A 115,343-nucleotide genomic window follows, 5' to 3' on the forward strand; every position below is an offset into this window, starting at 1 on the left:
CAAATAAAGCAGGAAGGTTCTTAGTGGCACGAACACCACCCCAACCACCGTTGGGAACACCAAAGGCCGCCGGATTCATGTCTCCGTTAATAGATGCATTGATCAAATACGTGGTACCACCCCAGTTCTGAGTTCTTACGCCATCATAATTGATAGATAAAATGGTCTCAGGGTTGTTCAGGTTATTGTCTGCCAGGAACAGCTGACGGTAGTTGCTTTTCAAGGCATAGCCAGACCCAATTACTTTGCTAGCATACGTGATAGCCTCTGTATAGCGAGGAGTACCAGTATACACGCCGGCGTTCAGGTAAACACGGGCCAAAAGGGCCCAGGCAGCGGCCTGGTCTGCTCTGCCGTATTCATTTTGCTTTGGCGCCACCAATGAAGACTCAATAGCCAGAAGCTCAGACTCTACATATTTGAACAACTCTGCGCGCGACTTCTGCGGCGGGAAGTATTTTCCAATAGGGTCATTCTCCGTGATGAAAGGAGTATTACCGAAGAGGTCCATGGCTACCCAGTATTGGTAAGCTCTGATGAAACGTGCCTCGGCCCGGTATTTTCTGATGTTGTCTGCATCAGCCCCAGAGATTCCTCTTTCGCTTAATTTGGCATCTGTAGACTCCCGAATAAATTCATTGGCCATGGTGATCTGGAAGAAGATACGGTTGTACAAGCCCGTAATCATCACATTGCTGGATGTCCAACTCAGATTATGGAAATCTGGCAAACCTGGGTCATTCCAAACCACATGCGCCTCATCTGTGGTCAATTCCTGACTGTTCCAGAATAATCTAAGGAAGTCAGAGGTACCAGCATCAATCCCGGCCAGGTCAGAAGAACCAGCGCCACCGCTACCGGTAGAGGCATAGCCGCCATAAACTTTCGCCAATACTTGCTTATACCCTTCCGGGGTGCCATACACAATGGTAGAAGTGGTGGCATTGGTTGGGGTTAAATCAAGGTCATCATGGCAGGACGTAAGACTGCCAAGAAAGAGGACCGTGATACCCGTTGCTTTTATAAAAATATTTTTCATCTCTAATATAAATAGGGTGGAGAATTAGAAACCAAGGTTTAACCCAAACACAAAGGTTCTTGGTCTCAAATAGAAGTTGTTATCAATACCACTGTTGATCTCAGGGTCTACTCCAGAGTACTTGGTAACCGTGAATACGTTCTGGCAAGTCAGGCTCAGGCGAAGGTCAGCTTTGTCCAAAACTCTACCCGCGTTGTAACCCAAAGTCAAGTTGTCCATGCGCAGGAATGAAGCATTTTCAATGTAATAATCAGATTGGTACTGGTTGTTATTGAAGTTGCTCTCAAACAGGTTGGTAGTACCGTTTCCAAGGAATCCGGCAGGGTTCAAAATGTTTCTGGATACACCTAAGTTAGCGTTAATGTTGTTGTACATATAGTTACCCAGGTAAGCACGCATGATGGTGCTTAAGTTCCACTTTTTGTAGTCAACAGCAGTATTAAATCCTAGGGTTACCTGTGGTGCAGGAGCTTTGTAACGGTAAAGGTCTTTTTGATTGATAATACCGTCATTGTTCAGGTCTGCATACACTCCTTCTAAAGGCTTGCCGTCCTGGCCATACACTTGCTTGTATACGTAGAAAGAGTAAGTGCGGTAATTAACAGAGTTAATTTGAATACTTTGGCCGGTTGCTCCAGAGATACCTCCAGTTAAGTTACCCGGGAAGTCAGGGTCATCTGAAGCGGTCAGGTTGGTGATTTTGTTCTCATTAGCCGTTACGTTTAAACCTAAAGTCCAGTTAACGTCTTCTTTCTGAACGGCTACCCCGTTAATGCTAAATTCTAAACCTTTGTTTTCAATGTTACCAACGTTGGTCAGAATCTGGTTGCTGAAGTTAGATCCTACCGGAATAGAGATCACGTTCAACAGGTCTTTGGTCTTTTTCTTGTAAATGTCAATTGAACCATTGATTCTGTTATTGAAGAAACCATAGTCAATACCCAAGTTAGAGGTAGCTGTCTGCTCCCACTTAATGTTGGCATCATACGCTGAAGGAGAATACATCAGGTAGTAGTTATTACCTAACTGGTACTGAGAGGCCTCCTGGCTTAAGCCATAAACAGGCAGGTAAGAATAGTTGGAAATGCCTTCTTGCTGACCAGTGATACCATAGCTAAGACGAAGCTTCAAATCAGAAAGGGCTTCCTTAGATCTCAGGAACTCTTCCTCATTCACCTGCCACGCAAAAGAGGCAGATGGGAATACACCCCATCTTACATCTGGAGAGAATCTGGAAGATCCGTCTGTTCTAACGGTACCAGTTAAGGTGTACTTATCTTTTAAGGTATAGATCAAACGTCCATAATAAGAGATAAGAGTGTTCTCAGGAATGTCAAACGGATAGGTTGGTACACTTCCTTCCAGAATTTCACCAGCGGCGTTAAAGCTTGGGTAATTGAAGTTCTTGGTTTGGTTGTTATAATAACCGTAACCGGCAGTAGCATTTACATTGCTGCTGATACCTTCCAGATCTTTGGTGTAGTTGAAATAGAATTCCAACACCTTGTTATCTACGTTCTGCAGGTACTTGTTATTTACCCCACCCACTGCAAAGCTTTGTGCTGCTTGAGCCGGAACGAATATGGTGCCCTGGCCTTTGGCTACATCATACCCCAAATTTAAGTTGGCATGCAGTTCTGGCAGGAAATGGAAGCTATAGTCAATCTGTGCATTACCAAAGCTTCTTCTCACTTCACTTTTGTCATTACGCAAGTCAAGTAAAGCCACTGGGTTTCTGGCAGCGTTCGGGTTTAAAAGAATTTTACCCTGGTCATCTTTGGTTACCCACTCAAAGTAGTTTCCGAACTGGTTGTCAGTTCTTATAGGTTGGGTTGGGTCAAAGGCAACGGCTGCTCCAATAGCGCCTTGGTTGGCAAAGCGGGTATTGGTGATAGATCCTTTTAGGTTCAGGTCTATTTTCAGGTGCTTGTCCAGGAACTGAGGAGTTAAGCTGATGGCACCAGATTTACGCTCAAATTTATCTGTACGTAAAACGCCATTCTGGTTCAAATAACCGGCAGAAACTCTATAAGGCATATTTTTATATGACCCAGAGAAGCTTAAGTTATTATCTGTACCGGTGGCTGTACGGTAAATTTCATCCTGCCAGTCTGTGTTGGCAGTACCCAGCAGAGACTTTTGGGCAGCTGTACCTCTTTCGTTCACATAAGCCCGGAACTGGTTGGCATCCAACACCTCTACTTTTTTTGTTACCGAAGAGACAATGAACTGGGAACCGAAATTAACGGTTGGCTTGCCGCTTTGGCCTTTCTTGGTAGTGATCAAAACCACCCCGTTAGACGCGCGTGAACCATAGATGGCAGTAGCAGACGCATCTTTCAGAATGGTCATAGACTCAATATCATTCGGGTTTAACAAGCTCAATGGGTTGGTAGAACCAGAAATGCCATATCCTGTCAAAGGAACGCCGTCCACTACAAACAAAGGATCATTGCTGGCATTCAAAGAAGCCCCGCCTCTAATACGGATAGTGCTTCCTGAGCCTGGCTGACCACCATTAGAGGTAATCTGAACCCCTGCCACTTTACCCGTGATCAATTGCTCTGGAGTAGTCACGTTACCACGCTGGAAATCTTTAGAGCTTACAGAAGACAAGGCTCCTGATACATCGCCTTTCCGTTGGGTACCATAACCAATCACCACTACTTCATCTAACGCTCTGGCATCTTGCGCCAGGGTTACATTAATAGTAGACTGTGAGCCCACCGGTATTTCCTGGGTCACATAACCAATAAAAGTAAACTGCAGGGTTGCGGCAGTTCCGGTTACGGGAATAGAGTAACGGCCATTAAGGTCAGTGGAAGCGCCGGTAGAAGTGCCTTTCACCACCACACTCACGCCTACCATAGGGCCGGTTGCGTCTGAGACGGTACCCGTAATGGTTCTTTGCTGCGCGAATACTTGGCCCATGCTCAATGCCAGAAAGGCCACCACCAGCACCAACAGGGAAGAAACTTTCCCGCGTTGCCGTAGTGAACCCCAACTGTTTGAGTTCAGCTGATTTTTAGGTAATAAGTTTGTCATGTATAAAGGATTTAAGGTAGGTAATGATTTTTTTGGCTAAAGTGAATAAACTAGTAAAAGAACAAGATTCTCATAGTCAAGGTTTTACAATTTTACCATGCCTTTGGAAATCGATTTCCTTACCGATTTACCAACTTTTCTCAGCATTTCAAATAGATGCACCTCCAAAAAAATTTATTTTTTTAACGTTTTCCCAAAATTAGGTACAAAAACTGAAGTTTTGTTGAAATTATAGATTTTAAAGTCCGTCATTTTAACATATGTTTAATTAGCTTTGCAATAGTTGTCTTCCCAAGGTGGGCTTTCCTATTAAAGCCTTTCCCCTATTTTTACGAAATCGATAACACAACATGAGTAGAACCACCATTCATGATATCGCAAAAGAGCTTAATACCAGCCCCTCTACCGTTTCCAAAGCTTTAAATGACCACCCCTCCATCAGTGCGGCCACCAAAAAATTGATCAAGGAGACGGCCCAGAATCTGAACTACCGCCAAAACCGGCTGGCCAGTTCACTGCGGTCTGGTAGAACCAATATTATTGGTATCCTTATACCCAGCTCAGACATAGGTTTCTTTGGCGCGGTAGTGCACGGGATAGAGAAGGTGGCGCGTGCCAACGGGTATAATATTTTGCTGTTCCAATCTAATGAGACCGGCGAGTACGAGGTGGAAGGTGTGGAGACGCTCCTGCAGACCAGCGTGGACGGAATCATTGCGTCCATTGCCAAAGACACCCCCAACCTGGACCACTTCTATTACGTGAAAAAGCGCAAGGTGCCGCTGGTACTGTTTGACCGGACCAAAGATGAGTTGGGAGCGCCGTCAGTGGTGGTAGATGACTATAAAGGAGCCTTTATGGCCACCGAACATTTGATTCAGCAAGGGTACACCCAGATTGCGCACATATCAGGGCCCCAGCACATCAAGATCTTCAATGACCGCTTGTGCGGGTACGTTGATGCCCTCAAGATGAATAACATGGAAGTAGACGAAGACCTGATCCAATATGGAAGGAACTCCATTGAATCTGGCCGCTTCAGCGCTGAGCGCCTTCTTTCCAGAAACAAGGGAATGGACGCCATTTTTGCGGTGGAAGATTTCACGGCCCTGGGCGCCCTACAGTATTTTAAACAGGAGGGCATAAAAATGCCCGGGGAAATAGGCATGATCGGTTTCGGTAACGAGTCCTTCAGCCCATACGTAACCCCAAGCCTTTCTACCATTGACCAGCAGCCGGCGCGCATGGGCGAAGAGGCCTTTACCTTATTCTTAGAAGCCATGGCCAAAAAAGCAGCCGGCACTGAGGAGACAGAGCTAGTCACAGAACCCAAGAAGATTATTCTGGATCCGGTATTGATCGTCAGGGAATCTTCGGTAATGACTGTGATGGCTTAAGCGCCAATACCGATTGGTTATTTTTCCTGGAGCAAACCGTTTATTAGCTGTTTTCCTGAAAAATGCCCCAAACCAGGACGAGCCTATTGCCGGGCAAATCTCGCATTTGTACCTAATTACCTGCGCCTTTAAAGGTCCTTAAAGATCATTATAACGCTGCGACTTCTGCCTATGGAAGTTTGCTTCACTACCTCGTCATATAATTTGTTGGGCCATTCTTTGAGAATCGGTCAGGCTAAAAAAATTATCAAAGCGTTTTGAGCCTGTTTTCCTAAAAACAGGCTCAAAACAGGCTTTCCGGTAAGTCTATGATTTACACCACTACGCTTTAAGATGATGAAAAAAATCTTGCTGGCCCTCCTTTCCTCTGCGCTCTGTAGCCTTCCACTCTCTTCTTTCTCTCAAAAGGGCCCTATTCCGGCTCACTGGCACAAGGGCGTGACGTATGAGATCTTTGTACGGGCTTTCGCCGATTCTAACGGGGACGGCATAGGCGATATCAAAGGCATGACCAGAAGACTGGATTACCTGCAGGAGCTGGGTGTGAAAGGGGTCTGGCTTATGCCCATCAGCCCCGCCCCTTCTTACCACAAATATGACGTGGTGGATTACAAAGACATTGACCCCGAGTATGGCACCATGGCAGATTTCAAGCAGTTTGTGAAAGAGGCCCATGCCCGGGATATCAAGGTGATCCTGGACATGGTGCCCAACCACAGCAGTTCTTTGCACCCCTGGTTTCAGGCAGCCATGAAAGACCCTAATAGCCCCTATCGTGACTATTATGTCTGGCAGGACAGCGCCAAAGTAAGGGGCCAGGAACATTGGTACAGCCCTAAAGACGCGTCGGGAAAGATTTTGGGTGGTCAGAAATACTACGGCTTCTTCTGGCACGGCATGCCCGACCTCAACTATGACAACCCCAAGGTACGTGCCGAGATGATTGAGGCCGGCAGGTTCTGGCTGAAGGAAGTGGGAATAGACGGTTTCAGGTTAGACGCCGTGCGGCACGTGTACCCAGATGCCGAGGCGGCTAAAAACCATGCCTGGTGGCGGGAGTTTAGAAGGGAACTGGACAAGGTGAAACCGGGCTTTTTCACGGTGGGCGAAGTATGGGCCCCAGACTCCCAGGTGGCGCCGTACCTGCAACAGGGGCTCCATTCCGTGTTTAACTTTGACCTGAGTTTCGCGCTGGTAAAGGCCCTCCAAACCGGGGACGCCGCCGGCCTGGCCCCACTGCATAAACGCATTCAGAATCTCTACCAAACCGTTGATCCTGCCTTTGTGGACGCCACATTTTTGACCAACCATGACCAAAACCGGATCATGAGTGAGGTAGCCGGAAACACAGGCAAAGCCAAAGTAGCAGCCGCTTTGCTCTTGACCCTGCCCGGCTCCCCTTTTCTGTACTACGGCGAAGAATTGGGCATGACCGGCATGAAACCCGACGAGTATATCAGGGAGCCTTTCCTGTGGGCTGATAGCCTCCATTCCCCAGACCGCACCCGCTGGATCTCGCCTAAATACAATACCCAGGAAACCCTAAAGCCCCTACAGGAGCAGCAAAAAGACCAAAGCTCCCTGTGGCATCATTACAAAACCTTGATCAGTCTTCGGGAGAAAAATGAGGCCTTGCATTCTGGTGTTTTGAAACCCATTATATTGCCCTTGTCGCAGGTATCTGCTTTCCGGCGAATCTCCCCTACCCAGCGGCTGGTAGTCGTACACAATACCTCAGACAAAGAAGTTACTGTTGCTATTCCGGGGTTAAAAAAGAGGAAAACCAAGCTGCTTTTCGCTTCCCAGAAAATCATCTGGCAGAAAGACCAGGTAGTGTTGCCGGGCTATGGCTCAGTGGTGCTGGAAGAGAAATAAGAGCTTACACAGCAGCGGTCCGTTTTGGGCCTGCTTTTTGAAAAACAGGCCCAAAACGGACCGCTGATTTTTTACTTTTGAATCTTACAAAACGCCTGGAAGTTAAAAAGCCTTTCTCATTTTCACGTACTCCAACCCATCCCGGCAAAAACATTCCCCTTCGGGTTCCATCCCCATTTTCTGGTAGAATTCTAAGGCCGAGGCACGGGCATGGCACCACACCAAGGTAATGTTTTGGCTGGCCGCCACCGAAAATACATGTTCTAAAAGCTTGCTGCCATAGCCTCTTTTCTGAAAGGTGGGCAGCGTAGCGAATTTCCTGAATTGCGCCTGATGCCCGTTACGGAAAAGAGACACCACCGAGATAATCTGCTGATCCACCATCAACCCAAAATGTTGCCCCTGGTCATCATCCGGTAACTGCACAAAGCTTAGTGGCTTGTTGGGCCACATAACCATCTGCCGAATAAGCCAGGTCTGATCTGCGGATATCTCTTTGATTTCAAGTTTACCGGGCATACTTGCGCTTCCGGAGCCAGAATTTCACCACCCCAAACAGCGCCAGCAACACCAGCGGAATGCCCAGGTTAATGGCCTGCCATTTGGTTCTTTCTTCCCGCAGCTTGAGCTTATCCAGCGGTCTTAACTTGATCTCTTTCCCTCTCAATTCTATCAGTCCCTTTTCATTGAGCAGATAGTCTACCACGTTTTTCAGGAGCTCTTTGTTGGCAAAGCGGGTGCGGGTGAATCGGTCAAAACCCAGTTCCAAAGGCCTCCCCGACCGTGGATCTACCTCGTTGGCCGCCAGATCTCCGTCAGAGAACACCACTATCTGTGAGGCTTTGCTTTCCGGCAGGAACGGAATAGAGGACCCTTCCGGCACCGGCCGGTTTTTGAATACGGATTGGAACTTGCCTTCCAGCAGGTACCCCACCGGAATGGCGTTTTGATTGAAAAGCTTGGGGTAACGGTCTACTCTGGGGTCATTCAAGGAAATGGAAACCGGTGAATCGCGCTTGCGCGAATACTGGGAGGTCCACATAAGCGGGGATTTTTTGATGCCCATGGCTTTCACGGTATCCAGGGAGCTCACAAACTTGGTCTGCACGGCATCCAGGTTGCGGGTAACCGGCAACTCACTGAAGCTATTGATCAAAGGGTAATAGCGCCAGGGCACCAGCTGGGTCTGCGGCTGGTTGCCCATGTACCCTGTTACCATAGGTATGAAGCTGGAATTTAGGTCCTGCACCAGGTCTGGGTTTACGCGCACCCCATACTTAAACAACATGTCCTGCAGGTTGAGGTCATACGGGAACGCCAGGGCGCCTTCCTCCCTCACGCTATCCAGCGAGGCCCGCACGCCGTCCAGCATAAAGAGCAGTTTCCCGCCTCTGATCAGGAACTGATCCATTTTGTATTTGTCCTGCTCAGAAAAAGGCTGGGTAGGTTTCATGAGCACCACCAGGTTGAAGTTGTTCAGGTTGGGTACCTGAGACAGGTTCACGCGGTTCACGGTGTAGTATTCAGACAAGGTGCCCAAGAAATCGGCGGCCTGCGGTAACCAGAGTTCCCCGTGGCCTTGTAGCACACCAATGCGGCCGGCACTGGTGGAAGCTACTTTCTGGATGCCCGTAGCCAGTTCATACTCCAGCCCTTCAATAGATTGGTTTAACCGTTCTTCCGGCGAAGCCGTTTGGCTTCCTTTGAGTAAAGTGGCCGCTGTCTCTTTGCTTCCCGCGGAAATCAAGGCGCCCGGAAAGACGATTTTTTCTACCTTTTTATCTCCTTCCTGCGCAAACAGGTTGGTGGGCTGCAGTCCTTTCTGCGCCAATTGGGTATAGAACTGGTTGCGGGCCTCTTCATTGGTGTTGGCGTTAGGGTCTATAAACTGGTACTGCACCCGACCGTCTGAATACAGCCGGAATTCTTCCAGCATCTCACGTGTGCTGTTCTGCAGGCGCCGGAACCCCGCCGGGAATTCGCCTTCCAGGTACACGGTTATGTTCACCGGCTCCTTCAGGTTGGCCAGTAAGGTTTTGGTTTGGTCTGAGATAGAATAGCGTTTGTCCTCGGTGAGGTCTAGCCGGAAGAAGTAGCGGTTGGCCACAAAGTTGAGGACCAGCAGCAGCCCTACGGCTACCAGGAAAAAGGTCCAGTCATGGCGGCGGCGGCTTTCCACCACCGGCTTTTGCGGATTAGGTTGGGTCTGCTCTACCATTTTCTGCTCTCCAATACAAGTTTAGTGGCTAGTAGCATAATGGTGATCACGCTCAGGAAATACAGCACATCACGGGAGTCTATCAGGCCCTTACTGATGGCGTTGTAGTGGTAAGAGATGCCTAACTGCGCGATGTAGTAAGAAAAGGTACCCCACGCATCTATAGAGGCCAGCAGATCAAACCCGGTGTACACCAGGTAACACAGGAACACCGCCAGGATAAAGGCCACAATCTGGTTCTCCGTAAGCGACGACGCAAACACGCCCATGGCCACAAACACGGCCGCCAGAAATACCAGCCCCAAGTAAGATCCTGCAACGGCCGCTGAATCTATGTTGCCCACCGGGTCGCCCAGTTGGTACACGCTTACATAATACAGCAAGGACGGCAACAGGGCAAACAGTACCAGCAGCAAGCAGGCGAAGTATTTGCCTAGCAGCAATTGAGTATCTGACAAAGGCTTGGTCAGCAGCAGTTCCATAGTGCCGCCCTTCCGCTCTTCGGCGAAGGTGCGCATGGTAATGGCCGGAATCAGGAACAAAAACAGCCAGGGTGCCAGCAGGAAAACGCTCTGCAGATCGGCGTAGCCGTAGTCCAGCACGCTGCTGTCTGGGAACACCCACATAAACAGCCCCGTGGCCACCAGAAACACCCCAATGACTATATAGCCGATAAGAGAGTTGAGGTAGGAATTGAATTCTTTGGAAAGGATGGCGAACATAATTTTTTAGACACAGGTATCAAGACACAAGTATCAGGATTTGGTTAGCTTAAGGGTTGAGTTATTATTCTGCCTTCTGTTTTGGGCCTGTTTTGGAGAAAACAGGCCCAAAACAGAAATGGCTATTTGCCGCTGTTGGTCAGTTCCTGGAACAGCTTCTCCAATGAGTTCTCTTCCTGCTGAAGCCCTACCAGCGGCCAGCCCTGCTCCCCGGCCATCCTAAAAATAGCCGACCTAAGGTCTGAAGTTGAGCCAGCCACAATGCGGTATTTCAACGCACCGGCGAGCTCTACCCTTTCCACTCCGGGCAAAGAAAGCAAGGCTTTTTCCGGGTGCACGTCTGACTCAAACTCAGCCAGGATTCTGGTTTCCTGGCGGCCCATGTTTTTGAGTTCGGCCACGGGACTGTCTGCCACCAGTTTGCCTTGGTTAATGATGAGCACACGGTCACAGAGGGCGCTGACTTCCTGCATGATGTGGGTGGAGAACAGCACCGTTTTGGATTGGCCCACCTCTTTGATCAGTTGCCTGATCTCTACAATCTGGTTAGGGTCCAAGCCGGTGGTGGGCTCATCTAAAATTAAAACCTGGGGGTCATGGATAAGCGCCTGCGCCAACCCAACCCGCTGGCGGTAGCCTTTTGACAAGGCGCCAATCTTTTTGTGGCTCTCGCGGGTGAGGCCACACAAATTCACCATTTCATCGGTGCGGGCTTTCACCTGGCCGCTTCCCAGGCCGTGCAGTTTCCCAACAAAATGGAGGTATTCGCGCACGTACATGTCCAGGTACAGCGGGTTGTGCTCGGGCAGGTACCCTACCTGCCGCCGGACTTCCATGGGTTGCTCCAGCACGTCAAACCCATTCACCAGCACCGTTCCGCTGGTAGGCGGAAGGTAGCAGGTGGCAATTTTCATGGTCGTGGATTTTCCGGCCCCGTTGGGTCCCAGAAAGCCTACAATCTCACCCGTGCCCACCGTAAATGACACATGGTCCACGGCGGCCTGGGTCCCATAGAGTTTGGTAAGGTCTTTTATCTCAATTCCCATGTAGGCAGATTAGGCTTTCTTTGGCTCAGGCCTTCCCTTGGGCATAAGCGGGCGCACCTCAATATCCACGTGGTGGTAGTTGGGCGGCGACTGCAGCACGTGCAGAATGGTAGAGGCAATATCCTCGGGCTGCATCATGTTCTTAGGGGCGGTGCCGGTGCCTTCAAAGCCGTCAAAGAAGGCGGTGGCGGTAGAGCCCGGGTAAATACAGGTCACCTTCACGCCAAACGGACGAACCTCTTTGAACAAAGCCTGGGAAATTCCGCGTACCGCGAACTTGGTGGCGCAGTAGCCGCTCATGTTCTCAATACCGGTAAGGCCGGCAATGGAGGAGATGTTGATGATATGGCCCTCCATCTGCTTTTTCATTTGAGGCAACACCAGGCGCGTGCAGTAGAATATACCGTTAACGTTGGTATCCATCATGGTGAGCCAGTCTTTGGGGCTCATGGTATCCATTGCACCCTGAATGCCCAGGCCGGCATTGTTAATGAGCACAGATATGTTCTGCCGAAGGCGCTCCACGGTCTGCTCAAAGGCGGTCCAGACCGATTGCTCGTGGCGCACATCGCACTCAAAGAAATAAAAATCAGGGTGTGAAATTTTAGGGCGGGAACGGCTCCAACTTACTACGGTGGCGCCTTGCTCCAATAGTAACTTGGCGGCAGCCAGGCCTATACCGCTGCTGGCTCCGGTAATCACTACTACTTTTCCTTCTAGTTCCATATATGGTTTACGCTAGTAGATTCAACTTCCTTTCAAAATTAGTCAAAAGCGGGTTATTGTGGTTAGTTGTTCGTGATTAGTTACTAGTAGTTAGTAATGGAAGGCTGCTTATAGACCGAGGTTTGAAATCCAAGAACAAGGCATTTTCCTAAAACACACCTATCCGTTTTTGGCCTGTTTTCTGAAAAAAACCCTCAAAACGCCTTTACATTATCTATAGGATTACCCTTTTTTTCCCTGACAACTAATTACTAAACACTAAATACTAGTAACTAAATATCTCCTAACTGCGGCCTCAGCAGCAATTCTTCAATGACGGTGTTTTTAGACAGGCAGTGGGCGGTGAAAATGGCCTGGGCTACATCTTCGGGTTTCATGAAGCGGTCTTTGGGCAGGTCTACTCCTTCCCAGCTGGCGGTGAAGGTGGCACCCGGCAGAACGGCAGTGACCCGAATTCCGTGTTCTTTGAGTTCTTCGCGCAGCACGCGGGTCATGCCGTAGAGGGCATGCTTAGCTATACAGTAGGAGCCTCCGTTGGTGTAGGCCGTCACGCTGGCCGTGGAGCAGATGGTGAAGATATGCCCATCGCGGCGCTTGATCATGTCGCCTACCAGGCCTTTGGTCAGGTCATAGGCGCTGTAAAGGTTGGTGTTGATCATTTCGCGCAGCACGGTCTCACTCTCCTCATGGATCATGCCCGGTATGAAAAAGCCGGCGTTGTTCACCAGCACGTCAATCTTTACTTTCAGGGTTTTGATGTACTCCAGAAAGCGCTTAATCTCCCCTTCCTGCCCTACGTCTACGGCCTGGTAGAAAACCTTTGAGAAGGTGAAATCACGCTCAATCTCCAGTTTCAGTTTCTTCAGGTCCTGCTCATGGCGGGCGCAGGTGATTATATGGAACCCTTCGGCCGCGAAACGGTCTACAATGGCTCTGCCAATGCCTTTCGTGCCGCCGGTCACCACTATATATTTTTGCATGACAATGATGTTTTTTCTTTTTTCAACGTAATATAGGCATTTGAAACATAGAATGGCCTAAGGGCCTGCATTTGCGGCTGCGCCGCAAAACCATTTTCTTACCTCCCACATGAAAACCTTTGGTGCCTTTTTACTCTTCCTGTCCACCCTGGTAAAACGGGGAGAGTCTTTCAAAATCCTCTTTAACAGGGTCATAGATGAAGCCATTCTTATTGGTATTGATTCCATCTTTATTGTGGGGGTGGTCTCTTCCTTTATTGGGGCGGTAACCTGCGTGCAGATTTCCTACAACCTCACCAACGCGCTTATCCCTAACTCCACCATCGGGTTTATGGTGCGGGAGATGACCATTCTGGAACTGGCCCCCACCATCACCTCTATTGTGCTGGCCGGCAAGGTGGGTTCCAATATTGCCGGCGGGCTGGGTACCATGCGCATCACAGAGCAGATAGACGCCCTGGAAGTAATGGGAATCAACTCTGCCTCTTACCTGGTTTTGCCTAAAATCATTGCCTCCCTGCTGGTGTTCCCTATGCTGGTGATCATCTCCATGTTCTTGTCCATTCTGGGCGGGTATCTGGCCGGAACGCTATCGGGTGCCTTGTCTGGGCAGGAATATATCATTGGCCTTAGGTCCTCGTTCATTCCGTATAACATCACCTTCGCCCTGATCAAGTCTTTTGTATTTGCCTTTCTAATAGCCTCCATTTCTTCTTACCAGGGCTATTTTACCTCTGGGGGTGCCCTGGAGGTAGGCCGGGCGAGTACCAATGCCGTGACCAGCAGCGTGATTGCCATCTTAATTGCCGACTACGTTCTTGCCCAGGTGCTGCTCTAAACGTAGGACCGCCTTAGGGCTACCTATTCAGATTTTACCAACATGATTGAAATACATAACATCCAGAAAAGCTTTAACGGTAAAAAGGTGCTGAAAGGCATTAGTGGCGTCTTTGAATCTGGGAAGATGAATATGCTGTTAGGCGCCAGCGGTACCGGAAAAAGCGTGCTGCTTAAATGCATTGTAGGTCTGGTAAAGCCAGACGTAGGCAGCATTACCTATGATGGCCGTATCTTCGCCAACAACAAACTGGACATTAAACAGGAAATACGCCGTAAGATTGGCATGCTGTTCCAGGGCGGGGCCTTGTTTGACTCCATGAACGTGAACGAGAACGTGGAATTCCCCTTGATCATGCTCACCGACATGGGCAAGGCCGAACGAAAAGAGCGGGTAGAGTTTTGTTTAAAGCGCGTAGGGCTGGAAAACGCCGGAAACTTGATGCCCTCTGAACTCAGCGGCGGGATGAAGAAACGCGTTGGCATTGCCCGCGCCATTGCGCCCCATTGTACCTACTTGTTCTGTGATGAGCCCAACTCTGGCCTGGACCCTTTGACCGCCCTTAAGATTGACGAACTCATTAAGGAGATCACGGAGGAATATGACATCACCACCATTGTGGTAACCCATGACATGAACTCGGTGCTGGAGTACGGAGACAACGTCATGTTCCTGTATGAGGGTAAAAAACTCTGGGAAGGCCATAGCAGCACCATTATGGACACCCACGTGAAAGAACTCAACGACTTCATCTTCTCTAACCGCCTCATGCGGGACGCCAAAAAGATTGAGCAGATTGAAGAGGAAGAACAGAATAAACTGGAAGAGGAAGAAGAGCAGAAAAAAGAAGAAAACAGGTAACCCATCCCCTAATGCAAATCCTGTTTTAGGGTCGTTTTACTAAAAACGGTCCTAAAACAGGATTCTGTAAAAAAGCCAGTTTCCCTTTCTAATAAGTTATAGGATTGTAGCGAAAGCAAAAGCCCCGGCTTCTGGTTTAACTCAGGAGCCGGGGCTTTTGCTTTCGTTTATAATAAGCGCTTAGAGCTCGAACAGGATACCGGCAATGGTAGCGGTCATCATACAGGCAATGGATGCGCCTAAGAGGGCTCTTAGGCCTAGCTTAGATAGGTTACCTTGCTGGTTAGGAGCCATGCCGCCAATACCGCCAATCTGGATGGCAATAGAACTGAAGTTAGAGAACCCGCAGAGAGCGTAGGTAGCCAAAATGATGGATTTAGGAGCGATGGTTCCTTCTGCTTTCATCTTAGCCAAATCAAGGTAAGCCACAAATTCGTTCACCGCGGTTTTCTGCCCTAAAAGGCTACCCACCTGCAAGGTGTCTTCCCAAGGGCTACCCATTAAAAAGGCGAATACCCTAAAGATCTGCCCTAAGATGTACTGGAAGTTAAGTCCTTCAAACCGACCACCGGTAGAGCTTACGATCATCTCGTTTAAGCCGGAGTAAGAACCCATGCTCATCAAAATAGAATTCAATAGGGCAATCACGGCAATAAAGGCTAAAAGCATACCACCCACGTTCAAGGCCAGTTTCAGTCCATCGGCGGCGCCGGTAGACATGGCGTCAATGATGTTCACGCCCAAAGACTCTTTGTTTACTTCCAGTTCGGTGTTGATCTTATCTCCTTCAGTTTCTGGTACCAGAATCTTGGCCATGACAATACCCGCCGGGGCGTTCATGATAGAGGCCGTTAAGAGGTGGGCCGCAAAAATAGCCTGCTGCACAGGGTCACCGCCGCCCAGGAACGCTACGTAAGCTGCCAGTACGCCACCTGCCAGCGTAGCCATACCCCCCGTCATAAGACACATGAGCTCAGACTTGGTCATGTTCTGGATGAAGGGCCTTACCAATAAAGGAGCCTCTGTCTGGCCCAGGAAGATGTTACCGGCCGCTGAAAGGCTTTCCGCGCCAGACAGCCGCATGCCTTTAGACATGACCCAGGCAATCCCAAACACAATCTTCTGCAAAACGCCCAGGTAATAAAGGCCCGCGGTTACGGTAGAAAAGAAGATGATGGTGGGTAATACGTTAAAGGCGAAAATGAAGCCAATTCCGGTCTTGGAACCCGGGTTGGCCAATTCCCCGAAAAGGAAGGAAGACCCTGCGCTGGAGAAGCTCAACAGTTTCACAAAGCCTTCACTCACGGCCTCAAAACCGGCTTTTATAAATCCTACTTCCGTTACCAGCACCCCAAAGATGATCTGGATGAGGACACCTACTCCCACCAGTTTCCAACTAATGGCCTTGCGGTTGGTGGAGAAGAGAATGGCAATACCAATAAGAACAAAATAGCCGATGGCTCCCTGAAGAACAGATAACATAGAGGTCAAATATCGCCAAAAATAAGCCAAATTATGGTCATAAAAAAAAGTCTTGAGCCAGGCCCAAGACTTTTTCTTTGTATGCTTTAAAAAGGCTAATTCCGTTTGTTCAATTCATCCCGGATCTTGGCCGCTCTTTCATAATCTTCTTTCTCCAGCGCCTCATTCAGCATCTTATTAAGCTCTTCCACAGAAACCTCTGTAATGTTGCTCTTGCCGGCAGATGGGGTAGACGCGCTGGGCGTGGAAGTGGATGAGGTAGGGATTTCGTCGGTTTCCTCTTCCTCCTCCTCCTCGTCCATGTCGCTCAGGATAATGCCTGCCTCAGATAGAACGGATTCAACGGTATAGATAGGAACCCCAAAACGCAGGCCAATGGCAATGGCATCTGAGGGGCGGGCATCCAGCTCAAACTCCTTCTCGCCATCAGTGCAGACAATCTTGGAGAAAAACACGCCTTCTTTCAGGTCTGAGATCATAATCTCTTGCACGCTTACGTCCATTTGCTGGGCAAAAGACTTAAAAAGGTCATGGGTCAGCGGCCGGGTAGGATTAATCTTCTCAATCTGAATGGCAATGGATTGTGCCTCAAACATCCCAATAATGATGGGCAAACGCCGGGTACCGTCCTTCTCCCCTAATACCAGGGCAAAAGAACCGGACTGCGACTGGCTTGATGACAAACCCAAAATCTCTAGCTCAATTTTCTTCACAGTTTCTCTCGTCTTTGTCTATAAAGCTTTGGCAGCTTCTATCAATTTAGGAACAATCTCCAGGGCATCTCCTACAATACCGTAATCTGCGGCTTTAAAGAAGGGTGCTTCCGGATCTTTATTGATAACGACAATTACTTTAGAAGAGTTAACCCCTGCCAGGTGCTGGATGGCCCCAGAGATACCCACGGCAATGTATAAATTAGGGCTAACGGTGATACCGGTCTGGCCAACGTGCTCATGGTGAGGTCTCCAGCCCACGTCTGCCACCGGTTTGGAGCAGGCGGTGGCGGCACCTAAAGTTTTAGCTAATTCTTCAATCAAATGCCAGTTTTCAGGCCCTTTCAGGCCTCTTCCGCCTGAAACTACCACTTCGGCCTCGGTTAACAGGATGTCTCCGGACTGTTTAATGGTTTCTTTGGGGGCGGCCACGAAGTCTGCGTCAGAAAGGTCAGCCGAGAAATTCTCTACCGTGGCGGTGGCCCCGGCAGTGGTGTCAAATTCCAGCGCGTTTTTCTTTACCGCAATTATTTTTTTGTCTGAAGTCAGTTCTACCTCAGAGAACGCCTTCCCGGAGAATACCCCGCGGCGTACGGTAAAGGTAGATCCGTTGATCTGGGGCAGAGACACCACATTGGTAGCCAGGCTGGCGATTAGTTTAACGGCCAGGCGGCTGCCAATGGCGGCGCCGATGTTGGAGTTAGACAGCACAATCACGCTGGAGTTTTCCTGCTCGGCGGCTTTGGCAATCACTTTCACATAGGCCGCGCCCACAAAATCATGAAGACGCTTGTCATTGTCTAACAACACTTTAGTAATCCCCTGCTCACCCAGGCCTTTAAGGGCATCTGGCTGCACATCACCAATGGCAACGGCCGTGGCCGTGGTACCCAGGTCAGCGGCTACTTTGCTCCCGTACGAAGCGGCTTCCAAAGAAGACTTTTTCACTTCGCCGTTCGCGCATTCTATTACAACTAATACGGACATGCTTATAGAACTTTAGCTTCGTTACGTAATAATTTAATCAGCTCACCGGCATTCTCGGCAGGAATCATCTTCACGCCAGACTTGGCCGGCGGAAGTTCATACTTCTGCACGCTGGTTTTGGCTTCCTGGCCCACCGGCTCCACTACCTGCAAAGGCTTGGTGCGAGCGGTCATGATGCCGCGCATGTTAGGGATGCGGGGCTCAGACATAGGCTGCTGGGCACTGGCCACCAAGGGCAGCGCCACTTCTATGATTTCCTTTCCGCCTTCAATCTCGCGCTCCAGGGTGGCGGTAGAACCGTTCACGTCCAGCTTCATGGCCGGCGCAATGGTGGGAATTCCCATCAGTTCGCCCACCATGCCATGTACCTGGAAACCGTTGTAGTCAATGGACTCGCGGCCCATTAAAATAAGGTCATACCCGCCTTCTTTAGCGTAGTGCGCAATCTGCTGCGCCACCAAAAAGGCATCGGTGGGTTTAATATTTACTCGTATGGCATCATCGGCGCCAATGGCCAACGCTTTTCTGATGTTTGGCTCCGTATCTGCCTCCCCTACATTCAACACCGTCACCGTTCCACCCTGGGCTTCTTTGAGCTCAATGGCGCGGGTCAAGGCATACTCGTCATACGGATTTATCACAAACTGTACCCCGGCCGTGTTAAACGATTTACCGTCAGGGGTAAAGGTTATTTTAGTGGTGGTATCAGGAACGTTGCTAATGCAAACTAAGATCTTCATTTGACTTAGGGTTAGCGGATTTAAGTTAATTTTGTGGGCAATTTAAAGAATAATTCATCAAATGGAAACGACTAACAGCAGATTGACGCAACTCCTGGCCTTCTATGAGCAGGATCCTACAGATCCGTTCACCATATACGCCATAGCCACGGAATACCGCCCTAACAACGTTGAGAAAGCCCGTTTTTTTTACGAGAAACTGTTAGCCGAACATCCTGAGTATGTAGGTACTTATTACCACGCGGCCAGCCTCTACCTGCAGTTAGAGGAACCGGAACTCGCCAAGCAAGCTTACCACAAAGGCATGCAGGTAAGCCGGCAACAAGGCCAGCTCCACGCCTTTTCTGAGTTGCAGCAAGCCTACAACCAGATGATGGGTTTAGACTACGAAGATGACTAAAATTTAGTTGGCATGCATACTACTTTGGCTGTTTTTTGCCTGTTTCATGCAAAACGGGCTTAAAATGGCTTTAGATAGCTTTTTAAGGAGGGGTATTTTTTGACGGACCTGGTGCCTTTCAAGGTTTTGCCTCTGAGACGGCTTCCATTTAGATAAGTATGCGTGACTGAAATAAGCCAACCAGAAGCAAAAGACAGAAGGATTGTCACTTACAGCTTCTGCACTTGTAACTTCTCGCACACTGTCTGGCTAAGGGATTGAGCGGTATGACCCAGGTATTTAACGACCATACTGCCGTCAAAGGCTTCCACAGACACAATCTCCAGGTTCACGCCCAGGCTCAGCTGTTTGCTGTTCAGGTATTTGAGAAACTCCGTGGAGGAATTGGCCAGGGCCTCTAACCGTACCTGCTCTCCTGCCTGACAGGTGCTCAGCTTAAGTAGCGGCTTGCGGTCCACTTGCCCGTTTTTATCTGGGATAGGCGAGCCATGGGGATCTACCGTAGGGTGCCCCATCAAGTCATCCATTTTGTCAAAGAAGGCCCAGGAGGTAATGTGCTCCACCTGCTCGGCGATCTCATGCACTTCTTCCCAGCCAAAACCCATTTTCTCCACCAGGTACATTTCGGTGAGCCGATGTTTCCGGATAATGAGGGCGGCCTCTTTGCGGCCTTTGGCGGTTAAGACCAACGGGCGGTATTTCTCATAGACCACCAAGTCTTTGGCATGCAGCTTTTTCACCATGCTGTTCACCGTAGGGGTACTCACCTCCAGCAAGATGCCCAAATCAGAGATATTCACCTCACTGGCCTCGTTGGCCAGGGTGAACAGGGCTTTCAGATAATTTTCCTCGGTGTGGGTGACCATTAGCGGTGACGGATTAAAAACAAATATATACAATCCCGTTTAAAAATAAAGTTAGAGTATTCTAACTTATTAGTTTCATAGCTCGTACTTATTCTACAACTTTGGATTTGCGTATGGCTATGAAATATTTACTTCTCCTTTTTATCTCTTCCTCCGTTTTTGCACAAACTGCTAACCTGTCCGGGACCATCACCCACCAGGGCCAACCAATCGCTTTTGCCACCGTGGCCCTCCAGGGAACTTCCTTGGGTTCTTCCTCTAATGACAAAGGCTTTTATCAAATCCAGAATATCCCCGAAGGGAAATACCAGGTAACGGTGTCAGCCCTTGGTTATGTCTCTCAACAAAGATCCGTAACTCTGAAAAGTGGGGAGAAGGTGGAAATGCATTTCCAGTTGAGGGAAGCCACCGCGGCTTTAAAAGAAGTGGTCATTTCCGGCACCATGAAAGAAGTCACCAAATTGGAGAGCCCGGTGCCAGTAGAAGTGTATACCGCTAAGTTCTTCCAGGCAAACCCCGCCCCTTCCTTATTTGAGTCTATGCAGCACGTGAATGGGGTCCGGCCGCAGCTTAATTGCAACGTCTGTAACACCGGCGACATCCATATTAACGGCTTAGAAGGACCCTACACCATGGTGCTGCTGGACGGTATGCCCATAGTGAGCGGGCTCTCCACGGTATATGGGTTGACAGGTATTCCGCAGGCACTATTGCAACGGGTGGAAGTAGTAAAAGGCCCCGCCTCTACGCTCTATGGCTCAGAGGCCGTGGGAGGCCTGATCAACATCATCACCAAAAAGCCCGAAACCGCCCCTCTATTCTCGGCAGACGTGTTCACCACCACCTGGGGTGAAGTGAACGCCGATTTGGGTCTGAAGACGAAAGTGGGTCAAAAAGCGAACTCCTTGCTGGGCGTCAGTTATTTCAACTACCAGAATCCCATTGACAACAACAAAGACGGTTTCACCGATGTGACCTTGCAGCACCGCATTTCATTATTCAACAAATGGACCTTTAACAGGAAAGAAGACCGGACCTTCTCGGTGGCAGGGCGTTACGTGTATGAAGACCGGTGGGGCGGACAAATGAACTGGACCCCGGCCTTTAGAGGAGGCGACAGCATTTACGGGGAGAGTATTTACACCAAGCGCTGGGAACTGTTCGGGGTGTACCAGTTGCCGGTGAAAGAGACAATTAATTTCCAGTTCAGCACCAACGGGCATGACCAGAATTCGGTGTACGGGCAGACTGTTTTCCTGGCCAGCCAGTACATTGGGTTCGGGCAACTGACCTGGCAAAAATCGCTGGGCGCCCGGCATGATCTGCTGGCCGGTTCTGCCCTGCGGTATACGTATTATGATGACAATACCCCCGCCACTGCCAAACCAGGGGTAACTCCAGAAAACCAGCCCACCCATACCCTCTTGCCCGGTGTTTTCCTGCAGGATGAAGTGGCCCTGAACGACCAGAACAAGGTGTTGTTGGGGCTGCGGTATGACTACAATTCCCGGCATGGCTCTATCTTCACCCCGCGCCTGAACTACAAATGGACCTCTGCAGACCGTCTGCACACGCTTCGCCTTAGCGCCGGCAACGGCTACCGGGTGGCCCACGTGTTCACCGAAGACCACGCGGCCCTCACTGGCGCCCGCGAGGTGGTTTTTGAGCAGGAGCTTCGGCCCGAGACCTCCTGGAACGTGAACCTCAATTACGTGCGGGAGATCTACACCTCCAAGGATAATTTCATAGCCCTGGATGGCAGCATTTTCTATACCCGCTTCAATAACCGCATCTTGCCCGATTATGATACCAACCCCAACCAGATCATTTACCGCAACCTGGCCGGCACCGCCGTCTCCAAAGGCATCTCCCTTAACCTGGACATGACCTGGACAAACGGGTTGAAAATACTGGCCGGTGGTACGGTGATGGAGGTGTATAAAAAGGAGAACGGCGAAAAAACCAGGCAACTCCTCACGGAGAAAGTATCTGGGGTCTGGAACATTGGCTATGCCTTCGGGAAATCTGGGTTTTCAATAGATTATACGGGTAATGTGTACGGCCCCATGGCGCTACCGCTCTTAAGCCCACTTGATGACCGGGCGGCCATCTCTCCCTGGTGGAGCATACAGAACCTGCAGCTTACCAAGCGCTATAAAAGCGGCTGGGAATTTTATGGTGGGGTGAAAAACCTGCTCAACTACACCCCGCCGGCCAACAGCATTGCCCGCGCCTTTGACCCCTTTGACAAGAAAGTGAAATTCAATGCCCAGGGACAGGCCATGGCCACCCCTGATAACCCTCAGGCCCTTACCTTTGACCCCACCTACGTCTTTGCGCCTAACCAAGGCATCAGAGGGTTTCTAGGCCTGAGGTATACTTTCCAGTAAAAGCCACCTACTGGAAACGGCAAATTTTACCCGTATCTTTCGGGCCTGAAGTGAACGTCAATTTCTTTTGCAGCCTAATGCAGCGGTTAAGAAGTTTGGTTCTTCAGGTTTACAGCTGCCTTTTCCAAAGCTTCGTCTACTGGTTTAAAGGTAAGCCTATGCACAGGTATTGAAATAATATGAAGGAATATTCCCCTGAAATAAGGACTGTAAATGTAACCCGGTACGTCACGCCGCTGCGCGAAGGGGGCTCTTTGCCCGCCATTGTAGAGGCCGACGATGATTTCCTGTACGTGCTCAAATTCAGGGGCGCAGGCCAGGGAATAAAAGCCCTCATAGCCGAACTGATTGCCGGGGAATTGGCCCGGGCGCTTGGTTTACGCGTACCGGAGATCGTATTCGCCCACTTATCTGAAGCCTTTGGGCGCACCGAGCCAGACGAGGAGATCCAGGATTTGTTGCGGTTTAGCGAAGGCCTGAACCTGGGGCTGCATTTCCTGTCCGGTGCCATTACCTTTGATGCCCTGGTGACCACGGTAGACCCTACCTTAGCCTCGCAGATTGTGTGGCTGGACTGCCTGATCACCAACGTGGACCGTACCGCCCGCAACACCAACATGCTCATGTGGCACAAGGAACTGTGGCTCATTGACCACGGCGCCGCCTTTTATTTCCACCATAACTGGCCCAACATTGAGGAGCAGGCCAAGCGGCCGTTTCTACAGATCAAAGACCACGTGTTGCTGCCTAAGGCCAGCGAACTGGAAGCCGTAGACGCCGCCTATAAGAAAATCCTCGCCCCGGAATTGCTCCACCAGATTGTGGCCCTTATCCCAGACGACTGGCTGGTGCACGACTCCCCTTTTGCTACCGCTCAGGAACACCGCCAGGCTTACGTTCAGTTTTTAGAGACGCGCCTGACCCACTCAGAAGTTTTTGTCAAAGAAGCACAGCATGCAAGAAAAGGACTTGTTTGAGTACGCCGTTTTACGGGTGGTACCAAGGGTTGAACGGGAGGAGTTCATGAACGTAGGTGTTGTGCTGTTTTGCGCGGCGCAGGGTTTTCTGCAGGTGAGAATCACCCTGAACGAAGACCGCCTCAAAGCTTTCTCCGCTGATCTGGATTGTGGCGAAGTGCGTAAACGCCTCAAGGCATTTGAACAAATCTGCGCCGGCCGCAAAGAGGGTGGCACCATTGGCCAGTTCGCCATTGCCTCCCGGTTCCGGTGGCTCACCTCTACTCGCAGCACCATACTGCAGATTTCAGCCGTGCACCCCGGGCTCACCGCAAATGCCGCAGAAACTTTAGAGCACCTGCACACCCAGCTGGTGCTGTAACAGTTTTTGCCAAATTCTATGAGAAGCGTGCCTCAAGCCATAGCTGTTTTAAGCCTGTTTTACAGAAAACAGGCCTAAAACAGGACCTTGTATAAGTGTGAATGGCTTTTTTATTAAACAAAAGGTAGCTTTGGCGAAAACCAATTTCCTTACCCCAGATATTCCAACCATGGAAGTAAAAGATAGCAACGGCACCCTCCTGCAGGAAGGAGATTCAGTAACCGTCATCAAAGATTTAAAAGTAAAAGGTTCTTCTACCGTGATCAAGAGAGGCACCATTGTCAAGAAAATCCGCCTGACAGAGGATGAGGGGGAAATTGAGGGAAAGGTGGAGAAGACGACCATGGTATTGAAGACCATGTTTTTGAAGAAAGTGTAGATATTTAAATCATAGGAGCGCTAAAAGAGAAGTCTCCCGTTTTGGGCCTGTTTTTTAGAAAACAGGCCCAAAACGGGAGACTTCTCTTTATGGGTTTATTCTCAACAGAACCTTATTTCCCAAAGAGCTTATAGCCTAAACTCACGATCACCTGGTTATTTTTAATATCCGCAGAGCCTGCGTTGGCGTCATTGTAGGAACGTTTCAGGCTCTCATACCGAACATCGGCGGTGAACCGGGAGATATCTATGCCGCCCCCCACCTGGTAGCCCCATTCTGAATTTTCCAGGTACTGGTCAATTTTATCGTCCCCAATATCCCCGTCTAACAAAACAGAGGCTACTGGTCCGCCATAGGCCCGGAAGAAAGCCAACTTATAGCCTACCAGCAGCGGGACATCTAAATGCGTGAACCCTAATTTCTCAACAATGGTACCTTGCTGGGTGTCATCATATTTTATTTCTCCCCCAGATTTGGAGAGCAGCACCTCGGGCTGTAACATAAAGCCCAACACATTGGCCCGCACAAAAATACCGGCGTGGTACCCCTTTATATCGCCCCCTTCCTTAAACTTTTGGAAGGAGCCTTGCGGGTCTTTTATATCTATGTTAGATGAGCTCATGCCCCCCTTTATACCCAGAGAAACCTGCGCCTGGGCCAGAAAACCCATCAAAAGAAAAACCACCGAAAATAGGATACTCTTTTTCATAATCAATTTTCTATGCTATCTATAAAATGATATTTCAACATTATTGAGGCTGCCCTACCTAGCCCTTAAAACCTAGTCCAGCTTAAAAATATTCTCCCTGTTCTAGGCTTGGATAGCCAAATCAACCCAGTGTATACTTGAGGGATGAGATTTAATCCTAACCACATATAACGGCCACTTCATGGCTGACGAAGTCTAGCTGGGTTGTAAAGCAAACGTCAATATTACTATCAATATTTCAAACTTTAAAACAAAGCAAACAAGCTTAAACCCAATTATGGCAGCCCATAAACGGTCCTGCCTACCCTTGTACCAATTAGGCAAAGGCTGAAAGCAAATTATCAGCCAAAAAATTCGGAAGGGTGATTTTATCTCGCATTCGGCTATCTACTTTACCGGCAGAGAGTAGAAAATCAAACCAAATAATTGCAACACCTCACCGGATTCACGTTCTTTCCAATGTTTGACATTTCAGAAGCTTCCATGAAATCCCTTAACCCAATTCTTCTTTTTCTGATCACCACGCTTTTAGCCTGTTCTTCACCCCAGCAAAAAACAAAAGAAAGGACTTATGGTGTGCTGGTGTTTTATAAAACGGCGGGTTTTTACCACAACTCTATTCCGGCGGGTCTGGTGGCTCTTCAGGAATTGGGGAAGGAGCATGCCTTCACGGTAGATACCACCAATAATGCGGCTGTGTTCACGGCTGAATCTTTAAAAAAGTACCGGGCTGTCATCTTTCTGAGCACCACCCAGAACGTGCTGGACCCAGCGCAGGAGAAAGCCATGGAAGGGTATATCAAAGCAGGCGGAGGCTTTGTGGGCATCCATGCCGCCACCGACACCGAATATGACTGGCCCTGGTACAACCAATTGGTGGGCGCCCAGTTTGCTAGTCACCCGGCCATACAGGAGGCCACGGTGCGGGTACTTGATCATAAACACCCCGCCACTTCTTTTCTACCGGCCAGTTGGCAGCGGAAAGACGAATGGTACAACTTCAAAAACATCAGCCCCAACATTAAGGTATTGGCAACCCTTGATGAAGCCACCTATACCGGGGGCCAAAACGGAGACCACCACCCTATTGCCTGGTATCATGCTTTTGACGGAGGAAGAGCGTTTTATACCGGCGGCGGACATACCAAGGAAAGCTTCCAGGAACCTCTATTTCGGCAGCATCTTTTAGGTGGCATACTGTACGCCATGGGCAAGAAATAGGGGTGCCGGGCAAAAGTTGTTTTAGGTAAGCCATTTCTGGCTTTCTAAGAAAAAAGGCATTAAGAAGTATTAAAAGAAAGAGGGAGCGTTTTGGGTCTGTTTTTGCAAAAACAGACCCAAAACGCTCCCTCTTCTATGCACTACCTTATGGGTTTTCAGCCCAAGGACAGAGTGCTGGTTTTACTGAACCACCACCTGCAAGGTTCTGGCCGTGCCGCCTGTGATGATTTTGCACAGGTACAGGCCTGGCGCCAGGGAACGGCCATTCCCCCCTATCAGCTTTTGCTGCACCGTCTGGGTACCTGCTCCCTGGCGGCCCAGGGAGCGCTGCACCACTTTTCGCCCTAACTGGTCATATAGTTGCAGGCTTACCTCACTGGAAGAAACCAAGTTGTAGCGCAGTGTCACTTCGCCAGCGCTAGCTGGGTTAGGGAATACCACTGCATTCTTTACCAACGCAGACTCCTCATCGGTTTTGGTAAGGATGCTACCGTTAGAGAGGCGCTTGGTGGTATAGATTCGGTACTCGCCTGGCTGCAGGGTAATGCTCTGGTTCACGCTGGAAACCGAATAGCTCTGGCCGGTCACGTAATCATACCAGGTCCCTGTTCTCTGGAACCGTGGGTCAATGGTACCTGAAGCCACGCCAAAGTTCCCTAAGATAGCCACGTCCATGTCTGGGTGCTGAATATGGATGGTCTTCATGGCGTTGGCCAGGTTCAGAGTGAAATCACCAGACTCAAAGGCAGGCTCGTTGATCTTGAGCTTAATAAGGGCCGTGTACACATTGTATAGCTTCTTGCGATCCGCCTCCTGGTAGTAGTTCCAGAGGATAGGCTTATCGCCGGTTCGGCCGTTTTGGTTAATGGAGATGTCATAGCCCAGCTCTCCAAACTGCCACACCATTTTAGGGCCCGGAATGGTGAAGAAGAAGGCGCTGGTGAGCTGCATGCGCTGCAAGGCCGTTGTCAGGTTCTGGATACTGTAGTTCCCGTTGATATTGCCATAGGCCAGGGCTTCCACCATCAGGCGCTCCTCGTCGTGGCTTTCCATGTACCCTACCACGTTGGGGCTGGTCCAGTTGCGCTGCTTATAGGAGATCCAGTTGAAGTTGGAGTCATTGGTGTAGCCTAGCGCCGCCTGCTTGTAATTGCCGTGCAGGTTGCCCCAGAGCATCATGCCGTGGTTAGACAGCACCGTCTCCTCTGAGTTATCCGCGAAGTGCTCCAAAATCACATAAGCACTGTTGTCTACCGTCCATAAGTGGTCGGCCATGCGCTTCAGGAGATCAATCCGGCTCTGGTCATACTGGCCCCAGGCGCTTACGCTCCCCAAGGTCTGTTTCTGGGTGAACCCTTTGGAAAGGTCAAACCGGTAGCCGTCAATTTTGTATTCGCGCAGCCAATACTCCGTTACGCGGTCCACAAAATACTTGGTGGCGGCACTTTCATGGTTGAAATCATGGCCCACGTTGTAATCATGCTTCGGGTCTGGGTTAAACCAGGGGTTTTCCGGAGTGGTTTTGCCGGTAGAGGGGTTATAGTACAGCTGCACCATAGGCGACTGCCCGAAGGAATGGTTTAAGGCAATGTCCATGATCACGGCTATGCCGCGGGCGTGTGCCTCGTCTATAAAACGCTTGAGCGTCTCTTTGGGTCCGTAATATTTGTCTGGCGCAAAATAATACACCGAGTTGTAGCCCCAGCTGAGGTTCCCCTCATACTCATGGATGGGCAGCAGTTCAATGGCATTGATGCCCATGCGGGTAAGGTAATCCAGGGTGTCGGTGAGGGTTTTGTAGTCATGCTTGGCAATAAAATCACGCACCAGCAGCTCATAGATCACTAGGTCCGTTTTCTTGGGCTTGGAGAAGTTGGTCACTTTCCAGTTATAGGCCGGCTGGTTGGTCTGGAACACCGAAACCATGCCCGTGGCCTTTCCAGCGGGGTACGCCTTCAGGTTTGGGTACGTCTCCGCAGAAATGTAGCGGTCTTCATTGGGGTCCAGGGTTTTCTCTGTGTAAGGATCTCCTATGCGCAGGGTTTCATCTACCAGGTATTGGTAGGCGTATTCCTGACCGGGCGCCAGGTTATCAATCTGCACCCAGTAGCGGGCCCCATCAGCGGTTCTGTTCATCTGGGTCGCGCCCACCTGCCAGTTATTGAAATCGCCCACCACGTACACACTTTGCTTGTTGGGCGCATACAGGTTAAGCAAGACGCTGGTACTGCTCAGATAGGTTACCCCATCTTTGGCATTAGCGGGCAGAGCCTGCGTGTTGGTGGCCGTGCGCACCACGTAGGTAAAGGAATCAACTGCCGTGGTGGCGCCACTCTGGGCTACCAGTTTCACTTTGTTAAAGCCCAGCTGAGTGGCAGTGAGGGTGGTTTGGATGGTAGAAGCGTTGGCCTCTTGTTTCACCTTGGTGCCATTCACAAAAAGTTGGAGCGTAGCATTGGTAGAAGAGGTAGCGGTCACCGGAATGCTTGCGCCTTGGTTCACAAAGATGCCGTTCATCCCTACCGTAGGTTGGGTAAAAGCAACATTGATGGCACCCGCCATGTAGATGGGCACTTTGATGTCCTTGCCGCCGGTGTCCTTGCCTTCCTTCGTGCCGGTCCCGTTCCGGAACACAAACATAATTGCCTTGATCTCCTCAGACGCCGGCACGTTGTAATAGGTTCTGGGGGTGATGGTGATCCGGTAAAGGTTGTTACCCAGGGAGGTCATCAAAGCGGCGGGGGTATTGGAGTTCCAGGGCGCCTTTACATACTTCCAGTCAGAGTCAGAAGTGCTCAGGTTGGTTATGACCCCGGTATGAGCGTAAACGGGTTCGCTCACGTTGGCCAATCCGCCCGTGCCTTTAGAGGCATCAAAGGTAATAGTGACGGGCTCATTATGAGTAGGATACGTGGGGGACCAGGTCACCACCTGCGCCTGTACCGCCTGTACCAGCAATAAAACCAGCAACAAGCCAAGCAAACGGAACGTAGTTTTCATGCGATAGGCTATTTTATATTCTAAATGGAAAATTAGGGAAGGCGAAATTCGGCAACGAAATCGATTTCCTTGCGAATTTATTAAATTTTTATGGGTTAACCACAGCCTTATTATCAACTTTCCATGGCTTTTATCAATTCTTCTTCACTTGTTGCAGCTTACCCGTATGAGGTGTAACTTTTGCCCCACCCAAACCTGAGAATATGCCTAAGGCACCTACCCTACTCCCTTTAGTTGAATCAGATAGCTGGCTTACCCCCTATGCCCCGCAGTTGAAGGAACGGCAGGATCGTTTTAACCAAACGGTCACCTACATAAACCAGGAAACCGGCTCTTTATCGGCGTACGCTGCCTGGCACCACCAGATGGGTCTGCACTTTGAGCCTGAGCACAACGGCTGGCGCTTCCGCGAGTGGGCCCCGGCCGCCCGTTCCCTTTCCCTGATTGGGGACTTCAATTTCTGGGACCGCTCCCGCCACCCCCTGCAGCGGCAGGAAAACGGAATCTGGGAAATCTTTATCCCGGCTTCTGAGGCGCAACTAACCCATGGCCAACGCTACAAAGTGCACGTGGTAGACGCCAACGGCGAGGGCAAGGACCGCATTTCTCCGTTTACCTTCCGGGCCATCCAGGACCCCGACACCTATGATTTTTCGGGTCAGGTCTGGCAACCCGAAAATCCTTTCAAGTGGAATGATGGGGCCTTCAAAGTCAAAAAAATTACCCAACCCCTCATCTACGAGTGCCATGTGGGCATGGCCCAGGAAAAGCACGGGGTAGGAACCTACCGCGAGTTTGCCGATACCATCCTGCCGCACATTGCGGAGACCGGCTACAACTGCCTGCAGTTGATGGCCCTCATGGAGCACCCCTACTATGGGTCCTTTGGCTACCACGTGTCTAACTTCTTTGCGCCAACCTCAAGGTTTGGCACGCCCGAAGATTTAAAATACCTGATCAACGAGGCCCACCGCCGGGGCATTGCCGTGATCATGGACCTGATCCATGCCCACGCCGTGAAAAACGAGGCCGAAGGCCTGGCCAACTTTGACGGTTCCGGTGACCAGTATTTCCATGCCGGGCCCCGAGGCACCCACCCCGGCTGGGATTCCATGCTGTTTAACTACGGGTCCCCCGAAGTGCGGCGCTTCCTTTTGTCTAACGTGCGCTATTGGCTGGAGGAATTCCACCTGGACGGCTTCCGGTATGACGGCGTCACGTCCATGCTTTACCACCACCACGGCGAGGGCGTGGCCTTTGGGCACTATGACCGCTATTTTGACAAAGGCGTAGACGAAGACGCCATTCTGTACCTCCAATTGGCCTCCCAATTGTCCCATACCATGAAAGCGGGCTCTATTCTCATTGCGGAAGACATGAGCGGGATGCCCGGTCTCTGCCGCCCCATTAAAGATGGTGGGGTTGGGTTTGATTACCGCCTGGGCATGGGCATTCCGGATTACTGGATCAAGACCCTTAAGCACAAGCGGGACGAAGACTGGAACCTGGATGAGATCTGGCACGAACTCACCAATCGCCGTAAAGGCGAGAAAACCGTGGCGTACGCCGAATCACATGACCAGTCTCTGGTAGGTGACAAAACCCTGGCCTTCTGGCTCATGGATAAGGAAATGTACTTTCATATGCGCACCGATGACCCGAACCCGGTCATTGACCGCGGCATTGCCCTGCACAAAATGATCAGGCTCATCACCCTGGCTCTGGGCGGAGAGGCTTTCCTGACTTTTATGGGTAATGAATTCGGTCACCCAGAATGGGTGGATTTCCCAAGGCTGGGCAACAACTGGAGCTACCAGTATGCGCGCCGGCAATGGTCTCTGGTAGAAAATACAGAACTGCGGTACCGGCACCTTTGGCAATTTGAGAAGGAAATGTTGGCCATAGCCCAGGAATATAAGATTATGGAGCACGGGGCGGCCCATAAACTTCACCAGGACAACCACAACAACGTGCTGATCTTTGAGCGCGCCGGCCTGGTGTTCCTGTTTAATTTCTCCCCGCAGAATTCAGTGCCGGATTACAGGTTCCCGGTGCAGGAGGCGGGCAGCTATTCGGTTATCCTGTCTTCAGACGCGCCGGAGAACGGTGGGCATGACCGGGTAGACACCTCTATACGGTACTTTACCCAACCCACCAAATTCGGGCCCAGAATGAGTATCTACCTGCCTAACCGGACCGCGCTGGTGCTCAAGAAGGAAGATTAGAAGCAAAAGCAGCTGGTTTTATGATGGTGCTGCCATTTTGAATTTGGCTAAAAGTAAAAGGCCTCCGCAGTATTCATGCGGAGGCCTCTTTGTTGCTGGGATTTCCTTCGGGTAAAAAACAGGTTCAGGTTTGGGTACTATAGCTGCCGTTTTAAGGCGTTTTTCCTAAAACAGGTCCAAAACGCTTTTAGAGAACTTAGCCCAATAAGGGAAAATTAATTCTTTGGCAATAGAACGTTCTGCAGGGCCTCATTCACCTTGTCTGCGGTGGCATCCCAAGTCAGGTGTTGCAATGCCCGCTGGTTGGCTTCCACCTGTTTCTTGCGCAGGCTCTTATCGCGCAGCAAGGAAACAATGTGCTGGGCCAGTCCATCAATGTCATTGCAGTCGGCTACGTTTGCCTGGGGTAATACCTCAGCGGCACCCGTCTGCATAGACAGAACCACCGGCAAACCTACCTGCGTCGCTTCCAAGGCGGCCAACCCAAAGGGCTCTGACAGTGCGGGCAGGCAGAAAACTGCCGAATTGCGGAGAAGCTTCTCAGCTTGTTCTGGGGGTAAAAATCCGGTGAAGGTCACCGCGTCCTTAATGCCCAGTTTCTCTACCAGCAACCTGGCCTCCTCTAACTGGGGGCCATGGCCCGCTAAGACAAAGTGCGCAGCGGGTTCATGAAGCAAAACTTGCCTGGCTATTTTAATAAACTGCAAAGGTCCCTTTTGGGCAACCAATCGGCCCAGAAAAGTAACCTGCTTGTTTTTAACCGGCGTAGCCGGGGCAGAAGAGATTCTATCGGCACCGTTGTAGACTACTTTCACCTTCTTGGCAGAAATGCCGTACCGTTTCACAATCATACGGGCGGTGCGTTCGCTTACGGCCAGCACCAGATCAGCGGCTTGCAGGGCTTTTGTTTCCAGTTCATACACCCAGCCCAAAGGCTCCCCTACCTGGCGGTCAAAAGACAGGCTGTGCACGTGCAGTACCAATGGAATCTTGCGCTGGATCTTGATCTCCACCCCGGCCAGGTACGTCATCCAGTCATGGGCATAGACTACATCTATCTCTTTATGCGAGGCGAGCCTGGCAGCATAGCGGGCAAACTGAATCACCTCAAAATTAATAGTGCCTTTGGCCCAGGTGGCCACCGAGATTTGGGGCTGCCCTATCTTGGGGATAGAAGCAGGACTGTTGGTGGGAGCGGTTTCCTCAGGCCAGGTAGTTACAGGCGCTGCCTCGTGCTCCACGGGGTCAGTAAGAACGGGGTACGAAATACTCTCCTCCGGATCTTCATACGGGAAAAGGTTAGCGGGCACCCGGTGGGTAGTGGCAAAGCGGTCAAAGGATTTGGCCACGGGGGCCTGCTGGATTTCCTCCAGGTCAAGGGTATCCAGGCCTACTACTTCCGCATGGTGCTCAAGCGCCAGATGGTCTGCCTGGGGCACAATCATGGTAAGCTCTACCTCAGTGGCAAGAGCCTCTGCCAGGTGAAAACAGGCTTTGCCTACTCCTCCGTTCAGAATGGGCTGATCTTCCCATCCTAACATTAATACGCGTAGTTTTTTCATTACAGGCTTATTTTCCTCTTTTGGGGAGGGGGGAGTGGTTGACTCGTAAAGTTAACCATGCATTGCTCTATATCAAGGCGCACGACGGCATTTTTTTAAATTGCCGAAGTTAAATAATGACGGATCTAAAAAACATTCCGTAATTATGCAGTTTATTTAAAGTACAAATACGTACCTCCAACTTCATCTTCATTCTTCGCCCTTTCTTTAATATGCAAGATTCTATTCAGGATACCAATTACATGATCAATGATCTGGTGACCCAGCGGGAAGAATTCTTCGCGGGTACCGTTCAGCGCGTGGAAGCAACAGAGAGGTCAGTGCTCCTGGTGTGTGACAACCGCGTGAGTTTATTGGTAGAGGCCGTTTCACAGAATATACTCAAGTTCAGATACGCCACCGAAGGCACCTTTGGCCGGGACTTTTCCTACGCCCTTTCCCCCGGCCGGCCCCAGCACGAGGTGCGCCTGAAGGTAAAAGAGCTTTCAGACCACATCAGGCTCACCACCAAATTCCTCATTTGCACCATTTCCAAAGAGGGCCTCATTACCCGCATTCTGGACAGGTCTGGCAATGTGCTCAATGAGGACGAGAAGGGTTTCCACTGGGAGGAGCACAAAGAGCACGGCGGCGACATTGTAAAAATGAGCAAAGTCAACCAGCCCAATGAGTTCTTCTACGGCCTAGGCGACAAAGCCAACAACATGAACCTGCGGGGCAAACGCGTAGAAAACTGGGGCTCAGACACCTACGGCTACGTGAAAGGCACCGATCCCCTTTACAAGAACATCAACTTCTACATGGGCCTGCATCGCCGCCAGGCCTACGGAATATTTTTTGACAATACTTTCAGAACGTTCTTTGATTTTGGCTCTGAGCGCAAAGAAGTAACCAGTTTCTGGGCCCAGGGCGGCACCATGGACTATTACTTCATCTATGGCCCCAGCTTGACGGAGGTGGTCCAGAACTATACGGAACTGACCGGTCCTCCGGAGTTACCCCCCTTGTGGGCTTTAGGCTACCACCAATGCAAATGGAGCTACTACCCTGAGAACGTGGTGAAAAACCTAGCCAAAGGCTTCAGGGAGCGCCGCATTCCCTGTGACGCCCTCTACCTGGACATTGACTACATGGAAGGGTTCCGGTGCTTTACCTGGAGCAAGAGCCATTTCCCGGAGCCCAAGCGCATGGTGCAGGAGCTGCTGGAAGACGGCTTTAAGACCGTGGTGATCATTGACCCCGGCATTAAAATTGACCCCGAGTACTGGGTGTACCAGGAAGCCATGGCCAATGACTTTTTCTGCCGGCGCGCCGATGGTCCCTTGTACAAAGGAACCGTTTGGCCCGGCCTCTGCCACTTCCCGGACTTTACCCGCGAAGACGTCCGCACTTGGTGGGCCGGCCTGTTCCAGGGGCTTATTGCCGAAACCGGGGTTAAAGGCGTCTGGAATGACATGAACGAACCCGCCGTTTTTGAGATTGGCACCTTCCCTAATGACGTGCGCCATTACTTTGACGGCGAACCTTGCAGCCACCGCAAGGCCCATAACATCTATGGCATGCAGATGGCCCGCGCCACCTATGACGGCGTAAAGAACCACGCCTACCCTAACCGCCCCTTCACCATTACCCGCTCTGGCTACGCAGGTGTGCAACGCTACGCCTCCGGCTGGACGGGAGATAACATTGCCTCCTGGGACCATCTGTGGCTGGCCAACATCCAATGCCAGCGCCTGAGCATCTCAGGTATGTCTTTTATTGGCTCAGACATTGGTGGCTTTATTGAGACCCCAGACGGGGAACTATACATCAGGTGGTTGCAGCTGGGTATTTTCCACCCTTTCTGCCGTACTCATTCCTCCGGTGACCACGGGGACCAGGAGCCCTGGTCGTTTGGCGAGCCCTTTACCTCACTGGCCCGCAAGTTCATAGAGCTGCGCTACCAACTGCTGCCCTACCTGTACACCACCTTCTGGCAGTACACCTCCCGCGGCACGCCTATGTTAAGGCCCCTGTCGTTCCTGGACCAAACCGATCTGGAGTGTTACCACCGCATGGCCGAATTCACCTTAGGCGACCATGTGCTGTTATGCCCTATCACGCAACCCAAGGTAGAGGGCCGTATTCTTTACCTGCCTAAAGGCAATTGGTATAATTTCTGGACCGATGAAATGGTGGCCGGCAAAGGAGAAATCTGGGCCGATGCGCCGCTGGACAAAGTGCCTATGTTCATTAGAGCGGGGTCCGTGATTCCTTTTTACCCGGTACAGCAGTACGTGGGGGAACTGGAGAACCCACCGGTAACCTTGCACGTGTATTACGGCACCCAACCCTGCGTAAGTGAGTTGTATGAAGACGGCGGCGAAGGCTATGGCTACGCCGAGGGTGGTTTCCAGCACAAGGTCTTCCTAACCGAAACCACTTCGGGCACTTTCAGACTGAATCAGAAAATAAACGGTGCCGGCGTTAACGCTAACCCTTATTATAGCCTGATTATTCATGGTCTGCCTGCCCCTACCGCTCAGGTGTTGGTAGACGGACAGCCTATGGCTTGGGAGGTAGTGGATGGAATAAACCTGCTGCACTTAACCGTTCCTGCAGGTTTCCAGGAAATTGAGTTTCATCCGGTTCCGGTAGCTTAATTACGGCAGCGGTCAACCAGTAAAGTCAGGCTAAAAATAAAGTGCTTCCTGTTTTGGGGCCGTTTTTCTGAAAACGGCCCCAAAACAGGAAGCACTTTTAATGGGTAGGGTATTGTTCCTATTCCTGCGGAACGCCCAGGGCCAGTTGGTAGGCCCGCTCATAGTGCACTAGCAGTTTTTTCCAGTCAAACATCTCAGACAGGCTCTCTACTTTGTTCCGCTGGGTAATGCGCTCGCGGCGGCTCATCTCCACGTAATCAAAGAGGTGCTCGGTAAGCTGTTCCGCAGATTCATCAAAGCCGCGGTCATGGCGGTCAATCACATAAATACCTTTCTCTGAGTACTTTTTCACGTGTTTCTTCACGTAATCCCCGAAGCCGGACAAGTCACTGGTGACCGCCGGAATCCCGCTGGCTACGCACTCCAGCGGCGTATAGCCCCAAGGCTCATAGTAGCTGGGGAACACGCCCAAATGGCAACCCCGCACAAACTGCCCATACTCTAATCCAAACAAGGGGTTGATGGGCGAAATGAAGTCCGGGTGGTACACCACCTTCACCCGGTCATCGGCGTTGTTGATGAGGTTGGAGGTGCGCAGGAAATGCAGGATCTCATCGGTTTGGTCATTGACCAGGTTGTGGGTGACCACTGGCGGCAGTTGGTGCGTTTTCCAGGACTGAATGGTACGGCGGTAGCGCAGTTTCCAGTAATCGTCTACGTAATCATTCAAAGAAGGCAGCCGGTAGTCTGTACTGGCGGCGGCATCATAAAAGAGCCTTTCCCCTACCTGGTCTTCAATGGCCTTACACGTTTCCTGGATTTCCTCCATGAGGGCCTTGCTATGAAGCACACCCGGGTTTATAGAATGGAACGATTGCTTGGTCACAAAGAACATGACCACGGTCATGTCGCTTTTAGCCTCCTTCATGCGGTGGTTCAGGCGGGCCAGGGCCTCCAGGGTCAGGTCAAACCCTTTATTGCGGTACTCAAACCGGCCTGAGGTAAAGAAGTAGAGCGTCTTGTCCAGGTTGAAGGGGAAACTCTGGAAGAAGTGCCCCATCACAAACTGGTGGATTTTCTTTTTATAGGTGAGGTGCAGGTTCTGAAACTCGTGCATGGCGGTAAACCGCCTGATGTTCAAGCCATTGGGCAAGACGGTATCCGGGATGCGGTCCAGTAGGTAAATACACTCGCGCACCGTCACCTCGCTCACCGTGGTGAACACATGCGCCCCGTGGGCGGCGGCCCTTTCAATAGACACCGCCGGTTCAATGTTGAAATTCTTGGCCTCTTTCTGCCAGTCTACGGCGGTGAGTTGGTCATAGAAATTGGGGTCGTTCATGGCCAGGTACCGGCCCAGCAAGGTGGCGTGGGTGGTGAACACAATCTTTACGGGCACCTGCTCCCTCCGCAAATCCGGGATAGCCGAGCCCACCATCCACTCATGGAAGTGGGCCACCACCTGGGCCTTTTGGGCCACAATAGCCAGAAACTGTTTTACCTGATGCCCAAACGCAAGCACCTGGTGCAACAAGTCCTCATTGGAGGTAGGGATTTTATGGTTTTCCCAGAGGAAATACTTGATCTCATTTAACTGACCAAAGGCGCTGTACGGGTTGATCAATACAATTTTTGGGCGGCCGGTAACCAACCAGGTGCCGTAATAGCATTCCACGCCTTGGGCCCTGAGTTCCAGCACCGCTTTCCCGAACACGTCTGAGTAATCTTCAGTGGGCTCAAATTCATTGGCGGCCTGCTGCGGAAAGAAAGGACCTACCAGGCAATACTGGTCGCCCCAGTATTCAATCATGGCAGATACTTTGGAACGAATCACCGTGTAGATGCCCCCTACCTGGTTACATGCTTCCCAGGCAATTTCCACTAAATGGGGAGAAGCAGCAGTTGTTTGTCTCATTGGGTACTGGTTTTTGGCCTATTTTACTCAAAATAGCTTAAAACAGATGTAGAAAAAATCTTTTATTTACCTTCTTGCCTGCCAGCATTATGCCATTTACTTCTCCTAAAATCATAACCAATTCACCCTCAAGCTGCTACCTCCTTCCACTAAAACAGAACAACCCAGTGCGCTGGGCTCCGGTAATTCAGTCCAACATACCCAAGGATTTTCAAAAAGGGAGAACAAACGTTTGCTGACGGCCCCTATAGGAAAAGCCTTCCAAAAGAACCACGACTTAATATCTGGCTTAGGCAACTTCTCTGCCCTGAAAACGATAACCCTATCTACCAGGCCATGGAAGCGCGGGAGACCAGCTCCGTTTCATTTCCCTGTTTTTAGTAATTTGCCCTTGGGGAGCTAACCTCCGAATCCTTTACCCTACACGTACCAACCTATGAGCATTATTTATGAAGGGCATGTCATCTGGGCCCAGGTAGACGCCAACATGCACCTCCGTCATTCGGCGTACGCCGATTTTGCGGCCCAGGCCCGTATTGCCATGATGGCCACTTTGGGTCTTGATTTTAAAACCTTCCAACAGCTGCACCTGGGGCCTATTCTGTTCAGGGAAGAGTTGCAGTACCTACGCGAAGTAGGGATCAATGACACCATCCATATCAAATCCTTACTGACCAAGGTGCGGGAAGACGGCTCCCGGTGGAGCATCCGGCACCTTCTTTACCGGGGCGACGGGATCAAGGCAGCCATCATAAATGTGGACGGCGCCTGGATTGACCTGCTTAAAAGAAAACTGGTGCCTTTGCCCAAAGACCTGGCCGCGAAGTTTTTAACGCTGCCCAGGGCAGAGGATTTCCAACTGGAATAAACTTACTGATAGAAAAGTGCAGGAATGAAAAAAGCCTTCGTATTCTGTTTTAGGGCCGTTTTCTTAAAAACAGGCTTAAAACGGAACATGAAGGCTTTTTAGCTCAGGATGAACTGTTTTCCAGGTTAGGGTTACTTGTTCAGGGAAAGAATGTATTTGGCCATTTCCTTGGCATCTGCCTCACTGATACCGGGGTGCGGCGCCATCGGGATCTGCCCCCACACACCTTTTCCTCCTTTAATGATCTTGTGAGCCAGGTAATCAAAGTTCTCTTTTTTAGACGGGTACTTTTTTGCCACATCTATATAGGCCGGCCCAATTAGTTTTTTGTCAATTTTATGGCAGGTCCCGCAGTCTGAGGCCGCTATCAATTTCTGGCCTTTCTCAAAGGTCTCATTGGCTTTTGCGTTTGTCTTGGCCGCGATTTTAGGCTTTGCCTTGGTGGCCTGGGGCATAAGCACTGTGCTTTCGGTAATAGCGCCAGAGTTGGCATACGCGGTATCAATGGAGGCTATACCCAGGGTAACAGCAGAGAACAAAGCAAGACAGCTAAGCGAAAGGGTAATTTTTTTCATGGCAGGGGTTTTTGAGGCTCAGAAAGACAACAGCAAGATACTTGTAATTGCCAGCCAATTTAGCCATTTGCTCCATTTCCCCAATCCTACCCCGGAAAGAATTTACAAGCCTGAAATATACGCCCGTAAAAAAGGGAGCCTTCTGGACTCCCTTTTTCTATCTATTCTGCAGGTGCTCCCTCCTTCTCTTTCCGGGTACCGCTGTAGAGCTCATACTTGAACAGCCTTGACTCAATGGGACCATTGTAGAGCGGAATGCGGCGCGAAGGCTTCAAGCCAATCCGTTTGGCAGCTTCCAGGTTACCCGTGAAGATACAGGCATCCCAGTCCTGGAAATTAGATTTGAGGGTATCGCCTATCAGTTTATAGAGCTCGTCCATATCGGTGTCACGGCCAATGCGCTCGCCGTAGGGCGGGTTCATGATGAGCAGGCCTTTCTCCGTGGGTTTGGTGGCCTTGGCAAAATCCAGTACCTGCAGGGGCTGCACGTATTGGTCAATTTCGGCAAAGGCCAGGTTGTTCTGGGCGGCTTCCACAAAGTCCGGGTCAATGTCTGATCCGTAAATCTTCACATCATTCTCGGTGTCTTCCAGGGCCAGGGCATCCTGGTACACGCGGTTATAAAGGTTGGCGTCATAGTCGGGCCAGCGCATGAAGCCGTAGTCGCGGCGGTACATACCGGGGGCAATGTTGTGGGCCAGCAGCGCGGCCTCTGTTAGGAAGGTACCCGAGCCGCACATAGGGTCATACAACGTGGTTTTCTTGTCCCAACCGCTCAGCAGCAGAATACCGGCAGCCAGTACCTCATTCAAAGGTGCCACGTTGGTCTGTTGGCGGTACCCGCGGCGGTGCAAAGAGTCACCGGAAGAGTCCAGGGCCAGAGACACGATGTTCTCGTGCATGTGCAGGTTTATCCGGATGTCGGGCGTGGCCACGTCAATGCTGGGGCGCTGGCCGGTGGCGTCCCTAAACTGGTCTACAATGGCATCTTTGGTCAGCTGCGACACATACAAGGAGTGCTCAAACGTAGACCGGGACACTACGGCATTAATGGCGAAGGTATCATTCACGCCCATGAACTGGCTCCAGTCCTGTTCCCGCACTTTCAGGTATAGTTCTTTTTCATCACGGGCCTTGAACTGCGCGAAGGGCTTCAAGATTCTGATAGCGGTACGGCACCAAAGGTTGGCCTGGTACAGCAGGTATTGGTTTCCGGAGAAAGTGACGGCCCGCACGCCCACCTTCACGTACTTGGCCCCCAGGTCTGTTAATTCCTGGGCGAGTACTTCTTCTAACCCCGCCATGGTGGTGGCGGTCATGTTGAAATTCTGGTTTACTTTGGGTGCGGCCATAAAATACGATTGGTGCGGTGGTGACAGGTTCTGGCTGGGCCAAACCCGGTAAGCCGGCAATTTCGGAAAAAATGCGCGCATGCCCTGCACCCTTGCCCGCTAAGCGGCAGAAATAACCTCAGAAAGGTGCAGACCAGGCTTGCCGCTTACTTATTAAAATAATTTATTAGAATTTGGGAGGTGGGTGCATCTAAAAACAAGATATTTCCCGCATATTTGACTTTAAGCCAAACCTCTTCAAACAACATATGTCTAAAGTAGTTACTTCCCACCCGTCAGACCTGAATCAGGCGAACGGAACTTCCAATGATCTAAGGCCTATTCTCATTATTGGGGCACTGTTCTTCATCTTCGGGTTTGTGACCTGGCTGAACTCTGTGTTGATTCCCTACCTAAAAATCGCTTGCGAACTTACTGATTTCCAATCCTATCTGGTGGCTTTCGCTTTTTACATTGCCTACTTTGTCATGGCGTTGCCTGCGGCCTGGGTTCTCAAGAAGACCGGCTACAAAAAAGGGATGTCCTGGGGTTTGGTGGTGATGGCCTTAGGCGCCTTGATCTTTATCCCAGCCGCTATGTCCCGCACTTATCTGCTCTTTTTGGTAGGTTTGTTTGTGCAGGGCACTGGCTTGGCCATTCTTCAGACCGCGTCAAATCCGTACATTACAATTCTAGGTCCGCGTGAAAGCGCGGCCAAACGAATCAGCATCATGGGTATCTGCAATAAAATTGCCGGTGCCATTGCCCCCATTGTTTTAGGGGCTATTGCCCTGGAAGGCGCTGACCAGTTAGTGACCGATCTAAAGACCATGGATGCCGCCCAGAAGGCCCTGGAATTAAATGCCCTGGCGGCCCGTGTGATCACCCCGTACCTGATTATGGTAGTGGTGTTGCTGGTGCTTGCCTTTCTTACGTACAAATCGGCTTTGCCGGAGATTGACACCGAGCAGGAGGATGAAACCGTGGCCGCTGCCAACACACACAAAAGCAGCATTTTCCATTTTCCGCATGTCTTGCTAGGGGCATTTGCCTTGTTTCTATATGTAGGCGTGGAAGTGATGGCCGGCGATACCATTATCAGTTATGGCGCTTCACAGGGCATTAGTTTCTCTACGGCCAAGTTCTTTACCACCTGCACCTTGGTGGCCATGCTGGTGGGCTATTTAATTGGTATCGCCACCATTCCAAAATATCTTAAGCAAGAGAGAGCGTTACAAATCTCCGCCGTTTTAGGCGTTATTTTCACTGTGGCGGCTATTTTCACCCATGGCTACATCTCTGTGTTGTTCATTGCTTTGCTAGGCCTGGCTAACTCTTTAATGTGGCCTGCCATCTGGCCGCTGGCCATCTCAGACTTAGGCAGGTTCACGAAAGTGGGGGCTTCCTTACTGATCATGGGTATTGCCGGAGGCGCTATTATTCCTCCCCTATATGGCTTGTTATCTGATGTATTAAAGGACACGCAGCAGGCCTACTGGATCATGGTGCCTTGCTACCTGTTCATCTTGTATTTCGCGACAGCCGGTTATAAAATCAGGACCCGTTAAGCATTTCCGTTTTGGGCCCGTTTTGGCCAAAACAGGGTAAAAACAAAGCCTTCCCTTTTCTTAAGGGAAGGCTTTTTGCTTCAAGCAGAATCCGGAGGGGTTGTATCCTCCTTTTGTCTGCCTATTTCTGTACTTTTGCGCCGTCACCCCATTTATTCGCCATGGACATTCAAAGAGACGCTTCCCTTCAGCAGTACAACACGTTTGGCATAGACGCAAAGGCCCGCCTTCTGGCTACCTTTTCTTCTGTAGACGAACTGCGGGAATTGCTGGCCCACCCCGAAGTGCAGGCGCTGCCAAAGCTGGTATTGGGCGGCGGAAGCAACGTACTCTTCACGCAGCATGTACAGGGAGCGGTGCTACTGAACCGCATTAAAGGAATCACGCAGCACGAAGAGGAAGACAAACAGCATGTTTTAGTGACGTCAGGCAGCGGCGAAACCTGGCATGACTTGGTGCTCTATTCTCTGGAGCATGATCTGGGGGGCATTGAAAACCTTTCCCTGATCCCGGGCACGGTGGGGGCCGCTCCCCTGCAGAACATTGGGGCCTATGGCGTAGAACTGAAAGACACCTTCTATTCCTTGGAAGCCCTGGAAACGGCCACGGGCAACCTGGTGACCTTTAACAAAGAGCAATGCGGCTTTGGCTACCGCGAAAGCATTTTCAAGAAAGAGGCCAAAGACCAGTTCATCATCACCTCGGTGACGCTTCGGCTTACCAAAGACCACCGTTATAACACCAGTTACGGCGCCATTAAAGACACCCTGGCGGAAAACAAGGTAAAGGAACTAAGCCTGCGGGCCATTAGTGAAGCCGTCTGCCAGATAAGAAGAAGCAAACTCCCAGACCCCGCTAAAATTGGCAACGCCGGCTCTTTCTTCAAGAACCCTGAGCTTCCTATCCCTTTATATGAGCAACTGAAACACACCTACCCTGCCATGCCCGGCTACCCGGTAAGCGAGCAGACGGTGAAGATTCCGGCGGGTTGGCTCATTGAGCAGTGCGGTTGGAAAGGCAAGGTATTGGGCCAGCATGGGGTGCACAAAGACCAGGCCCTTGTGCTAGTGAATTATGGCGGTGCCACCGGTAATGAGGTGAAGGAACTGGCCTATGAGATCATCAAATCTGTAAAGGAAAAATTTGGCGTCAGCCTTACCCCGGAGGTGAACATTATCTAGCTCTTTGCTTATAGATCTTAATCATAAAGAAAAAGGCCTGCTTTACAGCGGGCCTTTTTCTTTATCTTGTTTTAAGCCTGTTTTCCCAAAAACGGCCCTAAAACGCATTTACTTGAGCACTATCATAGACACGCCGTCACCGCCGCGCTCTACGTGTTCATCTGCCACGCTGGCTACTTCCCTAAGCGACCGTACATAGTCCCGGATCACTTGTTTCAGGATACCGTTGCCGCGTCCGTGGATAATCTTCACCTCGGGCATGCCCAGCATGATGGCGTCATCCATGAAGTTCATGACGGTGGTCAGGGCTTCCTCGGCGCGCTGGCCGCGTACGTCCAGGGTATACTGGAAATCGGCCATGCGCTGGGTCACGTCCAGGCCTCTGGATGGGGCTACCGCCGCAGCGGCTTCTTTCTCCTTTTTGGCTTTTTCGCGCACCACATTCGGGTCGGGACGTTCCAGTTTCTCCAGCTTCACAATGGTTTTCAAGCCCCCGAAGCTCACCTCAGCCGTCTTGCCTTTGATGGCCAGCAATTCCCCTACGGAGTCCTGGCCGATAAGACCTACCCGGTCACCAGGCTGTAAAGGGCCCGAAGGCGCCGTACCGTTGCGTCTAACAACGGGCTTTGGCTCGGGCGTGAGTTTCTCCTTGAACGTGTCCAGTTGCTGACGGGCGACTTTGGTCTGTTCCTTGTCCGCGTTGCTGCGCTTGATCTGCTCAATGGTGCTCTCAATCTGCTGGTTAGCGTCTTTCAGGAGCAGCTTGGCCTGGCCTTTGGCCGTTCTAATGATATCCTGCTTGCTTTCCTCCAGGTGCTGCTTGAGGGCGGTGTATTCCTCCACGGCCTTCTGCATTTTACGCTCCTGTTTGGCAGCGGCGGCATTGCGTCTTTCCAGATCCGTCTTCTCTTGCTCCAGTTGCTCTAGCAGCTTGTCATACCTGATCTTCTCCTTGCCCACCAGCGTGCCGGCCTTCTCCAGGATGTTCTTGGGCAGCCCAATTTTACGGGCAATCTCCAGGGCAAAGGAAGAACCCGGTTTGCCAATTTCCAGCTGGTAGAGGGGCTGCAGCTCCGCAGGGTTGTAGCGCATGGCGCCGTTCACAATGCCCGGCGTTTTCTCGGCGTAGTTCTTCAGGTTGGTATAGTGGGTGGTGATCACGCCAAACACCTTCTGCTTGTGCAGTGAATCCAGTACCGCCTCGGCTATGGCACCGCCCAGGGCTGGCTCGGTCCCGGTTCCGAACTCATCTATTAATATCAAAGATTTCTTGTCTGCGAACAACACAAACTGCTTCATGTTCTGAAGGTGCGAACTATATGTACTCAGGTCATTCTCAATGGATTGCTCATCGCCCATATCCAGGAAGATATCACTGAACAGCCCGGCCTCCGAGTTCTCGGCCACCGGTATCAATAACCCGCACTGCAGCATGTACTGCAGCAGCCCCGCCGTTTTCATGGCCACCGATTTACCTCCGGCGTTTGGGCCCGAGATCAAAAGGATACGCTGCTCCTGGTCCAGTTCCAGGGACAAAGGCACGGCCTGTTTGCCATGCGACTGCAACGTTAAGTGCAGAATGGGGTGGCGGGCGTTATTCCATTTCATGATCGGCGCCTTGTGCAGCACCGGCATAAGCGCACCTATCCTATTAGCCACAATCGCTTTGGCCCTAATGAAATCCAGCAGCGACAGGAACTGGTAGGCTTTTCTCAGGCCCGGCAGGTGGTGCCGTAACTGGTTAGTGACTGCCGTCAAGAGCCTGATGAGTTCACGGTGATAGGCGTTCTCAAGGTCCTTAATGTCATTGTTCAGTTCAAAGACGGTTTCGGGCTCTAGGTACACGGTCTGGCCCGTGGCCGATTCATCATGGATGAGACCTTTGATGCGGCGCTTAAATTCGGCTATCACCGGAATCACCAGACGGCCGCCCCGGATGGTAGGCTCGGCGTCGGCCGGGGTCCAGCCTTCGTTTTTGGCGTGCCGCATGATGCTGGCAATCTGCTTGCGCAACTGGGTCTGCTGGCCAATAAGGTCGCGTTTCACGCGCTGAAGCTCTGGGGAAGCGTCATCTTTTACGTTGCCGCTGTCATCCACCAGTTTTTCCAGCGCTGCTATCAGCTGGCGGTCTACCTCTACCCCTTGGGTCAGGGCTTTCAGGGCCGGATACTCGTCTTCCTCAGACTCCACAAAGAAGCCCAATGCCTGCCGGATGGCCCGCAACGACATCTTCACCTCATACACGCCCCTCACCTCCAGAAACGCTCCCTCCAAAGAAGCGCGGTTCAGGTGTTCGGTTACGTCAAAATAATACTGGCTAGGAAAATCTTCGCCGGCGCGCAGAATATGCGCAAATTCCTCGGCTTGCTGTAAAAGGCGTTGTACCAGGTCAAAGCGGTCTAGAAAATGTACGCGCTCTACAAACCGGCGGCCCAGCGAGCTTAAGCAGGCCTCAGATAACATTTCACGGATCTGGGTAAACCCGATCTTCTGCTCAAAATTAGATGGATATATCAAGTAGGTTCTCTTTTTCTAAGTGGTTGGTTTCCGTTTAGGGGCCGTTTTTACAAAAGTAGCCTAAAAACGGCATTGACTAGCATTGCAGAACATGGTTGGGGTGGCCAATGTTCCAAGGTTTTAAGAAATATTACCAGCAAAAGGTTTCCTGAGTTTGCCAGCAGATTTATTCAGATAGACCAGTCGCTTTTTTAATTGTAATCGCTATGCTTTAAAACTTTTCCTCAATGCCCAGGCCGAACAACGCATAGTCATACTTGACCGGGTCCAGCGGGTCAAACTGCCTTAGGTGTTGGGTCAATTCCTCGGCCATGGCCCAGTCTGACTGGGTGCGTTCAATGAGCCCCAGCTTGCGAGCCACGCGTTGCACGTGCACGTCACAGGGGCAGATAAGATCAGCGGGAGACATGCGGTTCCATAGCCCGAAATCCACGCCCCGGTCGTCTTTTCTCACCATCCAGCGCAGGTACATGTTAATGCGTTTGCAGGCCGATTTTTTAGCCGGCGTAGAGATATGCTTGCGGGTTCGGTGCGGGGCCTCGGGCAAGGAGAATACCAGGTTATAGAAATATTCCAGCCGGGCTTTTTTGGTAGTGAGCGGCGCGGCAGCTGGTCCCAGAAACGCTTCTTCCAGGGAGTCGTGCCGCTGGTAGAACCACTTGAAGAAATACACCAGGTACAGCAGATCAGTATCATTGAAGGTGCGGTGCTTGAAGCCCAGCAATTGTTTCAGGTCGTCGTCGTGGTGCTGGGTAATGAATTGGTAGGGGGCATTGTCCATGCGGTTCAGAAGCTCCCGGCATTTATTGATGATGGTCTTCCGTTGCCCCCATGCCAGGATAGAGCCAAAAAAACCGGCAATCTCAATGTCCTGTTTCTGCTGGAACAGGTGCGGGATGGAGACCGGGTCATTGGCGATAAAGGCGGGCGTGTTGTACTTCTGGTATCTGTCTTCCAGCAACGCCTGGACCTGGGCAGGGGTAAAAGCCATAGAATAAAGTTGAAATTGAAACCAAAGATAAAACGCTGGTTGGCAGGAAACGTTAGCAGGGAAAGATTCTCCTGCCTGTGGCTCCGTTTCTTCTATTCTGCTTTCACTGCCCCAACTTAAGCACCGCAGTTTCATATACTATGATAAAAGCTCTGCTCACCGGTTTCTTTTGTCTGAAAGTCCTGCTGGGGTTCTGCCAGGATCCGGTGGTCCTAGCCGGCCACACCGTATACTTGTTCCCGGGCATGGGGCTGGATGAAAGGCTGTTCCAGCACCTGACGTTGCCTTACCAGGTGAAGTACATAACCTGGATCCCGATAGAGAAAAAGGAAGACCTGGCCCATTATGCGCTCCGGCTGGCGCAGCAGATGGACACCACCCGCTCCTATTCCTTGGTGGGCGTTTCTATGGTAGGCATGTGCGTGAGTGAAATTGCCAAAGTGTACCGGCCCCGGCATGCCATCCTTATCTCCTCGGCTGCTTCGTCGAAAGAAATACCGGTATTAATGAAGGCCTTAAGGATTCTCCCGCTGCACAAACTGGTAAAGAACGAAGGGTATGTGACACTTGGCTATGCTACCAGGTGGCTGTTTGGCATTAGAAAGCAAGAGGATGCTCGCCTCTTTAAAAGCATGCTGCAAACCATGCCCCCAAACTACTACCCGCGGGCCGTAGACAGTATTGTAAAATGGAAAAGCAAAACGCCTGGCCCTCACCTGCTGCACCTGCACGGCGATGCCGATTTTATCCTGCCTTTTGACCGGATTGAAAACGTCTACCGAATTGAGAAAGGAACACATTTGATGGTGCTCACGCAACCTGAAAAGATCAACCAGTTGCTGCTGGACCTTCTAGCCAGGTAAAGGCTTCCCCTAAAATCACCCATAAAAAAGAGGCCGGAAACAGTCCCCAATAGGTGACCCGTTTCCGGCCTCTTTTTCAGAAAACAGCCCTAAAACGCTTACGGCATGTAAGACACTTCTACTCTAAAGCGCTTGTCTACCGCGCCAATCTGCTGGCAGGCTTTCTTTGAAAGTTTCACTACTACTTTGTCATTTTCGCCGGTGGCGGGCAGTTTGCCAATCACGCGCACGTACACGGTCTGGTCGTTCATAGGGTTTTTCACCGCCATGATGGTTCCTACCGCGGCCGTCTTGTGCAAGGCCAGGAACTTGTTGGCATCGCCGCGCTGGTCAATCTGTTCGGCCATGCCGCTTTCATTCACCCGGGCTACGTACTCAGAGGTCTTGGAGCCAGGCTTTTCCTCATCGGCATCAGGCTTTTCTACAGCCGGGGTATTTTTTCTCACGCTGGACGCTACCGGGGCCGCCGGCGTGGAAACAGGCACCGCCGGAGCCGTAGAAGCCGTTACCGTGGAAGGCTGTTGCTTGGGGGTTGAGATGACGTCATCGTTCTCTGGCACATATACCTTAGAGGAGGCGGTGGCCTGGGCTGGCACTTTAGCGCCCACACCCACAATCAGGTTCTGGCCTACTTCTACCGTGGCGTTAGTAAGCTTGTTCCACTTCTTGATATCGTCTACCGACACATTGTGCTGCCGCGAAATAGAATACAGGGTTTGGCGTGCCTGCACCGTGTGCATTTTATTGCCTTGCCCGTCAACTACGTAGGTGCGCTTAGCGGCCGGACTGGCCGGGGTTTCTGCAAGCGTTACCTTGGTAGTGGAGGCGGTGCTTTCCTGTTTCATAGGAATAAGGACCGTTTGGCCTACCACCAGTGATTTCTCTACGTTTTTATTGGCTTCCACAATCTTGGCCACCGGAACGCCGTATTTGCGGGAAAGGGCGTAAAGGGTTTCACCAGATTTGACTTTGTGGGTGATATACGGTTTCCCGTTCTGGGTTTTCACCCCAATGGAGTCACGGGCAAAAAGAGTATCCGCGGAGGCGGCACCGTATGAAACCATGAAACAACCCAAAACAAACACAAACTTCTTTAACATGGACTCTACTTCTTTTTATTCAATTACTTGCTTTGGGGAAACTATAACCAACCAGTTTTGACTTTTCGGGCAGTACAAAAAGCTTGCCACCTAAAGTAAAAAAACCGGGTTCCCCAGGGGCACCGGCATCCTGGGAAAGGCATAATTTTCCTAAGGGCTCGCCGCCGAGGGTGTAAGTTACCAAAAAATTCATAAACCTATCGTTTTCCTTCTTAAGGTGATAGCCTACACAAAAAAATGTTTCGGTCTCCAGATAGGCGATTTCCTGCTCCGGCCGGTGCCCCTCTCCTTCCAGAATAAAATCGGCTAATCCTTGAAAGTAAGGGCTCTCCGGAGAATGCTGTACCGGCCGTTGCCAGGCCCGGGTGGCCTTTTCAAGTCCACTTATTTTTTGTTTCAGGGCCTTGGCATCTGAAGGTAACAGCGCTCCCGATCTGGGGTGTACCAAATGGTGAATGCCCACGGAATCTGCCAAAACTAACCCGTTTTTCTGGCTTTTCACCCACTGCATATGGAGCAGGGTGAAAAGCACCTCCTGGGTCCGGCAATCAATGGCTGTTACCCCTTTGGGTAGGCCTAAGTGCTGGGTTTTCTCAAACCCCTGCAGATACAACAACTGGTCCTGCAGGGCGGCCAGGCTTACCCACCAGGGATCTGGCAACCGGAAATGGTTTAAAATAACCTTGCCTGTATGGCCGTCTATCACCGAGAAAGAAACCTGCAGGGTTTCAGCGTTTCTCACTTCCACGGCCAGCCAGCCCTGCTCAGGGTCAACCTCCAGGCGCCAGATGGCGCCCTGAAAGGTATATTCCGTTGAAAGCTTAAGAGAGGCCATTTTTTGTTTTGGGCATGTTTTCTGGAAATCAGGCTAAAAATAGAAAATACAGGGGAGTTAGCCTGAGGAAAAAACCAGAGCAAGGAGTATGCACCGCCGGAAATGTCCCTGTCCTTGCTATCTTTGAACCCGGTTGGTTTCTCACCCACATTTGCAGTCGCTTCTAACCCTGATCCTATGAAAGCTCTTGGAATAATTCCCGCGCGTTTTGCCTCCACCCGATACCCAGGCAAGCCTTTGGTCCTGCTGGGCGGCAAATCTATGATTCAGCGGGTGTACGAGCAGGCTTCCAAGTCTCAGCTGCAGGCCGTGGTAGTGGCAACAGATGATGAGAGGATAAAGCAACATGTAGAAGCCTTTGGGGGGACGGGGGTCATGACCTCGCCTGAGCACCAAAGCGGCACCGACCGTTGCCAGGAAGCCTACAGTCAGTTGGGAGAGGCTTTTGAGGTGATAGTGAACATTCAGGGCGATGAGCCTTTCATCCAGCCGGAGCAGATTGATAAAGTGCTGGGTTGTTTCGCGCAGCAAGAAGCCCAGATTGCCACCCTCATCAAACCCGTGCAAAACCAGGAGGAGTTATTATCACCTAACAGCCCGAAGGTGGTAGTGGGTGCCCAGGGGCAGGCCCTGTATTTCAGCCGGCATCCTATTCCCTACCTGCGGGGCGTGGACGAGACCGATTGGCTCCAGCACCACGTATTCTATAAACACATTGGCATCTACGGTTACCGCACCCAGGTGCTGGCGCAACTTACCCAACTGCAGCCTTCGTTACTAGAGAAAGCCGAATCTTTGGAACAGCTCAGGTGGCTGGAGCACGGCTTTAAGATCATAACCGCCATCACCCACGCAGAAACCATTGGCATTGACACCCCCTCTGATCTGGAGAAAGCGCTTGAATACCTGCAACGAATTAAAAATTAAGAATTAGGAATTAGGAATCTTGTTCCTTTACCAAGACTCAGGGCTTAAAACCCAAGGGGCTTTCTCAGCCGCCGGCTTTTTTGGCTTTGTATTTCAGGTCCAGCAAAATCTGGAGGACCTTGTCTCTGAAGTCTCCTTGGATAGTGATTTCGCCGTCTTTGGCGCTACCTCCTACCCCACATTTAGATTTCAGGGTTTTGCCCAGGATTTGTAGGGCCTCGTCCTGGCCCACAAAGCCGGTGATGAGGGTGACCTGTTTCCCGCCCCGGCTTTTCTTGTCTAGCTGTACGCGCAGGTTCTGCTGTTGCGGCGGAAGCGTTTGGGCGGCTTCTTCCTGTTGGTATTCATATTCAAAATCTGGGTTGGTGGAAAACACCACTCCTTCGCGGTTTTTCTTGTTCTTGCTCATACTGCTTTCACATTGGCGCCCAAAGACGCTACTACTTCTAAAGATTCAGGGAAAAGTTGCACTTTAAACTCAGTGGCGGTGCCCATAAATTCGCCGTCGGCATGGAAATGCTGGGGCTGCGGACTCTTGACCTCTACAGTGGAACAGGTATGAAACTCGGCCAGGCCGGAAGAGGCAATCTGTTTGGTCATTAACCCATAGCCCAATTGAATGGCATCGGCCACTCCCACGTGCCGGATCAGGCACACATCCAGAAACCCGTCCTGGATATCAGCCATTGGCGCAATGTAGGCGTTGTTGCCGTATTGTGAGGCATTGGCAAAAGCCACCACAAAAAAATCTGAATTGAGTTGGTGGCCGTTGATCTCTACCGTGGCAGCCTGGGCTGTGAAGGTTCTGAACTCTTTTACCACCAACGCAATATAACTGCTCAAGCCGCGCTTGGTGCTCTGCGCGAAGACGGAACTGATAAGCCCGTCAAAGCCAATGCCCGCGGTGCAGAAAAACGGGTGGTTGTTAATAGCGCACGAATCAATGCGGTGAAAAACCGGCGTATTCAACAGCTCCAGCGCTTGCGGTAAGGCCAGCGGAATACCCAAATGCCTGGCCAGGCCATTGCCAGATCCCTTTGGGAGAATCCCTAAGGCAGCATTGGTTTTCAGCAGTCCCCGGGCTACCTCGTTCACGGTTCCGTCTCCGCCCACTGCTACCACCAACCGTGCACCGTTAGCAGCAGCCTTCTGGGCCAACTGTGTGGCGTGGCCCGCCCGCTCCGTGAAAATGATCTCGGGGGTCCAGCGGGTGGTGTCCAGGTGCTGGCCAATCAGGTCGGGGACCGAGACGGTGCTGCGCACACCTGATTTTGGGTTAAGTATAAAACAGGCTTTCTCCGGGCCGTTGGTAAGGGTCATACTCTTCTGTCTTTCCTGTCAATTCACCTCCGTCTTCCACCATCATCCGAAGAGGGCGAGACTATATCAATACGGGGCTTTCTGTTTTGAGGCTGTTTTGGTAAAAATACACAAAAAAAGTGGTGCCACCCGGAGGCAACACCACTTCTAAATGTGAGGGTTCGCTAAGAATTAAGCTCCTATGCGCTCCATTAAGTCAGCAGCACGGTTAGAATAACCGGTTTCGTTATCATACCAGCCCACTACTTTCACCAATGTTCCGCTGGCAGAAGTCAAGTCAGAATCAAAGATGCAAGAGTGACGGTTGCCTACAATGTCAATAGATACGATAGGATCCTCGGTGTACTCCAAGATGCCTTTCATTGGGCCTTCAGCGGCTTTCTTCATGGCAGCGTTGATCTCTTCCTTAGTCACTTCACGCTTCAGGATAACGGTAAGGTCAGTCAAAGAACCATCCGGAATAGGCACGCGCATGGCGATCCCGTCCAGTTTACCGTTCAGGTGCGGCAATACAAGACCAACGGCCTTGGCAGCACCAGTTGAGGTTGGTACAATAGAATAGGCAGCAGCCCGGGCACGACGTAAGTCAGAGTGCGGTGCATCCTGCAGGTTTTGGTCTGCGGTGTACGCATGCACTGTGGTGATATAGCCTTTCTCAATCCCGAAAGCCTCGTCCAACACCTTCGCCATTGGGGCCAGGCAGTTGGTAGTACAAGAAGCGTTGGAAACGATGGTTTCTGAACCCGTCAGGATTTCTTCGTTCACTCCCAATACCACGGTAGGGATGTTTCCTTTGGCCGGAGCTGAGATCACCACTTTTTTGGCACCTGCTTCCAGGTGACCGCCAGCGCCTTTCTCATCCACAAAACGACCGGTAGATTCCAACACCACGTCTACGTTCAGTTTTCCCCAAGGCAGGTTTTTAGGCTCGCGCTCAGCAAATACTTCAATGCGGTTTCCGTTTACGGTGATGCTGTTCTCATCTGCCGTAACGGTTCCGTTGAAACGGCCGTGTACGGAGTCATATTTTAAGAGGTGCGCCAGGGTTGCGTTGTCCGTCAAGTCATTGATGGCCACTACTTCCACGTTCTCGCGCTCCAACAGGGTCTTAAAGGTAAGACGGCCAATCCGGCCGAAGCCATTGATGGCTACTCTTATTTTTTTAGACATGTTCTTTTAAAGTTTGGTGATTGTATTTGAATAACTGCGGCAAGTTACGTGTTACTGCAGGCAAAACAAACTAAAAAATTTACCTCTCATTTAGAGCCATTTACCTCTAAAGGCCGGTTATTTTGCTGTTGGGTGTTGGCAGATTAAAAACCCCCTTCTATATTTGCACCATCAAAACCGACAGATGGTCCGTTCGTCTAGGGGTTAGGACACCAGATTTTCATTCTGGTAACAGGGGTTCGATTCCCCTACGGACTACGAAAAAAAGCCGCCTCATGAAAATGAAGCGGCTTTTTTGTTTGGGCCTTGCCACTACCTGGCTTAATTTACCTGGCTTTCAAGAATGACGTTATCCTTGCTTTCAAAAGGATGCTACCCTATTTTCACTTTTTCTCTAAAGTTAACTCCACCTTTCCTGGGTCATTTGTTGCCCTATAAAACAGCGGCGTTAAAGGTATCTCCCTGTGATACATCACCTGTTTCAAAGCCTTTTTTAAACCACCTTACCCTTTGGGCAGAAGTACCGTGGGTGAAGGAATCTGGCACCACTCTACCTGTGGATTGTTTCTGAAGGCGGTCATCCCCAATGGCACTTGCTGCGTTTAGCGCCTCCTCCAGGTCACCAGGCTCCATGAACCCTGTAGCCCGCTGCGTGTGGTTGGCCCAAACGCCAGCGTAGAAGTCGGCCTGCAGCTCCACCCTCACCATGAGTTTGTTGAACTCAGCCTCAGATAATTGACCCCGCATGGCATTTACCTTGTCCATGGTGCCTGTAAGCTTCTGCACATGGTGCCCCACCTCATGGCCTATGACATACGCCTGCGCAAAGTCCCCCTCGGCACCGAGTTTGTTATCCATTTCCTCAAAAAAGCTCAGGTCAATGTACAGTTTTTCATCGCCGGGACAGTAGAACGGACCAGAGGCCGAAGAGGCTGTCCCGCATGCTGAGTTTATCTGATCTGTAAACATGACTAAGGTAGGCTCCCGGTACCCTTGAATGAGTTTGTTCCACACATCTTCGGTATCTGCCAGCACGGTGGCCGTCTGCTCTGCCAGGGCCTGCTCTTCTGGGCTTTGTTGGGCGGTGGATGTTTGCGCATATTGCGGTTCACCTCCCACAAACTGCTGTAGGAGCGTCAACGGATTGGTACCTGTTAAAAAGAACACCAGGGCCAGTATGGCTACTATAACCAACCCTACTTTAGAGAAAAGGAGCCGAATCAGGGGAAGCAGCAGCAAGGGACTGATGCCTCTCCCTCCGCCTAAACCGCCCCCAGATTGCCCCCTAACATCTTCAACGTTGCTGCTTTTTCTTCTACCTTGCCATTTCATGATATTGTAATTTAATGAAGTGTTTGATGGCCAATGGGAGGTTTGCTCATCTTATAAGTAAACCTTTCCCATTACTCGAACAGTTTAACGATCACCAACTTTATTAGATGCGCGATTTTTTTTACAGACGGCCTGTATAAACGCAGGTAGGGAATTTTCTGCATAAAAATTCATCTGCCTAGAAGGTCAATTGAGGTTGGCCTGCGGTCTGAATCTCCAACTCCAACAGGTCCTTTTATTCCTATTTAGGACAAGTTCTACACCAAGATTACGTTCAAAATTTAAATTGTAGCCTTTTCTGGTATTCCTTCCCCTTCATATGGCTGGAAGCGCTCACCAATTATTTAGGCAAATAGATTCCTCCACTTTCAGCTAGCGCTAAATAGAAATACCTACAAACCTGGCGCCCATCTACCCTATATTATATTTAAACCCTAACTTTGGGCTTAGAAAAAAAAAAGCATGCTTCACTTCTTTTTTAATCAGCCAGATACAGTTTTCGCTTTACAGGCAGAGCGGGAGCTAACCTCCAAAGACATATCTAAACTTGAGTGGCTTTTTGGTAATGCCCAGCTCCAGCAAGAAACCACCCTCAGTGGCTATTTTGCAGGACCCCGCGCGGCCATGATCACCCCCTGGAGTACCAATGCCGTGGAAATCACCCAGAACATGGGCATAGAGGGGATAATCCGGATTGAAGAGTTTAAAGTAGTAGCGGAAGATTACGCAGATTTTGACCCCATGCTTTCTCAAAAGTACCGCGGGTTAGATCAGGAAGTATATGATATTCATATTAAGCCGGAGCCTGTGCTGCCGGTGGAAGATATTGCAGCCTATAACAAACAGGAAGGGCTTTCATTAAGCGAAGAAGAGGTTGATTACTTAAACAAACTTGCTGAGAAATTACAAAGACCGCTTACTGACTCTGAGGTTTTTGGATTCTCGCAGGTGAATTCAGAGCACTGTCGCCATAAGATCTTCAATGGCAAATTCGTGATTGATGGCGAAGAGAAACCAAGTTCTTTATTCAAACTGATCCGCAAAACATCAGAGGCCAATCCAAATGACATTGTTTCGGCCTATAAAGATAACGTGGCCTTTATCAAAGGCCCGGTGGTGCAGCAGTTTGCACCTAAACGGGCCGATGTCCCTGACTTCTATGAGTTAAGTGATTTTGAATCGGTTATTTCCATCAAAGCAGAAACGCATAATTTCCCCACAACCGTTGAGCCCTTCAACGGGGCTGCTACCGGTTCTGGTGGAGAGATCAGGGATAGATTGGCAGGTGGCCAGGGATCGCTTCCGTTAGCCGGGACTGCCGTTTATATGACGGCCTTGTCGCGCCTTGAAAAGGACCGACCTTGGGAAAAAGCCACCCAGGAAAGAAAATGGCTGTACCAAACACCAATGGATATTCTGATCAAGGCTTCTAACGGGGCCACTGATTTTGGCAATAAGTTTGGGCAGCCCTTGATCACCGGGTCTGTTCTCACATTTGAATATGACGAAAAAGCGGATGCCCTGGAGACGCCACGTAAACTGGGCTATGACAAAGTGATCATGCTTGCCGGTGGCGTGGGGTATGGCAAGGCGAACCAGGCCCAGAAGCAGCACCCCAAAGCCGGCGATAAAATTGTGATCCTGGGGGGTGAGAACTACCGCATAGGCATGGGCGGGGCAGCCGTTTCTTCCGCTGACACAGGCGAGCACGGAACAGGCATTGAGTTGAACGCGATCCAGCGTTCTAACCCGGAGATGCAGAAACGCGCCGCTAACGCCATACGGGGCTTGGTGGAAAGTGCCCACAACCCAATTGTTTCTATCCATGACCATGGGGCTGGCGGCCACTTAAACTGCCTCTCAGAACTTGTGGAAGAAACAGGCGGTAAAATAGACTTGGATAAACTCCCTGTGGGTGACCCTACCCTCTCCGCGAAAGAGATCATTGGCAATGAGTCTCAGGAACGGATGGGATTGGTGATAGGCGAAAACGACATTGCCACCCTGCAAAAGATAGCCGCCCGTGAACGAGCGCCTATGTATACCGTGGGCGACGTAACTGGTGACCACCGCTTCACCTTTGAATCAGCTTCTACCGGCCAGAAACCCATGGACCTGGAGTTAAGCGATATGTTTGGCAGTTCGCCTAAAGTGGTGATGACTGATACCACTATTGACAGGGCGTACCAGCCAATAACCTACGATCAAAGCCAGTTGCCTACTTACCTGGAACAGGTATTACAACTGGAAGCCGTGGCCTGCAAAGACTGGCTCACGAATAAAGTAGACCGTTGCGTTGGGGGCCGGGTAGCAAAACAGCAGTGTGCGGGTCCGTTACAGTTGCCTCTGAACAACTGCGGCGTGATGGCGCTTGACTTCCAGGGGAAAGAGGGGGTTGCCACTTCTATTGGGCATGCTCCCATCTCCGCTTTGATTGATCCGGCAGCGGGCAGCCGCAATGCCATAGGTGAATCTCTGTCTAACCTTGTTTGGGCGCCTTTAAAAGATGGCTTGCAGAGCGTTTCGCTTTCTGCCAACTGGATGTGGGCCTCAAAAAACGCTGGAGAAGACGCCCGTCTTTATAAAGCGGTAGAAGCCTGTTCTGAATTCGCGATTGCCCTGGGCATTAACATCCCTACGGGCAAGGACTCACTATCCATGAAGCAGAAATATAAAGAGGAAGACGTGATTGCCCCTGGCACTGTCATCATTTCGGCAGCCGGGAATTGCAGCGATATACGCAAGGTGGTAGAGCCGGTATTACAGCGCGACGGAGGTAACATTTACTACATTAACCTCTCTAATGACACTTTTAAGTTAGGCGGTTCTTCTTTTGCGCAGGTGGTCAACAAGATTGGGAACCAAACCCCTGATATTACAGATGCCGCGCTTCTTAAGAATGCCTTTAACACTCTGCAAGGCTTAATCAAAGAAGGCAAGATAGCTGCTGGCCATGATATTGGCAGCGGCGGCTTGATCACTACCTTGCTGGAGATGTGCTTTGCGGATAATAACCTGGGGGCCTCTATTGACCTTACATCCCTGGGAGAAGCAGATAGCATTAAAGTGCTGTTTGCTGAAAATATAGGCGTGGTATTCCAGGCGTCAGAAGAAGTGGAAGACACCTTAAATGCGAATAAGGTACCCTTCCACAAAATAGGCACCAGTACTGCCAGTGCTACTCTGGAGTTGAAGAACGGAGAGGAAGCATATAGCTTTGACATAGCAGAGTTGCGGGATGTTTGGTTTAAAACCTCCTATCTGCTGGATATTAAGCAAAGTGGCCTGCCAAGTGCCAAAGAGCGATTCGAGAACTACAAGAAGCATGACCTGCTGTACAAATTCCCGGAAGGCTTTACAGGAAAGAAACCTTTATTAGATACCTCTAAGCCTAGAATCAAGGCGGCCATTATACGTGAGAAAGGAAGTAACTCTGAGCGTGAAATGGCGAATGCCATGTACCTGGCAGGCTTTGATGTGAAAGACGTGCACATGACGGACCTGATCTCCGGAAGAGAAACGCTGGAAGACATCCGGTTCATTGGTGCTGTAGGAGGCTTCTCCAATTCAGATGTACTGGGTTCAGCAAAAGGATGGGCCGGGGCCTTTATGTACAATGAGAAAGCGAAAAATGCGCTGGAGAACTTCTTTGCGCGGGAAGACACCTTATCGGTTGGAATCTGCAATGGCTGCCAGCTGTTTGTAGAACTAGGGCTCATTACCATGGGGCATGACCAGAAGGCGAAAATGCTGCACAACGTGAGCCAGAAACACGAAAGTATCTTTACTTCCTTAACCATCCAGGAAAATAAATCGGTTATGCTTTCAAGCCTGGCTGGGAGCACGCTGGGGGTTTGGGTGTCTCATGGCGAAGGTCGTTTTAGTTTACCGCACACCGAGGATACCTATCAAATCGTGTCCAAATACGCATATGATACCTATCCAGCCTGCCCTAACGGCTCTGACTACAATACGGCTATGATATGCGATGAAACCGGTCGTCACTTAGTGATGATGCCCCACATTGAACGCTCGCTTCTGCAGTGGCAGTGGGCGTATTATCCAAAAGACCGTCAGGATGAAGTCTCTCCCTGGATGGAAGCTTTTGTGAACGCAAGAAAATGGCTTGAATCTAACGAGAAATAGCAAGATTGAGCAACCAGGCTTACTTGAATAGTAGCACAGCTTAGCACCATTAATTTCCTGCTGATTTAGTTTTTTTAACTGCTTTTATAACCAAAAAGGCCGTCCAATAAAATGGGCGGCCTTTTTGGTTATTGGAGAGCAAGGTGAGTTCGAAATTCAGTCGAAAAGCTTTAATCTTTTACTACTAAAAAGAATCACGGCTCCAATTAAGGGAGTTATTACGGGAGTTTCTCCCCGTCTGCATCCGTCCGGAAAGGCGAGGCGGGTAATCCTTCCTTGTTGTATAGGTTGGCCCCATCGGGGTTATCTGCCCAGGCGTACCGCACATACTTGGGGTCCGGCACCTCCTCACTCCACACCACTACCTTGTTGCCGTCTATTTTGGCTTTAGCCCAAACGAATTTTTTATCTGCCCCGGCTATGGCAAACCAGCTTAGGTCTTCACCGTCATGAGAAACTAACCCACTGCCGGTATTGGTAAAGCTTACGGTTATTTTACCATCTTCCAATTTGGAAGACTGGTAAAGCGAACCAGAGGAAACCAACTTCTTTTCACCGTAAATTAACTTCTGGGCTGCCAACGCCAGGCGCTCGCCTACGTCTTTTTTATTGTCTGGGTGAATGTCATTCCACTCGCCCAGACCAAGGGTAACGGCCATGGCAGTATTGGGGACGGTCAAAGTTTGCAAGGCGGCTTCCCTCATCAATGCCCAATTGCTTTCACTGGGCAGGTAATTCACCTCCATGAAATTGGGGAGCTGGACAAATAGAAAAGGAAGGTTGCCTTGCTTCCATTTGGAGCGCCAATCACTGATCAGGGCGGGCAAGAGTTTCTTATATTCCGCGGGGTTTCCGGCATTGCTTTCGCCTTGGTACCAGAGAATGCCCTTTATGGTGTAATTTATAGCGGGGGCTACCATGGCATTATACAAGGCAGCAGGCTGGTTTTGCTCGTTTATAGCTGCCAACTGTCCGCTCATATTTACAGGCTGGTATACCTCTCCCACCTTATACTGCCAATCGCCTTTCAGGTCAACCTTGGTACCGTTGACTTCAATAAAATAAGGCTTGTCCGGTACAAAGCCTCCTTTGCCGCCATTATTGGTTACCCGTACTACAAAGAGGTTTTTCCCTGGCTTCAGGGTGCCGGCGGGAAGGCTGTACCTCCGTTGCGGGTATTGGTAGGTGGTTTTGCCTACATCTTTCCCGTTCACAAACAAAATGTCTGCGTCAACGATTCTACCCAAAAACACCTTGGCCGGTACGCCCGCCATTGACGCCGGAATCTCTACTTCGCGGCGGTACCAGACTACCCCATTCAGGTCTTTGATGCCCTGGTCTTCCCAGTAGCCAGGAACATTGATGGGGCGCCAGTTTTTTGGCTGATAAGATGGATCAAACCATTTAAGGGTCCCGGTAAGTCCCTTATCCTGCTCCGTCTTAGGCCTGGAGGCAATTGCGGCGGCCAGGGCCAAGCGCTTGGTACTGTTCACGTAACTGGTGTCTAGGTTTTTCTGAATGGCCGCTAATTTCTCAGGAAAAGACTTCAGGCCCTCTTCGCTCATCCATGCCTCAATGGGTGTTCCCCCCACGCTGGCATTGATCAACCCAATCGGAATTTTATACTCATTGTACAGCTTGCGCGCAAAGAAATAAGCCACCGCCGAGAAATTGTTCACATCCTGGGGGTTGGCCCATTTCCAGGATCCTGCCGGAAGATCTTTTGCGGGTCCAGCCAGGTTGGTGGCCGTCGGGATCCAGAAATGCCTTATCTGAGGGTAATTGGCGGTGGCAATGTCTTGCGCATAGGTAATGTTATGCAAGGCCATCTGGTGCACCATGTTAGACTGGCCAGACACCAGGTACACGTCTCCTATCCAGATATCTTTCAGCACCAATTGGTTTGTGCCTTTAATATCCATGGTAAAAGGCCCGCCCGCTTTCATGGAGGCAAGCGCGATAGCCCAGTTGCCTTGGGGGTCTGCGGCGGTGCGGTAAGTCTTGCCTTTAAAGGCCACGGTTACCTTTTCACCAGCAGCGGCCCAGCCCCAGATTTTGGTTTTAGCATCCCGTTGCAACACCATTCCGTCACTTACCAACTGGGGAAGCTTCACTTTGCTTTGGGCTGCTAAGGCGTTTAAGCAAACAAACAAGATCAAAAGAAGGCGGAGGCCGGCAGGTGCTTTTTTACAGAGATTCATTGCCAAAACAGAAAGTTTAGTGGCAGGTAAGTTACAACTTGTCTATCATGTCACCAAGGTCACTTACCCCCAAGGTGAACATCACAATGACTATCCCTAAAACAATCTTTATAATTCCTGGCATGGTAAAGCCAAACCATTGCTTGAAAAGCGCAGTGGTAGGAGGCAAGTATAAGCATGACAGGAAAAAATACCCAAAGGCCGGCACCGGGTGCACCAGCACCAGATTTAAAACGCCAATAATAAAGACGAGAGATCCAAACAACCAACCAAGTAGGTTAGGGGTACTTATTTTAGCTTCCATTTTCGTTAAGGTTAACAGGTAAGATTTTCATTCAACAATTTCATTTCTACACTTTTTTTGTCAAGCATCTGGCCCTTAAAAGCTAGCCAGCATCAGGTCAATTTTATCAAACAGCTCCCCTACGCCCAACGCCGCAAATAGTATAAAAAGACCAACCAGCCATTTCAAAACTCTGGGAATAGCAAAGCCGGTTTTACTCTTGATAAGGGAAGTGACCGCAGGGAAAAAAATGAACGCCAGCACGATGATAAAGAGCCCAAAGCCTAGGTCATTCCCCCAGAAGGTATTTACTATACCAATAGCTAAAAAAAGCAGACCAAACAGCCAGCCGGTCAGATTGAAAACATTTGCTAAAACAGGTGAAGTGGTAGTCATAACGATTTCTTTTAAAATTTTAGGGTTCTACTTGTTAATGGGCCAAGAACTATCTGCTTGGTTGTTGTACAACAGCAAATCAACGGGAGTGCCTATCAAAGTGATTTCAAGGCTTGACTGGTGCCTTAGATGCGTTTTCATATTGGTCCAGGCAATTGCTTAGCGGCTGACAGTTTTGATGGATGCAATCACAGAAATCATAGCACGCCCCAGGGTTATCGCTCTCGGCACATTGGGCTCTGCAATCTTTTAATGAGTTACGGGGCATCAGTTCACAGCCTGAGGTAAAAAGAAGACCTGCCATAAAGGCCAAGCCTACTTTTTTTAATTTCCTTTTAGGGTTCATACAGACATTCATGGTTAGGTAATCGTTAGGTACGACTTGTCGAACTTGATTTTCTATTTCTTACAGATAGCAAAATCAGTTGAGGTACACGTCCCTTTGCTCCCACGGGAAAATGAATTTCAGCTTGTGGTAATCCCAGCAGAGCAGGTACAAATTAGCCAAGACTATGAGGGGTGCTGAGAGAAAAGATCCCTCAAAACGAACCGCCCAAGACAATACCAAAATGTTTAAGATGATTGGGAAATAAATAACGGCGCCCAAGGTAGCCGTCCGCGGAATCAGCAGGAAGATGGCTGCGGTCATCTGCATGATCCCAATGGAGGTGTAATAGTAGCCGGTGCGGTGCAAGGCTTCCAGGTAATGCCCCATAGGGTGGCAGACCGCCAGATCTGTGAACCGTTCCCCGTTCACTTTCACAAAGCCGGAAGGTAAAAATCCCATGGCCAAGGCCACGCGGTTAAAGATCGCAAAGTCCCGGAGCCACCTATTTTTCCGGGCTTTAAAATGTACCTTGCTAAGAGTTGAAGAGATAGACATACCTGGTTATTTAAACCCGAAAAGCACCGGGAAAAGAAACGTCACAATGAGGGTCCACAGGAAGTAAATGGGAAGATAGATGGCAATGGCCTTCCCCACCTCTCCCAGATGAGCTTTCTTGGCAAGTACCCTGAATAACTGGGTTCCCACCAAGAGCAGATTTACCAGGATAAGCAGGTTCCCGCCCAATACCGCCAGCCGGTTAGGGGTAATCCCCCACTCAGATATGCGGAACAAGATAGCTGACAAGGCAATACCGTTTACCACAATGGTGACCACCGACAGTAGGAAAAGGACCCAGATCTCGGCCTGGGTTTTAGAGGCATTGGAAGTCTCAGCCACCGAGAAAAAGATAATGGCCATTACGCCTATTAACAAGGCATTGAACATCAAGAGAAACTCGCGGTCATTGAAAGGGTCCATGCCCGAATACACCATGGCCACGAGGTAAATCACGAGCATCACCAGCACCAACGGACTGAAAATTCTGGCGATAACCGGAGACACCTTTCCTACTAACTGCGGGTTGGTTTGGGTGAGGTAGGTTCCGACAATAGGCACCGCGGCCATACCCATAATGACCACATACTCAAAATAGAACTTCTCAATGTGGAAGCCAATCAATAAGAAAAGACCTATGGTGAGCCCAGTCATGATTCCGCCGGAAATAAGGATTAGGGCAGTCATGACGGCCAGGTCGCCGTTGTAGCGTAAAAAGTAAAGGCGTTTAGGATAGTCTCTCAGATTATTGCCTACAAAAGAAGCACCTAACAAAACCCACAACAGCAAGGGCAGATGAATGCAGGCCAAAATCAGGGTGTCACTGTTATTGGTGCCAGGCAACACATTGATGTAGACCAATGAAAGGGCCATAATACCCCCAATCAGGGCTAGCTTCTTAAGTTGCAGGTTGTTTTTCCAGGCGAAATAGGCCGTGAGGAGCGGCAGGAAAATGAAGCCAATGTTTCTGGGGTAGAAATACTCCGGGTTTAGGGAGAAAATGGCTGGTATTTTAGCAATCAACCCGGCCAGGAGGGCTGCCAACCCCACGTACAAAAGCTCCCGCCCACTTCCCCAGTGAATGTCTTCCGTTTCATAGGTCAATCTTTGGTTCCAGAATTCAGCCACCGGGGTGCCTTTCAGGTCTGGGTACAGGGTACTGAACTCCCGCTTAAAGGGGCCCTTGTTGCTACGGTACAGTTTCTCCAGCTGGGCCGGGTCCTGCAAATGGGCAAGAATTTCGTCTTTCATAAGGGTAGGTGTTATTGGTGCCTCTATGTTTCTGCTTCAGTTTTCAAAGGAATTTAATCCCACATGGTACCGGCCAACCCTAGCACGGTGCCCAGCCACAAGCCAATAAAATACACCACCAGGCTGAGAAGAATTGCCACCGTCCGGTTAAAACCGCGGGAGCTTTGGTAATCCATGAATGCATAGAATGCGCCGCCCATGGCACCAGCCAATGGGGTTATAATCAATGGCCTGATCCTCCAGAAGCTTCCCCATTCCGGATCAGGGGTATCCACTCCAAATACAAAGAAGGAGATCACGAGAAGTGCGGTGGCGGCCCCCACCAAAACAGGTTTCATAAAGGACCCTGAGTTCAGGGATGGTTTAGTAAAATCATTTTGCTGTGTCATGTCACTAAAGTTTTAGGTGTTATAAAAAATGTTAAGGTTTTCTTAAAGTACTTTGTATATCAAAGTAAATAGGCAAAAAAAATATCTTTTGTATCCTGGCCTTCATCTTCTCCTTTAAACACTTGCCAGGTTTGGTTTAAGGCCTTTGCGAACCAGGTACTTGATTTATTCCAAAAGTCAGGTCAATCAGGCCCAACCATTTGCTATCCATAGTATTAATAGGTCCGCTTTTCTTGGGAGGTCATCTCCTCTCCTGCTTAGGTTATAAGTTGGTGCTCTGCTATTTTTTGGTTTAAACGCCTAAACTAAGAAGAAGCTCCCTTTATCAGTTTCTCCAGGGCAGACAAATGGTCACTAAACGCTTTTTTGCCCAGGGGTGTAACGGCATAGGTGGTATTGGGCTTTCTGCCTACAAACGATTTCTCCACTTTTATAAACTCTTCTTTCTCCAAAGCCTTCAGGTGACTTGCCAGGTTGCCATCGGTCACATCCAGGTACTCCTTCAGGGCGTTGAAGTCCAGCATATCATTCACCGCCAGCGCTGACATAATTCCCAGCCTGATCCTACTTTCAAATGCTTTATGTAAACCATTAAGTAATATTTTCACCGTTCGTACTTGTAGTGCATATAAATACCATAAATAATATGGACCACCCCAAAGCCTATGGCCCAGAGCAGCAATCCATATCCCACGAAATAGGAGCCAAGCAAGCCTAACCCTATTTCAATTAGCCCCAGGCTTCTCATTTCGCCGTAGGTGAACTTGCTGGCATTATACAAAGCCAACCCATAGAACAGCAAGGTAAAGGGCGCCACAAAGCCAATCAGCCCCTTTGAGATCATGATAAGGACCAGGATCCCACCCACCGCCAGGGGCACCGCCATATTGATCAGAACCCGGCGGGCCGTGGCATTCCAAAGCTTTTCCCCGCGTTTTTCTGCTTTCTTAGACGAAAGGAAAATGGCAGTCCCTACCGCCATGGCCAGGATAAAGACAGCCAGCAAAATGACATTAAGGAGCGTAGCCGAAATACCGGTCCCGGTCAAGGGAAGGTCTGAGCTGTGGTCAGGGTTAAAGCCGAAGACGGCGTAGGCAATGTAGGCCCCTACCAACGCGTAAATACCTGCCATGATGCCTGCCCAACCAGAGAGCGACAAAAATTTGGAAGAACGCTCCATCATGGAGCGAATTTCAGCAAGATCGCGGCTATAATCCTTTTCCTGTTTCATTTAAAAGTGCTTTGCGTTTCAAAGTAATGATTAATAATTTTGAATTACAAGTGATTTAAGAATTAAATGTTATTTGGGTAGTGGCGATGAAAAATGAACCTTTGGTTCTGGGAGAATTACTCCTTATACGGTAGCGCCACAATTCCTATCCTGTTTTGAGCCTGTTTTTGGTAAAACGACCCTAAAACAGAATTTCGCGGCAGTCTTCTCTGCTATCTGTTTTGAGCCTGTTTTCCGAAAAACTGGCTCAAAACGCAAAATTCAGGTCTGGGCCCAGGCTAATAAAGTAAATGCCTTTGCCGCCTCTGTCTTTAACCTGTGCCGTTCTCCAAGGACTGCCCTCTCCTGCTTTTAAAGGTTAAAGCTAGCCAGCAATTCCATGTTTTTTCAAGAGACCAAATATTGTTAAAATTTAATTCTTTAATTTAAATGCAGGAAATTGCTTTGTCACCTTTGAGCCCTTACCCTAAAATATTATGAAAGACGCCCTATTCCCCCTTGATTTCACCTTTAAGGTGACCACCCTCTCCAATGATTTTACCGTGCAGGATGCCAGTGGCCTGACGGTGAGCTATGTAAAACAGAAACTCTTTAAACTGGTAGAGGAAGTAAAAGTCTTTAATGACGAATCACAAGCGGAGTTACTCTACTCCATTAAAGCCAATAAATGGATTGACTTTTCGGCGGCCTATACCTTCACCGATGGCGGGGGACGCGAAATTGGCCGGGTGGCCCGGAAAGGCTGGGCCTCTATGTGGAAGGCGCATTATGAGGTTTTTGACCAAAACCAGGACCAAGACTTTATTATTAGGGAGGAAAATGCCTGGATACGGGTAGGTGATGCCTTGCTGGGCCAGTTGCCGGTGGTTAGCCTGTTAACGGGTTACTTCTTCAACCCTTCTTATCTTGTCACCAGACCAGACGGCACCACAGTAGCTAGGCTTAAGAAACAGCGGTCCTTCTTCGGCCGCAGGTTCACGGTCTCTCAGGAAGGAGAGTTCCAGGGCGAAGAGGCAGAAAGAGTTACCTTGAGCTTAATGATGATGATCCTACTGGAAAGACGCAGAGGCTAATTAACAATTGCGCCTTCTCCGCTCCCATCAAAGGAGCCTTGCAGAAGCATTTTTACTTAAAAGGCCCGCAAAGCTAGACTTTGCGGGCCTTTTAAGTAAAAATGCTGTTTCTCTTAGATGACTAAGCGTACCCCTCCCAATTCTTCCAGGCCATACGGGAAACGGTCTCCCGGTGAGCCGATGAACATGAAATTCTTAGGGATCTTCCACTTGTCTGACAGTTCCTGGATGAGCTCTGGCCCAAACTGCCCCCTGATAATCACAAAATCCACTTCCAGTTCAGGGTAGGCCAAATCCAGCACTTCTATCTCATGCATCAGTTTTTTAGGCGGTTCCTCCCCTTCCTTGAGCACATTCACTATTTTAAGGCGGTTGGTATGCTCGTTCACTACAATGTAGCGCATGACCTTGTTGATGTTGGCAATGTTATCTCCCTTGGTAAAAAAGACAAACTCCTGCGACTTTATCTTCATCACCAACCGGATCATGTTATAAGATTTGAAAGGCAAAATCTTGGCTATAGGGCGCCACACATGTTCCAGCAGATAAGTAAAGAAAAGCAGTAATTCTATCCGGTAGAGCATAATAAACACAACGGATACCGTTGGGATAAAATACTTGAGGAACACCCACACATAGGCAGGATTAAGGATGGCATTCCCCACCAGGGCCGCAACCACTGCTGAAATAGCTACTATTAAGACCCATCCAGACGCCCGCACGGGCCGGGGAAGCCGGTTACGGCGCAATTTCAGAAGCACGTTCCCCACCCCAAACAAAGTCATCACAGACAAAAAGGAAATGGTGTACACGCCGGCCAAAGCCCCAATATCGCCCCTGGTGATTAACAAAATAGACACGCACAGCAAAAAGAAGCTGATCATGATGAGGTAGGCAGATCCTTTTTTATTGGTAATAAGCAGGAACTGAGGTAGGCAACGGTCCAGGGTCATGCGTTGCACCAACCCAGTTACCCCCACGTAAGACGTGAGCACCGCCCCGCTTAGTACCAAGGCAGCATTTACAGACACCAGCGTGGCAAGCCAGGGCCCGCCGGCAATTTCCCCCAAATAAGCCAACAGGGCCGTAGAGTTCTGGGCCACGGCGGCCATAGGTATAAGGGCGATGGCCAGAAATGCGGTAAGGGGGTTAAAAACCGTCACGGCCAGCCACATGTTGCGCAAAGTCTTCGGGAAAACGCCCGGGGCCTGCTCTTCCACAAAGTTAGCCGAGCTCTCAAACCCAGATATGCCCAGCATGGCGGCGGCAAAGCCGAAGTAAAGGGCCTTCCAGATGCTCCCCTGCAAAGGTTGGCTGTAATTGAGGATCAGGGTGTCAAACCCATGTGAAAACAGGTAGGCAAACCCAATGACCACCAGAATGGTAAGCGTGGAAATATGGGTGATAAAAATGATGACCGCGACTATAGATGACTCGCCTATGCCCATAATGGTTAGCCCCATGAAGAAGGCAAGCAAAGCCACCGTAGCAATTAGAATAGGAAGCCCCTGCCACAGGTGGTGCACGTAATGCATGGCCTCACTGGCCGAAATAACGGCGGTGGCCATATAGGAAAGAAGGGTAAGGCAGGCGGCCAGGGAGGCGGTACTTTTGCTGGTGGTGTTCAGCAAGGCATTGTAGGCTCCCCCATTCAACGGAAGGGCGCCTACCACCTCGCCGTAAATACTCCTGAACAGAAACAAAACCCCGCCTACCATGAGTAGAGCCACCCAGGCATATTGCCCGGAATAGATAATGGCCAGCGCTGAAACATATAAGCAGGAAGAGGTGATATCATTCCCGCAAATGGCAGTAGCCGCCAGTTCCTTTAATTTATGCGGATGCGCTTTAGGTGCAGACGTGGGTGCAACACAAATAGCTGCCTCGTTTTCCATTGGCCTTGTAGTTGGGTAAACCTTATGGTTAAATATTAAGCAGTATACGGCTTTCTTTCATTTAGTTGCTGAAGGTTTTTTCCTAAATGAAGCTGGTAAATATCCTGCTTTAGGCCAGCTAAATTTCCGTTGCCGGTGGTAAATCTTTGTATGGGTCAAATTTCAATTAAACTGCCCAAATTATGAGCTTACTTGTTAATAGTGCAGGTTCCAGGGACCTACCTGCTTTGTTTTTGTAAAGGCCCTCAGTAACCATTTCCGGTTGGGCGGTAATTTCCCTTTTACCATAACCACGGGTTTCTGCGCTAGTAGCTTGACCAGGGCCGTGGAATCCTGGGCATTGCCACACTGCAAAAAGGCGCATCGCCAGGCCTCCGAATTCTCAAATTGGGTCTCGCGTTGCAGGCCCTTGTTAGAGTCGTACAGGGAGACTATGGTTCTTTTCTGTTCAAAGGCCAGCGAGGGCAGCAATTGATCATACACTACTACTTGCCTTTTGGCCAACCCTTTTTCTTTCAGAGCTGCTGCTACATGTTCGCTCCCAGGTAAGAGCGCCGCATTATCGGACAAAAGGTAGGTAGAGAAAGGCACAAGAAAAAGGGTGAAAGACAGGGCACCCAACAGCAGTTTCTCATTGTTTTCCCAAAGGCTTTGGCCCAGGTACAGAAGGACTAGTAACGATAAAACCGGGAACAGAAAAGCACCCGGAGACAAGGCTACCCCAACCGGCAACAGAGGGGCACTCAACAAGGCTAAGGACATACACCCATAAAAAAGAAAGCCAATAATGACCGAATTCCGCCGTTGGGATTCTGTTAATTCAGACAGCAGCCAGGCCATGAGTAAAGCCAGCCCCGCAAACAAAGGCAAGATGTACAAAATAAGCTTGGAGCCCGATAGGGAGAAAAACAGCAGCGGAACCAGAATCCAGAGCCCGAAAAGCTTTCTGTGGAGCGGGACCAGGTCCCATAGTTTTCTAAAGTGAATACCTAGCATAACTGACCAGGGCAGGCTAAGGACCGGGGCCAACACCAGGTAATACCACCAAGGCTTGGACCGGTTAAAAGCCTCTGGATTGGCAAACCGTTCCACTGTCTGCCGGAATAAAAAGTAGTCCACAAACCGTTGGTCCTGGAGCATTAGGTATACATACCAGGAGCTCCCCAGTCCCAGAAAGATCAATAGCCCCAACATCCACTGCCCTTTCCCTGCTTTATAGCCACCGCTATTGGCAAAGGCCATCATTACCATGACTGGGAAAAGCAGTCCTACCGGCCCCTTCGTTAAAAAGGCCAGCGCCAGGGCAATGAAAAACAGAAATAGGAACCCCGGCTTACCCTGAAGTTTAAACTTTACCCAAGCCCAGATGGCCAATAATTCAAACGTGGCCAGAAAGGAATCGGTGGTGAGGTTACGGGCCGAAATGAGGGCTGCAGGCAGGGTTACATAGATGATGAGCGCCGTCATGGCCACTTTTCTGCTTTTGAAAAGCAGGCACCCAAGCCCGTAAACCAACCCCGCTTGCACCACAAAAGATACCTGCAGGAAAAACCGGGCCCCGAATTCATTTACGCCAAACACGGCCATGCCCACCGCGGTGATCATGTAGGTAAGGGGTGGCTTGTGGTAATGCAAAATACCCAGCAACCGGGGGTGCAACCAGTCCCCGGAGGCCAGCATTTCCCGGCTTATTTCGGCGTAGCGCGCCTCACTGGTTTCCAGTACTCCCCAGGCCCCCAATTGGAAAAGTAGCGCCCCTAAAAGCACCAGTAAAACCACCCAGAAGGCGTTGCGGCTATACAGCCAGTCTTTAACAAACATACGAGAGACGTCTTATTGGGCTATTACTTGCGAGGCCTTCTGCTCGCGCATACCCAGCATTAAATTCCGGCTGTAGGCCACTATGCCAAAGGCCTGCCCCAGAAAAAGCACCGGGTCTAGCCGTAAAATAGCGTACAGGATGATCATCAGACTGCCCACCAGGCTGATGACCCAGAACCCGTTAGGCAAAACGGAGGCCTGGACTTTTTCTGAGTAATACCATTGGTACACAAACCGGAGGGTGAACACCGCCTGCCCTACCCCACCCCAGGCCACCAAGGCGCCAGAAATACTGCTGTGTTCCCAGATATACCCCAGGCTATAGACATTGCCAAACAATAACCAACCAGTGGCGGCCACTGGAAAAACAAGAGAGGGCCACCGTACCCACCAGGGTAAGCTTTGCCACACATTCTTAAACCTAAGGTTCCGCAGGTAAATAAAGTAGGAAACCATCTGCCCGGCCATGATCACAATGTCGTTTCTTAACACGCCATACAGCATCAACAGGATAGAGGCAAGCAAACTGAAGGTCCAGAACGAGGTAGGTGAAAGTACTTTCCCGGCCCGTTCAGACTGAATCCATTGCACCAGAATTCTGGAGGAAAACAGAAGCTGCGCCAGGAGCCCCAGGCAATAGATGGCTATCTCAGACCTGTTCATGGTGTTCCTGGGGTTTATGTATTTCCTGTTGTGCTACCTGGTAGGAAATGTAGCGTTTCCGCATCCATCTAAACGCAAAGGTGTCATTCAGGGGGCCCCAGAGACGGTTAAAGAGGTGGTATTTGGCGGTGCCGGCGTACCGTTCAAAGTGCTGTACCGGCAGCTGCTTTACTTTCCCTTTCTGCAATTGGATAAGGGCCGGCAAAAACCGGTGCATGCCATCAAAGAAGGGGATGCGCCTGGCATATTCAGCGTTCAGGATTTTAAGTGGACAGCAGGTATCCTGAATGCCATCATTGATCATGAGCCTCCTGAACTTATTGGCTACTTTGGAAGATACTTTCTTGACCAGGGTGTCCTGCCGCTTCGCCCTTATGCCGTTCACCATCTGGAAGGCAGGGAGGTATTCAAAGAACCGCAGAAAATCCATGGGCGAGGTTTGCAGGTCTGAGTCAATATACCCAATGTAAGTGCTGTCTGCCTGGTCAATGCCGGCTTTAATGGCGGTGCTCAACCCGTAGTTTTTGTCAAAGGAGAGGTAGCTATACAAGGGGTTCTCACGGCAGATCTGACTTATCATGTCAAGGCTGCCGTCAGAGGAACCGTCATCTATAAACAACACCTGCGTTGGCATGGGCGATAGTGGTAAAAACTCCTCCATAGATTCATAGAAATGAGGAAGGCACTCTATCTCATTGTAGACAGGTACAATGATGGTTAAGGTTTGCTTGTCTTTCATATCTCTGGTACAGCTAATTGACTCCCTCTTCTTAAGCTACCAATTCACTTTCCTCCCTGGTACTTTGCACCAAATGAGAATATCAAAATACATTTCCCTTCTGGTAAAGGCAGCATTTAGGTATTCCTTCTTCCGGATCAGAAGTGCAACCCCACCTAAGGAACACTTGCCGTCCTACAAGTTTTAAAGCACTTAAAAGGTTAAAGGGGTTTTAGTCTTAATGCGTAAAAAAAACCTGAAGGAAGGTCTTAGTAGTATACCCTTGCAAATATGATTAGTTGTACTATAAAAGCTATTTATTAAATATTATAAAGACTTAGATGTGTTCTTAAAAAGAAAGTATGGTAGTAAACGCTGGTCTTATATTATACCCCTCCTTTCGGAATACCGTATTATTCAGGAGAGAGTGGCAAAAGGAAACCTGGGAATTTATTTGGAGTCATAACGGATGAAACAGGAAGCCTCCTTTAAGGAGAGCATTTAAGACCTTGCCTTCTTTTTTTGACGGAACCCTAATCTCCTTCTTCCCTATTACCAGATTTCTACCAGCCAGAAAGAAAGCCATCATGGAGACTCTACCCATAACCGTGCGCCGGTCCATAGAATTTATGGGGCTGTTCTTTTTGGGTTGGCTATTGGTCAGTGGCGGAGGCATTATTGCGCCCATTTTCATTGCTTTTTTCTTCAGCATCATGCTTCTGCCAGTCTACCGGTTTCTGGTGAGGAAAAGGTTGCCAGAGGTGGTGGCCATCACGCTGTGTATTATGCTTTTGCTGATCATCTTTGGCCTTATCCTTTGGTTTTTCTCGTCGCAGGTTAGAAATCTGGTGAATGATCTGCCGGTGATTCAGCAGAACATCAAAAACCATCTGGCAGCCTTGAGCGCCTGGATTAACAGAAAAACCCATTTTTCCCCCAATGAGCAGCTCAATTTCATTGATGAGCAAAGTAATAGGCTTTTAAGCTATGCCGGTAAAATGCTTGGTGGTGCCGCAGGTTCTTTTACCTCAGCGGTGGTTTTCATAGGCTTGATGCCTATCTACGTCTTCCTAATTCTGTTCTATAAAAACATTCTGCTGCGGTTCATTTTTCTGTGGTTTCCTAAAAAAAGGCATACCCGGGTAAGAGACGCGCTCAGCGAGACCGAAGTGATTATAAAAAGCTACCTCATGGGCCTCCTGATCCAGATCAGTTACATGACCGTGCTGGTGGGCGGCACTTTGTTTTTACTAGGCATTAAACACGCCCTGCTCATTGGTATCATCTTCGCCTTTCTCAACCTCATACCCTATGTAGGGGCCCTGATAGGGAATATTCTGGGGGTGCTCCTCACCCTGGCCTCCTCGCAGGAAATACTGCCTATTTTTCTGGTTTTGGGCACCATTGCCGTGGCGCAGATTTTAGACAACCATATTCTAATGCCGCGCATTGTGGGCTCTAAGGTTAAGATCAATGCGCTGGCCACCATTGTGGGGGTGCTGGTGGCCGGAAAGATGGCCGGCATTGCGGGAATGTTTTTGTCATTGCCCCTGATTGCGGTGTTAAAAATAATCTTTGACCGAACCGACAGCTTGAAACAATGGGGCGTGCTGTTAGGTGATGAGCGACCCACGGCCACCCCCATGACCGCCCCTGAGCTAAGGCAGCAGACCGAAACCGTGAAAACCAAACTGGAGGAAGAAAACGAAATAAAACCACCTGATGCGTAGAGCAAGCGCCAATAACTCCTGAAGGATTCTCTACATCCCGAAGGGATAGGTTTCGGGAGTGAGATGTCCGTCTGGAGAAAGGTGCAGGGGGTGGACCGCTTTGGTTTTGTCCAGGAAAAGGAAAGCATCATAGCGGCCCGACAGTTTAGTAGGCACATAATTGCCCCGGTCCCGTTCAGGTCTGTACACGACCCCAATGGCCCGGTGCCCCATCCAGCCTTTAAAATATTCTTTCAAGGCCGGCTGCTGGTCAAAGAGCAAAAGCTTATTTTCTGGCGATGCAGCATGCAGGATCTGCTCCACGCTTTTGGCAATAGCGGGTGGCACGGGCATTTCCTGCATGGGAGCATTCCAGCCCCGGCCGGCTATCACTTTTCCTTCATATGACCCAAAGCCCACCAACACTACTTCTTCAAGGGCATGTTGTTCGCGCACTAGTTGCCCCACATTGATCTCTCCGCTGGCGCCCATGTCTGTAAACCGCGCATCGCCTATGTGGGTATTGTGTTCCCAGATAATTACTTTGGCCTCTGGGCCGTGGTACCGCATGAGGGTATTCAGGGCTTCCACCATGTGGGTGTCGCGCACGTTCCAGGAATTACCCCCGAAGGCGGACATGGTTCTGTAATATTTCTCTCCGTTGGCCGCTACCAGGGCATTTATCTCTGCGTTCAGACCGGCCTCTGGTGACTGGTTGTATTGGCCGGCCTTCTGCCTTACCTCCAGCAGGAGTTGCAGCACGGCCTCGCGGCAACTGGGTTTCATGGAACTCAGGCCCCTGGCATAGGCTTCTTCTTCGCCGTAGGGCTCAAAGCAGTCAATAGCCCGGCGGGCGTATTCAGCCGCCTCAGGGTCTTCCTTTTCCAGATACTCCACTATTATTTTCAGGGAATCCCACATGCTGTACACGTCTAGCCCGTAAAAGCCAATCCGGCGGTCATGGGCCAGGGTAAGGTTGTGGTGCCGCAGCCAGTTGGCCAAGGCGGCAATTTCCCAATTAGCCCACATCCAGGTAGGCCACCGGTCAACCAGGGTTAAGACATCAGCAATGGATTCTGCCGTGTCTGGGTGGTTTTTCACCCACCGGTTAATCTCAAAACAGTCTGGCCAGTCGCCTTCCACGGCAATAAAGGAAAAGCCTTTCTCCAGGATAAGGCGCCGGGAGATTTCGCTCCGCCAGGTGTAGTATTCATGGGTGCCGTGTGAGGCCTCCCCTAGCAACACATACTTGGCATCTCCTATCCGGGCTAGCAGGGGGTCCAGGTCCTGGGCGTTCTGGAGCGGAAGGCAATATTTGGCCAGGCCGGTGGTAGAAGCAGTAGAAGTGGCCATGGGTTTGTTGTGGCTAAAGGATATTTTCTAGATTCTGGTATGCCACATCTCCCCTGGCCCACCCCATGGAGCCAGTCCTTCGTATCATTTACAGCAGCTTTTTGTTGTTTTTTCCTGCCCGGTTGTATTCTTAAAAACGAAGGGGGTAAGCTTTGGTTAATGTAACCCGTAAAAGCTCTTGTTATTGCCGGGGCAAAAACCACCCTTCCTTTTTCATGCTGCCATTTAAGGCCTGTTTTCTGAAAAACGGCTCTAAAACGCACTTGATTCAGTTAGGTAGCATTTTACATTACCAATACTGCTGCTCCTTGCAGTTTCCCATTCCGGAGGTCCTCCAGCGCTTGGTTGGCCTGTGCCAGCGGGTAGGGCCGGGTTTCGGTTTTTATGCCTACCCTGGGCGCCAGTGTCAGGAAATCTATCCCGTCCTGGCGGGTAAGGTTGGCCACCGACCTGACTACCCGTTCCTCCCACAACAGGCGGTAAGGAAAAGCGGGAATGTCACTCATATGGATGCCGCCGCACACTACCACCCCGCCTTTGTCTACATCTGCCAGCGCCTTGGGCACCAGCGGTCCGGCCGGCGCAAAAATGATGGCCGCGTCCAGCTTGACCGGCGCGGGGTCTGAGGAATTACCCGCCCAGGTGGCACCTAATTTCAGGGCAAACTGCTGGGCGGCCGTGTCTTCGTCTCTCGTGAAGGCGTAAATTTTAAGTCCCTGGAAGAGCGCCACCTGAATAAGGATATGGGCTGCGGCGCCAAAGCCATAGAGACCCAAAGTGGATACCCCTTCGCCTATCATGCCATAGGACCGGTACCCAATTAAGCCTGCACATAACAAAGGCGCAGAAGCCGGGGTCGCCACTAATGTTTCCAGCGGAAAGCAGTACCGCTCATCCACCACCGTAAATTCGGCGTAACCACCATCTAAAGTATAACCGGTAAAAAGGGCGTTCTCACAGAGATTCTCTTTCTTCTGAAGGCAGTATTTGCACTTCCCGCAGGTATACCCCAGCCAGGGCACGCCCACCGCTTCGCCTTCCTTTACCAGCGTCACGCCTTCTCCGGCGCACACTACCATGCCCACAATCTCATGCCCCAGAATAAGCGGTAATTTAGGCTTGGGAAGTTCGCCGTCTAACACGTGCAAATCGGTGCGGCACACCCCGCAGGCGGTTACTTTTATCAGCACCTGCCGGGGCCCCGGCGAAGGTACTTTTGCCTGCCTGAGGACCAGAGGCTCACCGGGTTTTTCCAGCACCATTGCCTGCATGTACAGTGGTATTTCAGTGGGCATAACAATCATTGAAGTTAAGAAGCAGCAAGTGGCAGGGTACCTTTCAGGTATATGGGCCTAACAAGGGAAAGGTTTATTTTTAACAGAACGGCTATCCACACATACTCTTCCTTTTATTGGAAAGTGCTTTTACCGGGAGGCGGCCCAAGATTTTTCGAGCTTTGATATGGGCTAAGATTTTAGAAGGTATCTGCTGTTTTGGGCCTGTTTTGGCCAAAACAGGCTCAAAACGCCGACTAGCTTGACTGCCCGGTCAATCCCAGGCAAGGGCGGCATTGGGAATACTTCGGGTACCGGGCCCAAATTTATTTCCGTATTTTTGTGGCTTCCTTAACACCAATGCCCGTGCTGGAGATTATTTATGAAGACGCGCAGTATGTAGCCATCAATAAGCCCAATGGCCTGTTGGTGCACCGCACGCGCATTGCGGAAGAGAAAAAAGAATTTGCGTTGCAGCTGCTGCGCGATCAGTTGGGGGTACGGGTGCATGCGGTGCACCGCCTGGACCGGGGAACCTCGGGGGTGCTTCTGTTCGCCAAATCTCCGGAGGCCACAGCCCCCTTTGTGAAAGCCTTCGCGGAGCGGCAACCAGACAAAACCTATTTTGCCATTGTGCGGGGCTACGCCCCTGAGGCCGGCACCATTGACAGCCCCATCAGGCCAGACAAAGACCACCAGCACAAAGAGGCCCAGGAAGCCGTCACCCATTTCAGCAGGGTTGCCACGGTAGAGCTCCCCATTCCCGTGGGCCGCTACCAGACGGCGCGCTACAGCCTGGTGAAGATAAAACCTGAGACGGGTCGCATGCACCAGATCCGGAAGCACTTCGCGCATTTGCGGCATTACATTGTTGGGGACAAAAAGCACGGCGATTGGCGCCATAACCTCATGTTTCTGGAGCAGTTAGACAGCCCTTTTATGCTGCTGCATGCCGCCTCCCTGCGGTTTGAGCACCCTTTTACCGGCCAAACCCTTGAATTAAAGGCACCCTTGCCTGCCAATACGCTTCGGCTTTGCCAGAAATTTGGCTGGCTGCCGGCCCTGGCTGAAGAGCAGGAACTTCCCCAACCTATAGCCATTGATTGGTAGACAGCTGGTCATCTTACGCCTTCTATTTTAAGGTTATTATCTCTTGAATTGGGGCATTCTTTCCCGTTTCCAGAAAGGAATCCTATTGCCAAAAGGATTTTAACTTAAACTTCTGGGTAGGAATAAGTACATTTTTATATTGACTTCGTACAACTAAACTCACTCCCCCCTCCTCACTCCGCTGCACCTTCTCTGGAAGGGTATTTTGCTTGTATTGCCTATCCCCCAGGTATTTGGTCACGCTGGTTCTACATTTCACCAATAGCAAAGGAGGTCCCCATGGGCACATTTCTGGTAGGCAGAATGGACGGCTCCGTTCTGGAGCTTTCACAAGAAGAAGTAAATCACCTGGCAGAATCCTTGCATGGTCAACTTCTCACCCCCACCTCCCCTGACTTTGATAAGGTAAGAGCTATCTGGAACGGCATGATTGATAGAAAGCCGGGCCTTATTGTGCGGTGTACCAGCGCTACAGACGTGATGCAGGCAGTTGATTTTGCCAGACAACACCAGTTGCGCGTGTCTGTGCGCGGCGGCGGACATAATATTGCAGGAAGTGCCCTAAACGAGGGAGGCCTCATGATTGACCTGCAATTGATGCGGTCCGTGAGGATAGACCCGCAGAAAAGGATTGCCCGGGTAGAGCCAGGCTGCACCCTGGCAGACTTTGACCATGAGGCGCAGGTATTTGGGTTGGCCACCCCGGTTGGCATCAATTCCACTACTGGCATTGCCGGGCTTACTTTGGGCGGGGGCTTTGGGTGGCTCAGCCGTAAGTACGGCATGACCATAGATAACCTGCTCTCTGCAGACATAGTCACCGCCAACGGCCAGCTGGTTCAGGCCAGCCAAGACCAACATCCAGATCTTTTCTGGGCCATACGGGGCGGGGGCGGCAATTTTGGGATAGTGACCTCCTTTGAATTCAAGCTTCACCCGGTAGGGCCCGAGATCCTGTCGGGGCTCATTGTCCATCCTTTCCAGGACGCTAAAAAGGTCTTGCAGTTTTACCGCGAGTTTGCGGCCGGCTTGCCAGATGAAACCTCTGTCTGGGTGGTGTTACGGCTAGCCCCTCCACTGCCCTTTATTCCGGAGGAATGGCACGGCAAGCCCGTAGTGGTATTGGCTGCCTTTCATGGAGGCGACATGGGGGAAGGTGAGCGGGTACTGGAGCCGTTGCGCCGCTTTGGAAAACCTATTGCCGATGTGATTGGCCCTCACCCCTATGCCAAATGGCAGCAGGCGTTTGACCCATTGCTTACCGCCGGTGCCCGCAACTACTGGAAGTCCCATAATTTCACTGCCTTACCAGATGACCTGGTAAATATAATGCTTGACTATGTCAACCAGCTCCCCTCTTCTCAGACAGAGATCTTTGTAGGGCAGGTAGGCGGCCAGATGAAGCGGGTGCCAGACCAGGAAACTGCCTACCCGCACCGAAACGCCAATTTTGTCATGAATGTGCATACCCGCTGGGAAACCGCGTCTGAAGATAAGGCCTGTATCCAATGGGCCCGGAACTTCTTTAAAGACTCAGCCCCATTTGCGACCGGCGGCGTGTACGTCAATTTCCTGACGGAAGAGGAAACCGACCGGATACAAGCCGCCTATGGGCCAAACTATGCGCGCCTTGCAGAGGTAAAGGCAACCTATGACCCTGATAACCTTTTCAGATCTAACCAGAATATTATCCCTACCAAAGAAAAAGCCACCCATTAAAGTCATCACAGTTTGTCCTGTAGTTCAAAACCCATTCTATTATAGGCTCATTCTATTTTTTTATCATTTAATATAATTTTTCTTAAATTTTTTTAAGCTTTTCCAATAAAACTACGTACATAATACTGTTCCCCTGTAATGCTTAACTGTCTTTGCCATGAAGAAACTCTTCTTCCTTCTCTTAGTGGTTATGGCTTGTGGGCTTCCCGGGCATAGCCAGACAAACATCACCCACACGCTGCAGAATCTGGAAAAAGCATACCAGGCAGAGGCTAACGCCACCCGGCGGTATGAGCAATTCGCGGCCAAGGCCACTGAGGAAAAGCAACTACAGATTGCCAAACTCTTTAGGGCCATTTCCAGGTCAGAGGCTATTCACATGAAAAACCATAAGGCCGCCATTATGAAACTGGGTGGCAAACCGGGTGCGTTGGTGTATGAACAGGTGCAGGTGAAAACCACCCGGGAAAACCTGAAAGAGCCCATTGAAGGTGAAAAGCAGGAAACAGAGGCGTCTTACCCGCAGTTTGTAAAAACAGCCAGGCAGGAAAAAGCCCCAGCGGCCGTTACCACCTTCACCTACGCCTTAAACGCCGAGGCCCAGCATGAAAAACTGCTGGAGGAGGCGCTGGATCACTTCGGGAAGAATAAAAAAATGGACTACTACGTGAGCAACGTGACCGGTTCCACCATTGCGGTGATCCCCGGCAATGCGGCGCCAAGGCCGGTACAGAAAGGAGAGAAATTCATAAAAGTTCTATAGCCGCTTTTTCGCCGGTAAATGTAGAGAGGCAGTTATAGCAATTAAAAAAGCATTCTGTTCACAGCCATACCAAACTTAAAACCACACCACCTACCCTATTCCTACCACTATGAAGGAAACCATGAAAGGACTTGTTTACGGCGGGCCAGGTAAGATAGAGTTGAAAGAAGTACCCATGCCTACCTTGGAGAAACCTACTGATGCGCTGGTAAAAATCTTGAAAACCACCATCTGCGGCACCGACCTGGGCATCTTGCATGGGAAAACCCCTTCCTGTAAACCTGGCACCACCCTGGGTCATGAGGGCGTAGGCATGATAGCAGAGGTGGGCCCCGGAGTAAGGAGCTTTAAGAAAGGCGACCACGTGATCATTTCCTGCATTACCTCAGACGGCACCTGTGAGTACTGCAAAAAGCAAATGTATGGCCACTGCGAAGACGGCGGCTGGATTCTGGGCCACCTCATTAACGGCACCCAGGCCGAGTACGTCCGCATTCCGCACGCAGACAACAGCCTGCACCATATTCCGGCGGGCTCAGATGAGGAAGCCCTGGTCATGCTAAGTGATATCCTGCCCACCGGCCATGAGATAGGCGTGTTGAACGGCACCGTGAAGCCCGGAGACATCGTTGCCATTGTGGGCGCTGGCCCCATAGGCATGTCGGTGCTGCTGACGGCGCTTTTCTACTCCCCCGCCAGAATTTTCATGGTAGACCTGGACCAAAACCGCCTGGAGGTAGCCAAAAAGTTTGGGGCCACAGACATCATCAATTCAGGCAAGGAAGATGCAGTGCAGAAGATCCTGTCTGAAACCAAGGACGGCGTAGACGTAGCCGTTGAGGCCGTGGGTTTCCCGGGCACGTTTGACATCTGCCAGCGTATCATCCGCCCCGGCGGGCACGTGGCTAACGTGGGCGTACACGGCAAGCCGGTAGACTTGCAACTGCAGGACCTCTGGATCAAAAACATCACCATTACTACCGGCCTGGTGAACACCAACACCACGCCCATGCTTCTGAAAACGGTCATGTCTGGGCGTATTGACCCTAAAAAACTGATCACCCACCATTTTAAACTAGATGATGTGCTGCATGCCTATGAGGTTTTCGGCAACGCCTCGCAGGAAAAAGCCATGAAGGTAATCATTGAACCTTAACCGCAGTTGGAAAGCAAAGAGGTGGTAAAGACATAAAGGAAAACCAGGTCAGGCCCTTCGGGCGAAGTAATTTAAGGAATCCGTTGCTCATTTATAGGGGCAATGGAGAAAAGGCGTTTAAAGGCCGTTTTGGGGAAAACGGCTTTAAAACGCCTTTTCGACATTTACACCTTGGCTGAAAGCAAGGTAGAACAGGAACCTGTTTCTATTTCTTGGCTTCGGGCTGCACTGCCATCATTGGTTTAACAGAACCCTGCCCGGGGTAAGAATCCGGGATCTGTTCCCCCAGCAATTTCCCCCAGGGCTTGAGTTCCTCAATGCGATCAAACACGATCTTGACCACCGCCATAAACGGAATAGACAGGAACATACCAGACACGCCCCACAAGGCGCCGCCCAGCAATACCGCCAGAATGGACACCAAGGCATTCAACTGCACCTTGCTGGACACAATGCGGGGCACCAGCACGTTGTTGTCAATAAACTGAATGACGGCATAAGCCCCTATAATGGCCAATTGGGTGGTGTAGCCTTCCTGGGAGACCGTCGCGATTAAGACGGGCAGCAAGATGGCCACCAACCCGCCAATGTAGGGAATCATGTTCAGGATGGCCCCAATCACGCCCAGCAGAATGGCGTAGGGCACTCCTAAAAGCGTGAGGGCAACAGAGTTCATGACCGCCACAATAGACGCCTCAATCAATAGCCCCACAATATAGCTCTGCACCGCAGATTTGGTCTCATGAAGGATTTCGGCTACGTAGCGGGTATTCTTATTGGAAAACACCTCAAACAGGAAGTTCAGGATAAGGGGTTTGTACAGCAGGAACAGGAAAATGTACACCGGAATAAGGAACAGCAAGCTGAAGATGCCCAGCACGCTGCTCACTGTCTGGCCTACCAGGGCCTTTCCGCTGCTGGCGGTGTCTTTCAGGAACTGGGTCTGCTTCTGGATACTGATCCCGAACGTGGTTTCGGCGTAGCGCTGGATATCTGATAAGATCTGACTGAACTTCAGCTTTAAGGCCGGCACCATTTCCCCAAACTGGATGATCTGGGTGGAAAGAAAATAGAGGATTATGCCCAGCGCCGTAATAGCGATCAGGAGGGTAAGTAAAATAGCCACCACCTTCGGGATGCCCATGCGCTGGAACCGGTTGTTCAAGGGGTTCAGCAAAATAGCCAACAGCAGGGAGAACGCCACCGGGATGAGAATATCGGCCATGATAAACATCACGTACACCAACAGGATAATCCCCAACAGAATAATGGTGGACTTTTTATAGAAAGGGTCAGAATAGGTCATGCAGCGTTGTACTAATTAACCACAAAATTGTTTCCTGAGGAAGAAGAATCACGTTGCCGCCTAATAATCTAACCTTTTCCCTGGACCCGCTTTTCAGAAACCTGCTACAAGAAAATTTGTAAGTGAGCAACTTGCCACGAGAATGCATTACCCTTTTTTGATTTCCGTTTTGGGCCTGTTTTAGCCAAAACGGCCTTAAAACGAAAAAAGGCGTTTCCCTCCAGCTGGGTCAGGCGGGTTCAAATTCCCTCAACCCCTCCGTCACCGTACCGTAAGCGTATAAGCTTTCTTGTCATGCAGAAGGAACTTCTTCTTTTTTAAGATAGGAACAACTACCACCTCATTTAACTGGGCAAAACCCTTTAAATACCCTATTAAAAGATTTAAAAGAATCATAGTATGGAAAGAAGTGAAGGAGCAAATTGGAGCAGTGAATTAAAGGAGCTGGGTGACAGCTCTTACCAGTTAGCCAAAGGCGAGCCAGACATTAGAGGCTGGAATATTTTTGATGGCCAGGGAAAAAGGATAGGCGAGGTGAAAGAACTGCTCTGTGACGCCCATGCCCGCAAGGTCAGGTACCTGGTAGTAGACCTGGAAGGCAACCTCCTGGACCTAGAGCCCAGAGACATTCTGGTTCCTATTAGCCTTGCCGAGCTCCACCCTTCTGAAAAGGCAGTGATTATTCCGCAGGTCTCATCAAGGCAATTCCAGGCTCTGCCAGCCTATCACCGTGACCAACTCACCCCAGAAATGCAAACCCAGGTCCAGCGCATTTTCGTGGGCGACTATGTCTATCGTCCGGGAGTGGCCCAGGGTTCTGGCCTTTCTACTTCTGAAACCTACCCCCTGGACGAGACCATGAACAAGCATGCGGAGGGAGAAACCCAGCGGGCCCAGCATGTGATTGGTTTGTTCACTACCCCACAGGAAGTAGACCGAAGGGTGCAGGCCCTGTCTAACCACGGCTTTCCGAAGGAGCAGGTGGAGGTTGCCATGCGCCAGTCCATTGACCCGCAGAGAGGGCTTTCTCCCAAGGACTTTGAAGCCTATTTCCGGCAACTGTTCTCCACGCAGGCAGAGGCGGACCAGAACTTTGAGAAATTCAGGCAAAGCAACGCGCTGGTGGTTGTGAAAGCCTACCATCTGGAGGAAGCCAACGCCGCCGCCCGTCTGTTAGATGCCTCCCGCGCCCCAGAGACAGAGATTATGGTGGAACCATTAAGGCAACCAGAACCTAATGCTGCCCCTGATATTTCTCCGGCAGACCAATACTCCACTGCTTCTACAGAAGGCCGTAGGCCTTACCAGGAGAACGAGGTGGAGATACGCGTCACCCACCAAAAACCTCATACTCCCCTCCCAGAAATACCTCTGAAAGAAAATAGGAGCCGCCAGGAAGAGAATACCCAACCAGAGCCCACCCAGGCTCAACCTCCAGCTGCTGAGTTTGGAAGCTTCCAGGAAGGTTCTATTGAATTGAAGGAGTTTGCAGAGATTCCTATTGTGTCAAAAGAACCACATGTAGTGGAGGAAATCAATATTGCCAAAAAGGTAGAGGAACGGGAAGAAACCGTTAGAGACTCAGTTATAAGGACGGAGATTGACATTGAGAAAATCAGGAAAGACCCACCCCGGCAGGCTCCTCCTCCGCCCTCTTTCTAATACATTTATTTGGGTTTGCGCAAGGGCCATCCGTTGCCATTGCGCAAACCTAAAGCTTCACTCTATTTTAGGCCAATTTTCAAAAAAACGGGCCTAAAACACCTGAGTACCTTGGCCCTGAATCTATAAGGCAGAAAGTACCTTGGGGCAACCTAGCTTTTACTCAAAAGACCGGTAATTCAACTGCCTTACGCTAAGGAATAAATATTGAAACATAACCTGCTTTAAGGTGAGGCCAGATTTCATCCCCCTAAATTTCTGGCAGCAGGGTACCGCAACAGTACAAATACACCATTCTTAATATATTTACATTTTAACATATTTCACTAGCTTATAAAGAAGCTCTTTATTCAATTTTAACTTATTGATTTACAGACTTTTATATTTTTTCATGCGTTAAAAACTCATTTTTAGCAGCACCCAACCCGTTACCTTATTTTGGATTTTTACAATTTTTATATAGTAGTTTAGCAACTTATGAATAACAGGTACGTTTAGCAATCCAAAGAAATAATGATATGAATCAGAGATCAGACTTAAACCAGGAACCTACGCAGGGTGGCCACCCATCTCCGGTGGGAGACGCCAATCGGCAGGGTAATTTCTCCCAAACCATTCCGGTAATTGAAGAGAAGGTAAATCTGGACAAGGAGGTAGTGGAGAAAGGGAGCGTGCGCATAACCAAAGTGGTGAGTGAGCAGGAGGTACCTGTGAATATTCCCCTTCTTCAAGAGGACCATGATATACAGCGCGTGGCCGTAAACCAGTACGTAGACACGCCTCCGCCTCCCCTTCGCTATGAAGGGGACACCATGATTATCCCTATTCTACAAGAGGTTTTGGTAGTGGAGAAACGGCTGCTGGTGGTGGAGGAATTACGCATTACCAAACACCAGGTCCAGACCCATGAAACGCAGCATATTAGCCTCCGCAAGGAAGAGATCAAGATAGAACGGGTCTCCCCTAATACGGCAGATAACAGCAGCAACCCGGTTTAAACGCCCTGGTTTATATCACTTCATTTCTTTTTAATTATTAATCCTATACCTAACTAATCAACAAGTAAAACTATGGCACAAACAGTAATTGGTATTTTCGATAATTCAGCAGAAGCACAGAAAGCAGTACAGGAATTGAAAAGCCTTGGCATTAGCAATGACAGAATAGATGTGTCAAGCGCCAAAGCAGGTTCTTCCGCTTCTACTACTGGTTCTTCTTCCTCCTATACAGGCACCTCTAATTCACATTTAGGGGACACGCCTAATGAGTCCCTGGCCCATGACGCCACCGACAATGATGGCATCTCAGGCTTCTTTAAGTCTTTGTTCTCAGATGATGACTACTCAGCAAGAGCTTATTCTAATGTAGCCCGCACCAGTGATTGCGTGGTGACCGTGCATGCCCATTCACAGGAGGAGGCGCAACGTGCCGGCCAAATCCTGGACCAATACGGATCAGTAGATTTAGACCAACGCGCCACTGAGTATGGCTTTTCCCGTGACAACGCTACCGGAACTCAAGCTATTCCCATTATTCAGGAAAACCTGGAAGTTGGAAAGCGCGAGGTAGAAACCGGCGGAGCCCGTTTGCGCAGCAGAATTGTGGAGCGTCCGGTAGAAGAGCACCTGCGCCTTAAGTCTGAGCACGTGCGGGTAGAACGCAACGCCGTGAACCGCCCGGCCACGGAGGCAGACTTTAACCGTTTTCAGGAAGGTGATATTGAACTGACTGAGCGGGCCGAAGTGCCGGTAGTAAATAAATATGCCCGCGTAGTGGAAGAAGTGTCTTTAGGCAAAGAAGTGCATGAACGCGATGAGGTGATCAGAGACACCGTGCGCTCTACAGAGGTAGACGTAGACAATCTCAACAAAGACCGCACCCGTCTGGACAGTGATCGCACTAATGACCTTAACAAGGACAACGACCGTGACAGACTGGACCTGGATAACGACCGGACTACTAGAATCTAACCGTTTTCAAAATACCAAAAAAGCGACCTTCAAAAGGGGTCGCTTTTTTAACCCTTTCCTGTTATCAAATGGTGGCAGGAATTACCCATTCTAACCTTAAACAAAATAAAACTATGGCTAATTTAGATGTACAACCAAAAAGCAGCAGACCCTGGTGGTTGTGGCTTTTGCTGGCCCTTGTGGCTCTTGCCTTACTGTTCTTCTTAATGCGCGGCTGTGATCGTAATGACGCAGACGTAGACAGAACCACCACTACTGAAACCACCACTACTGAAACTACCGCGGTAACCACCGATGATGATGGCGACGATGATGACTGGAACGATCTGAACCTTGACGCCCCCGCCGCCGCCTATGAAGAGATTACTGATAAAGACATAGACGTACGCGGTACAGACAATTACGCCGTGTATAGCCTGGATGAAACCATCCTCTTTGGAAGTGACAAAAGCACAATCCAGCCGCAGGCCGCTGACAAATTAAAACAAGTGGCCGCATCCTTAAATAAACGCTTTGCCAATGGCAAGGTACGTATCTATGGGTACACAGACGCCCAGGGCAGCGCCAGCTACAACAAAGAGTTAGCCGAAGAGCGCACCAAGGCCGTGCAGGCCTGGTTAACTGAAAATGGCAATGTTTCTAAAGACAACGTTTCTATGCACCCCGTTGGAGAGTCAAAACCAGTGGCTACCAATGAAACCGCCGCCGGACGCCAACAAAACCGCAGGGTTCAGATTGTAGCCCGCAAGGTTAAATAAGTCGGGGATTCCCGTAAACTACTTTGTTTTAATTTGTAAAACCGGTGTTGCCCGCAACACCCTAAAAATAAAACCATGGAAAGAAACCCTAATTATAATGAATCAAACCGCCTGCAGGAGTTGGGCGGCAGTGACTTTGAAATTGTAGACAACCAACCCAATATCAAAGGGTGGACCGTTAAAAACCAGCAAGGCCAGACCATTGGCGAAGTAGAGGAACTCATCTTTGATACCCAGGCCCGCAAGGTGCGTTACATGGTAGTAGACATTGAAGGAGACGTGTTGGACCTGGAACCACGTGATGTGCTTATCCCTATAGGGGTAGCCCAACTGCATGAGGCAGATAATGACGTGATTTTGCCAAACGTGACCGTGGAACAACTCAGGGCTTTACCCACCTACGAATCCGGAAGCCTGGGCCGTGAGGTAGAGTCTGCCGTTTGCTCTGTGTTTGGAAGCGTTGCGGGCGCCGCCGCAAGTGCTGGTGCCGCCCTGACTGGCTCTAACCGTACCTCAGACACAGATGACTTCTATAACCAGAAAGTTTTCTCTGACCAATCTTACCGCAACCGTGGCACTGCCACTGATTACACCTCCAATGAGTATACCTCAGAAACCACCGGTACCCGCCGTGATGGCGACACCGTGATCCCCATCATTGAGGAGAACCTGGAAGTTGGAAAGCGTGAAGTGGAAACCGGTGGTGTGCATGTAAGTAGCAGAATGATGGAGCAGCCCGTAGAAGAGCACGTTCGCCTGAGAGAAGAACGCGTGATTGTGGAACGCAATACCGTTGACCGCCCGGCCACTGAAGCAGATTTGAACGCCTTCAAAGAAGGTGAAGTGGAACTGACTGAGCGTGCCGAGGTTCCCGTGGTAAACAAAGAAGCCCGCGTGGTGGAAGAGATTACCCTGGACAAGGAAGTGGAAGAACGCGATGAGGTAATCAGAGGCACCGTGCGCTCTACAGAGGTAGACGTGGACAATCTCAACAAAGACCGGACCCGCCTGGACAGTGACCGCACCAATGACTTAAACAAAGACAATGACCGCGACAGACTAGACCTGGACAATGACCGGACCACCAAAATCTAACCGGTAACCGGTTTATTAAAAGAAAAGGCGACCCCAAAGTTGGGGTCGCCTTTTCTTTTACCCTATATTTTTAAGGAACTAAGCTATTACTTCATCTGCATGATGGCGGCAATGGATTCTATTCCTTCCCAGAGAAACTTAATCTTTACATTTTCATTCTCTGCGTGTTGGTTGTTGTCATAGTTCACAATGGGCACGGTAATGACTTTGGTTCCCAGGATCTCCTCAAACAAATACAGCGGCAGACTGCCTCCCATAGACGGGATGAGCACCAGCGATTCTTTGGAAGTACTTTGCAGAGCGGCTTGAATGGTTTTGGCTATGGGTAAATCCATGGGCGTGCGTTGGGCGTTGTACCCGTGCTCTATTTCAATTTTTGCCAGGTTTGGGTATTTGGCCCGCTCCGCTTCCGTAGGTTCTTGGGTTAATACATGATACCCCCGGCTTTTTACATGGGCAATCACCTTTTCTACCTGCCGTTGGTAGTCATTTCCTTTCACCAGGCGCAAGTCAAGGGTAGCCACCGCCTTTGTAGGAATTACATTGCTGGCCATGGCGCCTACATTGGCGCTTTGCATGCCGTTAATATTAAGGGTGGGCTTCATGAGCGCCTCTACCAACGGCTGCTCCGGGTTCTCGGAGGCGTAAATGCCAAGTTCTTTTTTCAGGAGGGCATCCTGGCTAGGAATCTGGGCCAGGGCTTTTTTCTCAGAAGCGGTAAGCGGGGTCACATCCTCATAAAAGCCTTTGACCAATACCTTCCCTTTTTCGTCTTTCATGGATGCCAGGAGATGGGCAAGTTTAAGAGCGGGGTTAGGAGCCCAGTTACCGTAGTTTCCGCTGTGCAATGGGCGCTTGGCGCCATACACGGTCAGTTCTATATTCACATCTCCGCGCACGCCATACACAATGGTCTTTCTTCCGGAGACATGCCGGGGGCCATCAATGATCACCCAGCAGTCGGCCTTCAATTTCTCTTTATGCTTTTTGAAAATTTCATTTAGGTGTATGGAGCCTACCTCTTCCTCGCCCTCAAACAGAAACTTTATGTTTACCCCCAAACGCTGACCAGTTTCCACCAACGCCTGATAGGCATTCAGAATGGCCATAACGCCGGCTTTGTCATCGGCGGCTCCCCTGCCCAAAAGGCGCCACTCAGGGTTAATTTCCGCTCCGCTTTTGTAAGGCCCCAGTATCTTGCCTCCGCTTTCAAGGGGCGCGGTGATCAACACCGGTTTAAATGGATCTACCCCGGCGTACCATTGCTTGGGGTTCACGGGCTGCCCGTCATAATGGGCATAAAACCCGATGGTCTTGCTGGCGCCCGGGGTTTTTATTTCCCCAAAAACAGCCGGCGTCACCTTAGGGGTGGTACCTGTCAGGAGTTCCGCCTTTATTCCCCGGTCCGCCATGAGATCCTCCAGGTAAGCGGCATTTTTCAGGATATTAACCGTGTCTGTGGACACGTTGGGAATGGAGAGAAACGTGATGTAGCTTTCCAGCAAGGCCTTCTCCTTCTTTTTAAGGTACTCCTGAAGGGATTGGCCCTGCGCTGTGCCGCCATAAAGAACTAACAGAAATAAAAAGCTAAAGGAATAACAGAAGCGGCTTTTCATAGATAAAAGGCTAAAGTAAGATGGAGATAGAACAGGCAAGAATAATAGGCACCAGCCCTCAGGGTGATTGTTCCGTTTTAGGCCTTTTTTCCGGAAAACAGGCCTAAAACGGAAATGCTGTTTTTAAGTAAAAAAATTCGTGATACCATAGCGAGCTAAACAGTAAAAGTCATTTACAAAGGCCTTCACTTCAGCTTATTTCTTCCCATGTTTCTCACCTGGGTGGTAGGTGGCTTCGGCGCGTTTCTCCACGTCTTGGCGGTAGTAGGCGGCGTCTTTGAATTTCACGTCGGCGTAGCGTTGGCCCTGGTCAAAAAAGTGCGGGGAGGCTGGGTCTCCGCTTTGCCCGCCGGCCAGCATGGTCTTAGCTTTTACCTTATCGCCAAACTCCACCACGGCCACAAAGCTGTTGCCCAGGGTGCCGTACAACTTTTTGGTGTTGTAGGTACTGGACCCGAAGGAGGCCAAGGCTCCCCAGTTACCTGAGGCCATGCCAATGGGAAGGCTGGGCAGGGCATCATTGAAGGGCTGCTTGATCTCCCCGTTCACGCGCTGGAACCGGTTAATCTCTCCCCAGGGCATTTTCCAAGTGCCAAAATCTTTTTCCAGCTGGTCCATGCTTTGGCTGAACAGCGCCAGGCGCTCTTTCTCCAGGGCTACGTTGGCGTAATAATTCATCCGGTCCATAAGCGCCAGGCTTTTGGGGGCGCTGCCGTTCTTAAAGGCGTTGGTAGCGTAAAAATGCGCCAAAGACATAGCCACTGATTCTTTAGACACCGCGTAATCCCAGCGGCGCATCACGTCTATGGCTTCCTTCAATTTTGGGTCAGTGGGCTTTTGGGCATCAAAGGCTTTCACCAGGCCCGGCACCAACACTTCAAAAGCAGGAAGATAGGGGTCATAGGCTAAATTGATGAGTTTATCCAGGGTCAGGTTATTAGCTTTCTTGAGTAACCGGATGGCGTGCACCCCTCTGAAGTTCTCGGGGGCCGGGGCCATGTAGGCGGGGTAATCTTCTTTTTTAGGGCTGTACTCTCCGGCACCGGTATAAGGCGTGGAATTACAGTTCTGGATCCAGCCATTGGGCGGGTTTTTGATGATGATGGTTTCTTCCAGCGGATGCAGTCCTTGCCAGTCGGTTTTGGGGTTGCTGCCATCTACCGGTTTGGTGTAGTCAAAGGAGGTGTCCCGTCTGGGGAAGAAGTTGCCGTGGTAGTAGGCGATGTTACCGTCTGCATCTGCGTAGACCGTTCCGTTAGAGGAGTTAGTACGCATCTGCATCATCTGGTTAAACTCTTTCAGATTGCTCTGCTTAGTCCGTATAAAGGATTGGGTAAGGGCTTCCACGGGTTTCCACATTAAGGCGGTGGCTACCCATTTGTCGCCGTTCTGGTGGGTAATGGGCCCGTGGTGAGTGCGGTAGGTAGTGAAGGTTTTCTGCTTCACCTCATTGCCGGTTTTATAAGCCAGCGTCACGCTGGAAGAGGTCACCGGGCGCTTTTCCTGGCCATAGCGGTAAAAAAGCTTGCCATCTTCCTTCACAATGGTTTCCTCAAACTCATCTATCACATCGGTGTACGCCGAGGTATGCATCCAGCCGGTTTTCTCATTGAAGCCCTGGTAGATAAAGAACTGCCCCCAGGTGACGGCCCCGTAGGCATTCAGGCCTTCTTCACTGACGGCGTGCACCTCTCCCCTGAAAAAGAACGAGGTGTGGGGATTGATCAACAGCATGGCCTTGCCCGAGGCGGTGTGTTTACCCGAAATGGTAAAGCCATTGGAGCCCTGCGGTTCCTGCAAAATGCCAGGCTTCACCAGTCCACTCTGGCCCTGGAGGAACCCCATGGAATTCTTGGTGCCGTAGAAGGCTTTGATCCTTTCCGTGGAGACACTTTCAATATCGCCGCCAATAGAACCCTCACTGAAGTACATGGGCATCCAGGGCTCAAACCGGGTGAGGAGTTTCGGCTTTACCTCGGGGTGGGTGAGCAGGTAATAGTTAATACCGTCGGCGAAGGAGTTACAGAGGGCTTTAAGCCATTCGGGGCTTTTCTCATAGTGCTGCACCGCTTCCTCTTTGCTCATATACAACCTGGCCCTCAGGTCACTGTAGAGCATCTCCTCCCCTTCCACTTCGGCCAAACGGCCGATGGCCCACAGGTAATTACGCTCCACCCGGTTAAAGTCATCCTCGCACTGCGCGTATAACAATCCGAAAACGGCATCGGCATCGGTTTTCCCGTACACGTGCGGCACGCCAAAATCATCCCGGATGATGGTGACCCGGGCAGCCTGTTCCTGCCACCTTTTAAGGTCCTGGGCAGAAGAAGCCTGTTCCTTTACCGAGCAGGAGAAGAGAAAGGTTAAAAGCAGGAAATAAGAGAAGAGTTGTTTGCTGAGATGTGTCATGGCTGCCAGAATTGGATGTACCAATTTAGGCAGAATTGTCTGATTCTGTATACCCGGTTTAATTCTCCTTTTACCGTTTGAGAATCAGGCTTTCCGGAGCAGACTTACCAGCGCCTTCTCAAGCAGCGGAGCTACCTTAATACCGTTGGAAGGATGCGAAATAGTGTCACAGGTGATAATTTTTGCAGCACCCGCCGCTATTGACTCTTCAAAAGAATTGTCACTGAAAATTGGGTGTATGCCCAGGCAAATGGGCGGTTGGAAGCCTTGGGTAATTAACTGCTGTGTGGCCATGATCATGGTTCTGGCGGTAGAGATAATGTCATCCACTAAAATGGGTTGGTGCTGTTCCCAGCCTTCAGCTGGCGGGACTTTTATTTCTACCTCACGGTCCCCTTTCCGGTGTTTTTCCAGCACTAAATAAGGCGCGCTGGCGGCCTGGGCCACTTGCCTTACCCATTGTTCGCTTTCACTGTCGGGCCCTACCAGCAGCGGGTTCTTTACGTTTTCTATCACCCACGCAGAAAGCAGCGGAGCGGCATGCAGCACCGTCACCGGCACAGAATAGATCTCCTCCATGCCTTTCACCCGGTGCAGGTGTGGGTCAATGGTTACGATTAAATCTACCACGCTGCTCAGTAACTTGGCAAACTGGCGGGAGGTAACGGCTTCCCCCGGATTGAATTGCTTGTCTTGCCGCATGTACGCCAGATAGGGCGCCACCAACCCAATCTTACGGGCACCTGCTTCCCGGGCCGTTTGGCAAAAGAAGAACAGCGGCAGAAACTTGTCATTGGGGTGATCAAGGGTCAGGACAATTAGCACGTTTTTGTTTTGTACCTCAGAAAGAAGACGCACGTAACTTTCGCCATCTGGAAAGGCTCTGATGGTGGCTTGGCCCACCGGAATCTGTAACTGTTCTGCGAGTTGCGCGGCCAGCGGTTCATTGCCCGGGAAACCAAAGATCAGCCAATCCATTTTGTTCTATGTCTAAGCAATAGTGATGATGTCTTTTTCATTGTTCACATACTCCAGGGCATAGGCCAGTTCTCCCTCAGATTCTGAGAAAATGGTAAATAGCAGGTCACCAGGCGCCACCGTTTTACCCAGGGGAGCGGCAAAAAGAACACCCGCCATGGTATCTTCCGGGGCGCCGGCCAGCTTGGCCACTTTTGACAAGCGCCGGTTATCAATCCGGATAATGGTGCCTGCCTGGGCGGCGGTTACCTCATGGCAAAAGGGAGCATAATTGGGCACCGTAAAGCCACCCTGCGCCAGGCAAATGGCTTTAAATTTTTGATAAGCCTCCCCAGATTCTAAAATAGCCTGCGCTACTTTGATACCATTGCCTGCAGGCTCCTTGCCAGCCAACTCCAGCAGACAACCGGCAAACACCAGTGCTTTTTCTTTTAAATCCTGGGGAGCCGCCGGGTCATTCTGGAGCACCGCTAACACATCCATGGCCTCCAGGGCTGGGCCAATTCCCCGGCCAACCGGCTGCGTGCCATCTGTCAGAAGGACCTCTAGTTTCAAACCTAAGGCCCTGGCTACCTGCTCCAGATGGGTTTTCAGCCTTTCGGCGTTTTTGTGGCTCCTGATCTTAGCGGTTTCGCCTACGGGTACATCTATCACCACATGGGTAGCCCCCACGGATACTTTTTTAGAGAGCACCGAGGCAATCAGTTGCCCTTCGCTGTCAATATCCAATGCCCTTTCCACCCTGATCAGGACATCATCTGCCGGGCTTAGCTTTACGGCCCCGCCCCAGGCAAAACAGCCGCCCTCTTTCTGCACCACCTGTTTTATCTCCTCTATGTCCAGGTTCACCCGGGTAAGGGTGCCCAGGGTATCGGCGGTGCCGGCCGGTGAGGTAATAGCCCGGGAGGAAGTTTTAGGGATAGGCAACCCATAAGCAGCCACAATGGCCACCACAATGGGGGTAGTGCGGTTGCCGGGCAATCCGCCAACGCTGTGTTTGTCTACCACTAAGGGAAAATCCCAGGTAATTTTCTCTCCTACCCCAATCATGGCCTGGGTCAGGCCCACTATCTCCTGCACGCTCATCTGCACCGCGCACCCCGTTATGAAAGCCGCAATGTCTACATTAGAATAATTGCCCTGCACCAGATCCTGCATAATGGCCCTGTAAGCAGCCGTAGGAAGCTGGTTGCCAAAGATCTTGGCGCGCACGTATTTCATAGACTCTACAGGAGACAAATGGGAAACCGCCAAAAGCGCCCCTTCGCTTACCTGCAACGTTTCGCGGGCCCCTTTTGAGAGACTGATTTCGCCGGGAGAAAGGATATCTGTTTCAATGACGTTGAGGCTGGCCACAATGGATTTTTGCTGGTCCCAGACCTTGATCCTGGTTAGCGCAGAAAACCCCTCTGACTTACAGACATGGCAGTCGGCGCGCATGTATACCACATGCTCCTGCTGCGTATCTATTCCCAGATCCTTGAATGCTAGTTCATACCCGTACATAAAACTGTTGGAGAGAAAAGGGTAAACAGAAACAGGATAGCCTTTCAATATTTTAACTGGTTTACCAATCACCTGCTTTCAGGAAAGGGCCCTCTGAAAGTATACGGTCTTGTTAAAATTCGGCCTTGCGGAGATTAAAAATTACGTAAGTTATCAGGAACCCTTTTTTGTAACCCTTGCACTTCTCCCCTTACCTTGCCGGTCAAAATTTATGTTTGCTTTTTGCTACCTTTAATATTACAAAACCTGTCTCTATGAAAAATATAATAGCGCTATTGTTAAGCTTTGCCGTAGTGGTGCCAACCCTGGCCCAGCAAACCCAGAAGCCCCCCTTGCATGGAAAGAACTGGATGGCCATAACGGGCAAGCCCCTGGCGGCTACGGCCGGCGCCATGACCTTCCAGAAAGGCGGTAACGCGGTAGACGCGGCCTGTGCCATGTTGGCAGCCACCTGTACCATGTGGGATGTGCTCAGCTGGGGGGGCGAAACCCAGGCCCTGATCTACAACCCCAAAACCAAAAAAGTCATTGCTATCAATGCCATGGGCGTTGCTCCTACGGGTGCCACACCCGAATTCTTTAAAAGCAAAGGCTATAACTTTCCGCCGGAATACGGTCCCCTAGCCGCTACCACCCCCGGTACGCCCGGCGGGCTACTCTATATGCTGGCCAACTACGGGACTTTAAGCCTGGAACAGGTGATTGCCCCTGCCATGGAAATGGCGGCCGGTTACCCCATAGAAGCCCAGACCGCCAACAGCATTGAGCGCGAAAAAGAACGCATTAAACAGTGGCCCTACAGCAAAAAGGTATTCCTGACCCATCCAGGCCAGAAAAGGGAAGCTCCGGAAGCCGGGGAAATCTTTGTGCAGAAAGACCTGTTGGCCACGCTCACCAAAATGGTGGAAGCCGAAAGAGCCGCCCTTAAAAAAGGCAAGAGCCGCAAGGAAGCCATCATGGCCGCCTATGACCGCTTCTACACCGGCGACATTGCCCAGGAATTTGTGCGCGGCTCCAAAGAGCAAGGCGGCCTGATCACCATGCAGGACTTGGCCAAATGGAAACCCATAGAGGAAGATCCTCTCATGGTGACCTACAAGGGAATAGACGTCTATAAGTTACAGCCCTGGACCCAGGGTCCGGTTATGCTGCAAGCCCTGAACATTCTGGAGAACTTTGATCTAAAAAAGATGGGCTACAACAGTACCCAATACATTCATACGGTGTACCAGGCGATGAACCTCTCCTTCGCGGACCGCGATTTTTATTACGGAGACCCTGCCTTTGCTCCGCAGGAGCCTATCAAAGGGCTTTTGAGCAAGGAATACGCCAAACAACGCGCCAGCCTCATTCAGCAAAACCAGAACAACCCCAAGATTGGCCCTGGCGACCCCTATCCTTTTGAAGGCCGCAAAAACCCCTACCTGAAACTGCTCAAAGAAAGAGGCTATGAAATGGACACCACCAAGCGGAATTTCGCGCCGTCGCATGACATCAGAAACGGTTCTTCAATGGTGGATTACCAAAACAGGCTCTTGCTGGGTACTACCACAGTAGAAGCCGCTGATAAAGATGGTTGGGTGGTTTCTATCACGCCAAGCGGCGGATGGCTGCCTGCCTGCATTGCCGGCAACACGGGGGTAGGTATGAGCCAACGCATGCAGAGCTTTGTGCTGGATGCTCAATTGAACCCGTTCAACGTGGTGGCGCCGGGTAAACGACCACGGGTTACCCTAACGCCCTCCATGGCCCTGAAAGACGGCCAGCCCTTCCTTTCCTTCGCGGTGCAGGGCGGCGACACCCAGGACCAGAACCTTCTGCAGTTCTTCCTGAACATGGCTGAATTTGGGATGACCGTGCAGCAGGCATCAGAGGCAGCCAACTTTAATACCAACCAACTGTGGCTTTCTTTGGGCGGCTCCAAAACTAATGACCGAAAACCCAAGCCAGGCCATATTCTGCTGCATGACAGCACCCCGGCGGCCGTGCGGGACCAATTGAAGAAAATGGGCTATACCCTTACCTTTGATGATCGCACCAGCGGTCCTATCAATGCCATCTATTTTGACCGCGCTCACGGCAGTTTCTGGGGCGGCTCCAGCAACCATGGCGAAGATTATGGCATTGGTTGGTAAGCTCCTTGGGCTATTGCGCCTAAATTGAAGTATAGAAAAAGAAAGCCCGGGCCGCATGCAAAACAGCGGCCCGGGCTTTCTTATTTTCTCTGCAGTCCTTTCGGAAACTTTTCCAGAGGGGTTAATGGCTTATTTCTTACCTTTTAAAATAGCACAATACAACACCGGGCTGAAAAACCGCAAGTTTTCAATAAGACACGCCATGTTATAAAACTTCTCCGGGGCAATCTCACTGTTCTCAGCCATGGCCACCAGGATATTCTCCAAGGCATCGGCGTAATTGGCGTCAAATTCTTCTTCAGTCATTATTCTTTGGTTTGCCTCTTTGGTCGGCAAAAACTTAACGCAAACATCAGGATTTTAATTTCATTTCTATCAGGTTGGGGCTTCTAATTGCCATTAACTTCTTGGCGTTTCCCTGAGGAAAAGGAGATGATAGCGTGCTGAATTTTTGCCCTGATGACCTTGGGCTAAAGAATTTGTTTGTGCCTTGAAGTAATGGCTTGTCTAAGGTTTCATGGACTAGGTTGTTCCATCTTCTCGCTCCGAGCGCTCACGGCCGCGGGGCCCCGCCTTCCGCCCTCGCGCTGTACCCTCTAGCCTGGCCCCGCAGGGCCTGCCGCATCCGCGGCACCGGGTCGAGTGCTAGGCGCTCAGACGAAAGGCTGGAAACGGGGAAGGCGCGGGAATTCATTTTCAGGTTGTTGGTGTTTTAAGGGTATTTTAAGAAAAACAGCCTCAAAACGCAGTTACCGCTAACAAAGCCCAGACTCCCCCCTTGAGGGGGGCGAAGGGGGGTGTTTACACAGGAGAGCACATTTGCTAGTAAAATTCCCAAACTAAAAAGATACCATAAAGGGGATTACAAATCCCCCTTTCAGAACTTCCGGATTGCAAATCCTGAAGAGCAATGTGAACACTGTGAGAATGATTCCGTAGGGGCGTATCGCATACCCCCAACGCATTGCCCTTTTCCTTCTCCCCCAATGAAGGGGTTGGGGGAGGACCTACTCGAGTAAATCAAATTCCTGTTTCCAGCCCATTTTTCGCAAAACAACCTCAAAACGCAATCCGCCGCCCAGGGAACCAGGAATTAACCGGGTTACGAAAGGCGGCAGATGGAAGTGCAAGTACAGAAGCAAGCCCTATTAATTCAGCATGTTTTCTACGTTAGGCAGAAAGCTGGGGAAGACCTCGTTTCTGAGGGGTTGGCCCTGCTCAAAGCCGGTGATGTTCTTGAGTGTAACCTGGGCAATGGTGTAGAGCGCTTCCTCGGTGAAGAAGGCCTGGTGACCCGTAATCAGGACGTTGTTGAAAGAGAGCAGGCGCATGAAGACATCGTCCTGGATGACACGGCCGGACAGGTCTTCGTAGAAAAGGTCTCCTTCGTCTTCGTACACGTCTATGCCCAGGCTTTTGATCTTGCCTGACTTGAGGCCTCTGGTGACCGCCTGGGTATTGATAATGGCGCCGCGGCTGGTATTGATGAGCATCACGCCATCTTTCATTTGGGCAATGGACTCTTCATTGATCAGGTGGAAGGTTTGCGGGGTAAGCGGACAGTGCAGGGAGATGATGTCAGATTGGGCGTACAACTCTTCCAGGGCCACAAACTCCACACCGGCGTCAGCGGCTTCGGGGCTGTTGTAGAGGTCATAGCCCAGCACGCGGCACCCAAACCCTTTTAAAATGCGGGCAGTTACCAGGCCAATATTCCCCAGGCCAATCAGCCCCACGGTTTTGCCGTGCAGGTCGAAGCCCATGAGGCCGGTGAGGGCGAAGTTTCCTTCGCGCACGCGGTTGTAGGCACGGTGTATTTTGCGATTCAGGGTTAAGATAAGGGCCAAAGTATGTTCGGCCACGGCATAAGGCGAATAGTCTGGTACGCGCACCACTTTTATGCCCACCTGGGCGGCGGCGGCCATGTCTACGTTGTTATACCCGGCGCAGCGCAGGGCCAATAGTTTTACGCCCGCCTCGGCTAAATGCCGCAGAATAGAAGCGCTTACTTTATCATTCACAAACACACAGACCGCCGTGGCGCCTTTGGCCAGAATAGCGGTGTTCTCGTTTAGGGGCACCTCTAGGAACCGAAGTTGGTGGCCTTGCACCTGATTGGCTTCGGTGAAGAACTGCTTGTCATATGGCTTGGTATTGTAGAAGGTTACTTTCATGGCGCAGTGGCTTTATAGTTCTGTTTAATATGGGCAAGTTGGGAAGAACCGCAGGCCCTTAAAATGACTTTTGCCAGCCAGAAAAGTGATGTACGTTCAGGTTTAGAAGTTTAGATAGATTCTCTTTTGTGCGGAAGCTGCCAGCAAGGAAAGCCATTTGGGGAGTCTTTTCCCGGCTGAATGCAGCAAAAAAAATCCCTGCCCCATGAAGAGCATTTTCATGGGGCAGGGATTTTGGGAGATTTCTTTATTTTATCCTTTGGTTTTAGGATCGCTGGCCCTTGGGAAGGTACGTTCTTCCTCAATTTTCCCATCCTTGGTATGGATAATCACCGAGCTTTTTTCCTGGTTTTTGGCCAGATCAATGGTTTTGCTCACTACCTCTTCTTTGGTGGAACCCGTGACAGATGCTCTTTGTCCGCCTTCCAGTTTCCCTTCCCAACCCTCTTCGGTTTTGTTCACATGATATATCTTTCTATCTGCCATAAGAATTGAAATTAATGGTGTCTGGTAATCTACTGGCCGCACCGCCTTAAAGTTTCAATTATGCACGGCAAGAAAGCAGACCAAAAAACTGACAAGAAATTAGTTACCAGAAAGAAAAGCCAAAGGTGAAATAGAAAATAGTAGAAGAGACCAACTATTGGCCCATATGGTTCTTAACCAAAGCCTTAATGAGGGGACTTTGGCTTTAGGAAGATTGTTTAAGCTGCTTAAGTTCTTCTTCGTGGAGCGCCCGCCATTCCCCGGGCTGCAACTGCCCCAAGGATAGGGTTACTATGCGCACCCGCACCAATTGCTCCACCGCATACCCTAGCTTATGACACATGCGCCTGATCTGGCGGTTTAGCCCCTGCGTGAGAATAATCCTGAATTGATTCTCCCCTGTTTGGGAAACCTGGGCAGGCCGGGTCTTCTGGCCCATAATCACCACTCCTTCTGCCAGGTGTTCAAGCGCCTCAGGGGTTAGGGGCTTATCTACGGTAATGATATATTCTTTTTCCTGGTGGTGTTCTGCGCTGGCAATGCGGTCATAGAGTTGGCCGTCATTGGTGAGCAGCATGAGCCCTTCAGATTCTTTGTCCAGCCGACCAACCGGGAAAAGACGCAAGTTAAAGGAAAGGGCCTGGGCAAGATTGTTTTGGATAAGTAGGTTGAGGGTGGACTCCACCCCGCGGGGCTTGTAATACGCCAGATAGGTAAAGGTCTGGGAAGGTTTAAGCACGTGGCCATCCAGGGTTACTTCATCTTCCGGCAGCAAAGGCTGACTCAACTGCCCTTTTTTTCCGTTCACTAACACCCGGCCCAGCAAAATGCATTGCACGGCCTCCTTGTTGGACATCCTTCCCTTCTGAACCACAAAATGCTGAAGCGAGGAAGAAAGGTTTTTCATGGGATCAGAAAAGATTGGCTTCCATATAACGGGTTGTCACCGCAAAAGTAACTGAACCTGTCCATAAACCCGAACCCGTTTTTACCGGACTACTTTTGCTTTCCTGTTTCGGACCTGTTATCCTGAAAACGGCTCCAAAACGCAACTCACTCACTCACTCACTCACTCACTCACTCACTCACTCACTCACTCACTCACTCACTCACTCACTCACTCACTCATTTTTAAAAAGTACCGGCTTGAAGGTGATCATCAGCCAGGCCCATTGGTTCAGGCCAGTGCTCTGTTTTCCTTTGATTGCCTCCAAGGTATTAGTCTCAAAAAGCTGCGAATACCCCAGTTTCACGTTGAAGTCTGAACCTACATTCTGGTTGAAGACGAGATCAATTTCCTCTCCCAAGCGGGGGCCTAATTTTCGGTTGGCCGGGCCCGGCTCATACACCCGCACCGGCGAGGTGAAATGGTGCAAATGCACCAGCATGGAGTTGGTGGCCCCGGTTTTGAAATTAGTCTTCAGATAATAGTCCACCAGACCGGTGTTGCGGCCCTCCTGCCCATGGTTATTGCCCACGTAGAAATAGTCCATGAAGCCGTAAAAAGCATGGTTGGTGCCGTACAAAGGCACAAAGCTTTTGTTTTTTGCCTCGCCCCTCCCGGTACCCGACAGGTAATCCACGCCCAGCGTAACCGGGGTCAACGGGGTAGTCACGGTCAGGTTGGCGGCTGCCAGAAAGGCCTGCACTATTTTACTGCCTACGTCCTTTCCTCCCTGGTAATAGAATTCGCTGCCCAGTTTTACCGGCCCTAGTTTGGTGTCGCCTACCACGCCATAAGTCTGCCTGTAAGCCACCGTGCTATCTGGTTTCTGCCGGCCATCATTAAACACCAGTAAAGACAGCTTGGCGGTGCTCCAGTCCTGGTGCAGCCATAAGTACTGCATGGTTTTGTAGTTGTCTCCGCCGGCATAATAGGTATCAAACAGTTTGGTGGGCTCTGACGGCACTACCTGGTTATAGCCTGCCCCGGCGTGCGCCGAAAACCCCGAACTATCAGAGAACATAACCCTGACGGCGTCGTGGCTTCGGCCCTGCTGGGCCCAGTCCAGGTTGCCCAGGAAACGGGCGTTATCATAGTCCAGCTCCTGCCGGCCCACGCGCACCGCCAACTGGGGTGTGAACAGATAATCGCCGTAGGCCTCATACACATTGAAAAGCGTAGGATCCGATTTATAAACCTGGCTGGTGCTGCCCCACACCCGCACATCCTGCAAAGACAGCTTCAACCGTATTTTCTCCTTCTGAAACTGGGTAATGAGCCGTGACCGCTGCTCCACAAAAAAAGCGGGGTTATCTTTTTCCCCTTTCAGGGTTTTGAACCCATTTCTAAACTCGGCCCGGGGCCTAATCTCCGCGGAAAGGGAAAACTGAGCAAACGCATTACAAGTGGTGACCGCCAATACGGCAGTCAACAGCAGGGCCTTAGTAAAAGAGATGGGTTTCATAAAAAGGAATTCTGGTTCTAGCTTTCAGTCCTAGCCTTGCCCCTGCGCGTTGGGTCTTCTCTTTTCTTTCCCTTGGTGCCAATTTTATGAAACAGACCCAATTCCCTAACCGGCTAAGGGTTGCCGGTGTTCTGCAGCTACAAAGCTTCTATAGGGGCTCAAGGTAGCGGGTTTCACCATTGCTTGGTGCATATAGTGAGGTTATTTTTCTTGAGGGAATATTGGTGTTTTGATAGGCTTTGAGGGGTAGCAGGGAAGTACTTAATCCTTAGATTGGAAGGAAGATAAACCGAAATTAGCTTTTGGCGTTTTGAGGCTATTTTGGGGAAAACGTGCCCAAAACGGATGGATCAGCAAGAGTATTCATCCCCCTACCCCCTTCAAAGGGGGACGAAAAAGAAGGCAGAAGAGGGCAATACATGCGGACAGGTTAAGCCCTGTCCCTACACCAAATGCTTTAGACATAGATGTTGTGCGTAGAGTTAGCGGCAGCGCTCTACGCACTGAACGGTGAGCCAATCTCCCGATTGGCGTTAGGGGAAAACGCTCTTCCGGATTTGCCATCCGGAAGTTCCGAAAGGGGGATTTGCAATCCCCGGTGGTTGCATCTTAAAGTAGTAAAGGAGAGGTTGGCAACGGCTTTTCTATGGCGCGGAAGTTACTTCCGTGACTTGGATGTGCATAGGTTTATCCTGCAGATGCGCTCTCCTGTGTAACCCCCCCCCTTCGCCCTCTCAAGGAGGGAGTTTGCGGTGAATAGGTGAAGTTGCGCTTTGGGCCTGTTTTCAAAAAACCAAGCCCAAAACTGGAATTGCAGCTTCTACTGCTTTTTCTTCTCCAACCACACAGACTCAATCTCCAGAGTGATAGGCCCAGAAACAGACGTCCCTTCCGTCAGGTAAATTTGAAGTTTATCCAGGTCCTGGAGAGAGAAGGTACCGGGCTTTTCAGACTTGAACCAGAAGGGGTGAAAGCCGGGGTACGGCCGGGGAAGCAGCATGAAAGCGCCCGGCCGCAAGGAGCTTAAGGGTACTTCTATGTTCTGGAAGGTATTGGCAACCTGTAATTGTGCCGTGAAAGCAGACGCGTTTTTGTTGACCAGGGCCACCGTTACCGGTACTGCTTTTGGTTGCGAGGTTCTTATCCGGACCACCAGTTTGTCAAAGGAGGCTAACTCAGGTTGCCGGCCTTTCAGTTTGTCCGCAATGGCGTGCTGGAACCCGAAGGTGCCTTCCTTGGGCAATTCTTTGGCCGTAAGCTGCAGGATAAGCTGGCCGGTTTTTTGGCCGGTAATGAGTTGGCGCTCGTCGCTTCGCCAGAGATTAGGGAAAACGTTGAGGGCCCGGTCATGGGTGGCGTTGAAGAGCTCCAGTTGGCCTTGCGCTGCGGCTACAAACACCTGGTAAGAGTCAGTGCGGTAATTGTCCCAGGCCCAGGGGTCTCCTTCATGGCCCCCCGGAAAAGTAATCTGCCGACCGGCCTCCTGCACCATGATCCGGTAGGTGACCAAGCCTGGAGTAAGCAAGTCCACTGGTAGTTGCGCGGTGAAGTCATAGGCGCCGGCTTTCTCCATGCCAATGGTTTTAAACACGCCCGCCAGGTTGTTGGCCTGCACAGTTACTTTCGCTCCCGGCGACACGCCCACGATTTGCGCCTTTAGAGTAAAAGCCTTGCCGGAAGAAACTTCCGTTATGGGTTGGTGGTCTACAAAAACAGATTTGTCAAACGGTTGCGGGGCCACAAATTCCTTTACCTGCAGGTTCAGGAAGGTACGGTCGCCGGTCCAGGTGCTTTTGACTTTTTTGGAAAGCAGATAGGCACCGGGTTGAATCTGGAAGCTACCTCCTTTGGCCGTGGCCTGGTGTTGGTTGCCCTCGTTTACGGCGGTAATAGTAAAGCTATTCCCCAATTCGGGGAGGTTGATTTGCATGTCCTGGATTTGCCACTGAATGCGGGTCACTTCTTTGCCCGGCGAGGCTTTGGCGAATGGGTCTCTGATGTGCACCGCATCTGGCATTACCTCCAGGCGCCACACGCCATTTTCCAGTTTGTCCAGGAAATAAGCCCCGGTTCCGCTGTAGCGCACCACCGGTGAAGTCCCAACGCCCGCCACATGAGCCAGTTTTTTGGCATTGACCGGCTTGGTGGAGGTAGTGTTGGAGTAATAGAATTCCTGAGCCGTGTTCATCTCACTTAAATTGCCGGCGTAACTCACCCTGAACGCGCCAAATACACTGTCGGCGGGGTAGGTCCCGAAGTTCTTGCGCAAAGGCAGCGCATGAAACGCCTTGGAGGCAATTAAAAGACTAATGGCTTTGTCCGGAGTATAGGCCAGGTTGAGGTAATGGGTCTGGTATTCGGTGTTGCCGTAGGCGGTCGCCAGAGGATCATAGGCAAACTGAGTTGCCCACTGCATGCCCGCCTGCCGGAAACTCTTCGCCATGGCGGGGTACATGTATGAGCCCAGCACATCGCCGGCGTCAAACTCATACACCATCAATGATTTGTTCTTGAACTCTGGAATGGTGTCAAAGGGAATTTGGTACCGGTCTACGTGCGGCAGGTAATTGCCCTGTAAAGTATGGTTGGCCACCAGCCCCGTGGGGTACCACTGAAAACTCACCCCGTCTATCTGAGCTTTGGCTACGGCATCTGCGTAGGTAGGCGACTCACTGATGTTGTAATACACCGGTTTAGTCCAGCCGGTAGCCCTGATGGCCGCCACCATGCGGTTCACATATTCCGTGGTGCGGGCCTTGGGACCGGAGTGCTGGGGTTCATTGTTGACTTCGGCGCCAATGATATTGGCATCTGCCCCGTAAGTTAGCTTAGTGTAGGGGTTAACGTGGTTCAGGAACTGCCTGAGGTAATTCTCCTGGGCCACGAAGGCCCTCTCTTCCACCAATGCGCGCTTTTTGCCGTACAGGTGCGAGAAACCGGGTGTGGCCTCATCTTTTTCGGGGTAGCCGTTGCCCCAGAACGCAATGGGCGTGAGCATGATTCTGATGTTGCGCTGCTTAAGTTTATAGACCAGGTAATCAAAAAGCCGCAGGTGCTCGTTCTCCAGCAAATTGCCCAGCGTATCTGATATCTCCGTGTCCCAGACGTGCACCCTAAACGCGTCTAACCCCAACCTGGCCAGGTGGTACACGTCCTGGTCAATAGCTTTCTCCGGGTCCATTCCCCGCGCCTTGACAGACCGGTATCCGTAGGCAAACGGCACAGTGTAGTTCACCCCGAAGAACGCCGCCTCCTGGTTGTTTTTCTTCCAACGCAAAACCCCTTTCCCGTCTATATACACCAGTTCTGTTTCCTTGGCCGGCTTGGTCTGGGCCACCAACACACCAGGGGCGCAGAAACTAAAAGCAAGGAGACAGATACAGGTGAAGAGCTTGGCGGCCTTTTTCATAGGTTGGAATTAATAGCGTTAGGTAACTGGTGACCTGCGCAAAAGTACACAGGAAAGCTTTCCCCATCCCCATGAATCCTTCAGACCCTGGTCAGTAGGCTTATATTGCTTCAAAGGAATCCTTCAAACGGGTATGCGTTATTTCAGGTCATACGTATAACATATCAAATATTATTTATGGTTTAAATTATTACATTAGAGTATCAGGTGTCCCTCATTGCTCCTGCATAAGGCCTTAATTTGTTCACCATGGAAAAACAATTTGACAACAAGGTGGCACTCATTACCGGAGCGAGCTTCGGCATTGGCAGGTCCACCGCTCTTTTATTCGCGAAACGCGGAGCCAAAGTAGCTCTGGTAGATTGGGTGGAGAACCAGGAAACCCTGGAGAGTATCAAAGCCATGGGTGGCGAGGCCCTCTTTCTCAAGTGTGATGTCTCTAAAGCCAGCGAGGTACAAACCATGGTGGAGAAAACGGTGAGCACCTTTGGCCGCATAGATTTCGCCTTTAACAACGCGGGTATTGAAGGCCTCGGGGTACCCACCCATGAAATAACTGAAGAAAACTGGGAGAAGGTGATCAACGTGAACCTGAAGGGGGTTTGGCTCTGCATGAAATATGAAATCCGGCAAATGCTGACCCAAGGCAAGGGAGCCATTGTCAACAATTCCTCTATTGCCGGGATTATTGGCTTTCAGGGATTAGCCGGTTATACCGCCTCCAAGCACGGGGTGATTGGCCTTACCAAAACCGCCGCCCTGGAATATGCCCGCCAGGGAATACGGGTCAATGCCGTGTGCCCGGGCGTGATCCAGACGCCCATGGTTGACCGGTTTATAAAAGACGACGCTACCCGGCAGGCGATGACCAATTCAGAGCCTATAGGCCGGTTTGGCGCCCCGGAAGAAATAGCCGAAGCCGCCATTTGGCTTTGTTCTGATGCCGCTTCCTTTACCACGGGCCATTCCCTTGTGGTTGATGGTGGCTGGGTGGCCCAGTAATAAAAGCAACACACTCAAAAGCTAAATGTATGGCTGTTGCTCCCAACTTAGAAGATTATGCTACTTTCTCCGCTGGCTTCAGTTGGGAAAAGGAACGGACCGGCCTTACGGGGTTACCCAACGGGCAGGGGCTTAACATAGGCTTTGAGGCCATTGACCGCCATGCCAACGGTCCGCTGCGCGACCAAACTGCCCTGCGTTGGGTCAAGAAAGACCACTCCACCATGGACTGCTCTTACCAGGATATGAAGGAGCTTACCAATCGTTTTGCCAATGTGTTAACCGCTCTGGGCCTGCAAAAGGGAGACCGGGTGTTTTCCTTCCTGGGCCGGGTGCCAGAGCTTTATGTCAGTGCCCTGGGTACCCTTAAGAAAGTAGCGGTCTTCTGCCCCTTGTTCAATGTGTTCGGCCCGGAACCCGTGTTCCAGCGCCTTAGCCGCGGCGATGCCCTGGTGCTGGTCACCACGCAGGACCAGTTTGAGAAGAAGATACGGCAATTGCTAGACCGCCTGCCGCAGTTACGCTACATCCTCCTCACAGACGCCGCAGCCCATGAGAACGACCAAGTCCGGTCCCTACCCCGCCTCATGGAAGAGGCCTCCCCTGAGTTCAACATTCCGCCTGCTGATGCTGAAGACCCCGCCCTGCTGCATTTTACCAGCGGCACCACTGGCCTGCCCAAAGGCGCCTTGCACGTGCACAAAGCCGTCTTGGTGCACTACGTGACAGGCAAATACGTGCTGGACTTCCACCCCGGTGACATCTACTGGTGCACGGCAGATCCCGGTTGGGTGACCGGTACCACTTATGGCATCATTGCGCCCCTGGTTAACGGAGTTACCAACATAGTAGACGAGAAAGAGTTTGATGCTACCCGTTGGTATTCCATTTTGCAGGACCAAAAGGTAAACATCTGGTACACTGCTCCCACTGGCATCCGGCGTTTGATGCGCATGAACATAAAGCCCCGTGAGGAATACCACCTGGAGCATCTGCGCCTCATGTTAAGCGTGGGAGAACCCCTGCACGCTGAGGCGGTGATCTGGGGCGAGAAGACCTTTGGCATGCCTTTCCTGGATAACTGGTGGCAGACCGAGACCGGAGGCATCATGATCGCTAATTACCGGTCTATGCCTGTAAGGCCTGGGTCCATGGGCAAACCCTTGCCTGGCGTAGAAGCAGCCGTAGCCCAAGTAACCGATGACAGTTTCCAGCTTCTTACCGAGCCCGGCAAAGACGGGCACCTAGTTCTGAAGCGGGGCTGGCCCTCTATGTTCCGCACCTACCTGCATGACGAGGAACGCTACCAGAAATGCTTCCGGGGAGACTGGTACCTGACCGGGGACTTGGCAAAAAAAGATGCAGACGGCTACTATTGGTTTATCGGCCGCGCCGATGATATCATCAAGACCTCCGGGCACATGGTGGGTCCGTTTGAGGTAGAAAGTGCCTTGATGGAGCATCCGGCGGTAGCCGAGGCAGCCGTGATAGGGAAACCAGACGCCCTTATTGGGGAACTGGTGAAAGCCTTTGTGGTGCTCAAGCCAGACTATACCCCAGATGACGCCCTTAAAATGGATATTACCGCCCATGCCCGCCGGAAACTAGGCCCCGCCGTGGCGCCCAAGGAAATAGCCTTCATAGACACGCTGCCCAAAACCCGAAGCGGTAAAATTTTGCGTCGGCTGCTTAAAGCCCGGGAACTGGGCCTTCCGGAAGGCGACCTCTCCACGCTGGAGCAATCTTAAGTTGTAAGGACTCAGACCATGGCACAAGACCCCACTTCCGCAACCGCCCCTTTTCTGCCGCCCAAAGAGCAGGCGCAGAAGCTGCTGTACCAGATGATTTTGATTCGAAGGTTTGAGGAAAAGGCCGCTGAGATGTATACCAAAACCAAGATCAGGGGTTTCCTGCATCTCTACATTGGCGAGGAAGCCGTAGCCGTAGGGGTGCTGCAGGCACTTACCCCTGAAGATAATGTGCTTTGCACCTACCGGGAGCATGGCCATGCCCTGGTGCGGGGCCTGGAACCCGGTGCCATTATGGCCGAAATGTACGGGAAGCAGGAAGGGTGCAGCAAAGGCAGAGGCGGCTCTATGCACCTGTTCAATGCGAAGGCAAAGTTCTACGGAGGAAACGCCATTGTGGCAGGCCACCTGGCCCTGGCAGTTGGGCTGGCGCTGGCCGATAAAAAAAGAAAACGCCCCCAAATCACCTGCTGCTTTTTTGGGGAAGGCGCCATGGCCGAAGGGGCTTTCCATGAGGCTATGAACCTGGCAGCCCTGTGGCAGGTGCCGGTGCTCTTTGTCTGCGAGAACAACCTGTACGCCATGGGCACCGCCCTGCGCTACACCCACGCCATGACAGAACTGGAGAAGAAAGGAGCTGCCTATGACATCACTTCCGCCGCGGTAGACGGCATGGATTTACCAGCCGTCATGCAGGCTGCCACTGCCGCCGCCCAAACCGTGCGCGAAACCGGCAAGCCTTTTTTCCTGGTCTGCAACACCTACCGCTTTAGGGCGCACTCTATGTTTGACGCCGAGCTTTACCGTGAAAAAAGCGAGGTTGACCAATGGAAACTGCGGGACCCTATCCAGGCTTATTCCAACCTGCTCCTGCAACAACAATTGGTTTCAGAACCAGAACTGGCAACCATGGAAACCCAGATTGACCAGGAAATTCAGGGAGCCGTTGACTTTGCCGAAGCCTGCAGTTGGGAACCCCTTGAAGAACTCACCAGATACACCTACAGTGAAAGAACCCCCTGACCCATGGAAACCCCGCTCCTCACTTACCGCGAATGCCTGAAGCAGTCTATAAGGGAAGCCTTGCTTTCTGACGATCGGGTGTTTCTGATGGGCGAAGACGTGGGGCATTACGGCGGAGCCTTTGCCGTGAGCAAGAACCTGCTGCAGGAATTTGGGCCGGAGCGTATCATGGATACCCCCTTGTCCGAAGGAGGATTTGTAGGAGCAGGCATTGGCGCCGCGTTAGGGGGCATGCGGCCCATAGTAGAGATCATGACCGTTAATTTCAGCTTGCTGGCCCTGGACCAGATTGCCAATAACGCAGCTACTCTGCTTCACATGAGTGGCGGCCAACTCAATGTGCCCTTGGTGATCAGGATGAGTACTGGTATTGGTCGCCAGCTGGCCGCCCAGCACTCGCACAGCTGGGAACCGCTGTTTGCCCATATCCCGGGCTTACGGGTACTGTCTGCCGGCACCCATGAAGACGCCCGCTACATGCTTGCACCGGCGTTACTAGACCCAGACCCCATCATCATCTTTGAATACACCTCCATGCTAAACCTGGAGAGAGAGCTACCCTCCAATTCGGGTCCAGTAGACATCACCAAGGCTAAAATAAGACACCCCGGAAACGACATCTCCATTATCACCTACGGCACAGGCGTGTACAAAGCCCTGGAGGCTGTTCCGCTATTAGCACAGGCGGGAATTGACGCCGAGGTGCTAGATTTAAGGATTCTACGCCCATTGGATGAGGAGACGATAGTGGCTTCCGTGGCCAAAACCCATAGAGCCCTGCTGGTGGAAGACGCCAGCAGATCGGTGAGCATTTCCTCTGAGGTAAGTACCCGAATCATGGAAAAGGCCTTTTATGAATTAGACGCACCCGTTCAGCGGCTATGCGGAGTAGAAGTTCCTATACCCTACCCCAAACACCTGGAAGACGCCGCCGTTCCGCAAACTGACCAGATTGTTTCTACCATAAAAAAAATGCTGCAACATGATTGAATACCGGATGCCCAGCCTGGGGGCTGATATGGAAAGTGGCTTTCTGCGTGAATGGCACGTGCGGCCCGGGGATAAGATCAAGAAAGGAGACATTATTGCGGAGGTAGAGACCCAGAAAGGAATCATAGAAATAGAAGTGTTTGATGAAGGTACAATTGGGGAATTGTTGGTTCAGGTTGATGAGAAAGTTCCAGTGGGTATGCTCATGGCCACCATTATGCCTCCGGGAGAAGAGAAAGCGGGTCCGGTTGCAGCGCCAGCACCAACAGCGGCAGCGGCAGAGAGCCCGGTAGCAGCTATGCCTGGCCCTCCGCCAGCGGTGGAGAAAGCCGCCCTACCGGAGAACCATATTCGGGCTTCTCCCCTGGCCAAAAGGATTGCCGAAGAAAAAGGAATAGACCTGGCCACCGTAAAGGGCACCGGCCCAGAGGGAGCTATCACCCGCGACGATGTGGAACACGCCCTGGCCGCCCAGGTGGCCCCACCGGTTTCACCATCTCAAAAGGAAGCAGCCTTGCCTACCCATCCATCAGAAGCACAGGCCGCGGCTCCCATTCCTCAGGCAGCAGTTCAACCCCTAGAGCAAATTACCATGCAACCCGGAGAAGTTGCTCCTAAACCGGCAGGTCCCGGATTTTCCCCGGAAACCATCCGGATGGCTGTGGCAGCCGCCATGAGCAAGTCTAACCGCGAAGTGCCGCATTACTACTTGGAGACGAAAATTGACATGAGCAAAGCGCTGGCCTGGCTCACGGAGGCCAACAAACAGCGCCCCGTCAAAGAGCGCCTTTTACCCGCGGTCCTTCTTTTGAAAGCGGTGGCCAAGGCGCTCAATGACGTGCCGGACCTGAATGCCTGGTGGGAAAACGGGCTGCAGCGCAAAAACAGCATCAATATTGGGTATGTGGTTTCGCTGCGTACGGGCGGCATTATTGTCCCGGCCATTCATGAGGCAGATTCTAAAACGGTAGACGAGCTGATGTTTGCCTTGAACGACTTAATTCCCAGGGCGCGGGCCTTACGCTTGCGCAGCTCTGAACTAGCTGACTCCACCATTACCGTTACCAGCCTGGGAGAAGGCGCCGTGGAAACCGTCTATGGCGTTATTTACCCGCCACAGGTGGCCTTGGTAGGCTTCGGGGGAATTACTCCCCAACCCTGGACCGAGAATGGCATGCTGGACGTACGCCCGGTTCTTACCGCCACCTTGGCCGCTGATCACCGGGCCTCTGACGGCAGCACCGGAAGCCGTTTTCTGACCGCCATCAAACAATACCTTCAAGAACCCGAGAAATTATGACAGAAGCAGAAATAAAACAGACCCTGGTCCTACGGCTTAAAACTATTGCCCCCGATACAGAACCTGGCCAACTTCAGCCAAATGACAATATCCGGCAAACGCTGGGCATCGATTCCTATGATTACCTGCAGTTCATAGTGGCCCTGGATGAGGAATTTGGTCTGCAGACGCCCGAGGAGGATTACGGGAAAATTCAGACTATGAAGGAGTTGGTGAGGTATATTCAGGGACACGCGAAGGCTAAGACATAAACTAAAGCTTTCAAATAGTCTTCACTTTGGTAAGGCAGCAACAGTCTGCCTATGACTTTTCTATAGTAACTCTTCCGTTTTAAGCCTGTTTTCCTAAAAATAGCCCCAAAATAGGACTTCATTCACACGCTTGTCACAGAGTAATTCTAAAAAAAGAGATCAAATTATTTACAAGGGGTGAAGCAGGGAAAATGTTAAAAGAGTAGCAGGTACTTCCAATAGTGCCTTTTTTGAGGCGGTGTAACATTTATAAGCCACCAACTGTCCGAAAACAAAAAAGCCTCTCCACGTAAAGTGAAGAGGCTTTTTTTACCGGTTTTGTGATCCCATTTGGATTCGAACCAAAGACCTACTGCTTAGAAGGCGTAAGGTCAACAGTAATTGTTATTTATTGATATTTATAATTAACTGCTTACTAAGCAATTAGTAAATTCTTCTTTATAAATACTTATGAATATTAGTCGTATTTTTGGATAAATGTTTGCAAATTGCTTGCAAATAAACCTGAGTTACTATGGCATCAGCAAGTGTATCTATTGTTCAAGACACTAGAAGGGCAAAGAAGGACGGAAAATTCCCGGTTAAAATCAGGGTCATATATAACCGGAAGGCAAAGGATTTTCCCACAAGACACAGCTTGACTGCCGATGATTTCGGGAAGGCCCTGAGTGCCAAGCCGGGCAAGAAGTTGGAAGAGACAGGAATTGAGCTTAACGCACTCAAGGGTAAGGCGCTGGGGATAATAGAAACTCTTTCTGTATTCTCCTTTGAGGCCTTCACCAAGAGATTCCGTGACAACCTAGCCAAGGACGATGTGTTTGACGCATTTGTCGCCAAGGTCAGCTTATTTATGGCGGAGGGTCAGGTAGGTACCGCCAAGAACTATGAGACAGCCCTCGTCTCCCTCCTCTCCTTTATGAAGCAAAAGCCTTCATCAAGCGGCAAGGGGATGAGCTTGGAGAAGATCAAGGCCGACAGGGCCGCTATCATCGCCGAAAGGAAACCTATGGCCTTCTCAGAGGTGACGCCCGATTTCCTCAGAAGGTATGATAAATGGATGGTTCAAAACGGAAAGTCCGCCACAACCGTGAGCATGTACCTTCGCACGCTCAGGACTCTCTTCAACGAGGCGATGGCCGAGGGGAATGTTCACCCAGACCTATATCCCTTCGGAAAGCGGAAATACCAGGTGCCGGCCAGCAGAAACATAAAGAAGGCCCTGTCCAAGCATGATTTGAAGAAGATCTTCGAATATCAGCCCAAGTCGGACAGCGAGGCGAGGGCTAGGGACTACTGGTGGTTCTCCTATCTGTGCAACGGCATCAACATGAAGGACATCGCCAGGCTCAAATACCGGCAGGTCGGAAAAGACTCCATCACCTTCGTAAGGGCAAAGACGGAGAGGACCACCCGGCATGACCAGAGAGCCATTACCGTGGAGATTGAGCCTGAGGTCGCTGAGATCATCCGGCGGTGGGGCAACAAGCCCTCTCTCCCCGACGCCTACGTGTTCCCGATCCTCACCGCAGGCATAACCCCGGAACGGGAGAAGGCGGCGGTCAACCAGGCAACCAAAACGACCAACAAGTACATGAAGCGGATCGCCGTGGAACTGGGTATAGAAGCGAACGTCACCACATACGCGGCCAGGCACTCCTTCTCCACGGGCATGATGAGAGCCGGTGCCCCTACGGGAATGATATCTGAACTCTTGGGCCACTCCTCTGAGAAGACGACGCAGAACTACCTGGCCGGCTTTGAGGACGACGAGAAGCGGCAGTTTAAGAGGCGCCTGATGGACTTCTAACCTATCAGCGCAACAAAATCCAAGGAAAACCCATAATAGGGTAATTATGGACGAGCAAGACGACTGGGAGGTAAATGACGATTACGATCCGCAGGACTGGGAGGACGAACCCATTCTAAATCATGACTATTATGTCAGGAAGTTCACCTCTTTGGTCTACCATCACCCGTTTTTCACCTATCACTCTGTACCCCCTGACAAGTACAGGTCCGTTCCTTCCTTCTCTGAGCAGAATCCCTTCTCGATACCTCTCTTTACAATGGAAAGCAAGGAGTGGGGCCAGACGGGGATATACCCGAGCGACTTCAACGAGAAATCGGTGCAGGGAGGGTTCTGTTTTTATATCCAAAGGCATGACCATGCGGAGATTGCCGAATTCCTGGATTACCAGTTTGCCTCATATGTGGAGAGAGCGGCCCCTAAAGAGGATGCGACTGCTTTCCTGGACTACCTTATTACTACCATAGAGACATTCGGGGAAGCCTCTAGGTATGACATGTGGCGCGACACAGACTTCCATAGCCTACGCGCCGTGGGTAGTTGGGTAAGGTCGCACAGAGGGTACATTGATGCATTCGAGCAAAGACTATGGGACTGGGTAAACCTAAACCGCGACTTCGGGGAAATGGCTAAAAAAGAAAATGCTAAGCGGAAAAAAGAAAAGACTGAGGAGAAGTATTTAGCCAATCCAGATATAAAGAAGGCAGATGAGGAGGATGCGGCCCTAGAGAGGATCTATGCCAAGAAACCAGAACAGGCGATCTTAGCCCTTTGTTTCTTGTATCTCCAAGATGCAGGGTATGTTCCTTTTTTTCAAAACCATGAAGGTGGAAAATTGAAGGCCATAGCGGAGGTGGTTAGCAGAAGCCACCTAAAGAGTGTCAAGTCATTTCAAAACCACTACAATTTCATTAATAATAATGAAAGAAGAATTACACTCTCAAATATACCAAACCTTAAAAAGGTGATGGCACTTCTAGTAGAGTTCCCCAAGGCTCAGAGACTAGTTGAGACTGAGATAAAGGCCGCTGATTTGGGTAGGGCCTAACGTCAGGCCTTACCTAGGGTAAGCTCCAGCTGTATTTTGGACATTTGTATATCATTAACAATTAACCCAAAATAGAGAGAATGGACAACCCATTTATTAAAATCGATGAGAGGCTCAGCGGCCTAGAGAAGATAGCGCTGGAGCTGTACAACATTTATCAGGCCAAGGCAAAAAATAGTGCCGAGTCTGATAAACCACTTAACGCCATGGAGGCCGCTGAGTTCCTCGGCATTCCCAAGAACACCTTATATGCGCTCACGAGCCGAAGGGAGATTACACACTGTAAGAGAGGGAAGCAACTTTTCTTTCAAAAGAAGGACTTGTTAGATTGGCTAGAGGCAGGGCGGCAGAGAACAGTTGCCGAAATTCAGTTGGATACAAGAAAGGGGGTGCGCCGTGCATAGTGCCTTCAACCTGCGGGAGTACCTTTCCGCCACCTCTTCCCAAGAGACCCTGGAGTTCCCGCTCCTGGCGTTCCCGGCCCCCATCAGGCGCATCATCGAGGCCACCAGGGACAGCCTGCTCTACCCGGTGGATTTCATGGGTTCCGCCATCCTGGTCGCTATCAGCGTCGCGGTCGGCAATGCCCTCAAGGTGCAGGTGAAGCGGGCCTGGCAGGAGGGCTGCACCCTCTTCATGGCGCTGGTGGGAAGGCCCGGCACCGCCAAGAGCCACCCGCTCTCCTTCGCGCTCGCCCCCTTCTTCAAACGGGACAGGGCGCTATACCAGGAATACCGGGAGGAGATGGAGGAATACAAGGCAGCGTTGGCCCTCCACAAGAAGATTAAGGACGGCAGCCCTCCCCCGGAGAAGCCGGTGATACGCAAGAGCCTGGTCCAGGACAGCACGCCGGAGGCCCTGCTGGAGATCCACCAGCGCAATCCCCGGGGCCTGGGCCTGTACATGGACGAGCTGATGGGCTTCCTCAACAACTTCAACCGCTACAGCCAGGGCAGCGAGCAGGAGACCTGGCTCACGGTCTGGAGCGGCAAGCCCCTGATCCAGGACCGCAAGTCCGGGGAGCCCCTCAACATCATGGACCCCAGCGTCTCCGTGGTGGGCACGATCCAGAACGGGCTTCTGGGGCAACTCGCCCAGGGGAACCGCAGCGTGAACGGCTTCATGGACCGCATCCTTTTCGCCTTCCCGCCTAACCTGGTGAAGGAATATTGGTCACAGACGGAGATCGACCCCATGGTGGCCGTGGACTGGGAGAGGTACATTGGTAACCTGTTCGACATTTCCTTGGAGGTTAGGGAGGACGGAAGCCTTGAGCCCAGGGTTGTCCAGTTCTCCCCCGGGGCGCGGGCCCTCCTCTCGGAGTGGCAGGTCCACAACACGGACCTTATCAACAATGCCCCCACCGAATCCCTAGGGGGCCTTTATGTCAAATTGGAGACTTACTGCATCCGGCTTAGCCTGGTCTTGCAGGCCGCCATGTGGGCCACAGGCGAGTGGGACCGAGACGCTGTCAGTGAGGAGGCAGTCCAGGGGTCCATAATGCTCACGGAGTATTACCGCCGCACTGGGACTATGGTCAACGATACCATCAACAGCTACAGTCCCCTGGAGAACTTGCGGGAGGACCGGCGCGCCTTCTATGAGTCCCTGCCGGTGGAGTTCTCCACCAAGGAAGCCAAGGCCATCGCATCGGGTCAGGGGATTGCCCACAGGACGCTCCATGAGATACTGAAGGACAAGACCCTGTTCATGCACCTAAGGCACGGTAAATATCAGAAACTCATCTAGCAACTGGCTGCACTTCCCGCACTTTATGCACTTCCCCTCCCGCTAGAGGTTATGAAGTGCGGATAGTGCGGATAGTGCGGCACAACTCAAGAAGAAGATGAGCGACTATGCATTTAACCTGCAGAGATACGGCGGGCCCAAGACCCGTTTCGACTGCCCAGGGTGCGGGAAGAGGCAATGCTTCACCCGCTACGTTGACAACGCCACCGGTGAGCCGGTAGGCCCTTCGGTGGGCAGGTGTAACCGGGAGACCAGTTGCGGCTACCACCTGAAGCCCGGGGAATACTTCAAGGCGCAGGGTATCCCTTATATACCCAATCCGAGGCCAATTCCTAAGAAGGAGAAGCCCAATCCAGCCTCCTATATCCGTCCCTCCCTGCTAGAGAGTAGCAGGAAGGCATTCCAGAGGAATAACTTAGCCGTCTTCCTTACCGGGCTGCTTGGGAAAGTGAAGGCGAGGGAACTGATCGATAGGTATTTGGTCGGTACCTCAAAATACTGGCCCGGGGCCACGGTGTTCTGGCAGGTGGACAGCGAAAACAACATCCGGACCGGCAAGATCATGCTCTACGACCCAGTGACAGG

The 115,343-nt window shown here is 50.8% G+C and carries 93 protein-coding genes and 1 tRNA gene (2 of these 94 only partly in view); 42 read left to right on the top strand and 52 right to left on the bottom strand.

The window, feature by feature from the left end; all coding sequences use genetic code 11:
* Both TH63_RS08890 and TH63_RS08895 read right to left on the bottom strand, forming a co-directional pair.
* Positions 1-1,039, bottom strand: the 5' portion of a protein-coding gene (locus tag TH63_RS08890; RefSeq protein ID WP_048920640.1) for a RagB/SusD family nutrient uptake outer membrane protein. The gene continues 545 nt to the left of window position 1, outside the view; the window shows 1,039 of its 1,584 coding nt (coding positions 1-1,039); the start codon lies at positions 1,037-1,039; its stop codon lies off the left edge, out of view.
* Positions 1,040-1,063: 24 nt separating this feature from the next.
* Positions 1,064-4,084 carry a SusC/RagA family TonB-linked outer membrane protein gene (locus TH63_RS08895; protein ID WP_082161606.1) on the bottom strand — a complete coding sequence of 1,007 codons (3,021 nt, stop codon included), beginning with the start codon at positions 4,082-4,084 and terminating at the stop codon, positions 1,064-1,066.
* A 350-nt stretch (positions 4,085-4,434) separates the two neighbouring features.
* On the opposite strand from TH63_RS08895, the gene TH63_RS08900 reads away from it, so the two are divergent.
* The gene (locus TH63_RS08900; RefSeq protein ID WP_048920641.1) at positions 4,435-5,481 is read left to right on the top strand and encodes a LacI family DNA-binding transcriptional regulator; all 1,047 of its coding nucleotides are present in this window, start codon (positions 4,435-4,437) and stop codon (positions 5,479-5,481) included.
* 333 nt (positions 5,482-5,814) lie between these two features.
* Complete coding sequence (locus TH63_RS08905; protein ID WP_048920642.1) at positions 5,815-7,356, top strand: alpha-amylase family glycosyl hydrolase; 1,542 nt, start codon at positions 5,815-5,817, stop codon at positions 7,354-7,356.
* A gap of 102 nt (positions 7,357-7,458) precedes the next feature.
* Here the strand turns inward: TH63_RS08905 and TH63_RS08910 are convergent, their stop codons facing one another.
* From TH63_RS08910 to TH63_RS08935, 6 genes are all read right to left on the bottom strand, one after another.
* A complete protein-coding gene (locus TH63_RS08910; protein ID WP_048920643.1) occupies positions 7,459-7,875 on the bottom strand; it encodes a GNAT family N-acetyltransferase in 417 nt (138 codons plus the stop codon).
* Positions 7,865-9,574, bottom strand: coding sequence for a gliding motility-associated ABC transporter substrate-binding protein GldG (gene gldG, locus TH63_RS08915; protein ID WP_048920644.1), 1,710 nt, complete (start codon positions 9,572-9,574; stop codon positions 7,865-7,867). The genes TH63_RS08910 and gldG overlap by 11 nt, the downstream gene beginning before the upstream one ends.
* The gene (gldF, locus tag TH63_RS08920) at positions 9,568-10,296 is read right to left on the bottom strand and encodes a gliding motility-associated ABC transporter permease subunit GldF (RefSeq protein WP_048920645.1); all 729 of its coding nucleotides are present in this window, start codon (positions 10,294-10,296) and stop codon (positions 9,568-9,570) included. Before gldF ends, gldG begins: the two co-directional genes overlap by 7 nt.
* Positions 10,297-10,418: 122 nt before the next feature.
* Positions 10,419-11,342, bottom strand: a complete 924-nt coding sequence (gldA, locus tag TH63_RS08925; protein WP_048920646.1) for a gliding motility-associated ABC transporter ATP-binding subunit GldA — start codon at positions 11,340-11,342, stop codon at positions 10,419-10,421.
* A 9-nt stretch (positions 11,343-11,351) separates the two neighbouring features.
* On the bottom strand, positions 11,352-12,068 hold the full coding sequence (locus TH63_RS08930) for an SDR family oxidoreductase (protein ID WP_048920647.1): 717 nt from the start codon (positions 12,066-12,068) through the stop codon (positions 11,352-11,354).
* Positions 12,069-12,340: 272 nt separating this feature from the next.
* A complete protein-coding gene (locus TH63_RS08935; protein ID WP_048920648.1) occupies positions 12,341-13,048 on the bottom strand; it encodes an SDR family NAD(P)-dependent oxidoreductase in 708 nt (235 codons plus the stop codon).
* Positions 13,049-13,157: 109 nt separating this feature from the next.
* On the opposite strand from TH63_RS08935, the gene TH63_RS08940 reads away from it, so the two are divergent.
* Positions 13,158-13,886, top strand: a complete 729-nt coding sequence (locus tag TH63_RS08940) for an MlaE family ABC transporter permease (RefSeq protein ID WP_048920649.1) — start codon at positions 13,158-13,160, stop codon at positions 13,884-13,886.
* Between the two features lie 42 nt (positions 13,887-13,928).
* A complete protein-coding gene (locus TH63_RS08945) occupies positions 13,929-14,747 on the top strand; it encodes an ABC transporter ATP-binding protein (protein WP_048920650.1) in 819 nt (272 codons plus the stop codon).
* Positions 14,748-14,927: 180 nt separating this feature from the next.
* Here TH63_RS08945 and TH63_RS08950 read toward each other — a convergent pair whose 3' ends face one another.
* The 4 genes from TH63_RS08950 to TH63_RS08965 form a co-directional block, all read right to left on the bottom strand.
* Positions 14,928-16,229 (bottom strand): NupC/NupG family nucleoside CNT transporter, encoded by a 1,302-nt coding sequence (locus TH63_RS08950; RefSeq protein WP_048920651.1) that lies wholly within the window; start codon positions 16,227-16,229, stop codon positions 14,928-14,930.
* A gap of 95 nt (positions 16,230-16,324) precedes the next feature.
* The gene (locus TH63_RS08955) at positions 16,325-16,942 is read right to left on the bottom strand and encodes a bifunctional nuclease family protein (RefSeq protein ID WP_048920652.1); all 618 of its coding nucleotides are present in this window, start codon (positions 16,940-16,942) and stop codon (positions 16,325-16,327) included.
* An 18-nt stretch (positions 16,943-16,960) separates the two neighbouring features.
* Entirely contained in the window at positions 16,961-17,929 is a 969-nt protein-coding gene (locus tag TH63_RS08960) for an electron transfer flavoprotein subunit alpha/FixB family protein (RefSeq protein WP_048920653.1), read from the bottom strand.
* A 2-nt stretch (positions 17,930-17,931) separates the two neighbouring features.
* Positions 17,932-18,669 carry an electron transfer flavoprotein subunit beta/FixA family protein gene (locus TH63_RS08965; protein ID WP_048920654.1) on the bottom strand — a complete coding sequence of 246 codons (738 nt, stop codon included), beginning with the start codon at positions 18,667-18,669 and terminating at the stop codon, positions 17,932-17,934.
* Positions 18,670-18,730: 61 nt separating this feature from the next.
* On the opposite strand from TH63_RS08965, the gene TH63_RS08970 reads away from it, so the two are divergent.
* Positions 18,731-19,069: a tetratricopeptide repeat protein gene (locus TH63_RS08970; protein WP_048920655.1), complete on the top strand. Its 339-nt coding sequence runs from the start codon at positions 18,731-18,733 to the stop codon at positions 19,067-19,069.
* Between the two features lie 209 nt (positions 19,070-19,278).
* Here the strand turns inward: TH63_RS08970 and TH63_RS08975 are convergent, their stop codons facing one another.
* On the bottom strand, positions 19,279-19,935 hold the full coding sequence (locus TH63_RS08975) for a metal-dependent transcriptional regulator (RefSeq protein WP_048920656.1): 657 nt from the start codon (positions 19,933-19,935) through the stop codon (positions 19,279-19,281).
* 113 nt (positions 19,936-20,048) lie between these two features.
* Here TH63_RS08975 and TH63_RS08980 point away from each other — a divergent pair, with 113 nt between their 5' ends.
* The 4 genes from TH63_RS08980 to TH63_RS08995 all read left to right on the top strand — a co-directional run bounded on the left by TH63_RS08980 (position 20,049) and on the right by TH63_RS08995 (position 24,042).
* On the top strand, positions 20,049-22,325 hold the full coding sequence (locus TH63_RS08980) for a TonB-dependent receptor (RefSeq protein WP_048920657.1): 2,277 nt from the start codon (positions 20,049-20,051) through the stop codon (positions 22,323-22,325).
* 179 nt (positions 22,326-22,504) lie between these two features.
* A complete protein-coding gene (locus tag TH63_RS08985) occupies positions 22,505-23,302 on the top strand; it encodes a HipA family kinase (RefSeq protein WP_048920658.1) in 798 nt (265 codons plus the stop codon).
* Entirely contained in the window at positions 23,280-23,663 is a 384-nt protein-coding gene (locus TH63_RS08990; RefSeq protein ID WP_048920659.1) for a DUF3037 domain-containing protein, read from the top strand. The genes TH63_RS08985 and TH63_RS08990 overlap by 23 nt, the downstream gene beginning before the upstream one ends.
* A gap of 169 nt (positions 23,664-23,832) precedes the next feature.
* The gene (locus TH63_RS08995) at positions 23,833-24,042 is read left to right on the top strand and encodes an alkylphosphonate utilization protein (RefSeq protein WP_048922701.1); all 210 of its coding nucleotides are present in this window, start codon (positions 23,833-23,835) and stop codon (positions 24,040-24,042) included.
* 112 nt (positions 24,043-24,154) lie between these two features.
* On the opposite strand, the gene TH63_RS09000 is transcribed toward TH63_RS08995, so the two are convergent.
* Positions 24,155-24,751, bottom strand: coding sequence for an outer membrane beta-barrel protein (locus TH63_RS09000; protein ID WP_076606448.1), 597 nt, complete (start codon positions 24,749-24,751; stop codon positions 24,155-24,157).
* Positions 24,752-25,327: 576 nt separating this feature from the next.
* Here TH63_RS09000 and TH63_RS09005 point away from each other — a divergent pair.
* Positions 25,328-25,972: a ThuA domain-containing protein gene (locus tag TH63_RS09005; protein ID WP_316931961.1), complete on the top strand. Its 645-nt coding sequence runs from the start codon at positions 25,328-25,330 to the stop codon at positions 25,970-25,972.
* 180 nt (positions 25,973-26,152) lie between these two features.
* Here TH63_RS09005 and TH63_RS09010 read toward each other — a convergent pair whose 3' ends face one another.
* A complete protein-coding gene (locus TH63_RS09010) occupies positions 26,153-28,972 on the bottom strand; it encodes a DUF4961 domain-containing protein (RefSeq protein WP_076606449.1) in 2,820 nt (939 codons plus the stop codon).
* Between the two features lie 203 nt (positions 28,973-29,175).
* On the opposite strand from TH63_RS09010, the gene TH63_RS09015 reads away from it, so the two are divergent.
* The gene (locus TH63_RS09015) at positions 29,176-31,197 is read left to right on the top strand and encodes an alpha amylase C-terminal domain-containing protein (protein WP_048920661.1); all 2,022 of its coding nucleotides are present in this window, start codon (positions 29,176-29,178) and stop codon (positions 31,195-31,197) included.
* A gap of 215 nt (positions 31,198-31,412) precedes the next feature.
* Here the strand turns inward: TH63_RS09015 and TH63_RS09020 are convergent, their stop codons facing one another.
* The gene (locus TH63_RS09020) at positions 31,413-32,759 is read right to left on the bottom strand and encodes a glycosyltransferase family 4 protein (protein ID WP_082161607.1); all 1,347 of its coding nucleotides are present in this window, start codon (positions 32,757-32,759) and stop codon (positions 31,413-31,415) included.
* 212 nt (positions 32,760-32,971) lie between these two features.
* Between TH63_RS09020 and TH63_RS09025 the strand changes: the two genes are divergently transcribed.
* Complete coding sequence (locus tag TH63_RS09025; protein ID WP_053093769.1) at positions 32,972-35,401, top strand: glycoside hydrolase family 31 protein; 2,430 nt, start codon at positions 32,972-32,974, stop codon at positions 35,399-35,401.
* A 118-nt stretch (positions 35,402-35,519) separates the two neighbouring features.
* Here TH63_RS09025 and TH63_RS09030 read toward each other — a convergent pair whose 3' ends face one another.
* Entirely contained in the window at positions 35,520-37,316 is a 1,797-nt protein-coding gene (locus TH63_RS09030) for a glycosyltransferase (protein ID WP_048920663.1), read from the bottom strand.
* 436 nt (positions 37,317-37,752) lie between these two features.
* On the opposite strand from TH63_RS09030, the gene TH63_RS09035 reads away from it, so the two are divergent.
* Complete coding sequence (locus TH63_RS09035) at positions 37,753-38,184, top strand: acyl-CoA thioesterase (protein ID WP_048920664.1); 432 nt, start codon at positions 37,753-37,755, stop codon at positions 38,182-38,184.
* 131 nt (positions 38,185-38,315) lie between these two features.
* Here TH63_RS09035 and TH63_RS09040 read toward each other — a convergent pair whose 3' ends face one another.
* Positions 38,316-38,759, bottom strand: a complete 444-nt coding sequence (locus TH63_RS09040) for a c-type cytochrome (RefSeq protein WP_076606450.1) — start codon at positions 38,757-38,759, stop codon at positions 38,316-38,318.
* Between the two features lie 161 nt (positions 38,760-38,920).
* Complete coding sequence (locus tag TH63_RS09045) at positions 38,921-40,111, bottom strand: THUMP domain-containing class I SAM-dependent RNA methyltransferase (protein WP_048922706.1); 1,191 nt, start codon at positions 40,109-40,111, stop codon at positions 38,921-38,923.
* Between the two features lie 248 nt (positions 40,112-40,359).
* Between TH63_RS09045 and TH63_RS09050 the strand changes: the two genes are divergently transcribed.
* Both TH63_RS09050 and murB read left to right on the top strand, forming a co-directional pair.
* Complete coding sequence (locus tag TH63_RS09050; RefSeq protein WP_048920665.1) at positions 40,360-41,658, top strand: sugar MFS transporter; 1,299 nt, start codon at positions 40,360-40,362, stop codon at positions 41,656-41,658.
* 161 nt (positions 41,659-41,819) lie between these two features.
* Positions 41,820-42,839: a UDP-N-acetylmuramate dehydrogenase gene (murB, locus tag TH63_RS09055; RefSeq protein WP_048920666.1), complete on the top strand. Its 1,020-nt coding sequence runs from the start codon at positions 41,820-41,822 to the stop codon at positions 42,837-42,839.
* Positions 42,840-42,947: 108 nt separating this feature from the next.
* Here murB and TH63_RS09060 read toward each other — a convergent pair whose 3' ends face one another.
* Together TH63_RS09060 and TH63_RS09065 are read right to left on the bottom strand one after the other, a co-directional pair.
* Positions 42,948-45,356, bottom strand: a complete 2,409-nt coding sequence (locus TH63_RS09060; protein ID WP_048920667.1) for an endonuclease MutS2 — start codon at positions 45,354-45,356, stop codon at positions 42,948-42,950.
* 211 nt (positions 45,357-45,567) lie between these two features.
* Positions 45,568-46,347 carry a TIGR02757 family protein gene (locus TH63_RS09065; RefSeq protein WP_048920668.1) on the bottom strand — a complete coding sequence of 260 codons (780 nt, stop codon included), beginning with the start codon at positions 46,345-46,347 and terminating at the stop codon, positions 45,568-45,570.
* A 140-nt stretch (positions 46,348-46,487) separates the two neighbouring features.
* Here TH63_RS09065 and TH63_RS09070 point away from each other — a divergent pair, with 140 nt between their 5' ends.
* Positions 46,488-47,210 carry an alpha/beta fold hydrolase gene (locus tag TH63_RS09070; protein WP_048920669.1) on the top strand — a complete coding sequence of 241 codons (723 nt, stop codon included), beginning with the start codon at positions 46,488-46,490 and terminating at the stop codon, positions 47,208-47,210.
* Positions 47,211-47,308: 98 nt separating this feature from the next.
* Here TH63_RS09070 and TH63_RS09075 read toward each other — a convergent pair whose 3' ends face one another.
* Together TH63_RS09075 and TH63_RS09080 are read right to left on the bottom strand one after the other, a co-directional pair.
* Positions 47,309-48,310, bottom strand: a complete 1,002-nt coding sequence (locus tag TH63_RS09075; protein ID WP_231583571.1) for a LysM peptidoglycan-binding domain-containing protein — start codon at positions 48,308-48,310, stop codon at positions 47,309-47,311.
* A 19-nt stretch (positions 48,311-48,329) separates the two neighbouring features.
* On the bottom strand, positions 48,330-49,145 hold the full coding sequence (locus TH63_RS09080) for a DUF4905 domain-containing protein (protein ID WP_048920671.1): 816 nt from the start codon (positions 49,143-49,145) through the stop codon (positions 48,330-48,332).
* Positions 49,146-49,322: 177 nt separating this feature from the next.
* On the opposite strand from TH63_RS09080, the gene kdsB reads away from it, so the two are divergent.
* Entirely contained in the window at positions 49,323-50,072 is a 750-nt protein-coding gene (gene kdsB, locus TH63_RS09085; protein WP_048920672.1) for a 3-deoxy-manno-octulosonate cytidylyltransferase, read from the top strand.
* A gap of 64 nt (positions 50,073-50,136) precedes the next feature.
* Here the strand turns inward: kdsB and TH63_RS09090 are convergent, their stop codons facing one another.
* The 3 genes from TH63_RS09090 to gap all read right to left on the bottom strand — a co-directional run bounded on the left by TH63_RS09090 (position 50,137) and on the right by gap (position 52,562).
* Positions 50,137-50,481 (bottom strand): translation initiation factor, encoded by a 345-nt coding sequence (locus TH63_RS09090; protein ID WP_048920673.1) that lies wholly within the window; start codon positions 50,479-50,481, stop codon positions 50,137-50,139.
* Complete coding sequence (locus TH63_RS09095; protein ID WP_048920674.1) at positions 50,478-51,392, bottom strand: diacylglycerol/lipid kinase family protein; 915 nt, start codon at positions 51,390-51,392, stop codon at positions 50,478-50,480. The genes TH63_RS09090 and TH63_RS09095 overlap by 4 nt, the downstream gene beginning before the upstream one ends.
* A gap of 171 nt (positions 51,393-51,563) precedes the next feature.
* Positions 51,564-52,562 carry a type I glyceraldehyde-3-phosphate dehydrogenase gene (gap, locus tag TH63_RS09100; RefSeq protein ID WP_048920675.1) on the bottom strand — a complete coding sequence of 333 codons (999 nt, stop codon included), beginning with the start codon at positions 52,560-52,562 and terminating at the stop codon, positions 51,564-51,566.
* Positions 52,563-52,748: 186 nt separating this feature from the next.
* On the opposite strand from gap, the gene TH63_RS09105 reads away from it, so the two are divergent.
* Positions 52,749-52,820: transfer RNA gene (locus tag TH63_RS09105), tRNA-Glu, on the top strand.
* A 174-nt stretch (positions 52,821-52,994) separates the two neighbouring features.
* On the opposite strand, the gene ypfJ is transcribed toward TH63_RS09105, so the two are convergent.
* Positions 52,995-53,894, bottom strand: coding sequence for a KPN_02809 family neutral zinc metallopeptidase (ypfJ, locus tag TH63_RS09110; protein WP_048920676.1), 900 nt, complete (start codon positions 53,892-53,894; stop codon positions 52,995-52,997).
* A gap of 462 nt (positions 53,895-54,356) precedes the next feature.
* On the opposite strand from ypfJ, the gene purL reads away from it, so the two are divergent.
* Positions 54,357-58,040, top strand: coding sequence for a phosphoribosylformylglycinamidine synthase (gene purL / locus TH63_RS09115; protein WP_048920677.1), 3,684 nt, complete (start codon positions 54,357-54,359; stop codon positions 58,038-58,040).
* A 218-nt stretch (positions 58,041-58,258) separates the two neighbouring features.
* Here purL and TH63_RS09120 read toward each other — a convergent pair whose 3' ends face one another.
* From TH63_RS09120 to TH63_RS09155, 8 genes are all read right to left on the bottom strand, one after another.
* On the bottom strand, positions 58,259-60,241 hold the full coding sequence (locus TH63_RS09120) for a sialate O-acetylesterase (RefSeq protein ID WP_048920678.1): 1,983 nt from the start codon (positions 60,239-60,241) through the stop codon (positions 58,259-58,261).
* Between the two features lie 31 nt (positions 60,242-60,272).
* Positions 60,273-60,545, bottom strand: coding sequence for a hypothetical protein (locus tag TH63_RS09125; protein ID WP_048920679.1), 273 nt, complete (start codon positions 60,543-60,545; stop codon positions 60,273-60,275).
* A 75-nt stretch (positions 60,546-60,620) separates the two neighbouring features.
* Positions 60,621-60,920 (bottom strand): hypothetical protein, encoded by a 300-nt coding sequence (locus tag TH63_RS09130; RefSeq protein WP_048920680.1) that lies wholly within the window; start codon positions 60,918-60,920, stop codon positions 60,621-60,623.
* A 421-nt stretch (positions 60,921-61,341) separates the two neighbouring features.
* Positions 61,342-61,707: a hypothetical protein gene (locus TH63_RS20670; RefSeq protein ID WP_231583572.1), complete on the bottom strand. Its 366-nt coding sequence runs from the start codon at positions 61,705-61,707 to the stop codon at positions 61,342-61,344.
* A 102-nt stretch (positions 61,708-61,809) separates the two neighbouring features.
* Entirely contained in the window at positions 61,810-63,054 is a 1,245-nt protein-coding gene (locus TH63_RS09140) for a hypothetical protein (RefSeq protein ID WP_048920682.1), read from the bottom strand.
* A 53-nt stretch (positions 63,055-63,107) separates the two neighbouring features.
* Positions 63,108-63,443: a hypothetical protein gene (locus TH63_RS09145; RefSeq protein WP_048920683.1), complete on the bottom strand. Its 336-nt coding sequence runs from the start codon at positions 63,441-63,443 to the stop codon at positions 63,108-63,110.
* A 305-nt stretch (positions 63,444-63,748) separates the two neighbouring features.
* On the bottom strand, positions 63,749-64,051 hold the full coding sequence (locus tag TH63_RS09150) for a winged helix-turn-helix domain-containing protein (RefSeq protein WP_048920684.1): 303 nt from the start codon (positions 64,049-64,051) through the stop codon (positions 63,749-63,751).
* Positions 64,048-64,674: a hypothetical protein gene (locus TH63_RS09155; protein ID WP_048920685.1), complete on the bottom strand. Its 627-nt coding sequence runs from the start codon at positions 64,672-64,674 to the stop codon at positions 64,048-64,050. The genes TH63_RS09150 and TH63_RS09155 overlap by 4 nt, the downstream gene beginning before the upstream one ends.
* Before the next feature lie 476 nt (positions 64,675-65,150).
* Between TH63_RS09155 and TH63_RS09160 the strand changes: the two genes are divergently transcribed.
* Positions 65,151-65,747 (top strand): LURP-one-related/scramblase family protein, encoded by a 597-nt coding sequence (locus tag TH63_RS09160; protein ID WP_048920686.1) that lies wholly within the window; start codon positions 65,151-65,153, stop codon positions 65,745-65,747.
* A 113-nt stretch (positions 65,748-65,860) separates the two neighbouring features.
* On the opposite strand, the gene TH63_RS09165 is transcribed toward TH63_RS09160, so the two are convergent.
* The 4 genes from TH63_RS09165 to TH63_RS09180 all read right to left on the bottom strand — a co-directional run bounded on the left by TH63_RS09165 (position 65,861) and on the right by TH63_RS09180 (position 70,865).
* The gene (locus tag TH63_RS09165; RefSeq protein WP_048920687.1) at positions 65,861-67,642 is read right to left on the bottom strand and encodes an APC family permease; all 1,782 of its coding nucleotides are present in this window, start codon (positions 67,640-67,642) and stop codon (positions 65,861-65,863) included.
* 195 nt (positions 67,643-67,837) lie between these two features.
* On the bottom strand, positions 67,838-69,463 hold the full coding sequence (locus TH63_RS09170) for an ArnT family glycosyltransferase (RefSeq protein WP_048920688.1): 1,626 nt from the start codon (positions 69,461-69,463) through the stop codon (positions 67,838-67,840).
* 12 nt (positions 69,464-69,475) lie between these two features.
* The gene (locus tag TH63_RS09175) at positions 69,476-70,126 is read right to left on the bottom strand and encodes a lipid-A-disaccharide synthase N-terminal domain-containing protein (protein ID WP_048920689.1); all 651 of its coding nucleotides are present in this window, start codon (positions 70,124-70,126) and stop codon (positions 69,476-69,478) included.
* Complete coding sequence (locus TH63_RS09180) at positions 70,113-70,865, bottom strand: glycosyltransferase (protein WP_048920690.1); 753 nt, start codon at positions 70,863-70,865, stop codon at positions 70,113-70,115. The genes TH63_RS09175 and TH63_RS09180 overlap by 14 nt, the downstream gene beginning before the upstream one ends.
* Before the next feature lie 566 nt (positions 70,866-71,431).
* Here TH63_RS09180 and TH63_RS09185 point away from each other — a divergent pair.
* Positions 71,432-72,574 (top strand): AI-2E family transporter, encoded by a 1,143-nt coding sequence (locus tag TH63_RS09185; protein ID WP_048922707.1) that lies wholly within the window; start codon positions 71,432-71,434, stop codon positions 72,572-72,574.
* A 30-nt stretch (positions 72,575-72,604) separates the two neighbouring features.
* On the opposite strand, the gene TH63_RS09190 is transcribed toward TH63_RS09185, so the two are convergent.
* Positions 72,605-73,906 carry an erythromycin esterase family protein gene (locus TH63_RS09190; RefSeq protein ID WP_048920691.1) on the bottom strand — a complete coding sequence of 434 codons (1,302 nt, stop codon included), beginning with the start codon at positions 73,904-73,906 and terminating at the stop codon, positions 72,605-72,607.
* Positions 73,907-74,190: 284 nt separating this feature from the next.
* Positions 74,191-75,201 (bottom strand): zinc-dependent alcohol dehydrogenase family protein, encoded by a 1,011-nt coding sequence (locus tag TH63_RS09195; RefSeq protein WP_048922708.1) that lies wholly within the window; start codon positions 75,199-75,201, stop codon positions 74,191-74,193.
* A 339-nt stretch (positions 75,202-75,540) separates the two neighbouring features.
* On the opposite strand from TH63_RS09195, the gene TH63_RS09200 reads away from it, so the two are divergent.
* From TH63_RS09200 to TH63_RS09215, 4 genes are all read left to right on the top strand, one after another.
* Positions 75,541-76,290: a pseudouridine synthase gene (locus TH63_RS09200; protein ID WP_048920692.1), complete on the top strand. Its 750-nt coding sequence runs from the start codon at positions 75,541-75,543 to the stop codon at positions 76,288-76,290.
* Positions 76,291-76,569: 279 nt separating this feature from the next.
* The gene (locus TH63_RS09205) at positions 76,570-78,009 is read left to right on the top strand and encodes an FAD-binding oxidoreductase (RefSeq protein ID WP_082161608.1); all 1,440 of its coding nucleotides are present in this window, start codon (positions 76,570-76,572) and stop codon (positions 78,007-78,009) included.
* A 157-nt stretch (positions 78,010-78,166) separates the two neighbouring features.
* Positions 78,167-78,772, top strand: coding sequence for a rubrerythrin family protein (locus TH63_RS09210; RefSeq protein ID WP_048920693.1), 606 nt, complete (start codon positions 78,167-78,169; stop codon positions 78,770-78,772).
* Positions 78,773-78,893: 121 nt separating this feature from the next.
* Entirely contained in the window at positions 78,894-79,928 is a 1,035-nt protein-coding gene (locus tag TH63_RS09215) for a zinc-dependent alcohol dehydrogenase family protein (protein WP_048922710.1), read from the top strand.
* A gap of 205 nt (positions 79,929-80,133) precedes the next feature.
* Here the strand turns inward: TH63_RS09215 and TH63_RS09220 are convergent, their stop codons facing one another.
* Positions 80,134-81,234: an AI-2E family transporter gene (locus TH63_RS09220; protein WP_048920694.1), complete on the bottom strand. Its 1,101-nt coding sequence runs from the start codon at positions 81,232-81,234 to the stop codon at positions 80,134-80,136.
* A 399-nt stretch (positions 81,235-81,633) separates the two neighbouring features.
* Here TH63_RS09220 and TH63_RS09225 point away from each other — a divergent pair, with 399 nt between their 5' ends.
* The 5 genes from TH63_RS09225 to TH63_RS19805 all read left to right on the top strand — a co-directional run bounded on the left by TH63_RS09225 (position 81,634) and on the right by TH63_RS19805 (position 86,719).
* On the top strand, positions 81,634-82,896 hold the full coding sequence (locus tag TH63_RS09225) for a PRC-barrel domain-containing protein (protein ID WP_048920695.1): 1,263 nt from the start codon (positions 81,634-81,636) through the stop codon (positions 82,894-82,896).
* A gap of 518 nt (positions 82,897-83,414) precedes the next feature.
* Complete coding sequence (locus tag TH63_RS09230; RefSeq protein ID WP_082161609.1) at positions 83,415-83,894, top strand: YsnF/AvaK domain-containing protein; 480 nt, start codon at positions 83,415-83,417, stop codon at positions 83,892-83,894.
* Positions 83,895-83,966: 72 nt separating this feature from the next.
* On the top strand, positions 83,967-84,866 hold the full coding sequence (locus TH63_RS09235) for a YsnF/AvaK domain-containing protein (RefSeq protein ID WP_076606451.1): 900 nt from the start codon (positions 83,967-83,969) through the stop codon (positions 84,864-84,866).
* A 113-nt stretch (positions 84,867-84,979) separates the two neighbouring features.
* Positions 84,980-85,624 (top strand): OmpA family protein, encoded by a 645-nt coding sequence (locus TH63_RS09240; protein WP_048922713.1) that lies wholly within the window; start codon positions 84,980-84,982, stop codon positions 85,622-85,624.
* A gap of 75 nt (positions 85,625-85,699) precedes the next feature.
* Positions 85,700-86,719 carry a DUF2382 domain-containing protein gene (locus tag TH63_RS19805; protein ID WP_053093770.1) on the top strand — a complete coding sequence of 340 codons (1,020 nt, stop codon included), beginning with the start codon at positions 85,700-85,702 and terminating at the stop codon, positions 86,717-86,719.
* Between the two features lie 86 nt (positions 86,720-86,805).
* On the opposite strand, the gene TH63_RS09250 is transcribed toward TH63_RS19805, so the two are convergent.
* The 4 genes from TH63_RS09250 to TH63_RS09265 all read right to left on the bottom strand — a co-directional run bounded on the left by TH63_RS09250 (position 86,806) and on the right by TH63_RS09265 (position 93,228).
* Entirely contained in the window at positions 86,806-88,335 is a 1,530-nt protein-coding gene (locus TH63_RS09250; RefSeq protein ID WP_048920696.1) for a M20/M25/M40 family metallo-hydrolase, read from the bottom strand.
* A 195-nt stretch (positions 88,336-88,530) separates the two neighbouring features.
* Entirely contained in the window at positions 88,531-90,744 is a 2,214-nt protein-coding gene (locus TH63_RS09255) for an acylase (protein ID WP_048920697.1), read from the bottom strand.
* Positions 90,745-90,828: 84 nt separating this feature from the next.
* Complete coding sequence (locus TH63_RS09260; RefSeq protein WP_048920698.1) at positions 90,829-91,722, bottom strand: ribose-phosphate pyrophosphokinase; 894 nt, start codon at positions 91,720-91,722, stop codon at positions 90,829-90,831.
* A gap of 12 nt (positions 91,723-91,734) precedes the next feature.
* Entirely contained in the window at positions 91,735-93,228 is a 1,494-nt protein-coding gene (locus tag TH63_RS09265) for a thymidine phosphorylase family protein (RefSeq protein WP_048920699.1), read from the bottom strand.
* 254 nt (positions 93,229-93,482) lie between these two features.
* On the opposite strand from TH63_RS09265, the gene TH63_RS09270 reads away from it, so the two are divergent.
* Positions 93,483-95,363: a gamma-glutamyltransferase family protein gene (locus TH63_RS09270; protein WP_048920700.1), complete on the top strand. Its 1,881-nt coding sequence runs from the start codon at positions 93,483-93,485 to the stop codon at positions 95,361-95,363.
* Positions 95,364-95,492: 129 nt separating this feature from the next.
* Here the strand turns inward: TH63_RS09270 and TH63_RS20530 are convergent, their stop codons facing one another.
* The 6 genes from TH63_RS20530 to TH63_RS09295 form a co-directional block, all read right to left on the bottom strand.
* Positions 95,493-95,669, bottom strand: a complete 177-nt coding sequence (locus tag TH63_RS20530) for a hypothetical protein (RefSeq protein WP_197088664.1) — start codon at positions 95,667-95,669, stop codon at positions 95,493-95,495.
* A gap of 842 nt (positions 95,670-96,511) precedes the next feature.
* Positions 96,512-97,537: a 2-hydroxyacid dehydrogenase gene (locus TH63_RS09275; RefSeq protein WP_048920701.1), complete on the bottom strand. Its 1,026-nt coding sequence runs from the start codon at positions 97,535-97,537 to the stop codon at positions 96,512-96,514.
* 252 nt (positions 97,538-97,789) lie between these two features.
* Complete coding sequence (locus TH63_RS09280; protein ID WP_048920702.1) at positions 97,790-98,023, bottom strand: DUF2188 domain-containing protein; 234 nt, start codon at positions 98,021-98,023, stop codon at positions 97,790-97,792.
* Between the two features lie 205 nt (positions 98,024-98,228).
* Positions 98,229-98,930: a pseudouridine synthase gene (locus tag TH63_RS09285; RefSeq protein WP_048920703.1), complete on the bottom strand. Its 702-nt coding sequence runs from the start codon at positions 98,928-98,930 to the stop codon at positions 98,229-98,231.
* 214 nt (positions 98,931-99,144) lie between these two features.
* Positions 99,145-100,431 (bottom strand): alginate export family protein, encoded by a 1,287-nt coding sequence (locus tag TH63_RS09290; RefSeq protein ID WP_076606452.1) that lies wholly within the window; start codon positions 100,429-100,431, stop codon positions 99,145-99,147.
* 820 nt (positions 100,432-101,251) lie between these two features.
* Positions 101,252-103,840: a glycoside hydrolase family protein gene (locus TH63_RS09295; protein ID WP_048920704.1), complete on the bottom strand. Its 2,589-nt coding sequence runs from the start codon at positions 103,838-103,840 to the stop codon at positions 101,252-101,254.
* Positions 103,841-104,089: 249 nt separating this feature from the next.
* On the opposite strand from TH63_RS09295, the gene TH63_RS09300 reads away from it, so the two are divergent.
* The 11 genes from TH63_RS09300 to TH63_RS09350 form a co-directional block, all read left to right on the top strand.
* A complete protein-coding gene (locus tag TH63_RS09300) occupies positions 104,090-104,842 on the top strand; it encodes an SDR family oxidoreductase (RefSeq protein ID WP_048922716.1) in 753 nt (250 codons plus the stop codon).
* The gene (gene acsA, locus TH63_RS09305) at positions 104,842-106,590 is read left to right on the top strand and encodes an acetate--CoA ligase (RefSeq protein WP_262506193.1); all 1,749 of its coding nucleotides are present in this window, start codon (positions 104,842-104,844) and stop codon (positions 106,588-106,590) included. Before TH63_RS09300 ends, acsA begins: the two co-directional genes overlap by 1 nt.
* An 18-nt stretch (positions 106,591-106,608) precedes the next feature.
* Positions 106,609-107,613: a pyruvate dehydrogenase (acetyl-transferring) E1 component subunit alpha gene (pdhA, locus tag TH63_RS09310; protein ID WP_048920706.1), complete on the top strand. Its 1,005-nt coding sequence runs from the start codon at positions 106,609-106,611 to the stop codon at positions 107,611-107,613.
* Between the two features lie 3 nt (positions 107,614-107,616).
* A complete protein-coding gene (locus TH63_RS09315; RefSeq protein WP_048920707.1) occupies positions 107,617-108,603 on the top strand; it encodes an alpha-ketoacid dehydrogenase subunit beta in 987 nt (328 codons plus the stop codon).
* Entirely contained in the window at positions 108,596-109,903 is a 1,308-nt protein-coding gene (locus tag TH63_RS09320; protein ID WP_048920708.1) for a dihydrolipoamide acetyltransferase family protein, read from the top strand. Before TH63_RS09315 ends, TH63_RS09320 begins: the two co-directional genes overlap by 8 nt.
* Positions 109,900-110,154: an acyl carrier protein gene (locus TH63_RS09325; RefSeq protein ID WP_048920709.1), complete on the top strand. Its 255-nt coding sequence runs from the start codon at positions 109,900-109,902 to the stop codon at positions 110,152-110,154. Before TH63_RS09320 ends, TH63_RS09325 begins: the two co-directional genes overlap by 4 nt.
* A gap of 514 nt (positions 110,155-110,668) precedes the next feature.
* Positions 110,669-111,961 (top strand): site-specific integrase, encoded by a 1,293-nt coding sequence (locus TH63_RS19810; RefSeq protein WP_053093771.1) that lies wholly within the window; start codon positions 110,669-110,671, stop codon positions 111,959-111,961.
* 46 nt (positions 111,962-112,007) lie between these two features.
* Positions 112,008-113,009, top strand: coding sequence for a hypothetical protein (locus tag TH63_RS09335; protein WP_048920710.1), 1,002 nt, complete (start codon positions 112,008-112,010; stop codon positions 113,007-113,009).
* A gap of 80 nt (positions 113,010-113,089) precedes the next feature.
* Positions 113,090-113,413 carry a helix-turn-helix domain-containing protein gene (locus TH63_RS09340; RefSeq protein ID WP_048920711.1) on the top strand — a complete coding sequence of 108 codons (324 nt, stop codon included), beginning with the start codon at positions 113,090-113,092 and terminating at the stop codon, positions 113,411-113,413.
* Positions 113,406-114,758 carry a DUF3987 domain-containing protein gene (locus tag TH63_RS09345; protein ID WP_048920712.1) on the top strand — a complete coding sequence of 451 codons (1,353 nt, stop codon included), beginning with the start codon at positions 113,406-113,408 and terminating at the stop codon, positions 114,756-114,758. Before TH63_RS09340 ends, TH63_RS09345 begins: the two co-directional genes overlap by 8 nt.
* A gap of 97 nt (positions 114,759-114,855) precedes the next feature.
* Positions 114,856-115,343: the 5' portion of a DUF6371 domain-containing protein gene (locus TH63_RS09350; RefSeq protein ID WP_156180499.1), read on the top strand. Its footprint extends 484 nt past the window's final position; the window shows 488 of its 972 coding nt (coding positions 1-488); the start codon lies at positions 114,856-114,858; its stop codon lies off the right edge, out of view.

Origin of the sequence: Rufibacter radiotolerans, assembly GCF_001078055.1 — a bacterium.
GTDB classification, from domain to species: domain Bacteria; phylum Bacteroidota; class Bacteroidia; order Cytophagales; family Hymenobacteraceae; genus Nibribacter; species Nibribacter radiotolerans.

Coding starts and splice junctions, on each gene's coding strand:
- TH63_RS09070 (WP_048920669.1), top strand. CDS start 46,488: ATGATAAAAGCTCTGCTCACCGGTTTCTTTTGTCTGAAAGTCCTGCTG.
- TH63_RS09130 (WP_048920680.1), bottom strand. CDS start 60,920: ATGACTACCACTTCACCTGTTTTAGCAAATGTTTTCAATCTGACCGGC.
- TH63_RS08900 (WP_048920641.1), top strand. CDS start 4,435: ATGAGTAGAACCACCATTCATGATATCGCAAAAGAGCTTAATACCAGC.
- TH63_RS09155 (WP_048920685.1), bottom strand. CDS start 64,674: ATGAAACAGGAAAAGGATTATAGCCGCGATCTTGCTGAAATTCGCTCC.
- TH63_RS09340 (WP_048920711.1), top strand. CDS start 113,090: ATGGACAACCCATTTATTAAAATCGATGAGAGGCTCAGCGGCCTAGAG.
- TH63_RS08950 (WP_048920651.1), bottom strand. CDS start 16,229: ATGTTATCTGTTCTTCAGGGAGCCATCGGCTATTTTGTTCTTATTGGT.
- TH63_RS09250 (WP_048920696.1), bottom strand. CDS start 88,335: ATGAAAAGCCGCTTCTGTTATTCCTTTAGCTTTTTATTTCTGTTAGTT.
- TH63_RS09210 (WP_048920693.1), top strand. CDS start 78,167: ATGAAGAAACTCTTCTTCCTTCTCTTAGTGGTTATGGCTTGTGGGCTT.
- TH63_RS08930 (WP_048920647.1), bottom strand. CDS start 12,068: ATGGAACTAGAAGGAAAAGTAGTAGTGATTACCGGAGCCAGCAGCGGT.
- TH63_RS09240 (WP_048922713.1), top strand. CDS start 84,980: ATGGCTAATTTAGATGTACAACCAAAAAGCAGCAGACCCTGGTGGTTG.
- TH63_RS09300 (WP_048922716.1), top strand. CDS start 104,090: ATGGAAAAACAATTTGACAACAAGGTGGCACTCATTACCGGAGCGAGC.
- TH63_RS08935 (WP_048920648.1), bottom strand. CDS start 13,048: ATGCAAAAATATATAGTGGTGACCGGCGGCACGAAAGGCATTGGCAGA.
- TH63_RS08910 (WP_048920643.1), bottom strand. CDS start 7,875: ATGCCCGGTAAACTTGAAATCAAAGAGATATCCGCAGATCAGACCTGG.
- TH63_RS08945 (WP_048920650.1), top strand. CDS start 13,929: ATGATTGAAATACATAACATCCAGAAAAGCTTTAACGGTAAAAAGGTG.
- TH63_RS09180 (WP_048920690.1), bottom strand. CDS start 70,865: ATGAAAGACAAGCAAACCTTAACCATCATTGTACCTGTCTACAATGAG.
- TH63_RS09235 (WP_076606451.1), top strand. CDS start 83,967: ATGGCACAAACAGTAATTGGTATTTTCGATAATTCAGCAGAAGCACAG.
- gldG (WP_048920644.1), bottom strand. CDS start 9,574: ATGGTAGAGCAGACCCAACCTAATCCGCAAAAGCCGGTGGTGGAAAGC.
- TH63_RS09015 (WP_048920661.1), top strand. CDS start 29,176: ATGCCTAAGGCACCTACCCTACTCCCTTTAGTTGAATCAGATAGCTGG.
- TH63_RS09315 (WP_048920707.1), top strand. CDS start 107,617: ATGGAAACCCCGCTCCTCACTTACCGCGAATGCCTGAAGCAGTCTATA.
- TH63_RS09280 (WP_048920702.1), bottom strand. CDS start 98,023: ATGGCAGATAGAAAGATATATCATGTGAACAAAACCGAAGAGGGTTGG.
- TH63_RS09045 (WP_048922706.1), bottom strand. CDS start 40,111: ATGGCCGCACCCAAAGTAAACCAGAATTTCAACATGACCGCCACCACC.
- TH63_RS09265 (WP_048920699.1), bottom strand. CDS start 93,228: ATGTACGGGTATGAACTAGCATTCAAGGATCTGGGAATAGATACGCAG.
- TH63_RS09065 (WP_048920668.1), bottom strand. CDS start 46,347: ATGGCTTTTACCCCTGCCCAGGTCCAGGCGTTGCTGGAAGACAGATAC.
- TH63_RS09230 (WP_082161609.1), top strand. CDS start 83,415: ATGAATCAGAGATCAGACTTAAACCAGGAACCTACGCAGGGTGGCCAC.
- kdsB (WP_048920672.1), top strand. CDS start 49,323: ATGAAAGCTCTTGGAATAATTCCCGCGCGTTTTGCCTCCACCCGATAC.
- TH63_RS08905 (WP_048920642.1), top strand. CDS start 5,815: ATGATGAAAAAAATCTTGCTGGCCCTCCTTTCCTCTGCGCTCTGTAGC.
- TH63_RS09010 (WP_076606449.1), bottom strand. CDS start 28,972: ATGAAAACTACGTTCCGTTTGCTTGGCTTGTTGCTGGTTTTATTGCTG.
- pdhA (WP_048920706.1), top strand. CDS start 106,609: ATGGCACAAGACCCCACTTCCGCAACCGCCCCTTTTCTGCCGCCCAAA.
- TH63_RS09205 (WP_082161608.1), top strand. CDS start 76,570: ATGGGCACATTTCTGGTAGGCAGAATGGACGGCTCCGTTCTGGAGCTT.
- TH63_RS09270 (WP_048920700.1), top strand. CDS start 93,483: ATGAAAAATATAATAGCGCTATTGTTAAGCTTTGCCGTAGTGGTGCCA.
- TH63_RS09225 (WP_048920695.1), top strand. CDS start 81,634: ATGGAAAGAAGTGAAGGAGCAAATTGGAGCAGTGAATTAAAGGAGCTG.
- TH63_RS09050 (WP_048920665.1), top strand. CDS start 40,360: ATGTCTAAAGTAGTTACTTCCCACCCGTCAGACCTGAATCAGGCGAAC.
- TH63_RS09200 (WP_048920692.1), top strand. CDS start 75,541: ATGCCCGTGCTGGAGATTATTTATGAAGACGCGCAGTATGTAGCCATC.
- TH63_RS08990 (WP_048920659.1), top strand. CDS start 23,280: ATGCAAGAAAAGGACTTGTTTGAGTACGCCGTTTTACGGGTGGTACCA.
- TH63_RS08975 (WP_048920656.1), bottom strand. CDS start 19,935: ATGGTCACCCACACCGAGGAAAATTATCTGAAAGCCCTGTTCACCCTG.
- TH63_RS09165 (WP_048920687.1), bottom strand. CDS start 67,642: ATGGAAAACGAGGCAGCTATTTGTGTTGCACCCACGTCTGCACCTAAA.
- TH63_RS09095 (WP_048920674.1), bottom strand. CDS start 51,392: ATGACCCTTACCAACGGCCCGGAGAAAGCCTGTTTTATACTTAACCCA.
- TH63_RS09190 (WP_048920691.1), bottom strand. CDS start 73,906: ATGGCCACTTCTACTGCTTCTACCACCGGCCTGGCCAAATATTGCCTT.
- TH63_RS09185 (WP_048922707.1), top strand. CDS start 71,432: ATGGAGACTCTACCCATAACCGTGCGCCGGTCCATAGAATTTATGGGG.
- TH63_RS09030 (WP_048920663.1), bottom strand. CDS start 37,316: ATGAGACAAACAACTGCTGCTTCTCCCCATTTAGTGGAAATTGCCTGG.
- TH63_RS09260 (WP_048920698.1), bottom strand. CDS start 91,722: ATGGATTGGCTGATCTTTGGTTTCCCGGGCAATGAACCGCTGGCCGCG.
- TH63_RS08965 (WP_048920654.1), bottom strand. CDS start 18,669: ATGAAGATCTTAGTTTGCATTAGCAACGTTCCTGATACCACCACTAAA.
- TH63_RS19810 (WP_053093771.1), top strand. CDS start 110,669: ATGGCATCAGCAAGTGTATCTATTGTTCAAGACACTAGAAGGGCAAAG.
- TH63_RS09075 (WP_231583571.1), bottom strand. CDS start 48,310: ATGTTAAAGAAGTTTGTGTTTGTTTTGGGTTGTTTCATGGTTTCATAC.
- TH63_RS09275 (WP_048920701.1), bottom strand. CDS start 97,537: ATGAAAGTAACCTTCTACAATACCAAGCCATATGACAAGCAGTTCTTC.
- TH63_RS08995 (WP_048922701.1), top strand. CDS start 23,833: ATGGAAGTAAAAGATAGCAACGGCACCCTCCTGCAGGAAGGAGATTCA.
- TH63_RS08970 (WP_048920655.1), top strand. CDS start 18,731: ATGGAAACGACTAACAGCAGATTGACGCAACTCCTGGCCTTCTATGAG.
- gldA (WP_048920646.1), bottom strand. CDS start 11,342: ATGGGAATTGAGATAAAAGACCTTACCAAACTCTATGGGACCCAGGCC.
- TH63_RS20530 (WP_197088664.1), bottom strand. CDS start 95,669: ATGACTGAAGAAGAATTTGACGCCAATTACGCCGATGCCTTGGAGAAT.
- TH63_RS08960 (WP_048920653.1), bottom strand. CDS start 17,929: ATGTCCGTATTAGTTGTAATAGAATGCGCGAACGGCGAAGTGAAAAAG.
- TH63_RS09025 (WP_053093769.1), top strand. CDS start 32,972: ATGCAAGATTCTATTCAGGATACCAATTACATGATCAATGATCTGGTG.
- TH63_RS09255 (WP_048920697.1), bottom strand. CDS start 90,744: ATGACACATCTCAGCAAACAACTCTTCTCTTATTTCCTGCTTTTAACC.
- TH63_RS09125 (WP_048920679.1), bottom strand. CDS start 60,545: ATGGAAGCTAAAATAAGTACCCCTAACCTACTTGGTTGGTTGTTTGGA.
- TH63_RS09335 (WP_048920710.1), top strand. CDS start 112,008: ATGGACGAGCAAGACGACTGGGAGGTAAATGACGATTACGATCCGCAG.
- TH63_RS09090 (WP_048920673.1), bottom strand. CDS start 50,481: ATGAGCAAGAACAAGAAAAACCGCGAAGGAGTGGTGTTTTCCACCAAC.
- TH63_RS09325 (WP_048920709.1), top strand. CDS start 109,900: ATGACAGAAGCAGAAATAAAACAGACCCTGGTCCTACGGCTTAAAACT.
- gap (WP_048920675.1), bottom strand. CDS start 52,562: ATGTCTAAAAAAATAAGAGTAGCCATCAATGGCTTCGGCCGGATTGGC.
- TH63_RS09215 (WP_048922710.1), top strand. CDS start 78,894: ATGAAAGGACTTGTTTACGGCGGGCCAGGTAAGATAGAGTTGAAAGAA.
- TH63_RS09175 (WP_048920689.1), bottom strand. CDS start 70,126: ATGAACAGGTCTGAGATAGCCATCTATTGCCTGGGGCTCCTGGCGCAG.
- TH63_RS09195 (WP_048922708.1), bottom strand. CDS start 75,201: ATGCCCACTGAAATACCACTGTACATGCAGGCAATGGTGCTGGAAAAA.
- TH63_RS08895 (WP_082161606.1), bottom strand. CDS start 4,084: ATGACAAACTTATTACCTAAAAATCAGCTGAACTCAAACAGTTGGGGT.
- TH63_RS08940 (WP_048920649.1), top strand. CDS start 13,158: ATGAAAACCTTTGGTGCCTTTTTACTCTTCCTGTCCACCCTGGTAAAA.
- TH63_RS09170 (WP_048920688.1), bottom strand. CDS start 69,463: ATGTTTGTTAAAGACTGGCTGTATAGCCGCAACGCCTTCTGGGTGGTT.
- TH63_RS09040 (WP_076606450.1), bottom strand. CDS start 38,759: ATGAAAAAAATTACCCTTTCGCTTAGCTGTCTTGCTTTGTTCTCTGCT.
- TH63_RS08985 (WP_048920658.1), top strand. CDS start 22,505: ATGAAGGAATATTCCCCTGAAATAAGGACTGTAAATGTAACCCGGTAC.
- TH63_RS09120 (WP_048920678.1), bottom strand. CDS start 60,241: ATGAATCTCTGTAAAAAAGCACCTGCCGGCCTCCGCCTTCTTTTGATC.
- TH63_RS09160 (WP_048920686.1), top strand. CDS start 65,151: ATGAAAGACGCCCTATTCCCCCTTGATTTCACCTTTAAGGTGACCACC.
- TH63_RS09080 (WP_048920671.1), bottom strand. CDS start 49,145: ATGGCCTCTCTTAAGCTTTCAACGGAATATACCTTTCAGGGCGCCATC.
- TH63_RS09140 (WP_048920682.1), bottom strand. CDS start 63,054: ATGAAAGACGAAATTCTTGCCCATTTGCAGGACCCGGCCCAGCTGGAG.
- TH63_RS09145 (WP_048920683.1), bottom strand. CDS start 63,443: ATGACACAGCAAAATGATTTTACTAAACCATCCCTGAACTCAGGGTCC.
- TH63_RS08980 (WP_048920657.1), top strand. CDS start 20,049: ATGGCTATGAAATATTTACTTCTCCTTTTTATCTCTTCCTCCGTTTTT.
- gldF (WP_048920645.1), bottom strand. CDS start 10,296: ATGTTCGCCATCCTTTCCAAAGAATTCAATTCCTACCTCAACTCTCTT.
- TH63_RS09000 (WP_076606448.1), bottom strand. CDS start 24,751: ATGAAAAAGAGTATCCTATTTTCGGTGGTTTTTCTTTTGATGGGTTTT.
- TH63_RS09295 (WP_048920704.1), bottom strand. CDS start 103,840: ATGAAAAAGGCCGCCAAGCTCTTCACCTGTATCTGTCTCCTTGCTTTT.
- purL (WP_048920677.1), top strand. CDS start 54,357: ATGCTTCACTTCTTTTTTAATCAGCCAGATACAGTTTTCGCTTTACAG.
- ypfJ (WP_048920676.1), bottom strand. CDS start 53,894: ATGAAATGGCAAGGTAGAAGAAAAAGCAGCAACGTTGAAGATGTTAGG.
- murB (WP_048920666.1), top strand. CDS start 41,820: ATGGACATTCAAAGAGACGCTTCCCTTCAGCAGTACAACACGTTTGGC.
- TH63_RS19805 (WP_053093770.1), top strand. CDS start 85,700: ATGGAAAGAAACCCTAATTATAATGAATCAAACCGCCTGCAGGAGTTG.
- TH63_RS09020 (WP_082161607.1), bottom strand. CDS start 32,759: ATGAAAAAACTACGCGTATTAATGTTAGGATGGGAAGATCAGCCCATT.
- TH63_RS09320 (WP_048920708.1), top strand. CDS start 108,596: ATGATTGAATACCGGATGCCCAGCCTGGGGGCTGATATGGAAAGTGGC.
- TH63_RS20670 (WP_231583572.1), bottom strand. CDS start 61,707: ATGGGATTTTTACCTTCCGGCTTTGTGAAAGTGAACGGGGAACGGTTC.
- TH63_RS09290 (WP_076606452.1), bottom strand. CDS start 100,431: ATGAAACCCATCTCTTTTACTAAGGCCCTGCTGTTGACTGCCGTATTG.
- TH63_RS09285 (WP_048920703.1), bottom strand. CDS start 98,930: ATGAAAAACCTTTCTTCCTCGCTTCAGCATTTTGTGGTTCAGAAGGGA.
- TH63_RS09035 (WP_048920664.1), top strand. CDS start 37,753: ATGAGCATTATTTATGAAGGGCATGTCATCTGGGCCCAGGTAGACGCC.
- TH63_RS09220 (WP_048920694.1), bottom strand. CDS start 81,234: ATGACCTATTCTGACCCTTTCTATAAAAAGTCCACCATTATTCTGTTG.